Raw genomic sequence first — 110,048 nt, 5'->3', positions numbered from 1 at the left:
GAAAATTCTGTGATCAATAGGTCTTGAAGGAAGCGATCGAGCGTGTCAGCAGCCGGTCGAGGTCCTTCGGGTTGTCGTGTTCGAGGACGTAATGTTTTGCGGACGTCTTCTTCAGCGCCGCCATCAGGTCCTTCCACGGAACGGTGCCGTGGCCGACGTCGGCCCAGCCGTCCTCGTCCGCGTTTTCGCCGGCCGGCGCGATGTCCTTGACGTGAACGGCGGTGATCCGCTTGGCGTAGCTCTCGATCCAGGCGAACGGATCGGCGCCGCCGCGGATGACCCAGGCGATATCCGCTTCCCAGGCGAGATCGGGACCGCCGGCAAGGATCTGTTCCTGCGGCGTCGAGCCATCCGGCAGGGTCTTGAACTCGAAGTCGTGGTTATGCCAGCCGAACGTATAGCCGGCATCCCAATAACGTTTGCCGACGTTCTGCAGCCGCTGGCCGAAGGCGAACCATCCGGCGGCATCGGTCGGGCGCTGGTCGGCAAGCAGATGCGGGCAATAGATCGCCTCGACGCCGAGCGTCCTGGCGATCAGCAGCGCCTGTTCCGGCTCCTTTTCGAGAAGGTCGATGCCGAAATGACCGGTCGGCATGGTCAGGCCGTTGGCATCAAGATCACCTTTGAGCGCCTTCAGCGACAACTCGTCGAGATTGGCGTAAATTCCGCCATATCCTTCCACCTCGGTATAACCCGCCTGCGCAACCTTCTTCAGGACATCTGCGAGCGGCGGAAAGTTGCGGGCGCAATAAAGCTGAAAACCGAGTTTCGTCATAGTGATCCTCCCTTGATAATACCCTCGCCTGCTGCGTGGCAGGAATAGAGGTCGTAGATGCGGAATTGCGGGATCGCGTCCGTCGGCGCGGCGGGCGTGAAGCGGATGCTGCGGCTTTCGCCGCTGGCAAGATCGAAAGCATTGTCGGAATAACGGCCGGCCGTGCCGCTCTCGATCAGCACGAAAAGCGCAAGGCCCTCGGCCTTGACGACGAGGTCAAAAGCTCCGTCGCCGCATGGAGACACGGCAAGCGCAAGCCTTGCCGGTTCGAGTTCCAGGGCCTTGTAGCTGCCCGGCACATGATGCCCCTCGCCGGCCATGCCGTTCGACGCGGTAAAGCTCCAGGCAAGGATCGACCCGTCGGGAATATCTGCGCTCGGCAAGGTGAGCACGGTGACGGCTGCATCGGGTGTGCAGACGGCTTCGATGCTCCGAAGCGAGTTGCGCTCGCCTTGGACCGCCAGGAGCGACAGATTGAGGATCACCGTCACATCGACGGCTGTGTCATTGACGAGAGAGAAACGGATCTCCTGGCCGTCGTCTGACGGGATCGCTGCTACCGTGACCGGCTGGAAAAAACGCTTCGCCATGTAGTGCAGCACTTTCCAGCTGCCGCCATAGTCGAGGCTCGACCACGAAGCCACCGGCCAGGTGTCGTTGAGCTGCCAGTAAAGCGTACCCATGTTATGAGGCTTCAGCGACCGCCAGAAATCCACGGCCGTCTTGATCGCCAACCCCTGCTGCACCTGGCTCAGATAGACGAAATTGGCGAAATCCGTCGGGAAGCGGAAGTTGCGGAACATCGTGCCGGCGATGCGCTCGTTGCCGCCGGCATTCTTCTGGTGATGCTCCATGACCGGCGAGGCGATATTCATGTCCCTGGTGGCGGCATAGGTCTCGATGACCGGCAGCGACGTATAGGACTGGAAGCCGAATTCCGAGCAGAAGCGCGGGCGAACGGAGCGGTAGTCGGCGAACGGTTTGTTCTCGTGCCAGACGGACCAGTAATGCATGTCGCCCGAACCGTCCGCATGCCAGGCGTCGCCATAATCGAGATAACCGGATGCGGGGCTTGACGGCCACCAGATGGCGTCGGGCGCGGCCCTTTCGAGCGCCTGCTCGATGACGCGGTTCAACCGGTCGTAGGAGACGAGGTAGCGGTCGCGGTTTGCCCGGGATTCCGGAAACCATGTCAGCGCGCCGACCAGTTCGTTATCGCCGCACCAGAGCACGATGGAGGGGTGCGAGATCAGCCTGCGGGCCTGATACTCGACTTCCGCCGCGACGTTTTCGAGGAAATCCGAGGTCGAGGGATAGAGGTTGCAGGCGAACTGAAAATCCTGCCAGACCATCAGGCCGAGTTCGTCGCAGAGATCGTAGAACCAGTCCGGTTCATAAAAACCGCCGCCCCAGACCCGGATCATGTTCATGTTGGCATCGACGGCGGAGCGCAGCAGGTCCTCGGTTTTCTCCCGGCTCGAGAGAGAAAACAGCGCGTCGGCGGGAATCCAGTTCGCGCCGCGGCAGAAGATCTCGCGGCCGTTGATACGGAAGGCGAAACGGCTGCCCGCTTCGTCCGGATCGGTCAGCAGTTCGGCCGTCCTGATGCCGATCTGGCGGGTGATGGCTTCGGTGGGAGTGCCGACCGTCAACTGGTAGAGCGCCTGCTCGCCACTGCCGGAGGGCCACCAGAATTCCGGCTCTTCGATATGAAAAACATGCGTTACCGCGATTTCGCCGGCGCGCACGCCGCAGTCGAGCCGAACCCGTTCCTCGCCGAGCGAAAGGAAGACCGGCAGGACACCCTGCCGTTCGGCGTAAAGCGTCACCGTTACGATGAGATCGACCGCGCCCGCCTCATGTCTCTGGCTGGTGACGATGTGTTCGATACGGGCGGTTTCGAGCCGCTTCAGCGCGATTTCGCCGTAGAGGCCGAGCGGCGCCAGCGCGACATTCCAGTCCCAGCCGAAATGGCATTGCGGTTTGCGCAGCATATTGCCGTTCGGGATCGGCGAATTGGTCGTGGAATAGGGAATGTAGAAGGGTTGCCGCGCCTGCCGCTCCGCACCTTCGGCGATGCTGGAATGGAAAAGGATGCGGATCGTGTTTTCGCCGGCCTTCAGCGCCTTCGACACGTCCGGCCGGTAACGGCGGAAACAGTTGTCTGCCTGAAGCACCGGAACACCGTTGACGAAGACGGTCGCGACCGTATCGAGATAGGTGATATCGAGATACCAGGAGCCCGTGGGATCATCGAGCGCGAAGCGCCTCTCGATCGTCCAGTCTGCATTTGCGACCCATTGCACGTCGTTCTCGTTGCGCCCGAAATACGGGTCGGGAATGATGCCGGCCGTCTTCAGCGCAGTGTGAACGTCGCCCGGGATCGGCATCTGCGTGCGATGCGTTCCGTCGGCAGATGCGAGCTGCCAGGGGCCGGATAGGTCGATCGTGGTCATTGTACCGGTCCGGAGAGTTTACGCTGTGCCAGACCAGCCCCCCTCTGGCCTGCCGGCCATCTCCCCCTCACGTGGGGAGATCGGCTGGGCTCATCCGTGCCACTCCTATCATGACCGTCGAGGATGGCGGGACGTCGCCTCGGGTCGATCTCCCCCCCTGAGGGGGAGATGTCCGGCAGGACAGAGGGGGGTATCGCCTGCCGAGACGGCAGATGGCTCGATGGCGATCGGCCCACCCAAAACTGGCTGCACGCAAACATCAGATCCGCTCTTCCGTTCCAGCGTCGAACAGCGAAGCCATGGTCATGTCGAAGGCGAGGCGCACCTTGGCGCCGACGGCATAACGCCGTGCGCCGCCGATGCGAACCGACATCACGTGGCCTGCATGTTTCAGCCAGAGCAGGTTGTCGGCGCCCATGGGCTCCTCGATATCGACCACCGCCTCATGCACTTCGCCGCCGGCGATATCGCCGTCCACCTTGATGTGCTCCGGACGGACACCGAGAATGACCTTGCGCCCGCCCTTCAGCGGCTCGTAAGCATCGTAACCGTCGAGCGAGAAGCTGACACCATTGGTCTTGAAGACGGTGCGGCCGCCCTCATCCACGAGTTCGCCAGTCAGGAAATTCATGGATGGCGAACCGATGAAGCCCGCGACGAAGCGGTTCCTCGGGCGATTGTAGATCGTCACCGGATCGTCGAGCTGCTGGATGACGCCGCTCTTCATGATGGCGATGCGGTCGGCCAGCGTCAGCGCCTCGATCTGGTCGTGGGTGACGTAGATCATCGTGTTCTTGAGCGCCTGATGCAGCCGCTTGATCTCGACGCGCAGTTCGGAGCGCAGTTTTGCGTCGAGGTTCGACAGCGGCTCATCGAACAGGAAGACGTCGACATCGCGCACCAGCGCCCGGCCGATCGCGACGCGCTGGCGCTGGCCGCCGGAGAGCTCCGAGGGCTTGCGCTTCAAGAGCGGTTCGATCTGCAGGATGCCGGATGCGCGTGCCACGCGGCGATCGATCTCGTCCTTCGGAACCTTGGCGACGCGAAGGCCGAACGAGAGGTTCTTCTCGACCGTCATCTGCGGATAGAGCGCGTAGGACTGGAACACCATGCCGATGCCGCGGTCCTTGGGCTCTTCCCAGGTGACGTTCTTGTCCTTGATGAAGATCTGGCCTTCGGTCGGCTCGAGAAGTCCTGCGATGCAGTTCAGCAGCGTGGACTTTCCGCAGCCGGATGAGCCAAGCAGGACGAGGAATTCGCCATCATGGATGTCGAGGTTGAGATTTTCGAGCACCGTCACCGAGCCGAAGGACAGCGACAGTTCGCGGATGGAAACGCTGCTCTGAGTGCGCGCGGAAACATTGTTGAGCATCAGGCTTACCCTTTGACTGCGCCGGCCGCGATACCGCGGACGAAAAGCCGGCCGGAAACGAAATAGACGATCAGCGGAACCGCACCCGTCAACAGCGTCGCCGCCATGTTGACGTTGTATTCCTTCACGCCCTGGACGGAATTGACGATGTTGTTGAGCTGAACGGTCATCGGATAGGTATCCGGCCGGGTGAACACCACGCCGAACAGGAAGTCGTTCCAGATGCCGGTGGTCTGCAGGATCATCGAGACGACGAAGATCGGCAGCGACATGGGCAGCATGATCCGGAAATAGATCTGCCAGAACCCCGCCCCGTCGATGCGGGCCGCCTTGAACAGTTCCTCCGGCAGCGAGACGAAATAGTTGCGGAACAGCAGTGTCTGGATCGGCATGCCGAAAATCGAATGCACCAGGATGAGGCCGTAGAGCGTGCCGTAAAGGCCCATTTCGCGCAGTATGATGACGATCGGATAGATCATCACCTGATAGGGGATGAAGGCACCGACGATCAGGATCGTGAAGAAGATCTCCGAACCCTTGAACCGCCAGTTGGCGAGCGCGTAACCGTTCACCGAAGCGATTGCGATCGACACGATCACCGACGGCACGGTGATGCGGACTGAATTCCAGAAGCCGCGCGAAAGGCCGTCGCAGTTGAGACCCGTGCAGGCCTCCGCCCAGGCCTTCACCCAGGGCTCGAAGGTGATCTCCATCGGCGGCGAAAAGATATTGCCGAGACGGATTTCCGGCATGCCCTTCAGCGAGGTGACCACCATCACATAGAGAGGAATAAGGTAATAAATTGCCGCAAGGCCGAGCGCGCCGTAGACGATGATATTGCGCGACGAGAGCACCTTGCGGGGGCGTTTTCCCTGCGGCCCGGTTTCCAGCCGGGAACCGGCCGGAGCGGAAATGCCGGGCCTAGAAACGGGCCCAGAAGCGGGCATCGTGAGCGATTTATCCACGCTTGCGTCCTCCGAATTCGAGATAGGCCCAGGGAACGATGATGATGGCGACGGCGAGCAGCATCATGGTGGATGCCGCAAAGCCCTGGCCGAGGTTCTGGGCGAAGAACATGTAGTCGTAGACGTATTTGGCGGGCACATCGGAGGCGATGCCGGGGCCGCCGCTCGTCTGCGCCACGACAAGGTCGTAGATCCTGACGATGCCGCTGGCGATGATGACGAGCGTGGTGACGAAGACCGGCCGCATCATCGGAATGATGATGAAGAGATAGGTCTTCCACATCGGGATGCCGTCGACGCGCGCGGCCTTCCAGATGTCCTCATCGATGCCGCGAAGCCCGGCGAGCATCAGGCACATGACGAGCCCCGTCCCCTGCCAGAGCGCGGCGATCAGGATGCCGTAGATGACGATGTCGGAATTGTAGAGCGGATCGAAGGTGAAGCTCGTCCAGCCGAGCGAGCGGACGACGGACTGCACGCCGAATTCGGGGTTCAGTATCCATTGCCAGACAAGGCCGGTGACGATGAAGGACAGCGCGAACGGATAGAGGAAGATCGTCCGGAAGGTGTTTTCGAAACGGATCTTCTGGTCCATCAGCGCGGCCAGCAGGAAACCGATCGTCAGGCTGAAGACCAGCGAGAAACATCCGTAGGTCGCCAGATTCTGGATCGAGACGATCCAGCGCGGCGTATCCCAGAGCCGCTCATACTGTTCCAGACCGACGAAGGACAGGCGCGGCAGGAGCTTGGAATTGGTGAAGGAATAAACGACGGTCCAGATCGTGCCGCCGAGGAAAATCACCACGGCTGTCAGCATCATCGGGATCGAGGCAATCTTCGAATTGAGATTGCGGAATAACTGATTGGGTCGGCCGGGCTGAGTGTGCGCCGCCATGGTCAACTCCTCTGGATAGCAAAGGCTGCAGGAAGCAAGCCACCACCGGCCCCGCCCCTTTCGGACGCGGAGCCGGCTGTTGGATCGCTGTCTGTCGGATCAACCGGCCTTGGAGAAAATAGCCACGAAGCGCTTCTGGGCTTCCTCGGCAGTGATCGACGTGTTGGCGAAGAACTGCGACATCAGGTCTTCCAGCTGCTTCTGCGTATCCTGCGTGATAAGCTGGTCGGTGCTGGTGACGACATTGCCCTTGGCAAGGATCTCGAGACCCTTCTTCATGCAGTCGTTGGCGGCCGCAAGATCGACGTCGCCACGTACCGGCAGCGAGCCCTTCTTGAGGTTGAAGGCAACCTGTGTCTTGGCGTCGAGAAGCGTCGAGGCGAGCGCTTCCTGTGCCTTCGTCTTCGCCGCGTCCTTGAGGACCGGGAAGTAGAAGGCATCGCCGGCCGTCGAGATCACCTCGTTCACGCCGAGGCCAGGCAGGCAGGTATAGTCGACACCGGCCTTCTTGCCGGCGAGCTGGAATTCGCCCTGCGCCCAGTCACCCATGATCTGACCGCCGGCCTTGCCGGTGATCACCATGTTGGTCGCCTGGTTCCAGTCCTGGACGTTGGTGCCCTTCGACATCTTGCGGGCGTCGTCGGCTGCCTTGAAGACCTTGGCCATTTCCGGACCGGCCGCGACCTTTGCGTCCTTGTCGCCATAGACCTTCTGGTAGATTTCCTTGCCGCCGATCGCGACCGTCAGCACGGCGAACAAGCCGGTCGACTGCCAGGCCTGGCCGCCGACTGCGAGCGGCACGATACCGGCCTTTTCAAGCGCCGGAGCTGCTGCGACATATTCGTCCCAGTTCTTCGGAACCGCAACGCCGGCCTTCTTGAAGGCATCGTTGGAAAGCCACAGCCACTGCCAGGAATGGATGTTGAGCGGCACGCAGTAGATCTTGCCCTCGAAAGTGCAGGATTTCAGCAGGCCCGCGGGGCGGACGATCTTGTCCCAGCCTTCCTTCTTGGCGAGATCGGTGAAATCGCGCATCAGGCCTGCCTGGACCAGTTCCTCGGCCTGGCGGCCATGGTTGAACTGGGTGGCCGACATCGGATCGCCGCCGGTGATACGGCTGATCATGATCGGACGGGCAGTGCCGCCGGAACCTGCAATCGCGCCGTCAACCCACTTGTTGCCGGTGGCGTTGAAAGCCTTGGCGAGTTCCGCAACTGCGGCAGCTTCGCCTCCGGATGTCCACCAATGGGTGACTTCGAGATCTGTGGCATGAGCCGCGCCTAACGGCAGCATCACGGTTGCGGCAAGAACAGCCGCCATAGAACGAATATTCATGAGTCTCCTCCCTCACTGAAACGTTGCCGTAAAAACGTAAGGCAATCACCGATATGACGCAACCGCTTTTGTCTGAAAAAATTCGCGAGTCGAGAAAATACAACCGAAAGAGGAATTTGGGGAAATCTATTGGCTCGTTTATTCGCCCGTCAGGCTCGTTTATTCGCCCGTCAGGGCAGCCTGGAAAGCAGTATTTAGGCGACTTACAGGCAATATCAGGAAGTCTGATTTTCGCATTTGCAAAAAATCATTTCGCATCTGCGTTGTACAACTCTTAGGAATGGGAGTTTTCTCCTCGGCAAAATTCCTCTCGACATTTTACCTGTATCGTTTCAGTTATTGATTTCGTATTGGAGGACAGGGAGGTGTCGCGACGTTTCCGGGCAAGCTTCGGCCCTTTATAGTGGCCACCTGACTCGGGGGCAGCGACGGCAAATCATGGATGACAGCGGAAGACCAAGGACGGGCGGAACGCAGACGGCGGTCCGTGAACGTCCTACCTTGAAAACGATCGCCTATATGACGGGCCTCGGCATCACCACCGTTTCGCGGGCGCTGAAGGATGCGCCGGATATCGGGGCCGACACCAAGGAGCGCGTTCGCCTCGTCGCCAACCAACTCGGCTACCAGCCGAACCGCGCCGGCGTGCGCCTCAGAACCGGCAAGACCAATGTCATCGCCCTGGTGCTTAGCATCGACGAGGAACTGATGGGCTTCACCAGCCAGATGGTGCATGGCATTTCGGAAGTCCTGGGCGGTACGCAATATCACCTCGTGGTGACGCCGCATTCCTTCCAGAAGGACCCAATGGTGCCGGTACGCTATATCCTCGACACCGGCTCGGCGGACGGAGTGATCATCTCGCGGATCGAGCCGGACGACGCGCGGGTACGGCTGATGACGGAGCGGAACCTACCCTTCGTCACCCACGGCCGCACCGACATGGGAATAATCCATCCCTACCACGACTATGACAACGAGGCCTATGCCTATAAGGCCGTTCAGAAACTGGTAGAAAAAGGCCGCCGAAGGATCGCGTTCCTGTCGCCGGGAAGCCGCTTCTCGTTCTACGTCCACAGCCGCGTGGGCTTCGAACGCGGGCTTGCCGATTTCGGTGCAACCGAAGTGCCTATGGGCCGGGTGACCAGCGAGACGCCGCTTGAAGAAACCCGCGCCTATGCGGAACGCATGATGCGCGCTGCCGAGCCTCCTGACGGCATCATCTCGATCAGCGGGTCGGCGACGATCGCGCTGGTGGCCGGGCTTGAGGCCGCCGGCAAGAAACTGGGCCACGACGTCGACATGGTATCGAAGCAGTCAGCCGATTTCCTCAACTGGATTCGGCCGGAGATCTATACGGTGAGCGAGGATATCCGCCAGGCCGGGCGGGAACTCGCCAAGGCCCTGATGGCGCGCATAGACGGCGTCGGGCCAGAACTGCTGCAGAGCGTCGCCAGCCCCGTCTGGTCGAAGATGGCGCCAAAGGACTAAGCACCAAGGACTGAAACAAAAACGCCCGCCGGATCCGGCGGGCGTTTTCCGTCATTCCGACAAAAGATCAGGCAAATTCGCTAAGGCCGCTGCCCCACGGGCCGTGATGCTTGTCGACGCCGTCGAGGCGGTCGAAGCCATGGGCGCCGAAGAAGTCGCGCTGCGCCTGGATGAGGTTCGCGGTGCCGCGACCGCGACGATAGGCGTCGAAATAGGAGAGCGCCGAGGAAAGCGCCGGAACCGGCAGGCCGGAGAGAGCGGCGTAGGACACGACGCGACGCAGCGGGGCGTCGGTATCCTTGACCATCTGCGCGAAGGCCGGCGTGACGATCAGGTTCGCCACATGCGGATCCTTCGTAAAGGCAGACGTGATCTCGTCGAGGAATGCCGAGCGGATGATGCAGCCGGCGCGCCAGATCTTGGCGATGGTCGGCATCGGCAGGTTCCAGTTGTATTCGGCGGACGCTGCCGACATGACGGCGAAACCCTGCGCATAGGCGCCGATCTTGGCAGCGAGCAGCGCGCTTTCGAGGTCGGCGATGAAGGCAGCCTTATCCTTCGGTGCTTCTGCGACCTTCGGGAGACCGAAGATCTTTTCGGCAGCGAGGCGTTCGGTTCTCTGGGACGAGAGGACACGGCCGGCGACGGCAGCCTCGATGGCGGTCGCGGCAACGCCCATGTTCTGGGCCTCGATGACCGACCACTTGCCGGTGCCCTTCTGGCCGGCGGCATCGACGATGATGTCGACCATCGGCTTGCCGGTAATCGGATCGGCTGCGGTCAGCACCGTCTGGCTGATCTCGATCAGGTAGGAATTGAGGCGGCCCTCGTTCCACTTGCCGAACACGTCGCCGATTTCGGTCGCGCTCATGCCGAGGCCATCGCGCAGGATGCCGTAGATTTCGGCGATCATCTGCATGTCGGCATATTCGATGCCGTTATGGATGGTCTTGACGAAATGGCCGGCGCCGTTTTCGCCGAGCCAGGCGACGCAGGGCTCGTCGTTGAATTTTGCCGAGATCGAGGTCAGCACCTTCTCGACGCGCTTCCAGCTGTCCTCGGTGCCGCCGACCATGATCGACGGCCCGTGGCGCGCACCTTCTTCACCGCCGGAGACGCCCATGCCGATGAAGGTCAGGCCGCTGTCCTTCAGATTGTCGAAGCGACGCATCGTGTCGCGGAAATTGGCATTGCCCGCATCGATCATGATGTCGCCGGCCGAAAGGTAGGGCTTCAGGAGTTCCATCTGCTGGTCGACCGGATCACCGGCCTTGATCATGATGATGATCGGCCGCGGCGGGCGGATGGCGGCGACGAATTCCTCGAGCGTCTCGCAGGGGACAAGCTGGCCCTGCAGTTCGCCGGCCTCGGCGTAGAACTTGCGGGTCGCTTCCGGAGACCGGTTGAAGACGGCGATCTTGTTGCCTTTTTCGGCAATGTTGAGCGAGAGGTTTGAGCCCATGACGCCGAGCCCGATAAGGCCGATTTCTGCCTGTTCCACGGATGTGCCTCCATATTGAGATTCGAGGGTGTTGTCGCATTCATATAGGGAAACGGCAAGGCGATGGCGACGCTAAACGATTAAATTTCCATGACACTCCGTCTCCGTCGCGGCGACGCAGCGACCTGTTTTCTCCGGCACGGACGGTGTCTTGCGGCTGCCAAATTCGGATGCCACAAGGAGGTATGAATACGGCCAAAGATATGCGCAAGGATACGCCGATCCTGGCAATGCGCGCCGGCACTTACCGAGAGCGACCGGCACACGGGCCGCTTTCGAGGCTGTTTTGCCGTGTCTGGTCACACCGCCTGCCGCAGGAGTTCGAGGGGCGGATTGCCGTGGTGCCGGACGGCTGCGCGGACCTGATCTGGGCCGGCGGTCAATTGATGGTGATCGGCCCCGACCGCACAGCCGCCTTTCCTACACTTACCCCCGGTGAAACCATCCTCGGCCTGCGCTTCAGGCCGGGCGCGGCCCTGCACTGGCTCGACGTGCCGCTCCGGGAGCTGGTCGGACGAGTCGTGCCGCTCCGCGAACTCCGGGACGACGTCCGGACGATGGAAGAACGGCTGGCCGAAGAGGACTGTGCAATGGAAAGGCGACGGCTGTTTGATGGTTGGGCGGCAGGAGAGGCATCACTGGCCGCCGACCCCCAGAACCTGGCGGAAACGCTCTTCGATGAGCTCGGCAGCGGCGCGCTGCACGGCATGTCGGCGACGCAGGCGCTCGGCGAACGCACCTTGCGCCGCCGGAGCCACGATCACTTCGGGTATGGGCCAAAAACGCTTGAACGCATCCTTCGCCTCCAGCGCTTTCTTCGCATGGTGCGCCAGCCCGCATCCGGGAACCTCGCTCTTCTAGCGCTTGAAGCCGGCTATTCCGACCAGGCGCATATGACGCGGGACGTGAAGGAGCTGACGACTTTGACGCCGAGAGAAATTCGCGGGCAACTTTGCGGCTGATTGTCCGTTTTGTTCAAGAACCGCTCTTTCTCATCGGCTAGACCGAGGGAGAAAACGAGGATTCCACCATGACCACCCTGCCCGCCCGTATCATTCATATCGGCATCGAAAGACCTTGGCAGCACGTCTACGCCTTCGCGAGCCAGCCTGAAAACATGCCACTCTGGGCATCCGGCCTTGCTGCCGGGCTTACCCGGGACGGTGACGACTGGATTGGCGACGGCGGACCGGTCGGCCTGGTGCGCGTGCGGTTCTCGCCCGACAATCCATTCGGCATCCTCGACCACACGGTGACGATGGAAAACGGCCTCGTCGTCGAAAACCCGCTACGCGTCGTGCCGAACGACGACGGCGCGGAAGTCATGTTCACGCTGCTCCGGCGCCCGGACCTTGACGACTCGGCTTTCGAGGCAGATGCCGCCCATGTGCGGAAGGATCTCAGGGCGCTGAAAAATCTGCTGGAAGAAACCAAATAGGAGGGCCCGATGGGAACCAAGGGAGCGGATCGCAAGATCGATTATATCGAGTTCAACGTGAAGGATGTCGAAGCCGCCAAGGCTTTTTACGGCTCGGCCTTCGGCTGGACTTTCACGGACTACGGACCGGACTACTGCGAGTTTCAGGACGGAAGGCTGACGGGTGGATTTGCGAAGTCGACAGATGTAACAGCCAAAGGCGGCCCACTCGTCATTCTCTTCGCGGACGATCTGGAAGACGCCCTTCGGCGGACCGAAAAAGCCGGTGGCAGCATCGTCAAGCCGATCTTCTCATTTCCCGGCGGACGGCGTTTCCACTTTGCCGATCCGGAAGGCTACGAGTTGGCCATCTGGTCCGACAAGTAAAGGTCAGGCCGCGGGACGCCGGCGGCGGTCGGCTGTTTCCTGCATCACCAGAAGCGCGCCGATCAGCTGTGACGATCCCGAAACGCAGGGAGACATGCGGCAACGAACGACGACCGTCTGGCCGTCGGTCTGATCGGCGTAAGTCAATGATATGCTCTCGCCCGCAAAGCAGCGATCCAGGTTCGGCTTGAAATCGTTCTTGAAACGGTGAAGGCCGACGAATTCAGCAAAATGCCGGCCGATCAGCGCGTCGCGCGCCAGATCGAGACGGCGTGCGTTGGTCTCGTTGGAATAGAAGATCCGATAGCCCGGCGCGATCACCACGATACGGTCGGAAATCCGGTTGAGCAGGGCGTCGTCGAGAAAACCGTCCGCCGTCGCATCGGCGATCACCGCGTGCTCGTGCGGTTCCGGCTCCGGACGGCGATTGGCCGACAGGCCGGTTTCGGGAACGACGTAGCGTTCCACAAGCATCTGCAGCAGATGACCGTTGCGACGGACGCAGCCGCGATCGTCGGCTTCTTCGTTCAGGAGATCGAGTGCGAAGCGGAATTGCGCCTGGATGCTGGCCGGATCCTTGCTCTGGCTCGAAAACACGGCGAGCAGAAGCGGATCGAGGTCACGATCGAGCGAGGCGGTTGCATCATCGTCGTTGCGTTCGACGGCCTGCCGCAGATCGGCATATTTTGACCAGAACAGATCGATCAATGCTTCCAAAATGCCCTCCCCCTCGTGCCGGAGATTATCGCCGATTCTTCCCCAAGATCGGCGCCTCCCAATATTCAATGCGATTCAGATTAATTTATCCCTCAAAAGCAAACCCAATTTTTGGCCGGTGACTTAAAGCAGAAACCGCAGCAACGCGCCCCGAAAAGTCTCAAAATCTGCTTACAGATAGCGCTTGATATGCCACCGGTCGTGGTACCAGAGCCATTGTTCGGGATATTCGCGAACCCAGCTCTCCACCTTGTCGTTGAGCAGCTGCCCGGTCGCCTGGAGATCGAGTTTGCCGTTGGCGTCCCGCGGTAGTTCTATCTTCGGCTCGATCTCAAGCCGGAAACGATTGCCCGGCAGCCGGATGCAGCGGGCCGGATAAACTTCCGCATCGAACTGCCGAACCAGCTTTGCGAGCAACGGGCTCGTCTGGACGGGCTGGCCGAAAAAGCTGGTCTTGAGGCCCTTGCGGAATTTCTGATCCACCAGAACGCCGACACCGCCGCCCGTTTCGAGCTTGCGCGCCAGCGCAAAGGACGAGCCGGCATGCGAAGGCACGAGCTGGCCCATGCGGGCGCTGCGGAAGGCGAAGACCTTGTCGGCGATATAAGGATTGTTCGGCGGCCGGAAGAGAACCGTCACTTCGAGGCCGAAGGCATTGCCGGCGACCGGCAGCAGTTCGAAATTGCCCGTGTGGGCCGTGAAGACGATGAACGGCCGCGGATTGTCGCGCAGGTCGGCGAAGATCGGAATGCCGGAGACTTCCACCCTGCCCGGCTTGTCCTGTTCCGGATCGAAATCAAACAGCCGGTCTAGGAAAACGTATTCAGCGGCGAGCCGGCCCATATGGCCCCAGCTCGCTATGGCGATCTCCTCAAGCTCCTCGTCGGTCTTTTCCGGATAGGCGTTGCGCAGGTTGACGAGCATCAGCTTGTGGCGGCCGAGCTTCGGCCCGATGCGACGTGCCATCCGGTCGGCGAACCGGATGCCCGGATCCGCCGGAAAGATCTTCAGGAAATTGAGGAGCCCGAACGCGCTCTGCGCCACCAGCCATTGCTGGAAGTGGATGAGCGCCAGAGCGATCCGGGTAAGGAACATCTTCACGGGGGACGCCTCAGTCCATCCGGAGCACGATCTTGCCGAACACCTGGCGGGTTTCCATCCGCTCCAGCGCCTTGTCGATCTCGCCGAAGGTAACTTCCGTGTCGATCACCGGATGAACGATGCCCTGGGCCATCTTCTGCATGGCATTCGCCATGTTCTCCATGCGGCAGCCGAACGAGCCGAACAGCTTCAACTGCTGCTGGAACAGCATCATCAGGTTCATGTCGGTCGAGACGCCGGACGTGGAGCCGCAGGTGACGAGCCGCCCGCCGCGCTTCATGCAGAGCATCGAGCCTGCCCATGTGTCCTTGCCGACATGTTCGAAGACGACGTCGACGCCCTTCTTCTTGGTGAGCTTGCGCACGACGCCTTCAAACCGGTCGGTGCGGTAGTTGATGACGTGATCGGCGCCGAGCGCCTTGGCCCGTTCGATCTTGTCGTCCGAACCGACCGTGGTGATCACTGTGCAGCCGATCTTCTTGGCGAGCTGGATCGCCGCCGTGCCGATGCCCGAGCCGCCGGCATGGACAAGAATGGTTTCGCCCGGCTGCAGCTTGGCATTGTCGAACAGCATGTGCTCGACGGTCCCGAAGGTGACCGGTGCAAGTGCTGCGGCAACCGCATCGACGCCCGGAGGCGCAGGCACGAGAAGGCGGGCCGGCAGGTTGGCCTTTTCCTGCGCAAAGCCGTCAAGGTGGAAGCCGTGCACACCGGACACGTGTTCGCAGAGATTGTCGCGCTTCTCGCGGCAGGGCTTGCAGAGGCCGCAGGTGCGCGCGCCGTAGATCGACACGAGCTGGCCCGGCAGGACGTTCGAAACGCCCGGCCCGATCGCCTCGACGACGCCGGAGGCTTCCGCTCCGATCGTCAGCGGCATCTTGCGCTTGGCGAACGCCATGCCGCGCCAGCCCCAGACGTCGATATGGTTGAGCGCGACGGCCTTGACCCGCAGCGTTACCTCGCCTGGGCCGGGGGCCTCGGGCTCGGGAATGTCCACCGCTTCGAGCTTCCGGTCATCGATCAGTTGCAGAGCGCGCATAATAGGTCTTCCTTCGCCCGGAGGCGTCCCAATTCGTCAAACGTGATTGGCGACGGTCTCTAAGCCGGTTCCAGCGCCATGACAAGGCTGGCGTTCTGTCCGCCGAAGCCGAATGAGTTGGAAAGGACCGCTGTCGGCTGCCCGTCCCGCTTTTTGTTCGGCACGACATCGAGCACGATCGTCGGATCGGGGTTGGTGTAGTTGATGGTCGGCGGCAGCGTACCGGTCAGCATCGTCTGGATCGAGAAGACGGCTTCGACGGCGCCGGCCGCAGTCAACGTATGGCCGATCATCGACTTGTTGGAGGAAACCGGGATTTCCTTCAGCCGATCGCCGAAGACGGCGAGCATCGCGCCATATTCCATCTTGTCGTTTTCAGGCGTCGAGGTGCCGTGCGCATTGATATAGCCGATGCTGCCCTCATCCATGCCGGCGTCTGCCAGCGCCGCGCGGATCGTCGCAATCGCCGGGCCACCGTCCGGCGAGGAACGGGTGCGGTGGAAATGGTCGGCCTTTTCGCCGCAGCCCTTCATGATGCCAAGCACCTTGGCTCCGCGGGCGATTGCCGATTCGAGCGATTCGAGCACCAGCGTCGCCGCCCCTTCGGCGATGACGAACCCGTCGCGATCCTTGCTGAACGGCTTGGAAGCCTTTTCCGGCGGGTCGTTCTGGGTGGAGAGTGCGGAAAGGAGCGAGAAGCGGATCAGCGCCTCGGCGCTGACCGACCCATCGGTCGCAACCACCAGCGAGCGGTCGGTACGGCCCTGACGGATCGCTTCGACACCGAGCTGGATGGCGGTGACACCGGAGGCACAGGCCGTCGAGAGGGTCACGGGCAGGCCGCGCGTGCCGAACTTATCGGCGAGGCGTTCGGAGATCGACCCGAACTGCACGGCTTCGAGGAAGACCGGATCGGGACGTTCGCGCATGGCGGCGAGGAAACGGTCATAGGCGTCGCCTTCGGCCTTCGACGGCGGAGCGCGGTCGGCAAGCGCGAAACGATCGCTCCATTCCGGCTCGACCGGCGGCGCGGCAAGAAAGAGCGGTCCATCGAAATCGCCGGAAAGGCCCGATTGCGCTAGCGCCTCCGTGGTCGTCTCGCGGGCGAAAGCGAAGGAGCGTTCGACGGAATTTTCGGCAGGCACGGCGATGAAATCCACCGTGCCGGCGATCCGGGTCGACAGGCCCTCGGTCGGGAAGCGGGTAATCTTGTGGATGCCCGAAGTGCCCGATGTCAGCGCCGCCCAGTTATCGGCCAGCCCCTGGCCGAGCGAGGTAATGACGCCCATGCCGGTGATCGCGATGATCGGCCGGCCGAGATGATCCTTGAAGCGGTTGTCGCTCATCAAAATCTCCTTTACGCGGCCGAGAGGACTGCAAGGCCCTCGCCGCGCGTATAACCGACCGTCGTCACCACTGCGTGTTTGGCAGGCGCCGTCATCGGCTTTTCGTTCTGGGCATCGAATGTGGGAACTTTTGCCGCGCCATCCAAGGTCAATGCCGCAAGGGCCAGACCCAAGGGGAATTGCGCTTCCATGCCATGGCCGGTGACGCCGCCAAATCCGCGGATCGCAGCGCCCGGGAATTCGGTCTCCAGCAGCGTTTTCTCCCGCGTCGTGAGATCGACGACGCCGCTTGCACCTGAAAACACGACCGTATCGGCCTTGGAAAGGCCCGAGGCATGGCCAGCGAGACGGGCGAGACGTTTTTCGAGGCGGCCCTCGTCACGATTGCCGCGATCGCCTTCGATCGCATCGATGACAGCGTAGATATGGGCGCCCCGCGCCTGCGCATGGGCGCGCGATTCGAGCACCAGGAAGGCCCCGACGGTGCCCATGATCATGCCGCCGCCATTGTCGGCCGAGCGCGACCAGAGCGGATGCCAGCCGCCCGTCGCATGCGCGCGAATACCCTCGACAAGAAGGATGATGTCGGCGCGTTCGGCGACGAAGGCGCCGCCGACCAGACTGTGGGTAGATTGGCCGGCCTTGATGCGGTGGAAGGCGGTCTCGACGGCGGAAATGCCGGCCGCCTCTTCGCCCATGAAGGTGCGCGACGAACCGGTGACCTTGTGGACGATCGAGATATTGCCGGCGACCAGGTTGGAAAGCTGCGCCAGAAACAGCGTCGGGCGAAGCTCGGTCGTCAGCTTCTCGTTGAGCAGCATTTCGCGGTCGTTGCGCTTCAGCGCTTCGTCGACGATCAGCGAATCGACCTTGATGTCGCGCTCGCCGCCGCCGGCGGCCACGATCATGTCCATGGAAGCGCAGGCTTCCGCATCCGTCTTCAGGCCCGCGTCGTCGAGCGCAAGGCCTGCGGAAAACACGCCGAGCCGCTGCCAGTTCTCCATCTGGCGCTGGTCGCCACGCTTGGCGATCTGCGCAGACCAGTCGATCTCGGGCATCGGATGCACCGGATACGGCGCAAAACGATCGGTCTCGACTTTCGGGGCACCCGCTTCCGGCGCCGACAGGAGCTCGATATGCGGCTCCTTGCCCACGCCCTGGCTGGTGACGATCCCGATACCAGTGATCACGACATCATTGTCAGACTTCATAATGTCCTCTTTGACCCACCGGGTTGAACGGGCGGGCTTTTATGCGCTTGCGGCAATCGCATCCATCAGGCCGACCTCTTCCGCGCGCTTGCGGATGACCGGCGCCAGCGGGATTTCGCTGAACGGCATGGTGCGCAGTTTGAGCTGTGCATCGCAGACCTTCTTGCCGTTACACGTGATCTTTGCCTTGGTCACCGCGTAACCGGACCCCTCATGCTCCAGAAACGCCTCGATGTCGAGAACCGCGTCGGGCTCCACAAAGGCGCGCATCTTGGCACCGTCGACCGACATCAGGAACGGCATGGCGGCGAAATCGGTGGCGGCAAGCACCAGGAAACCGGAGGCCTGCGCCATGGTCTCGATCAGCAGCACGCCCGGCACCAGCGGCATTCCGGGAAAATGGCCTTCGAAGACAGGGCTTTTGGAAGGCACGACAGACCGCGCCTTCAACACTTTGGCCCCAAGATCGACCGCTTCGACGCGGTCGATCATCTGGAAATATTCGAGCAGCATGAGTTTGCCGGCCCGGGATGATCGGTGACGATCAGCCCTTGGCCGCCTTCAGCTCGTCGATCTTGGCACACAGGTTCTTCAGCACGAAGTACTCTTCGGTCGAAACCTTGCCCTCGTTGACTTCCTGGGTCCACTGTTCCAGCGGAATCTTGATCCCGAATTCCTTGTCGATTGCGAACACGATATCCAGGAAATCCAGGCTGTCGATGCCCAGGTCGTCGATCGTGTGGCTTTCCGGCGTGATCGTCTCGCGATCGATTTCGCTGGTCTCAGCGATGATGTCGGCAACTTTATCGAATGTAGCTGTCACGCCCATGTCCTTTGTCGAATATCAAAATCAAGGTTCCACATAGGGAAATCGATCACAAATGCCAATGGCTTCGTCTTCCCGCATGAAAATTTGCACCGGAACTGTTGCCTAAACAGCAATCGCCTAGGCGTCGGAGGCCCGGCTGTCGACCAGCGCAGCCCGGATCACCTCCAGAACCTCGCCCGATCGGACGTCGGTGCACACCCACTGGCTCGGCTGGCCGTCCCAGGCCGTGCCGACGAACTTGCGGCCGCTGTCGGGCGCCTGGATCGTTTCGCCGTCGGCAATGCCGCCGCAGACGACTCGCACCGCGCCGCTGCGGAGAATGAAGAGGTCCGGCCGTACCAGATAGACGCAGGCCGTGCTGTCATGCACCGCCATGCCGGCGATGCCGACTCGGCTCTTGTAGAACTCGATGTAATATTGCGACAGGTTGGATAGCAGCTGCACCGCCTTTTCGCCCGACTTGGCCATGTCGGCAAGATATTCCCCCGTCATGATCGTCTTCAGCGTCACGTCGAGCCCGACGATGGTGACCTTCCAGGGCGTGGTGAAGATGATGTCGGCGGCTTCCGGGTCGCCATGGATATTGGCTTCCGCTGCAGGCGTGACGTTGCCGTTCACATCGAAGGCGCCGCCCATGACGACGACTTCCTTGACGAGGCCGGCGAAATCCGGATCGGCCTGCAGCGCCAGCGCCAGGTTTGTCATGCGGCCGACGGCGATCAGCGTCACCTCGCCCGGATTGTCGCGGACGGTATCGATGATGAACTGGTAGGCGGGACGCGGATCGAGCGGCCAGTCTATCGTCTCAGGCAGGCCGATATTGCCGAGACCGTCCAGACCGTGCACGACGGAAGCGGCGCGATCGTCGCTTCGCAGCGGATCGATCGTCCTGTCGGCGCCTTTGGCGATGGGGGCTGAAATTCCCCATTCCTGATGCAGGAACTGCGCATTACGGGTGGTGAGATCGAGCGACACATTGCCGAAAACGGTCGTCACGCCGAGAAGATCGATTTCCGGGTGCCGGTGCAGAAAGAGCAGCGCCATCGCATCGTCAACGCCGGGGTCCGTATCGAAAATGACCTTGTGCATAAGCTTTTCCTCGTTCGGCTCTTCGAAAGCCGCGCACAATAACGCCAAACCGATGATGCGCAATCCCGGAAGCAACATGGCTGGGGTCCCGCTGGAGGCGGTTGCAGTCGCGACGGTTCGATGCGAGAAGCACGCCGCACCCGTCCGGATGCGCTTCCGCCGACAGAGTCTCCTTCCCTTGACCGACCTTGCATTCCAACTCCTCTTCCTGCTGTTTCTTGCTGCGATTTTTGCCGGTTTCGTCGATTCGATCGCCGGCGGTGGCGGGCTCATCACCATTCCGGTCATGCTGATCGCCGGCATCCCGCCGCTCGAATCGCTCGCCACCAACAAGCTGCAATCGCAGTTCGGATCGGCATCCGCGACGATCGCCTATGCGCGCCGTGGCCATGTGAACTTGAAAAGCCAGTTGCCGATGGCGGCGATGTCGCTGGTCGGCGGGGCCGTCGGCGCCGCGCTCGCGTCACTGGTGCCGGCGGGCTGGCTTGCCGCGGCAATCCCGTTCCTGTTGATCGCCATCGCGCTGTTCTTCGCCATCAAACCCAATCTCAACGATATCGACAGTCACCGTCGGGTGACGCCCTTCGTGTTCGGGGTGACGATCGTCCCGTTGGTCGGCCTGTATGACGGCATATTCGGGCCTGGCGCCGGCTCGTTCTACATGCTGGGTTTCGTGCTGCTCGCCGGCTTTGGCATGCTAAAGGCGACCGCCCATACCAAGCTCATCAATCTCGGCTCGAATTTCGGCTCGTTCCTGGTCTTTGCGGCAACCGGGTCCGTACTTTGGAAGATTGGCCTGATCATGGGCGTCGGCCAATTCCTCGGCGCCCAGGTCGGCTCACGGCTGGCGATGAAGAACGGCGCGAAACTGATCAAGCCGCTGCTCGTCATCTCTTGCCTGGCGCTCGCCCTGAAGCTGCTTGCCGACCCGACCCATCCCGTCCGCGTCTGGCTCGGCTTCTAGCCCTTCATCCTCAGCGGCAGACCGGCGGCGACGAAGAAGACCTCGTCGGCAGATGCCGCGATCCGCTGATGCAGCCTACCGGCATGGTCCCTGAACTCCCGCGCCATTCTGTTGTCCGGCACGATGCCGAGGCCGACCTCGTTGGAGACGACGATCAGTTTCGCCGAGAGGCTTTCGAACCGGCGCACGAATGCGGCGGCGGCAGTGTCAATATCGCGCTCGTCCATCATCAGGTTGGTGAGCCAGAGCGTCAGGCAATCGACAAGGATGACCCTCCCCAGCGCATCGATGTCGGTCAGGGTCTCCACCAGATCGAGCGGCACTTCATGCGTGGTCCAGCCATCTCCGCGATCGACACGATGCCGGGCGATGCGCTCGCGCATCTCGTCGTCGTAGGCACGACCGGTGGCAACGTAGTGCCGTTCCAGGCCGCTCTCCTTGGCAAGCCTTTCCGAAAACCCGGATTTGCCCGAGCGCGCGCCGCCGAGGACAAGGGTGACGTGACCGGTGCGTGTCATGGAGAAAATGGCCTGAACCAGAGGGGACCGGACGATTCGTAGACAGGAGGCGTCCGGCCCTGTTGGTGATGATGTCTCTGGATTCGCATTACGGTCAAATGGTGCAGCTATATACGCGAAGTGTCAACCAACACCCGCTTTGCCGTCGCTCGACTTCGTCGCCGCAGGCAGCCACGGCTGGCCGCGTCCGGCCAGCCGATTTCGGCCACAAATCCGCACATTTGGCAAAGGAGGCCGTGGCCCCGTATTTGACAATCGCGAATTCGACAACGATCGGAAGATGAAGTGTCCGCGGGCCAACAAAACGGGGCCTGCCATCGGACGGCAAGGGCGACCGGTACGCACTACCTGATCCGGCGCCAAGCGCGAGCTAACCGCCCGCATGAAAAGCAATAACGCGACATTCTTACCGGATGGTTAGTGAACTCCGTAAGTCGCGCGTTTTTCTCAATTTTCTGTTCTTTCCGCAAAAATGACGACGTGAATAACGGCGGCTGCTGGAAAAAGGCCCAGCCTGACACGACACTGTTTCGCGCTCGCGGGTCTGCGAATGTTGATTTCTGAGGAGGAAGACGTACCGTGATTTGAACTGACATAATAAATGCACAGTATCCGTGGAAAGCTGTCGCAGATGCGAACGAGACCTATACTCTCATCGGCCTGCTCGGACTGAATCCAACAGTGTGCACCACCTCGCGCTCGATTGAAGTGAACAGTGAAAGGAAAGACCGGGAGGTCCCAAAATGAAAAAAATCCTCGCTTCCATGGTCTTCGCCGGCGGTCTCTATGCTTTTGCAGGTTCGGCACAAGCTGATTGTGGTTCGGTCTCGATCGCCGAAATGAACTGGGCTTCGGCCGGCATTGCGGCCAATCTCGACAAGATCATCCTCGAACAAGGTTTCGGCTGCACGGTCCAGCTCGTCCCGGGCGACACGCTTCCGACCTTCACTTCCATGAACGAAAGAGGCCAGCCGGATCTGGCACCGGAGTTCTGGATCAACTCGGTGCGCACCACACTCGACAAGGCCGTTGCCGAGGGCCGCATGATCGTCGGCGCGGAGATCCTCTCCGACGGGGCCGTCGAAGGCTGGTGGATCCCGAAATTCCTCGCCGACGCCCATCCCGATATCAAGACCGTGCAGCAGGCACTGATGCATCCGGATCTTTTCCCGGCACAGCAGAAGCCCGGAAGGGGTGCCATCTATAACTGCCCGTCCGGCTGGAGCTGCCAGGTTTCGACCGCCAACCTTTTCCGGGCGCTTGGCGCCGAGGAAAAGAAGTTCGATCTGATCGATACCGGCACTGCCGCCGGCCTTGACGGTTCGATCACCAACGCCTTCGAGAAAAAGACCGGCTGGCTCGGCTACTACTGGGCGCCGACCGCCTTCCTCGGCAAATACGAGATGGTGAAGCTTTCCTTCAACGTCCCGCACGACAAGGCCGATTGGGACGCCTGCACCGCCGTGCCGAACTGCCCGAACCCGAAGGTCAACTCCTATCCGACCTCCCAGGCCTTCACTCTGGTCACCAAACAGTTCGCCCAGAAGGCCGAGGTGGCGATGGACTATATCAAGAGGCGCAAGTGGACCAACACGACGGTCAACAGCGTGCTCGCCTGGCAGGAAGCGAACAAGAGCACCAACGAAGCTGCCGCCAAACATTTCCTGCAAAGCAGTCCGGACATCTGGACCAAGTGGGTCGCTCCCGACGTCGCCGACAAGATCAAGGCAGCGCTCTGACGCAATTGTTTGAACCGGCGCTGCTGAAGCCGCCGGCGTCGCGAAGAGGCATGTGGCTGCGAGTTGCAATCATATAAAGGTTTCTTTATATGATATTTCCATTGCAAGGAGCGCCGCCATGCCGACCGCCAACGCACTGACCGAACTTCTGGCCGAAAAGGGCGTGCTGCTGGCCGATGGCGCGACCGGCACCAATCTCTTCGCCATGGGCCTCGAAGCCGGCGAAGCGCCGGAACTGTGGAACGAGGCCGCGCCCGAAAAGATCGAGAAGCTGCATCAGGATTTCGTCGATGCGGGCGCCGACATCATCCTCACCAATTCCTTCGGCGGCACGCGCCAACGGCTGAAGCTGCACAAGGCGGAAGGCCGGGTGCACGAACTCAACCGGCTTGCGGCCGAGATTGCCCGCAAGGTGGCAGACGGAGCGGGCCGCAAGGTCATCGTCGCGGGTTCGGTCGGACCGACCGGCGAATTGTTCGTTCCGCTCGGAGCCCTGACCTACGAGGATGCGGTCGCCGCCTTCGCGGAACAGATCGAGGGCCTGAAGGCCGGCGGCGCCGATATCGCCTGGATCGAGACGATGTCCGCGCCGGAAGAAATCCGCGCGGCGGCCGAAGCTGCCGTCAGGGCCGGGTTGCCCTATACCTACACCGGCTCTTTCGACACGGCCGGCAGGACGATGATGGGCCTCGATCCCAAGCAGATCCACGGCGTGGCGAAGGATGTCGGCGAAGGCCCGGTCGCGGCCGGTGCCAATTGCGGCGTCGGCGCCTCCGATATCCTGTCGAGCCTGCTCGACATCACCGCCGCCGATCCTGACGCCGTCACCATCGTCAAGGGCAATTGCGGCATTCCGGAATTTCGCGGCGCCGAGATCTTCTATTCGGGCACGCCGCCGCTGATGGCCGAATATGCAAGGCTTGCCCGCGATGCCGGCGCAAAGATCATCGGCGGATGCTGCGGCACGTCCTGCGAACATCTGGCCGCCATGCGCGCCGCACTCGACGATTACACCCCTCGGCCGCGACCGACGATCGAGGAAATCGTCGACAAGATCGGCCCGCTGCGCAATAAGACAGCCAGTGAATCGGGCGGAGATTCCGGCCGGGAAAGACGCCGCCGCCGCGGCTGACCGTTGGGTTTGAGGACACAGACATGGCAAACATATCCCCCATCGGCAGCCGGGAAACGGTAGCGGAGAGCCTTTCCACCTTCTCGGCCGAAAATCAGTCCTGGCTGATGCTGTTGATGGACAATCCGACGTCCGACGACCTGCTGCTCGATGGTTTGCACCTCTACCTGCATAATGCGTCGGAAGCGAAGTTCCTGAATTCGCTGAAGCTGCAGAAATGCGGCGAGTGGATCGGCGACATCGCCCCTGCCCGGCTGCAGATCCGGCTGATGGAAGCAGCAAAATCCAGCCAGCACCCGGCCTATTCGGCGTTTCGCGACGGGCTCGCCCGCTCCGGTGGGCTGGAGCGGGCATACCCCAAGGTTTGAGTGCCGTCTAACGACGGTCCAGGGTCTCGGCGAGCCGCATCAGGTCGAGGAACCCGCTCCGATATCCGAACGCATCCCCGCCGCGGGCATTGCGCGCCATGTCGAGGATCAAGCGGTAGGGATAGGCATCGAGGGCATCGGTGCCGCGCAGTTTCTGACCGAAGGCGGCGACGGCCGTGGCGAAACGCACATCCTGAGGTGCCGCCGAGAAGTCGCGCACCGCATTCATCTCCGTCACCGGAGTGGTGATCAGCTTGCTGGTGTCGCCATCCGGCTGCTTGTAACGGATTTTGACGAAGGCCATTTCACCGGAGACCGGGATGGGCGCCGACGCGGCGGCCGGGCCGTAACGGAGCGGGTCGTTGAGCGCCGAGGCACTGCCTTTCGGCGTCACCTCGTAGATCGCCGTCACCGCATGACCAGAGCCGATATCGCCGGCATCCGCCCGGTCGTTGTTGAAATCCTCACGCTTCAGTGCCCGGGTCTCGTAACCGACCAGACGATATTCGCCGATCTGTTGCGGATTGAACTCCACCTGGATCTTGACGTCCTTGGCGATCGGGAAAAGCGTCGAGCCGGCCTCGTCGACAAGCGCCTTCTGCGCCTCGGCGAGCGTATCGATATAGGCGGCAGTACCATTGCCGTTCTGCGCGAGCGTCTGCATCAGGCTGTCGTTGAGATTGCCCTTTCCGAAACCGAGAACCGACAGGAAGATGCCGTCCTTGCGGCGCTGCTCGATGATCCGCTTGAGCTCTTCGTCGCTCGAAACACCCACGTTGAAATCGCCGTCGGTCGCCAGCATCACCCGGTTGACGCCGCCCTGGATGAAGGCCAGGCGGGCAAGGCGATAGGCCGCATCGATGCCTTCCGCGCCGGCCGTCGAGCCGCCGGGCCGCAGATTGTCGATTGCGGCGAGAATCTTGTCCCGCTCACGGGCAGACGTCGGCTCAAGCACCGTCCCGGCATTGCCTGCATAGGTGACGATCGAGACCTTGTCCTCCGGCTTCAGCTTGCCGACCAGCAGGCGGAAGGCGCTTTTCAGGAGCGGCAGCCTGTCCGGCGCGTTCATCGAGCCTGAGACATCGATCAGGAAAACGAGATTGGCGGCAGGCTGCGCGGCCGGCGCGGTCTCGAAGCCCTTGATCGCCACATGCATCAGCCGCGTGCCGCTATTCCACGGCGTCGGCGTGACGGTGACGGTGGTGCGAAACGGTTCGTCGACCGTCTGCGGCCGTGGCCAGTCATAGGGGAAATAATTGATCATCTCCTCGACACGCACGCTGTCGGGATCAGGCAGATGTCCCTCCAGCAGCGAGCGTCGGACGAAGGCGTAGGACGCGGTATCGACGTCGACGGAGAAGGTCGAGACAGGATCGGTTGCGACGCTCTTTACCGGATTGGTGTCCGCATTGGCGAAACGGTCGCGGCTTTCTTCAAGCGGCGGCAGGATTTCGCGCTCGGTTGGCGCATAACGGGGAGCGGCGGCCAATGGTACCGCGCGCTCAGCCATGACCGGCGGCGGTGCCATGGGAGCGGGCGCCGCGCTTCGCTTGGCCGCGCCGCCACTTGCGTCCTGCCTGTTCAGTAGATGGGCGACGTCCGACGCACTGAAATCGCTCTGCCTCGGTGGTTCGGCCGACTGTACGGCATCAGCCTTTCGTTCGGCCTCCTGTTGCAGCGGCTCAGCCGGCTTGGCGACTGGCGGCACCGGAACTCTTTCCACAGTGGGCTTCGGCGCGTCCAGGACTTGCGGCAGGGCGACCTGGCCTGAAGTTGGCAGGTTTCCCCGCGTCAGTTCGAATGTCAGCAGTGCGGCTGTGGGAATGATCAGCATCGTCGCAAGCGCAGAGCCGGCGAGATAACGGTGTTGGGTGACCATGCGAGTGCTCCAGATCCGATTGAGAACGGAGCTTTGACGCTGCCACCAGGAACTTCCTTTGCCACGTGCGGCATTTTTTTCCGTCTCGTCGAACGCCTGCATGGCGGCGGCAAGCGCACGGGCGCGTGCCGCATCGGAAGCGCGGGGCGCCGGCGCAAGGTTGCCGAGCTGGTCGAATTCGTCCGTCATGGTCAAACCGCCTCCTTCTTCAGAAGGTCCTTCAATCGTTTGCGAGCCTCGTGCAGATGCCAGGAGACCGTGTTTTCGCTGCAGTCGAGAACACCCGCCGCAGCTGCATGTGAGAGCCCTTCGCCATGAACCAGCAGGACCGCATCCCGCTGTTTTTCCGGCAGGCGGCGCACCGCGGCCCACAGCCAGTTGCCGCGATCGTCTTCCTCCGGCTCCAGGTGCGAAAAGAAGATCGGGTCGTTTGCAAGCCGGTCCTGGTCCCGTCGCCGGCGAGAGGACTGGCGCTGATGGTCGCGCACCGCGTTCAGTGTCAGCGTGTAGAGCCAGGTGCGGAACGCCGACTGTCCCTTGAAGCTGCGGATCGCCTTGCCCAGGCGGATGCAGACGTCCTGGGCGATGTCTTCCGCATCGCTTTGCGAGCCGCACCAGCGCCAGGCGACGGCATGAATGAAATCGTAATGCGCCGCGACGAGCGCTGAAAACGCATTGCGGTCGCCCTGGCATGCCTTATCGAGGATTTCCGCGCTCACTTATCCGCCTGCTTTTCCGTCGCTTGAGAGCTTAGACGTTTCGCTCCGGAAATTCCTTGGGTACCCAGGAAAAACTTTTTTCGCTCACCGCACCAGCGCTTCCATATGGAACCGGAGCTGCCCCAGCGGGTAGCGATATTGTACACCCACCGGACAGGAATTACGGGCAACGCAGCCGGAGACCATGCAGGTCACCTTGCTTGCATCGCTTGCAAGATAGGCGCTGCATCGGGGAATGTCGAAGCCCGACAGGCTGACCGCATTGACGGGACAGGCCGACAGGCAGGGCTTTTCGGCGCAGCTCTCGCAAGGATGCTTGGCCTCACCCGGCGAACTCTCTATAGCGAAAGGAAAACCCAGAGCGCCGCGATAACCGTGCCAGAGCCCGAACTGCGGATGGATGAGGATACCGAGCGGCGACGACTTCAGACCTTCGGCCCTCATCGCCCATTGCTGGAACGGCTGCCAGGGCGGATCGGACGGGAAATAGGCACCGGCTCCGAGCTGCTCGGCGAGCGGCCGGATCAGGGACTTCGACCACGTATCGAGGGGATCGGGACCGTCATGGTCTTTTCGCCATTCCGTGAACGACGGCCAGATCGAACCGCCGACATTGCCGAGCAATACGACGGACCTGGCAAGTGCGCCGTCACCCAGCAACGGCCCCTCGCCCGTTCCGAAATTCACCACCCCGCGGATCAGGATGCCGTGGGGTTCGAGCCCCGCGGCAATCTCGTCGAGAACTGGTGAAGGCGGCCTCACCGAGGCCCCTGGTATTTGTAGTGAGGGCGCCAAACCCCTTCCTGGACGAAATCGGCGACCAGCCTGGCACCGCCTTGCTCCCTGGCGGCATCGGGCTCTCTTCAGGTGAAGGCGTCGGGCATCGAATCCTTGCGGTCCTTGATGAACGCCAGCAACGCCTCGTCGATCGCAGGATCGAGCGGCGGTGCTTCGTAGCTGTCGAGCCAAGAGCGGCAGAGCGCGTTGGCGCGCTGCTCGATCCGCTTCTCGCCCTCGATCTCCCACTGTTCGAAGGAATTGTTATCCATCAGCGCCGAACGGTAGAAGGCCGTCTGGAAATGCGCCTGGGTATGGGCGCAGCCGAGATAATGGCTGCCGGGGCCGACTTCGCGGATCGCGTCCAGCGCCTGGCCTTCTTCGGACAAATCGACACCCTGCGCCATCTTCTGCATCATGCCGAGCTGATCCTGGTCGATCATGAATTTCTCGTAGGACGACACCAGGCCGCCTTCCAGCCAGCCGGCGGCATGCAGCACGAAGTTTGTGCCGGCGAGCAGCGTCGTGTTCAGCGTATTGGCCGATTCGTGCGCCGCCTGGGCATCGGGCACTTTCGAGCCGCAGAGCGAACCGCCTGTGCGGAACGGCAGGCCGAGGCGGCGGGCAAGCTGGGCCGCACCGTAAGAGACCAGCGACGGCTCCGGGGTCCCGAAGGTCGGCGCACCGGACTGCATCGAGATCGAGGCCGCGAACGTACCGAACAGCACCGGCGAACCCTTGCGGATCAGCTGCGTCAGCGCAGCACCGGCCAGCACCTCGGCAAGGATCTGCGTCAGCGTGCCGGTCACCGTTACCGGGCTCATGGCGCCTGAGAGAATGAACGGCGACACGACCGAGGCCTGGTTATGCCGCGCATAGACCTTCAGTGCGCCGAGCATGGTCCCGTCGAACACCATCGGAGAGTTCGCGTTGATGAGGTTCAGGGTAACGCAATTGTTCTCGACGAACTCGTCGCCGAAGACCAGCTTCGCCATGGCGACGGTGTCTTCGGCGCGTTCCGGCGCGGTGACCGATCCCATGAACGGCTTGTCGGAATATTTGATATGGCTGTAGATCATATCGAGATGCCGCTTGTTGACCGGCACGTCGACCGGCTCGCAGACCGTGCCGCCCGACGAATGCATCGACGGCGCCATGTAGGCGAGCTTCACGAAATTGCGGAAATCCTCGATCGTCGCGTAACGGCGCTTGCCGTCGAGGTCGCGCACGAAGGGAGGTCCGTAGACCGGCGCGAACACGGTCGCCTTGCCGCCGATATGGACATTGCGCTCCGGGTTGCGGGCATGCCAGGTGAATTCGCTCGGTGCGGTCTTCAGGAGTTCGCGGCAGAGGCCCTTGGGGAAATGCACCCGGTGGCCCCGGACGTCGGCACCCGCCTGCGCCCAGAGTTCGAGCGCTTCCTCGTCTTCGCGGAATTCGATGCCGATCTCTTCGAGGATGAGATCCGCATTGCGCTCGATGAGAGCAAGGCCCTCCTCGTCGAGCACCTCATAGACACCGATCTTGCGGGTGATATAGGGCAAGGAGAGGCCGGGACCGTGGCCTGCGCGGGCTGCGCGGCGGCCTGCCGCTCCCCGCTCGCCGCGGCCGCGTCTGGCCCCGCTGCCTGCCGGTTCCGTCTCTGGGGTCAAATCGTCCATGATGTTCCTCGCCTCCGCTTTGAAAAGCGCCTCAAGCCTTTTTGATGCGCCATGCTAGGCTCAAGCGCAAGCCGAGCCCCGCCTTTCTGCGTCACGGGTTTGTACAGGACAGACATCACGCGGCGATCTTCCGTCGTTTTTCCGACGCGCCGCTGTCGCATACGAAAGAAATTGCCAAGCAAATTAAAGGTACAGATAGTCGGGACGGTAAACGTCTGATTTGCCGGCCTTCGAACCGGCCCCTCGAACGAAGGGAAGCATTGCATGTCCGACGACGAAATCATCCTGGCGGAACTTTCAGACGAGGAACTCGTGCAGCAGATGCACGACGATCTTTACGACGGCTTGAAGGAGGAGATCGAGGAGGCGACCAACATCCTGCTCGCCCGCGGCTGGACGCCCTATGACGTCCTCACCAAGGCCCTGGTCGAGGGCATGCGCATCGTCGGCATCGACTTCCGCGACGGCATTCTTTTCGTGCCGGAAGTGCTGCTCTCGGCGAGTGCCATGAAGGCGGGCATGTTCATCCTGCGGCCGCTTCTGGTCGAGACCGGCGCTCCCAAACTCGGCAAGATGGTGATCGGCACCGTCAAGGGCGACATCCACGACATCGGCAAGAACCTCGTCGGCATGATGATGGAGGGAGCGGGCTTCGACGTGGTCGATCTTGGCATCAACAACCCCGTCGAGAACTATCTCGATGCGATTGAGCGGGAGCAGCCGGATATTCTCGGAATGTCGGCGCTTTTGACTACGACCATGCCCTATATGAAGGTCGTCATCGATACGCTGAAGGAAAAGGGTATGCGCGACGACTATATCGTGCTTGTCGGCGGCGCGCCGCTCAACGAGGAATTCGGCAAGGCGGTCGGCGCCGATGCCTATTGCCGCGATGCGGCGGTCGCTGTCGAAACGGCAAAGGAATACATCCGCCGCAAGCACAACAGCCTTGCCGCCGGCGGCTGAGGCGCCGAACGGCTTGCTGACGGCGACGCCTTAGCGCGCAGCGCGATCGACCCGGCGTCCCGCATCCTGCGTGGCATTGACGGTATTGGCCGCATCCTGGCCCATGCCGCGAATGGTATTGCCGCAGGAAGTGAGAGAAACCATCGTCGCGAAAAGAGCGGCGATCACCGTGACTGTCTTGGCCGTCATGTTAGAATACTCCGATGGAGAGAGATGAAATCGTGGCGGAAATGGAATTTCCGGCAAAGGAACGCTCAACTCGCGAAAAGGTTCACGTGATCGCGTGCGGAGCGATCGCGCGGGAAATCCTCGCGGTTTCCAGGCAGCAAGGCCTCGGTCACATCGATCTCAACTGCCTGCCGGCGATCTGGCACGCCTATCCGCAGAAGATCGTTCCGGGTCTCGAAAAAGCCGTCGCCGAGGCGCGGGAAGCGGGTTTCGAAAAGATCTTTTTCGCCTATGCGGATTGCGGTACCGGCGGCGACATCGACCGTCTCTGCGCGCGCGAGGGTATCGCCCGCATCGAGGGCCCGCACTGTTATTCCTTCTTCGCCGGAAACGACGCTTTTGCCGCGAAAGCAGACGAAGACCTGTTCTCGTTCTTCCTGACCGACTTCCTCGCCCGCCAGTTCGAGGCCTTCGTCATCGAACCGCTCGGCCTCGACCGCCACCCGCAGCTGAAGGACATGTATTTCGGCAACTACCGAAAACTCGTCTATTTGAGCCAGGAGGAAGACAAGGTCCTTCAGGAAAAGGCGCGCGGGGCCGCCGATTATCTCGGCCTGGAATACGAATACCGCTTCACCGGCTACGGCGACCTCACGCAGGCGTTACGCTCGGTTTAACCGTTTCTTCGGGCCTTCGACGGAAGAGTGCGGCCCTGCGCTTTTTGCGGAGGGATCGATGCAGGACGGGAATTCTCGGATCGTGGTGATGACGTCAGGCGGGGTGAACCCGCAGGTGATGATCAACGCATTGGCAAAACATTTTCCCGACCTGCATGTCGTCGAGGAACAGCCGGAATCGAAGGGCACGCTTTTGAAACGCCGCGCCCGGCGGTTCGGCTGGTTCACAGCGCTTGGCCAACTGGCGACGATGATCGCGTCGAGGCTCACCAAGAGTGTTGCGGCAAGACGATCCGCCGAGATCATCCGCGACTATGGCCATTCCGCCGAACCGAACCCGGCGATCCCCGTGACTCACGTGCCATCGCTCAACGATCCGGCCTGTCACGCAGCGGTGACAGCCCTGAAGCCGGCTGCGATCTTCACCATATCCTGCCGCATCCTGTCGCCGGAGACTCTTGCCGCTGTCCCCTGCCCGGTCATCAACTTCCACGCCGGGATCAACCCGATGTATCGCGGCCAGATGGGCGGTTACTGGTCGCGCGTCGAAGGCGACGAGAAGAACTTTGGCGCCACCGTGCATCTGGTCGACAAGGGCATCGATACCGGCGGGACGCTCTACGAGAAGCGGGTGGAGCCGGCGGGCTCGGATTCGCTCGCCACCTATCCGCTGCTGATGACCGCCTTTTCCGTCGATATCAGCGTCCGCGCACTTCAGGATGCCATCGACGGAACGCTGAAGCCGTACCAGCCGGAAGGCCCCTCCGCACTGCGTTTTCCACCGCCGATCTGGACCTGGCTCTATCACGGGCTGACCCGGAAGATCTGGTAACGGCATCCCGCAAGGCAATCCCATCGCCGCGTCGTATTTTGCTGGGTGCGACGTCGTCGCAAGCGCAGTCTTGTCGCCCGCACCCGTGCATGCTGCACCTCAACACGGAGGAATTCATGGCCGACCGCATCGTCGTCTTCTGGCGGGATATTCCGGCGCAGGTGATCATCAAGAAGGGCCGCCAGACCGCCAAGCGGGAACTGTCGCTGCGCTTCACCGAGGCGATCGACATGTGCGCGATGCGCAGCGGCGCCGCCGGTACCGACGACTATCTCGCAGAATGGCGCAAGGCCGAACCGATCGCCGTTTCCGACGATCTTGAAGCCGAAGCCGACAGGGCGGCGGCCGAACTCGAGGCAGCCTATGACAGGGAAAAACTCGTCGCGCTGGTGAAGACCGGCGGCCGCGAAACCGCCTGACGTTCAGACATCACATCGTTTCTGCGCCGCATCGCGCGCCTGGAGGAAGAAATGACCCGCACCATCGTCGCATCCGCAACCCGGGAGATCGTGATCGGCTTCGACCAGCCCTTTTGCGTGATCGGCGAACGCATCAACCCGACGGGCCGCAAGAAGCTCGCGGCCGAGATGATCGAGGGCAATTTCGACACGGTCATCAGGGACGCGCTGGAACAGGTGGCGGCGGGTGCCACCATGCTCGACGTCAATGCCGGGGTCACCTCGGTCAATCCCAACGAGACCGAACCTGGCCTGCTCGTCCGGACGCTGGAGATCGTCCAGAGCCTCGTCGACGTGCCGCTGTCGATCGACAGTTCGGTGACAGCCGCAATCGAAGCAGCGCTGAAAGTCGCCAAAGGCCGGCCACTGGTCAATTCGGTGACCGGCGAGGAGGAAAAGCTCGAGGCCATCCTGCCGCTCTGCAAGAAATACGACGTACCGGTGGTAGCGATCTCCAACGACGAGACCGGCATTTCGATGGATCCGGACGTCCGATTCGCGGTCGCCAAGAAGATCGTCGAACGGGCCGCCGACTACGGCATCAAGCCGCATGACATCGTCGTCGATCCGCTGGTCATGCCGATCGGCGCATTGGGCGATGCCGGACGCCAGGTCTTCGCGCTACTGTATCGCCTGCGCAACGAACTCAAGGTCAACACGACCTGCGGGCTTTCCAACATTTCCTTCGGCCTGCCGCATCGCCATGGCATCAATGCCGGCTTCATCCCGATGGTGATCGGCGCCGGAATGACGTCGGCGATCATGAACCCCTGCCGGCCGCAGGAAATGGAAGCGGTGCGCGCCGCCAACGTCCTGAACGGCACGGATCAGAATTGCGGTAACTGGATCATGACCTATCGGGACTATAAGCCGGTCGAAGGCGGTGGAACTGCTGCGACGGCAGCACCTTCGGCTGCCAGCGGCCGACGTGGCGGCCGGGCCGCACGGGCTGGTGCCGGAGCGCGGACGGAGTAAGTACAGGTATCATGGCGGATATTTCCAAGAGAGATCCCCTCGTCCTCTTCATGCCGTCCGGCAAGCGCGGCCGGTTTCCGGTCGGCACGCCGGTGCTCGATGCCGCGCGCCAGCTCGGCGTCTACGTGGAGAGCGTCTGCGGCGGGCGGGCGACCTGCGGGCGCTGCCAGGTCTCGGTCCAGGAAGGACATTTCGCCAAGCACGGCATTACCTCGGCGAACGACCACCTGTCACCGATCGGCCCGAAGGAGGAGCGCTACGACCGCGTGCGGGGGCTTCCCGAGGGACGCCGCCTCTCCTGCTCGACCCAGATCCTCGGCGATCTCGTCGTCGACGTGCCGCAGGATACGGTGATCAATGCGCAGGTGGTCCGCAAGGCCGCCGACGAACGCGTCTTCGACCGCAATCCGGCGATCCGCATGTGTTATGTCGAGGTGGAAGAGCCCGACATGGAAAAACCGCTCGGCGATCTCGACCGCCTGAAGGCGGCGCTTGCCGCCGAGTGGCATTTCGACGATCTGGATGTCGATTTCCATCTGATTCCGAAAGTGCAGCAGATCCTGCGCAAGGGCGAATGGAAGGTCACGGCGGCAATTCACAAGGACCGGGACGACGACCGCGCCCGGCTCGTCGCGCTCTATCCCGGCCTGAAGAACGAGGCCTACGGGATTGCCTGCGATATCGGCTCGACGACGATCGCCATGCATCTGTCGTCGCTGCTGTCGGGCCGCACCGTGGCGTCAGCGGGCACGTCGAACCCGCAGATCCGCTTCGGCGAGGATCTGATGAGCCGCGTTTCCTATGTGATGATGAACCCGGACGGGCGCGAGGCGATGACGTTAGCCGTGCGCGAGGCGCTAAACGGGTTGATCGACAGGGTCTGCACCGACGGCGGCGTGTCCCGCACCGACATTCTCGACAGCGTCTTCGTCGGCAATCCGATCATGCACCATCTGTTCCTCGGGATCGATCCCACAGAACTTGGCGGAGCCCCCTTTGCGCTTGCCGTTTCCGGAGCGGTAAAGGTCAGATCCTCCGAGATCGGCCTGCCGATGAACGACGGCACCCGCACCTATCTCCTGCCCTGCATTGCCGGCCATGTCGGTGCCGATGCCGCGGCGGCAACCCTGTCGGAAGGTCCGCACCGGCAGGAGGAGATGATGCTGCTGGTCGACATCGGCACCAATGCGGAAATCGTGCTCGGAAATTCGACCCGTGTCGTCGCGGCCTCCTCGCCGACCGGTCCGGCCTTCGAAGGTGCCGAAATCTCGTCGGGCCAGCGGGCAGCACCCGGCGCCATCGAGCGGATCCGCATCGACGCCGAAACCCTTGAGCCGCGCTTCCGGGTGATCGGCGTCGAGCCCTGGTCGGACGAGCCGGGTTTTGCCGATGCCGCCGCTGCGACCGGCATCACCGGCATCTGCGGCTCTGCGATCATCGAAGTGATTGCCGAAATGTATCTCGCCGGATTGATCTCGGAAGACGGCGTGGTGGACGGCGCGATGACGGAGCGCAGCCCGCGCATCCTCCAGAACGGCCGGACCTTCTCCTATCTCGTGCATGACGGCGAGCAACGCATCACCGTGACCCAGAACGACGTGCGCGCCATCCAGCTCGCCAAGGCGGCGCTTTATGCCGGCGTCAAGCTGTTGATGGACAAGCAGGGCGTCGACCATGTCGACCGCATCGGGCTTGCCGGCGCCTTCGGCACGTTCATCGATCCGAAATACGCGATGGTGCTGGGCCTCATCCCGGATTGCGATCTGGCCCGCGTCAAATCGGTCGGCAATGCCGCCGGCACGGGCGCGCGGATGTGCCTGCTGAACCGAGGCTACCGCCGGGAGATCGAGGAAACCGTGCGCAGGATCGAGAAGATCGAAACAGCCCTGGAGCCGAAATTCCAGGAGCATTTCGTCTATGCCATGGCCCTGCCGAACAAGGTCGATGCCTTCCCGCACCTGGCGGCAGTCATCACCCTGCCGGAGCGAAAGGCACCAGCCGAGGCTTCGGGAGAAGGCGGCCGCAGACGTCGCCGCGGCCGCGAGTAGGATCAGGCAGCAGCGGCGACCAGCGAGCCGAAAGCCTCGCGGATGCTTTCGGCCACGGCCTTGCCGGGCACGGAAAGCTGCGGTGCCGTCAACAGTCGGATATCGAAGTTGATGAGTTCCGGCAGGCCCTCTTTCGCCCCGAGTATCTGCATGTCGTCGGTGACGTAGGAGCGCGGGAACGGCGCGATCGCCAGATCGGACAGCACGGCGGCGCGCTGCGCCATCGTATGGGCGCTGGCATAGGCAATGCGATAGCTCCGCTTGTGCTTCTCAAGCTGAGAAATTGCATCATGTCGCCACACGCATCCGTCTTCCCAGACGGAGATCGGCAGCGGATCGCGCAGATAGGCCGTGCCGCATTTGGCGCCGGCCCAGACCAGTCGTTCCGTGTGAATCATCTCGCCGGCCGTTGAGAAAGGCCGGGTGGCACAGTTGATCAGCGCCAGGTCCAGCCGCTGCTCGTCCATGCGCTTCTTGAGCGCCAGGCTCATATCGACCGTGACATCGACCATGATGCCGGGAAAGCTTTCGCCGAAATCCTTGAGCACCTTCGGCAGAAGGCGTTCGGCGATATCGTCCGGCGCGCCGAGACGTACCACGCCGGAGAGTTCCGGCATGACGAAACGTGACACTGCCTCATTGGAGAGCGCCAGCATGCGCCGCGCATAGGAAAGCAGCATCTCGCCATGCTGCGTCAGCGACACCGAGCGGGCGTCGCGCAGGAAGAGCGTCGTCTTCAACTGCTCTTCCAGTTTCTTGATCTGCATAGAGACCGCTGACGGCGTACGCAGAACTGCATCGGCCGCGGTCGAGAAATTGCCGGTTTCGGCAATCGCCACGAACGTGCGCAATACGTCATTATCGAGCAGCGGAAGCGGCGGGCGGAATGGAACAGTCATGTCAGCCTCTATCAATAATTCTGAACTTAAGCACCATATCATTTCGTTTGATTGAATGTCAAACCGACGGCATACTCAAAAACATCGGAAGCAAGCGTCGATACCAAACAGAATTTCATGAGACGCATAACTTGCATCCGATTGATTGATGGATTGATGGCGTTCATTGTCCCGACTGAGCGTTGTCCCATGAGACACCCAAGGAGAACTGACATGACTATGATCACCTATCAGGAGAGCGATCGCTCCCGGTCCCGGCCGTCATCGTTCGCCTCGCTCATCCGCCCTGCCCTGGACGCGGTTATCAGCCTTCGCGATCAATGGCGTCGTCGCCAGACCGAAAGAATGCTGGAAGGTCTGCCGGCAGAAATCCGCAAGGACATCGGATGGCCGACGACCAATGCCGCACCGCATCGCCGATAACCCTCCCGCTCCATGGCCCGCCGACGCGAACAGCGAAGCGGGCCATGTAGTCTGAGACACGCTTTGAGCCTATCGCCTTTGGCAATTACGTCTGCGACCCGCTTATGTCGCAAAAATGTTATCAGCCTGTCGTCCAAAGCCCTTCTCCGCCGCCTTTCCCCGTGCCAATGTCGCTTTTGAAGAAAAGCGGGCCGCAATGTACGGCCACGAACAAGGGGAATGACGGCATGAATGTGATGACCAAAAACCCGGCAGCAAAGCGCTCTCTCGTCTTTTTTCTTGTTCCCCATTTCACCATGCTGCCTTTTGCTGCAGCGGTGGAGACGCTGCGAATCGCCAATCGCATGCTCGGATACTCGGCCTATACCTGGCGGCTCTGTTCCGCCGACGGCGAAAAGGTCTATTCCTCGAGCGGCATCGGGATCGAAGTAAACTCTTCTCTCGCCGACGAACGCCGCAACCTCTCCGGTGAAAGCCGTCCGAACATGGTTCTCGTCTGCTCCGGCGTCTACGTGGAGGAGTTCAACAACAAGTCGGTCAACGCCTGGCTACGCGAGACCTATAACCGCGGCATTGCCGTTGGAAGCCTCTGCACGGGGGCGCATGTCCTGGCCCAGGCCGGGCTGCTGAACGGCAAGCGCTGTGCGATCCATTGGGAGAACCTGCCAGGCTTTGCCGAGGCATTCCCGCAGGCGGAAGTCTATGCGGATCTCTATGAGGTCGATTCGAACCTCTATACCTGCGCCGGCGGCACCGCCTCGCTCGACATGATGCTGAACCTGATCAGCCAGGATTTCGGCGAGAACCTCGTCAACCGCGTCTGTGAGCAGCAGTTGACGGACCGTGTCCGCAATCCGCACGACCGCCAGCGCCTGCCGCTGCGGGCGCGCCTCGGCGTCCAGAACGCCAAGGTTCTGACGATCATCGAGGTCATGGAAAACAACCTCTCCGAACCGCTGTCGCTGGTCGAGATCGCCGACGACGCCGGCCTCTCCCGGCGCCAGATCGAACGCCTGTTCCGCCAGGAAATGGGCCGCTCGCCGGCGCGCTATTATCTGGAGATCCGGCTCGACCGGGCAAGGCACCTGCTCGTGCAATCCTCGATGCCCGTGGTCGAGGTGGCGGTTGCCTGCGGGTTCGTGTCCGCGTCGCATTTCTCGAAATGTTATCGGGAGGTCTATAATCGTTCGCCGCAGCAGGAACGGGCCGAGCGCAAGCTCAATATGAATACGTCGCGCACCGGCGTCGTGGCCTGAGCCGTGGGATTGCGGCGGGTCAGCCTGCCGCCTGCAGCGCTATTGTATAGTCGGAGAACACTCTGTTCCGGCCATGGCTTTTCGCCATGAACAGGAATTGTTCTGCGGCGTTGAGATAATTGTCGAACGTTTCCGGGCCGCAGACCTCCGCCAGTCCGATCGAAACGGTCATCGAAAAATCGACATCGCCGGAAACGATCCTGATGCCGGCAATATCAAGCCTCAGTTTCTCGCAGAATTCCGTCGCAGCGGCTACGTCGAGGCCGACCAGCAGCATGCCGAATTCTTCGTCACCCAGCCGCGCAAGAAAATGTCGGCTGCCGCGACATGCGGAACCAAGCCTGGCGGCGGTGGTCTTGACGACCTGGGCGACGGTTTCTTCGCAATGGACAGCGTTCAACCGCCGAAAATGGTCGATGTCCACGATCGCGACGGCGCAGGATATCCCCTCGGAAAGACATTCCCTCACCACCGGTTCGCCAAGCCGGTAAAATTCCTTCAGGTTGGCAAAACCGGTCAGCGGATCGGCAGTCGGACGGGCCGCCTCCATCTGGATGCCCGACGGCGGCGCCAAACCGTAGGTCAGACGCTCCTTCTCCCGGGAATGCTGGCTTAGAAGGTACGGCATACGGAGTTCCTCGGGGATCAGGCGACGTTCTTCACCGCCGTTTCCTGGCGTCTTGCCTGCATCGACCGGATCTGGATGAGTGTATCCAGGTTCTGGTTGACGCGGCAGTAAAATTCCTCGTCGATGAAGGGGCGCAGCATGAAGTCATTGCCGCCGGCCTTCAGGAAACGGGCCGAAAGCAGCCGGTTCGAAGAGGACGACACGCCGATGATCCTGAGTTCGTGTGAGCCGCGCACCGAACGAATGCGGCGGGTGAGTTCGAAGCCGTCGATATCGGGCATGTTGTAGTCGGTGACCACGAGGCCGATATCCGGGTTCTTCTTGAGAAGATCCAAGGCCTTGGCACCGTTCTCGGCAACGCTGACCCGAAAATTGTAGCGCTTCAGGCGGCTCGAGAGCAGCGCTCTTGCGGTCGGGCTGTCGTCGACGATCAGAACGTGGTGGCGATGATTGGTAAGGAACCGGCAGACCGATTCGGCCAGCATTTCAACCGCGAAGACATTGTCCTTGAGGATATAGTCGACGATATCCTTAGTCAGCAGTTTGTCGCGGGTTTCTTCATGGAAGGTCCCGGTAAAGACAATGGTCGGGATCGACAGATCGACGAGATACTCCAGCGCTTCCCCGTTTTCCGCGCCTGGCAGATTGATATTGGAAATCGCCAGCATCACCGGCTCGGCGGAGCGGTCATAGGCGAACTGCAGTTCCTCGAAGTTGCGGCAGATCTCGACCTCGATGCCGAACAGCTCCCTGAGCCGAGTCCCGATCATCGATGTGAAGACGTTCGAATCCTCCGCAAGCAGGATGCGGGAGTTTGCCAGTGATTGGCCGGAATACTGCATCCCGGAGATGCCGAGGAATGTCATGGTGCCCCTATCGAATAAGATATTATCCCCTCTGATAACATCCCTAGTGGAAACGCTTTGCAGAACCGTTAATCAGGGCAGCACTACGGTATCAAAACGGTACGGGCGGCCCGAAGACCGCCCGCTAACGTCAATGACTTCTTACTTTTAGCCGGTTTTCAGGCCCGCAGCGCAGTGTTGTCCATGTCGAACGGACTTTCCGGCACAACACTGGCATTGTAGAGGCTGCCGAGAATCTTGATCTTGAGCCTGGTGCCGGTCTCTGCATAACCCGGTTTGACCATCGCAAGCGCCAACGACTTGCCGATACGCCAGCCGTAGGCGCCGTTGGTGGCGCGGCCGATCAATTCGCCATCTTCGTTGTAGATCGCCTCGGAACCGCGGGCATCGACATCATTGGCGCCTTCGATGACCAGCGTGCAGAAATTCCACTTCAGCCCCTTTTCCTTGTAGGAAAGCAGACCTTGCTTGCCGAGAAAGTCCTTGTCGGTCTTGATGAAACGGTCGAGACCGGACTCGTAGGCATTGTACTCGATCGACATTTCGCGCGGGATGAGCCGGTAGGATTTCTCGACCGACATCGAGAGCATGGCGCGGATGCCGAAAGGCTTGATGCCGAATTCGGCACCGGCTTCCATCAGCTTGTCGAAGATATAGTTCTGCATCTCGATCGGGTGATGCAGTTCCCAGCCCAGTTCGCCGACGAAATTAACGCGCAGCGCATGGGCGGACGCCATGCCGACGGAAATCTCCTTGCCGGAAAGCCAGGGGAAATCCTTGTTGTCGAGGCTGGTGCGGGTGAGCTTCTTCAGAACCTGGCGAGACTTCGGGCCGGCCAGAACCAGCACGCCGAGCCTCTGGGTGATCTGGGTCAGTTTGACCGAGCCATCTGTCGGGGCGAGCTTACGCAGGTAATCCTGGTCATGCGCCTCATAGGCGCCCGCCGACACGAGATAGAAACGATCCGGTGCCCATTCATAGACGGTGAACTCGGACCGCACCCCACCCTGTTTTGTCAGAAGGTGGCAGAGCGCGATGCGGCCGCGCTTCTTCGGGATAGCATTGGCAAAGATCGAGTCGAGGAAAGCGCGCGCACCGGGGCCGGACACTTCCATCTTGGCGAAGGCCGACATGTCGAGCACACCGACATTCTCGTGGACATTCTTGACCTCGTTGCCCACGTGGTCGAAATAGTTCGAGCGGCGGAAGGACCATTTTTCGACGATCCGGCCATCTTCCAGCGCCGGCGCATGATTGTGGCCGGTCAGCACCTCTACCCCGACGCCGAGGTCTTCCGCAGGCACTTCATAACCTTCAGGCGCGAACCAATTGGCGCGCTCCCAGCCGTAGACGGAGCCGAACACGGCACCCATCTTCTTCAACCGGTCATAGACCGGCGTCGTCTTCAAGGGACGCGCGGCGGAACGCTCTTCGTCAGGATAATGCATCGTGAAAACATTGGCATAGGCCTCTTCGTTCTTTTCGATGAGGTAGCCTTCCGTTGCGTAAGGCCCGAAGCGGCGCGGATCGACGCCCATCATATCGACGGTGGGTTCGCCATCGACGATCCATTCCGCCAGCTGCCAGCCGGCGCCGCCAGCGGCGGTGATGCCGAAGGAATGGCCTTCGTTTAGCCAGAAGTTCTTGAGGCCGGGCGCGGGACCGACGATCGGCGAGCCGTCCGGCGTATAGGCGATCGCGCCATTGTAGACCTTCTTGATGCCCACTTCGCCGAAGGCCGGCACGCGCACGATGGCGGTCTCGATATAGGGCATCAGCCGGTCGAGTTCCTCGTTGAAGAGCTCGTATTCGCTCTCGTCGGACGGACCGTCGACGTAACAGACGGGTGCTCCGACCTCGTAAGGCCCGAGCAGCAGGCCGCCATTCTCCTCGCGCATGTACCAGGAGGAGTCCGATTCGCGTAGAACCCCCATTTCCGGCAGGCCCTTGGCCTTGCGCTCCTGGATCGCCGGATGCGGCTCGGTGACGATGTACTGGTGTTCGACCGGTATGACCGGAATGTTGATGCCGACCATCTCGCCGGTCTTGCGGGCGAAGTTGCCGGTGCAGGAAATGATGTGCTCGGCGGTGATCTCGCCCTTGTCGGTCGTCACCTTCCAGAGCCCGTCCGGCTGTTGTTCGATGGCGGTGACAGTCGTGTTGCGATAGATCGTGGCGCCGAGGTCACGCGCGCCCTTGGCAAGCGCCTGGGTGAGGTCCGCCGGCTGGATATAGCCGTCGTCCGGATGCTGGATGGCGCCGAGGATTCCATCCATCTCGCAGAGCGGCCAGATCTCCTTTACCTGTTCGGGCGTCAGGACGTTGACCGTGACACCGATCGTCTCGGCGATCCCGGCATAATACATGTACTCTTCCCAGCGGTCCTTGGTGCGGGCGAGACGGATGTTCGAGACTTTCGAGAAACCGACATTCATGCCGGTCTCTTCCTGCAGTTCCTGATAGAAGCGCACCGAATATTTGTGCAGCTGGCCGACCGAATAGGAGAGGTTGAAAAGCGGCAGAAGGCCCGCCGCATGCCAGGTCGAACCGGAGGTCAATTCCTTGCGTTCGATCAGGACGGCATCGCTCCAGCCCTTTTTCGCCAGATGATAAAGCGTCGAAACACCGACCACGCCGCCGCCGATCACCACCGCCCGTGCATGTGTCTTCATGGAAAGAACCCCTCTTCGGCCTCGTGTGGCCTTTTCGCAAACTGCAGGGACTATGCAATTCCGACAGGCGGGCCAAACGCCTGTTTACGACATGCCAGGAGCCAGCCCGCGACGATCATCAGAATGGCCGCGCGGGGCTAGGGCAGAGGGCCGGTTATGCGCCCCCTCTTGCATCGTTCTCCTCCGGCAGGATCGGCCGGCCCCGATGAAAGATGATCTCCTGCTGCGGGAACGGTATCGCGATCCCCTCCTCCTTGAACCGCTTGAGGATGGCGATCCTCAGATTGTTGCGGATCCTCAAACCCTCGCCCATGTCGGCCAGATGGAACCTCAGTTCGAAATTGAGCGAGGAAGGCCCGAAGTTCAGAAACTCGACGTGCGGTTCCGGATTGCGCAACACTTCCGGCACCTGATCGACCAGTTCCAGAAGGATATCCATCACCTTTTGCGGATCGGTGTGGTGGCTCACCGCGACCGGCACTTCGGAACGCCCGATCTTGTTGCGATGCGTCCAGTTGCCGACCGGCGAATTGATGAGGTCCGAATTCGGGACGATGATTGACTGCTTGCGGAACGTCTCGATCTCCGTGGCGCGCACCGAAATGCGCTTGACGATACCTTCCGTCGTGCCGGTCACCACATGGTCGCCGACCTTGAAGGGCCGCTCGACAAGCAGGATCAGACCGGACACGAAGTTCGAGACGATGTTCTGGAGGCCGAAACCGATGCCGACCGACAGGGCGGACGCCACCAGCGCGAAGCTCGACAGGTCGATGCCGGCGGCTGAGACGCCGACCAGCACTGCAAGCCCGATGCCGAGGTAACCGATACCGGTCTTGACCGAGTTGCGGACCCCGAGATCCACCTGGCTGCGCGCCAGCACATTGCCGTCGATCCACTTCTGTACCCAGCGGGTGACGACGAAACCGAGGCCGAAAAGCAGGATGCCGCCGAGAATGCCGACGATCGAGATCGAGATGTTGCCGATCCGGATCTGCGTGAAGAAACTGTAGATCCAGGCTTCGATATCGGCGATCTGGAAGCCCCAGGTCAGCAGGATGAGGGGGATGCCGAGGATCAGCGCAAAGGCGTAGATGCCAAGTCCAGCAACGAGCCCTGCCTGGTCGAGGGAGACCTCGCCGAAATTGAAGCTTTCGGCGAGCCGGCGGCCGACCGCCGTATCCGTGAACGATCCCTGTTTCGAAACCGCCCTGCCCGACAGGAGCCCGATATAGATCAGCACGATCACCGCACCGGTCAGCACGATCTGGGTCGAAGCGAACCGGGCAAGCCCCACATATCCCGTCAGCACCGACAGGATCAGGAGCAGGCCCGTGATCCGGAGGAACAGCGGAAAGAAGCGCGGCCACCGATGTCCCGGCCCATCGGGATCTTCACCCTCGACAAGCCGCGGCTGGACGAAGGAGATGGCAATCAGGATCAGGCCGATGATCACCGAAGCGAGCAGACTTTTGACGATGGTCAGAACCAGCGGCGAATTCAGCGCCTCGCTGATCGCGCCGAGCAGATAGTCGAGCCCGTTGACGATCGCCATGGCGAGTACGGCGAGCGTCAGCAGGCGGGCGCCGCGATTGGTGATGCGGACGAGCCGCCACTCCGGCTCGCCCGGCGCCAATACGCCATAGGTGAGCTTCCAGACGAAATTAACGAACCAGACGAAGCCGAAAAAGGTCACCACGATCGGCGTGATATCCGTCCGCAGCACGTTGAAGCCGTCGAGGAACAGGAAGGAAGCGAGCAGAAAGGCCGCCAGCGCCACGGTCTGGATCACCGTCGACCAGAACGCCACCGACAATCTCCTTATATAGGAGGGATGTTCGTGGTCGTTTCGCCGGATGAAGCGCCCGAACAGCCGGTATCCTCCGGACAGGAAGAGCATAGCCGCGCCGAGCGACAGCGCCAGAGCGCCCAGCAGCTGCAGCTTCTTGAATTTCCAGACGAAACTGATCCAGCCGCTGAAGGTAGAGCCGAAGTTCCTGACCTCGGCGACGAACGCGTGGCCGGCATCGGCGAACAATTCGCCCGACAGCTCGGTGTGGCGGAACAGCGTCTGAGTAAACAGCGTGCGGCGCAGATTGGTGATCGTGTTGGCGACCTGGGTCGCGCTGTTGGAAAGCTGGCCGGCGTCGTCGACGATCAGATTGAGCTCGGAGCGCTCGTTCAACAGCCGATTGCGCTCTTCAACGACCGCGGGCGCTTCCGGAGGCTGGCCGGCCGCAGGCGGCTCGCCGAGGCTCTTAAGCCGGGCCTGGATCTGTTCGACGCGAGTGCGCATGGCATCCGAGGCCGAGCGCATTTCGCCGACGATCGTTTCCGCCTGAACCCTGAGTTCCGCAAGGCGCGCATCGTCATCGGCGTCGCTTTGGATCCGGTTGCGGAAGCTATCGAGCCGCTGACGGATCGTGTCTATCTTGCCCTTCATGTCCGAATTGATCGAATCGAGGGTGACGTCGGGTGGCACCTGCTCCTGGCGCTGTCCCTGCGCCTGCTGTTGCGTCTGGGCAAACACATGCGACGACGAGCCCAGCTGGACGGCGGCGATCATGAGTGCGGCGAACAGCACGCGGGTTATGCGCTGAACGGTTGAAGGGCCGGTCGTGGGAAGTTCTGTCAAATGTCTGCTCTTTTGTCTTTCGATCGGATTCGTCGGCGAAAATAGAGTGACTTCTGGGCGAAGAAAAGGAATGCTGTAGTCCAGGTTCCAGGAATTGTTCCAATTCCTGGAACCTGGAACATTTCTTCGCGTTTCCCCGTCCCAACAATCATTGAGGGTAAGTCATGGAACAGGCAGGTATCGGCTGGATCGCAGCCATCATCATCGGCGGCATTGCCGGCTGGCTCGCCGAAAAGTTCATGAAAAGCGACATGGGCTTGATCATGAACATCATCCTGGGCATTGTCGGCGCCATCATCGCCAATGCCATTCTCGGCGTCTTCGGCGTCGTGCTCGGCGGCTGGATCGGCTACCTGATCGCCGGCTTCATCGGTGCATGCATCCTGATTGCCGTCGCACGCATGTTCCGCCGATAATTACTTCGAGATCAGAAACCGGCGCCGGGCTTGGCAAGATATTCGAGTTCGGCGGCGGTCGATTCCCGGCCGAGCAGCGCATTGCGATGCGGGAAACGACCAAATTCGCGGATCACCGCACGGTGACGTTCCGCATAGTCCAGATATTCCGCATCACCCAGCAAGGCGAAGAGTTCAACCGACCGATCCTGATCGGCGAGCGTCTCCGAATGCTCGAAGGGAAGATAGAAGAAGCCGCGCTGCTCGGGCAGAACCGCCATATCCGCGCCAGCCTCGATGGCAAGCCTTGCCTCACGCAAGGCCAGCCAATCCGTCGCGAAGGCAAGCGGCGTGCCGCGATAGAGGTTGCGGGAAAGCTGGTCTAGAACGATCACCGCCGCGAGCCGATTTTCCGGGGACGTCCGCCAGGCATCGAGCTCGCCGCGGGCAAGCGAAAGATGAGTGGCCGCGAAATGCCGGCGCATCGCCTCGTCGAGCGCCTCGTTCTTCTCGAACCAGTCTTTGCGGGTCAGCTCCTTGAACCAGAAGGTGAAAACTTCCCCGGGGGTTTTTATGTCGGCCTGCGCCATAGCTATCTCCTTATCCGAGACGGAGTGTGGAGATATCCTTGCCGGTCATCCGGGCAAGGGCTTCGACGACCATATTATGATCCTCGCGCTGCGGCAGGCCCGACACCGTCACCGCCCCTATGCAGCCGACGCCGGCGACCTTGATCGGAAAGCTGCCGCCATGCGGCGCGTGGTCCGCTGCGGGAATACCATATCGGCTTTCCACCGTATCGCCCTGGAGCTCGAGCTTCCGCCCGATTGCATAACTCGATTGGAAAAACCGGAACACCAGATTGCGCTTGCGGCGTACCCAGTTTTCGTTGTCTGCGGTGGTGCCCGGCAATGCCGTGTAGAAGGCCGACATCGAATGCAGCCGCACGTCGATGACGACGCTCAGGCCCCGTTCGACGGCCATATGGCGAAGCACCGATCCGAGGTCCCAGGCAGTGGTCAGGTCGAACCGGTCGAAGACGAGTGCCTTCTCCTGTTCCGCGATCTTCGCCATGTCTTCTTCGATCGTCATGCGTTCCCCTCCGGATTGCGATGGCGGGGATTGATGACGACAAATCCGGCGAAAGTAAAGTTACTCGGCGGCAGCAAGTTCCCGGACGGGGAAGAAGGCGGCAAGCTCATCGATGGCAAAGCCGATCCGTTGCTGCAGGGTTTCCGAGACTACCCGGTAATCGGCGAAATCGCGATCGGAGGCGTAGACGGCCGTCGGCAATGTATGGGCCATGAAGAAGCCGAACAGCGGCCGAAGCTGATGTTCGACCATCAATGCGTGCCGGTCGCCGCCGCCGGTTGCGGTGATCAGGATCGGCTTGGCGCGCAATTGTTCCGGATCGATCAGGTCGATGAAATGTTTGAACAGGCCGGGATAGCTGCCCTTGTAGGTCGGCGAACCGACGATCAGGAAATCGGCCTCCACGACATCGGCGAGCACCTTGGCGGCTGCTTCGTCGAGATCGCCCTGGCGTTGTGCTTGACCGAGAGACGGCCCGACATCGGTGAGGTCGTGAAGCCGGATGTCGAATCCATAACGTTCGGCTGCGACGGAAGCGATGTGTTCGACCAGCGCAAAAGTCTTGGATGGGCGGTTATAGCTACCCGCAAGACCGACGAGTTTCAGGGCCATGGAAATTCCTCTCTGCGCAATGACTTTCTCCAGATTAGCGTGGGTACCGCAGCATGAAAGCAAGGAACCTGCCGCAGATATCCCGTCAGAAGAAAATCATGCTCAGGGAATGCCCGATCACGCGATGCGGGCCGTCCGCGGCGCAGCGCGGGCGATCTGGGTCGTGATCTCTTCGGCAAGCGCCTTCGCCTGGACACGGATATCCGGCACCGCCGTGATCTCCCAGAACTGGCCGGCGGTCAGCGCTCCGGCTGCAAACAGGCCCGGCTGCGGCCGGCCGTCCGGGTCGAGAACCCGAGACTGCCGATCGACGCAGATGCCAAGTCCGAGTTCGTCCATGGAGATCATCTGTCGATTGCGCATCTCGGTCAGCAGCGGCGAATGGCCGATGCCGGCGCGCTCCATGCCTGTGCAGTTGACGATCCAGTCGGCATGGAGGGAGACGATATCCGGCGTGCCGCGTTGCCTGAACCGGACGTTCGCACCGTCGCCATCCCTGTCGATCGAGCGGAGGAAGCCTGCATGCACAGTCACCGTGCCATCCTTCAGAAGCGCGTCGAAGCGCGCAAACACCTCCGGCGCGATACGGTGACGATGGACATTCCACCAGGCCAGCGCGTGCCGAAGGAAACGGGACCGCTGAACGGCACCGAGGCTCTGCCACAAAGCCTGTGTCTGCGGTCGCAGGCCGTCGACAACGCCCCGCCAGTCGGCACCGTTCTCCACCTGCCGGCGCAAAGCGTGAAGCAGGGCGCTGATCTCCCGGGTATCGGGCAGGTCCGGCGTGACCGGAGCGGCGCGTCGAGTTGGATGCGGGTGCGGCACCAGTCCGCGCCGCGACAGGACATGGATGCGACCGCGATGGCTCTGGGCCCGCAGCGACAGGACCTGGTCGATCATCGTTAGCCCAGAGCCGAAGATACAGAGTTCGTCGGTACGGCCCACGCGCGAAAGCCACCCGAGCCGCCAGGGATTGTCGATGGTCCGGGCGCCGACGGCCGAATCGATGCGATCCTTCGGCAGAGGCAGGTCGGCATTGCCGACGCCGAGTGCCAGGATAACGGTACGAGCGCGCAGTTCGCCGCCATTGTCGAGATGGAAAACGAGCCCGTCCTGTTCGCAGTGGACGCAGGCGGTGGCCTTGGCCCGAATGAAATCCACATGCGCCCGCCGCTCGCGGGGCCTCAGCAGCGAAGCCAGCGTGTCGCGCAGGTAGAGCCCATAGTCGCCGCGAGAGGCGAAATCCTCGGGAAAGGCCGCCCTGCCCTGGCGGCGCAGCCATTCGACGAAATCGTCCGGCCGATCCGGAAACACACTCATCCGCGCCGCCGGCACATTGAGGCGGTGCAGGTAAAATTCGGTGCGGTAGGCGGTGCCCCGCCCGAAGCCGGGATCGTCGCCGACCACGGCAATCGAGGCTGAGGACGGCAGGAAGCGAAGGAGATTGATGGTAAGGGCGATTGCGGAAAAACCGGAACCGACGACGGCGACATCATAAGTCATCAAGCACACTCCTCGTCCTTGGTTGCTCTGGGCGAAAGGCTGTCTTGGGGACCACCAGAAGTCGGTTTTGAATCCGCTTCCGTGACCGCTTCAATGTCTACCAACTTAATAGAGATTGACGAAGAGTAAAGGCGTTTTCGCGTCTCTATCAGTTGCACGCCTGTTCAGGCCGCGGCACCGTCAGGGCTTCGGCGCTTGGATTGGTATTGCTCGGCGTCCCCAGCGGCTGGCAGTGATCTTCGTGATCGACGGTGCCGGTCGTGCTGTTGGTCGTCGTCGGATCGGTAACGCCGGGAAGCGTCGTGACCCTCGAGGCGCCGGAATTGGCGTCGGGTTTGGTGGTTGTCGTGCCGGACAAGGCGGGAGTTGCGCCAGGGCCGGATGTCTGGGCCAAAACGGGTGCCGCAAGCGACAGCGAAAGGGCGGAAAACGCGATGAACCTCTTCGGCATCTGAAATTCCTCCGGTTGATCGAAGGAGGTAACCGGAAGCCATACCACTTGGTTCCGGCGACCCGTCTTCGGTCCACCGATGTTTCAGCCCGGCATCATCTCGTGGATCGAGGACAGCAGCAGGTCGTGCTGATAGGGTTTCGGCAGGAACACCGTATTGGTCGGCAGAAGCATCGGATCGAGGCTGACAACGCCCGACGTGATGATGATGCCGATGCTCGGGCGGATGGCGCGGATACGCTGAGCAAGCTGAATGCCATCCATGGACCCGGCCATGTTGACGTCGGTGAAGACAATGTCGATATCGTCGCGGTTGCGGAACAGCACCATCGCCTCGTCGGCATTGCCGGCTTCCAATACGTAATGTCCGACCTCTTCCAGCGCATCGAGCGTGGTAAAGCGGATCAGCGGTTCATCCTCGACGACAAGCACAACGGCCTTCTGCGCCATCTACGTCTCCTTCATCCCTTGGACGCCTGCCCCCACAGCTTCCCAAGGCGAAAAAACTCTGCGCCTTGAGTGGCAGGTTGGGGACCTGCTCCGCCGTGAGGCCATATAGGGGGCAGGTGAGTCGCGGCAAGTGGAGGTAGAGCGCGGTGAAAAGCTGCGGCTCGGATCGTCTGCCTTCTCCCGGTGCGAAATCCGCTTCGATAGCGGACGATGCCGTTTGACAAAACGCAAAATACGCTTGCCAAGCGCTTGGAAATATTCTGTACCAGTCCGCATAAAAGCACGACTAGAAGATCAGCATAGCCTCATACCCTCAATCTACTCCCGGTTCAGGTTCACGCTTCATGATGGAACTCTTCACCGCAGGCGGCCTTGCGGCGCTTCTCGAGGTCATTGCCATCAACCTCGTTCTTTCCGGCGACAATGCCATCGTCATCGGCCTTGCTGCCGCCGGTCTTCCAGCCGCGCTCCGCAAAAAAGCGATCATCTTCGGCATTTCCGCCGCCACCGTGCTGCGCCTCGTGTTTGCGGTCGTCGCCACCTATCTTCTGGCGATCAAGGGGCTCCAGCTTGTGGGCGGTCTGCTGCTCGGCTGGGTCTGCTGGAAAATGTGGAGCGAACTGCGCGAAGGCCACAGCGACGATGCACATTCTGCCGCCGAAGCGAGGGAAAAGGCTGCCAACAAGACCTTTTTCCAGGCTGCCACCCAGATCGTCGTCGCCGACGTCTCCATGTCGCTCGACAATGTGCTTGCCGTCGCCGGTGCCGCCAAGGAACATTCCATAGTGCTGATCGTCGGCCTGATCATCTCGATCGCGCTGATGGGCGTGGCGGCCAACTTCGTCGCCAAACTCCTGTCCCGCTTCCGCTGGATCGCCTATGTCGGCCTGGCCGTCATCGTCTATGTGGCCCTCGACATGATCTACCAGGGCTCGATTGAAGTCCTGCCACTCATTCAGGGCGTTTGAGGCTCCTTCACCCACGAACATCGGCGGTGTTTCGCGACTCGATCCGCGATGCAACCGACAAGCGGCCGTTCGATCTGCCGCTCGCGCGGGAGAGGCTAAAGGGGCCATCGGCGCGTGACAGTGCGTTGATTTGAAACAGGAAAGTTATTCTTTCCTTACCAAGTCTTTGACATTTGGGACGTTCCCATTGATCATGTTCATTGAGCAAAGCTACGTGGCCTCCAGCCGGCATGACGCCGGTCAGGGGCTCGCGGACCCCCTACTCGCAAGAGTTGGTGAGCCCCGTCCTAGTCAATGAGAACGATCTTGAGCCATAGCCACGACGATCATCACCACCCTCATGACGATGACCATGACGGTCATTCCAACGTCGATTGGCGCGAGCACGGCGTGAAAGTCATTCCCGGCAGTTCGCTCGATCCCAACACCGCCCAGACTCCCGGCATGAACCGCGCGACCGCGATCAACAACGCCCGCGCGGGCGCCGAGAAGATCTGGGCGGGCACGGTGACGATCCATGCCAACGCCAAGACCGGCGCCCATCACCACGGCGATCTCGAAAGCATTATCTATGTGCTGAAGGGAAAGGCGCGGATGCGCTGGGGCGACAACCTGGAATTCGTGGCGGAGGCCGGCCCCGGCGATTTCATCTACGTGCCGCCCTATGTGCCGCACCAGGAGATTAACGCCAGTCCGGACGAAACGCTGGAATGCGTGCTTTGCCGCTCCGGCCAGGACCCGGTCGTCGTCAATCTCGACATCGAACCCATCGAGAAGCCGGAAGAAGTCCTGTGGAAGGACCCGATCCACAAATAGAGGCGGCTCTTCATGGTCTCATGCAGGCAGATCGGCAAAGGCGCCGATTTCAGACCCGCAATGCCGTGATCGGCGCAAATGCCGCCGCAATCTGCCGTTACGCTCCCGGCCTACTGGAGATTGACCGCCTCCCACCTCTCCTTTAGAAGGCGGCATTCCGTTCCGAAGCAAAGACTTCGGGATTTTTAACGCTCCGGAGCTGATGCGGATGGCGCTGTTTCCGCAGGACAAGCGGACGAGAAACGGACGCGAACAGGAAAGCCACCTGTCGCGCTGGCCGGTCTTTGCCGCCGCTCTGCTGATCGCTGCGCTGCTCGGCCTGCTGTCGAGTGTCGTCAAGGACGTACAATTCCCCCGCGGCATTCTTTCGGCCGACAGGACCAGCGACACTCCGCACCTGACCAAGCGCGAACCTTTGCGCGCACTCGCAGCCATGGACCGCAAGGACGGAACGGGCGCCCATTGGCCCGCAGGCGGCGGTGCGCTGGAAGCCCGCGCCATCGAGATCACTTTCCCGGTTTTCGTCCCGGCCTTCGCCTCGAAGCCGTCTTCCCATCCGGTGGCCTCCCCGTTCTGGCATGGTTCGCTGGCGCGCGCGCCGCCGGCCCGCGTCTGAGATATCGCGCGCCAAGCGCTTGAACGACATCAGCATTCTGCCCTAACCGCTCGACAGAGCGTGGCTCGGGCTCAGCAGGATTAAACATATGAGAAATTCCCCATGGTTGGTGGCGAGCTATGCCGTCATCATCATTCTCGGTATTCTGGTCGCTCTACCGAACGTGATTCCGCAGTCGGCGCTCGACCGCATGCCGTCGTGGCTGCCGCATAGCCGCGTGGCACTCGGCCTCGACCTGCGTGGCGGTTCGCATCTCGTGCTCGAGGTGGACCGTCCCGATCTGATCAACGAACGCGTCCAGAGCCTGCTGCAGGACGCCCGCCGCGTGCTGCGCGACAAGAACATCAACACTTCGGCGATCCGCCGGTCCGGCGATACGATCACCGTTGCGGTGCGCGACGCGGCCCAGCGTGCTGCAGCCGTGACGGAACTCCAGACGCTCGCCAACCCGATCGGCCTCGGCACGAGCGTCGGCGGCAGCGATCTCGCAATCACCACGCCGACCGACAACACGATCTTGATCGCCCAGACGGAAGCCGGCATCAACTCGCACATCACCGCGGCTGTCGAGCAGAGCCTTGAAATCATCCGCCAGCGCGTCGACCAAGTCGGCGTCGCCGAGCCGACAATCCAGCGGGTCGGATCGGACCGCGTCCTCGTGCAGCTCCCAGGCGAGCAGGATCCCTCCCGTCTTCGCCAGCTCCTCGGCTCGACCGCCAAGATGAGTTTCCATCTGCTCGGCCAGCAGGGCGAGGCCGGCGTCACCATGCTCGCCGACGAGCGCGGCAACCAGTATCCGGTCCTCGACCGCGTCGAACTGTCCGGCGACCGCCTGACGGATGCCCGCGCCGCCTTCGACCAGCAGACCAACGAACCCGTCGTCAACTTCCGCTTCGACAGCGCCGGCGCCAACCGCTTCGCGCAGATCACCCAGCAGAATGTCGGTCGTCCCTTCGCGATCGTGCTCGACAACAAGGTTCTCAGCGCGCCGGTCATCCGCACGCCGATCACCGGCGGTTCGGGCCAGATCTCCGGCGGCTTCTCGGTTTCGGAAGCCAACACTCTGTCTGCGCTGCTGCGCGCCGGCGCCCTGCCCGCCAAGCTGACCGTCATCGAGGAACGCACCGTCGGTGCCGACCTCGGCGCCGACGCCATCGAAATGGGCATCTTTACCGGCATCATCGGCTTCGGCCTGGTCGTCGCCTTCATGCTGTTTCTCTACGGCACCTGGGGCATCCTCGCGAACGTGGCGCTGTTCATCAACGTCATCCTGACCTTCGCCGGCCTGACGCTGATCGGCTCGACGCTGACCTTGCCCGGCATCGCCGGCGTCGTGCTCGGGATCGGCCTTGCGGTGGACGCCAACGTCCTCATCAACGAACGCATCAAGGAAGAGTCGCGCAAGGGCCGCAGCGCCTTTGCAGCGATCGATGCGGGCTTCAAGCGCGCCTATTCGACCATCGTCGACAGTAACGTCACCAGCCTGATCGCCACGGTCCTGCTCTTCTGGTTCGGCTCCGGTCCGGTGCGCGGTTTCGCCGTCACCATGGGCCTCGGCATCATGATCTCGATGTTCACGGCCGTGTCGGTCGTTCGCGTCGCGATGGTGTTCATCACCGCCCGCAGGAAGCTGAAGAAGATCGACATCAGGCCGCTGCTGCCGATCAAGCTCGTTCCGGACGGCACCCATATCCACTTCATGAAGGGCCGCTTCCTCGGCATCGGCGTCTCGGTCATCCTGTCGATCGCCTCGGTCGTGCTGTTCTTCACGCCGGGCCTCAACTACGGCGTCGACTTCCGCGGCGGCATCCAGATGGAAGTCACCACCACACAGCAGACCGACCTTGCAGCCTTCCGCTCCGGCCTCGGAGAACTCGGCCTCGGCGAAGTGGCCCTGCAGGAATTCGGCGGCAACAACCGCGTACTTGTCCGCGTCGAGCGCCAGCCCGGCGGCGAGCAGGCCCAGACGGTCGCCGTCGAGAAGCTGAAGGCGGAGATCACCAAGATCGACCAGACCGCCAAGGTGGAACGCACCGAAGTCGTCGGCCCGAAGGTCAGCGGCGAGCTTGCCACCGCCGGCTTCCTGTCGGTCGGTCTCGCCTCGATCGCCATGATGATCTACATCTGGGCGCGGTTCGAATGGCCGTTCGCCGTCGGCGCGATCGCGACGCTCGTGCTCGACGTGACGAAGACGATCGGCTTCTTCGCGCTGACCGGTCTCGACTTCAACCTGACGGCCATCGCGGCGTTGCTGACGCTGGTCGGTTATTCCGTCAACGACAAGGTCGTGGTCTACGACCGCATGCGTGAAAACATGCGGCTCTACAAGAAGATGTCGCTGCGCGACGTGATCGACCTGTCGATCAACGAAACGCTCGCCCGAAGCCTCTATACTTCGGCAACCGCCTTCCTGGCCCTGCTGCCGATGGCGATCTGGGGTGGTAGCGCTGTGGAAAGCTTCGCGGTGCCGATGGTCTTCGGTATCGCCGTCGCAGCGCTTTCGTCCGTCTTCATCGCGGCGCCGATCCTGCTCTTCCTTGGCGACTGGCGCACCCGCCACAAGGCGCAGACCGAATCCGCCGGCGAAAAGGCCGTCGGCGACGGCGAGCGTCCCAGCCAGGCCTGAGCCTCCTTGGTATGAAAGCAGAAGGGCGGATTTTCATCCGCCCTTTTTCATTCGGCTCGGCTATAGCTCCATCATGTTCGATTTCGCCGCCTATGCAGGCCTGTTCTCCGCCGCCTTCATCGCCGCCACGATCTTTCCGATGCAGTCGGAAGCGATTCTGGTCGGGCTTATCCTGGCCGACCGGTATTCGCTCGTCGGTTTGCTGCTGGTTGCTTCGGTCGGCAATACGGCGGGCGCTGCAGTCAACTGGCTGCTCGGGCGGGGCGTCGAGCGGTTTCGCGACAGCCGCTGGTTTCCGGTCAGCGAGGACAAGCTGGACAAGGCGCAGGCCTGGTACCAGAAATACGGAAAATGGTCGCTGTTGCTGAGCTGGCTGCCGATCGGCGGTGACGCGATCACGGTTGCGGCCGGCGTGCTCAAGGAACCGCTGCCGACCTTCCTGATCCTGGTGTTCATCGGCAAGGCGCTGCGCTACGTGGTGCTCGCCGCGGCGACGCTCAGCGTGATCTAATCAGCGCCCCTGCCCCTCGTTGCCGAAATCGGCCAGCGTCTTCCAGAAATCGCCGAAGAACTGGTGCGCGAAGGTTTCGAGCGAGGTGCCCGGCGGCTGTTCGTTCCAGAGTTCCCCGGCCGCCCGCAAGGCGCCTATGACCACAGCGGCGAGCAGGCGCACGCGCAGCCGCTCCTCGTCGCTCCGGCTGCGAGCCTTCAGCGCTTCCGTGAGCTTCAGCTCGAGCTTGGCATATTTGAGCTGGTCGCGGGCCTTCAGCGCCGGCGTGCGCCGGATCAGTTCTCCGAGCGCCATCGCTCTTTCGTCGGCCGCCGAGACGATGGCGCTGACGAGGCCGTGCTGCACGGCCTTTACCGCCGGCTCGTCCGCTGGCCTGGACGCGATCGCCGCCATTAGATGGTCGGCAAAACCGTCCTGCCAGGCGAACACGACCTCTTCCTTGGACGGAAAATAGTCGAAGAAACTGCGTTTCGAGACCTCGGCGCGTTCGGCAATTTCCTCGATCGTCGTGGCGTCGAAACCGCGCTCGAGGAACAGGCTCATCGCCGCTTCCTCGATGCGTTCGCGGGTCTGCCGGCGCTTGACTTCCCGCCGGCCTTCCTTGGCGCCATCAGTCGTCCTGGTCATTGCATCCGATTTTGTTCAGCCGCCCGCTTCGTCGGCATTGTGGACCGGACCGGCCTCTGCCTCGCCACGATATCTGGAACGCTCCCGCGTCAGGTCCAGCGGTTTGCGGCGGGAAATCCGGTAGACGGCAGCCGGCGGCAGGTTGCGCACGGTGTGGCCGATATGCACGGCCTTCAGGCCCAGCCGGTCGAGGATCGGCCGCGGCACGGGGCAGCGCGGGCCGTAGGTGAACTGATAGAAGGAACCGCCCGGACGGATATAGGTAAAGGCACCGCCGAGGATCGCGGTAATCTTGCGAGGAGACATGGAGAGCAGCGGCAGGCCGCTGATGACCGCGCCGACCGGTTCGCCCTCGAAAATATCTTCATGGGCAAGCTTTGCCGCGTCCATCTGCAGAACCCGCGCTTCCGGAAACCGCCGCTGCAGGCCGGGAACGAATTCCGGACCGTATTCGATCAGGGTAAGGTCGGATTGGGCAACGCCGCGGGCCAGCAGCGCACGGGTGAACACGCCGGTGCCCGGACCGAGTTCGATGACCGGACCGTCGAGGGGAGCGATCTCCTGGGTCATCAGCCGCGCGAGCGAATCCCCCGAAGGCGCCACCGCCGCAACCCGCAATGGGTTGCTGATCCACGAACGGAAGAAATGCAGGAAATCGGAGAATGCGGCATCTGCTGTCATGGTCAGAGACTCACCGGTTTGAAAATGCAATCGAGTATTCCGCCGACCTTGACAGCCCGCATGGCAATTCCAAGGCATCGGAACCTCCGTTCAAGAAAAATACCCATACCGGCCGCAGAATTGTGCAGTGCAGCGCCTACATCGTCACATTTAAGAGATATTTGCACCGAGTGCAAGATTTCAACGAGAATTTTTAAATTGGGTTTTCGGCCTGGAGACGGAACGGCCTGAAACCTCTATATTTTTTCTGGAACAACCGGCGTTTGTTCCCATTGAACAATCTCCCGGAGGGAATCGATAACATCAGGAGGAGTTTATGAAAAAGCCGGCCGCTGAATTGGGCGAACAGAAGACGGAACTCCACCGGGTGATGGGACCCGGATTGCTGCTGCTGTTCATCGTCGGGGATATTCTCGGGACGGGCATCTATGCCCTGACCGGCCAGGTGGCCAAGCAGGTCGGAGGTGTAGTCTGGCTGCCCTTTCTGATCGCCTTCGTCGTCGCCCTCCTCACCGCCTTCAGCTATCTCGAACTGGTCACCAAATATCCGCGCGCGGCCGGTGCCGCACTCTATACCCACAAGGCCTTCGGCATCCACTTCGTCACCTTCCTGGTGGCCTTTGCGGTGATGTCGTCGGGCATTACCTCGGCGGCGACCGCATCACGTGCCTTCGCCTCGAACTTCGCGACCTCGCTCAGTCTCGATCTCGGGGCCTGGGGCGTACCGCTGATCGCGGTCGGTTTCATCGCCCTGGTTGCCGCCATCAATTTTCGGGGCGTCGGGGAAAGCGTCAAGATGAACGTGCTGCTGACCGTGGTCGAACTGACCGGCCTGCTGATCATCATCGGCATCGGCTTCTGGGCGATCGCTGGCGGCCAGGGTGACGTTTCCCGCGCCTGGACCTTTGCGGCGCCCAACGATGGCGGCGTCTTCTGGCCGGTGATCGCGGCCACCACCCTCGCCTTTTTCGCCATGGTCGGCTTCGAGGACTCGGTCAACATGGCCGAGGAGTGCAAGGAGCCGAGCCGGATGTTCCCCAAGGTGCTGCTGACCGGCCTGGCGGTAACCGGCCTGATCTACGTCCTGGTGGCGATCTCGGCGATCACGCTGGTACCGGCCAATGAACTCGGACAGGGCGAAACGCCGCTGCTGAAGGTCGTGCTGGCCGGTGCCCCCGGCTTTCCGATCGGCATCTTCGCGGTCATCACCATGTTCGCGGTCGCCAATTCCGCGCTGATCAACATGATGATGGCGAGCCGCCTGATCTACGGCATGAGCCGCGAAGGGGTTCTGCCGCAGGTGCTCGGCAAGGTCCATCCGGGCCGTCGCACGCCCTATATCGCGATCGGTTTCACGTCGCTGCTGGCGGTCGCGCTGATCCTGTTTGCCGGCGGCGTTCCGGCGCTCGGCGGCACCACGGCGCTGCTGCTTCTCTGCGTCTTTGCGATCGTCAACGTCGCGGTGCTGGTGCTGCGCAAGGACACCGTCGAGCACAAGCATTTTCGCACCCCGACCATCCTGCCGGTACTCGGTGCGATCTCCTGTGCCTTCCTCGCCGGCCCATGGACCGGACGGGATCCGGTTCAGTATCTGATCGCCGCCTGCCTGCTCGGCCTCGGCGTCGTGCTCTGGCTCGCAACCATCAGCATCATGCGGGCGTCGGCCCAGCCCGCCTGACACTCAGTCCTTGCGGCGGACCGAAAGCCGTCCGTCCTCGCCGATATGCGGCACCACGTCGAGATAGCCGGGTATTTTCGAATGCCCGGTTTCGATCCTATGGGAATGAGTGGCGGTGATGACCATGACGTCGGCTCCGGCCGCCTCGCCCGCCTGGATGCCGGCAGGCACGTCCTCGAATACCAGCACGTCCGACGGGCTGACGCCGAGCCGTTCCGCACCGAGGATATAACCTTGCGGATTGGGCTTGCCGACGGTGACGTCTTCAGCAGTCACCATGTAGCGCGGCTGCGGAATGCCGGCCGCGGCAAGCCGGACCTTGGCGAGCTCGATCGGCGACGACGTGACGATCGCCCAGCGCTCCGGAGGCAGCGCGGAGAGGAATTCCACCGCGCCGGGGATCGGCACGACCCCTTCGACATCCTCGATCTCGCCGCGCAGGATGCCCTCGGCCTCAGCGACCGGATCGACGCCCGGCAGGTTCAGTGCGCTGATCGTGTCGATCCCCCGCTTGCCATGCATGGTCGGCAGGAATGCCTCCACGTCGAAACCCATCTTCGCCGCCCAGCGTCCCCAGACGCGTTCGGCGGATGCGATCGAATTCAGGATCGTGCCGTCCATGTCGAACAGGAAAGCAGCATAGCTCTTTTCGGGAAGGGAGAGGTCGGCGGCGGGAAGAGGCACGGAAAGTTCCTTTAGCGTCGGATTCCGACTCGGGGATATGGCCGGAACAGCCGCATTCCGAGTAAATGCAATGATGTCGAAAGGCAATTGCCGGCAAGGAACCGCAATCTCGTTCGGGCTATTTCGATCGCGAACGCAGGAATTGAGACAGGGCGACGCCGATCGCGATGCCCACGGCAACACCGATGCCGATATTGTCGAAAACGGCTGTCCCGAGCACCGTGCCCAACCCGACGCCGACGGCTATTCCTGTCGCAATGGTCATCGCGAGACCATTGCGCGCCCAGATGGCGAGAGTTTGTCGTGCATCCTTGTCTTCCCGCATCGAAGCGATAGAACTTGGCGACCAAGCCGGACAAGGAGGGTGTTTTGGCCAATATTTCTGTACGGCATGCGGACCTGGCAGATCGCGGCGTGCTGATCACCGGTGGCGGTTCCGGCATCGGCGCCGCCCTGGTGGAAGGTTTTGCGGCACAGGGCGCCAAGGTCGCATTCATCGACATCGCCGACGAGGCGAGCCGCGAACTGGTGGAACGTGTTTCCAGGACCGCCCGGCATCCGGTCCTCTACCTGAAGGCTGATCTGCGCAACGTCGCGGAAACGAAAGCCGCCGTCGACAGGGCTGCGCAAGAACTCGGGTCGCTGTCGGTGCTGGTCAACAATGCCGGCTGGGACGACCGCCACGAATTCGAGACGGTCACCGAGGAATATTGGGACAACGCCCAGGCGATCAACATCAAGCAGATGTTCTTCGTCTCGCAGGCGGCGGTCCCGCACCTGCGCAAGGCCGGCAGCGGTGCGATCGTCAATTTCTCCTCGATCGCCTACCTGCTCAACATGGGCGGGCTGCCCGCCTATGCGACAGCCAAGGCGGGGATCATCGGCCTGACCAAGAGCCTCGCTGGAAAGCTCGGGCCGGAAAACATCCGCGTCAACGCCATCCTGCCGGGCATGATCGTCACCGAGCGGCAGAAGAAACTCTGGCTGAATGACGACAGCATCACGGCGATGGTCGCGCGCCAGTCCCTGAAGCGGGTGCTGGTGGCTGAAGACCTTGTCGGCCCCTGCCTGTTCCTCGCCTCGAATGCCTCCGCCGCCATGACGGCCCAGACGATCATTGTCGACGGCGGTGCCCTCTAGACATAAAAATACCGCGCGGGTTCCCGGTGGAAAGAACCCGCGCGGCGCCGGAGGTAGACCTTACTCCGCTGGAGAGAGAGCGGGAGCCGCCTCCTCCGTACCGTGCTGCCGCAGAGGGCGGCTGCCGGTAAGCAAACGTGCCAGCATGTAGAAGACCGGTGTCATGAAGATGCCGAAGAACGTCACCCCGATCATGCCGGAGAACACCGCGATACCCATGGCGGAGCGCATTTCAGCACCCGCACCGGTCGAGACGACCAGCGGCACGACACCCATGATGAAGGCCATGGACGTCATCAGGATCGGACGCAGACGCAGCCGGCTTGCCTCGACCGCCGCCTGGAACGGCGTCCTGCCCTGGAACTCCAGTTCTCGGGCGAATTCCACGATCAGGATCGCGTTCTTCGCCGAGAGACCCACAAGGACCACGAGCCCGATCTGGGTGAAGATGTTGTTGTCTCCACCGGTGAGCCAGACGCCGCTCAAGGCTGCAAGCACACCCATCGGCACGATCATGATGATCGCGATCGGCAGCGTCAGGCTTTCATACTGGGCTGCGAGCACGAGATAGACGAGCAGCAGCGCCAGCGGAAAGACCACGATGCTGGAATTGCCGGCGAGGATCTGCTGGTAGGTCAGGTCCGTCCATTCGTAGTCGATCCCGGAAGGCAACGTCTCCGCGACGATCTTTTCGATCGCGGCCTGAGCCTGGCCTGACGAGAAGCCCGGTGCCGGACCGCCGTTGACATCGGCGGAGAGGAAGCCGTTGTAGCGCGTCGTGCGTTCCGGACCGGTCTGCGCGTCCACCTTCAGGAGGGCCGAAAGCGGGATCATCTGGCCGGACTGCGAACGAACCTTCAACTGGCCGATATCTTCCGGCTTGGCGCGGAATTGCGCATCCGCCTGAACCCGGACGCTGTAGGTGCGGCCAAAGGCGTTGAAGTCGTTGACATAGAGCGAGCCCAGATAGACCTGCAGCGTTTCGAAGACGTCGGTCACCGACACTCCAAGCTGCTCGGCCTTGGCGCGGTCGAGATCGGCGTAGAGCTGCGGCACGTTGATCTGGAAGCTCGAGAAGATGCCGGCGAGTTCTGGCGCCTGGTAGGCCTTGGCGATGACCGCCTTGGCCGCCTCGTCCAGAGCCTGGTTGCCCAGGCCGGCACGATCCTCGATCTGCAGCTTGAAACCGCCCGTCTGACCGAGGCCGTTGACCGGCGGCGGCGGGAACATGGCGATGAACGCATCCTGGATGCCAGAGTATTTCTGGTTCAGCGCCATGGCGATGGCGCCACCCGAAAGCTCCGGCGTCTCGCGCTTCTCGAAATCGTCGAGCACCGCGAAGACGATGCCGGCGTTCGAGCCGATCGTGAAGCCGTTGATCGACAGACCCGGGAACGCGATGGCGTGTTCGACGCCGGGCTGTTCCAGGGCGATGTCGCTCATCCGCTTGATCACCTCTTCCGTACGGTCGAGGGTTGCGCCGTCCGGAAGCTGAGCGAAACCGATCAGGTACTGCTTGTCCTGCGCCGGCACGAAACCGCCCGGCACCGCGTTGAACATGCTGTAGGTCATCGCCACAAGCGCGAAGTAGATGATCATCACCAGGCTCTTGCGGGAAAGCAGCCCGCCGACCGTGCGTCCGTAGCCGTTCGAGGCGGCCCCGAATGCGCGGTTGAAGCCGCGGAAGAACCAGCCCAGGATCGCGTCCATGAATCGCGTCAGCCAGTCCTTCTTTGCGTGATGGTCCTTCAGCAGAAGGGCTGCCAGCGCCGGCGACAGGGTGAGCGAGTTGATCGCCGAGATGACGGTCGAAATGGCGATCGTCAGCGCGAACTGCCGGTAGAACTGACCGGACAGGCCGCTGATGAAGGCGAGCGGCACGAAGACCGCGACCAGCACGAGCGCGATCGCAATGATCGGGCCGGAGACTTCCTTCATGGCCTTGTAGGTCGCATCACGCGGACTTAGGCCGTTCTCGATATTGCGCTCGACGTTTTCGACCACCACGATCGCGTCGTCGACGACGATACCGATCGCCAGCACCAACCCGAACAGCGTCAGCGCGTTGATCGAGAATCCGAAGGCATACATGACCGCAAACGTGCCGATGATCGAGACGGGAACGGCAATCAGCGGGATGATCGACGCCCGCCAGGTCTGCAGGAAGAGGATGACCACGAGCACGACGAGCGCGATCGCTTCAAGCAAGGTCTCGATGACTTTCTCGATCGAAGCGCGCACGAACTTGGTCGTGTCGTAGACGATCTCGTATTTGACACCTTCCGGCATCACCTTCTGGAGTTCGTCCATCGTCGAACGGACGTTATCGGCGATTTCGATTGCATTGGAACCGGGCGCCTGAAGAACGGCGACGGCGACGGCCGGCTGGCCGTCAAGCAGCGAGCGCAGGGTATAATCCGCCGCGCCGAGTTCGATACGGGCGACGTCGCGCAACCGCGTGATCTCGCCGTTTTCGCCGCTCTTGACGATGATGTTGCCGAACTCCTCCGGGGTGCGCAGGCGCCCCTGGGCGTTCACGTTAAGCTGCAGGTCGACACCCGGTCGGCTGGGCGATGCGCCGATAATGCCGGCGGCCGCCTGGACGTTTTGGCTACGGATCGCGTTCGAGATATCGCTTGCGGCAAGCGAATGTTCGGCCGCCTTCTGCGGGTCGATCCAGACGCGCATCGAATAGTCGCCGGCGCCGAACACCTGAACCTGGCCGACACCCTGAATGCGGGTGAGCCTGTCCTTGACGTTCAGCGTCGCATAGTTGCGCAGGTAGGTGATGTCATAACGGTCGGAGACGAGATTGACGACCATGATGAAGTCGGGCGAGCTCTTGACGGTCGTGACACCGAGGGCACGCACTTCCGCCGGCAGGCGCGGTTCCGCCTGGCTGACGCGGTTCTGCACCAGCTGCTGCGCCTTGTCTGGGTCGGTGCCCAGCTTGAAGGTGACGGTGAGCGTCAGCACGCCGTCAGACGTCGCCTGGCTCGACATGTAGAGCATGTCCTCGACGCCGTTCACCTGCTCCTCGAGCGGTGTTGCGACGGTCTCGGCGATGACGGTCGGGTTGGCGCCTGGATAAGTGGCACGCACGACGATCGACGGCGGCACGACTTCCGGATATTCGGAAATCGGCAAGGACCGCATGCCGATCAGGCCCGCGACCACGATGAGGATCGACAGCACGGCCGCAAAGACCGGTCTGTCGATGAAAAACCTGGAAATATTCATGTCAAAGCCCTCTCTCCGGGGTTGAACAAGAGGCGAAACGGCCCCCGGCTCGCGGCCAACAAGGCCGCAAGCTCCACGAACCGGAACTGGATGAGTGTTGGAGAGCGGCGGATTAACCGCCGCTCAGAGCATTACTTGTTGGCGACTTTCGCCTCTTCCTGGGGCTGGACAACCGCGCCCGGACGAATACGCTGCAGGCCGTTGACGACGATCCGGTCGCCCGGATTGAGGCCCTTCTCGACGATCCGCATGCCATCGACCGCCGTGCCCAGCTCCACCTGCCGGTACGCAACGGTATTGGCCGCATCGACCACGAAGACGAACTTCTTGTCCTGATCGGTGCCGACGGCCTTTTCGCTGACCATCAGGTGATCCTGCGCCTTCGGCTGGCCCATCCGGACCCGCACGAACTGGCCCGGGATCAGCTTGCCGCCCGGATTGTCGAAGACGGCGCGCACACGGATCGTGCCGCTCGAGGCATTCACCTCGTTGTCGATCAACTGCAGCTTGCCGCGGATCGGCGTGCCGTTGGTAGCGAGCGTGCTCACCTCGACCGGCACCTGTTCGATCGCCGGTACGCCGTCGACGAGCGGAAGATCGGCGAGCGTGCTGGACACCAGTTCTTCACCGGCGTCGAAGCTCGCATAGATCGGATCGGAGGAAACCAGCGTCGTCAGCGGGGCGGAGGCGGAACCTGCCGCTACCAGGTTGCCGACGGTGATTTCCAACTTGCCGACCCGGCCGGCGATCGGTGCCCGGATCTCGGTATAGTCGAGATTGAGCTGTGCCGTCTTCAACGCCGCCTTGGCGGACTGGAGATTGGCCAGCGCCTCACTCTGAGCGCTCTGGCGCTGGGCGAGATCGCTCTGGGAGATGGTGCTCTTGGAGACGAGGTTCTTGCCACGCTCCAGTTCTGTGTTGGCAAGTTCCACCCTCGCCTGCGCCGAGGCCACCTGGCCTTCGGCCTGAGCGACCGCCGCCTGGTAGGGCTCCGGATCGATGCTGACGAGCAGGTCGCCCTGCTTCACCAGTCCGCCTTCGCGGAAATGCACCGACTGGATGGCGCCGGTGACGCGCGGCCGGATCTGGACGCGGTCGACAGCTTCAAACCGGCCGGAAAATTCCTGCCAGGTGGAAACGTTGCGCGGCTCGACGGTGGCGACCGTCACGGGGACGGCCGGAGCAGCAGCAGCCGTCGCAGGCGCGGCATGGGCGCCCTGCGGCAGATCGAGATAAACCGAAGCACCGGCAATCAGTGCAGCCGTGCTCAGTCCAGTGCCCCACAGGGCCCAGCTTTTGATCTTCGAGGTCATTGGTAGTCTCCTTACGGCCTTGGGAATGGGCCGTTATTTGCCTTCAAAATAAATCATGCTACTAACTTAACTCTTTGGCGAAGCCCGTGAATTCGGCACAAAGCGCTGTCATCCACTCGCCGTCGCCTTCTCTGTAAATGCCCGTCCAGCCACTGCTGGCCGGGAAAATCTTCCGCCTGACCGAAACGCCGGCCTCACTCAGGCGAGCCGCATAACCAAGCGTTTCATCGCGCAACGGATCGTCTTCCGATGTCACGATGAGAGCCGGCGCGACACCCGAAAGTCGCGAACAGAGGCAGGGTGCCGCATAGGGATGCTGGAACCCGCAATGGGAGCCGAGATAATGGCTCCAGCCCTCGGCCCAGCGTTCGCCCATGCCGATCTCGTCCGCTTTGCGGAAAGATTGCGTCGTCATCATCGGGTCGATCATCGGCGACAGCAGGATCTGGCCGCTCAGTTCGCCCGGCATCAGATCGCGCGCCTTCAGCGCCACGCCGGCCGCGACATTGCCGCCAGCCTCGTCACCTGCGACGAAAAGCAGGGACTTCGCGCTGCCGAACTGCTTGCGCCGGCCGGCCATGCACTGAAGCGCCGCAAAAGCGCATTCCATCGCCTGCGGAAACATGTTCTGCGAGACGCTGCTGTAATCAGCCTCAAGTACCACGGCCCCGGATTCAGCAAGTGCCTTTGCAACTGGACGTTCGTTTTCGCCGCGCGGCTCATTGAGAAACGCCCCGCCTCGCAGATATAGAACCAGCGGCGGAGCCTTGGCCTTGGCGGCTCCTTCATAGACACGCATCGGGACAGCCGGCATGGCCGACTTGTCAAATGCGATGTTTTCCCACTGCGCGGTCATTGAAAATTCCTCCGACAAACCCCTAGTAAAAGCGGGGTACTTGCCGTCAATCTTGAACCTGATATTATTATTCGGGTGCAAACACACAAGCTCACGGCATTCGACAACACTATTCCATATTTCGGAACAATGTTGCGGCGCAGCAGGAATCAGCACAATGGATCAGCTTTCGGCAATGCGCGTATTCGTTCGCGTCGTGGAAACCGGTAATTTTACCCGGGCTGCGGCGACCCTCAATATGCCCAAAACGACGGTGACCAATCTCGTCCAGAGCCTCGAGAGCCATCTGCGCACGACGCTGCTCAACCGGACGACCCGCAAGGTGATGGTGACGACCGACGGCGCGCTCTATTACGAGCGGGCGATGCAGATCATCTCGGAGCTCGACGAGCTCGACGGCAGCATCTCGAATTCGCAGAGGCAGCCGTCCGGGCGGCTGCGGGTGGAAATGGCCGGCGCCTTTGCCGATCTGCTGGTCATTCCGAATTTATGCGATTTCCATACGCGGTTTCCGCAGATCAGGCTCGATATCGGCGTCGGCGACCGGCTGGTCGATTATATCGCCGAAAACGTCGATTGCGCGCTGCGCGCCGGCACCCCGACCGACCAGTCGCTGATTGCCCGCAAGGTCGGCGAGATCAGCATGTCCGCCTATGCGGCGCCGCTCTACATCCACAAATTCGGGGCGCCCGAACGCCCGCAGGACCTGCAGGAAGACCATTTGGCCGTCGGCTACCTGAGTGCCCAGTCCGGCCGGGTGAGATCCATGGAATTCCATCGCGACCACGAAAACGTGGAAATCACACCCCGTTACGTGGTCTCCGTCAACGATGCCCGGACCTATGTGAACGCGGCCATATCCGGCATGGGCATCGTGCAATCGCCGCGCTTCATGGTCAGGGAGGCGGTGGAGAAGGGCGAACTTGTCGAAGTGCTCTCCGACTGGCGCTGCGGATCCCTGCCCCTCTACATCGTCTATCCGCAGACCCGCCACCTCTCGAACAAGGTACGGGTCTTCGTCGATTGGCTTGCCAAGCTGGTTCAGAACCTCAAGGTCGAGGAAAGCCGCGAGCAGATGCGCAAGGCGAGTTAGGCTTTACTTATGATGCGGCGGCGGCCTGACAGGCGGCCGGCGTCTTGCGACTGAGTATCACCGTCCCGGCGAGGCGTCGCCCGAGAAGGCGAGCCCTTTCATCGTCCGCTGCGCAAGCCGAGAAATCATGCCCTCCGCGAAGGAATTTATGCCTCGGAACGTACGGGGATGATAAAGCGCCCGGACGTTTGTTCGATGAATGGAATACCGACCGCATGACTCGTTGGGGACATGTCACAATCGCTGTTCTGGCAGGTATCGCCGCTGCCCTGCATGTGGGCAAGGTGCCGCCCGCCATCCCGCTGCTGCGCTCCGAGCTCGGCATCGACCTCGTGGCCGCCGGCTGGCTGATGGGGCTTTCAAGCGCCCTCGGCGCCGCCTGCGGCATCCTGATCGGCCGTTTCACCGATTACCTGACCCATCGCCGCGCCATGATCCTCGGTCTTGCCCTGCTGATCGCCGGCAGCCTGATCGGCGCCCTCACCCAGTCGGAAACCGTGATCTTCGCCAGCCGCGTGCTCGAAAGCGTCGGCCTCATCATGGTCTCGGTCGCCGCGCCCGGCCTGATTGCTGCTTCGGTCGAGCTACGCGACATCGGCCTTGCCTTTGCGCTCTGGGGTATCTGGATGCCGGTCGGCGTCGCGGTGATGATGATGATCTCGCCCTTCCTGCTGCCGAGCTTCGGCTGGCAGGGTTCGTGGATTTTCGCTGCCATGCTGAGCGTCGTCCCGATGGTCGCGCTGCTGACGATGAAGGTGCCGAAACCGCGGGCTACGGGACATCCGACAACCTCGCTGCTGACGGCCGTCAGCCTCACAGCCTCCCGACCAATGTCCTGGATACTGTCGGGTATTTTTGCCGCTTACAGCGCCAGCTTCATGTCCGTCTTCGGTTTCCTGCCGACACTGCTGATCGAGGAAATGGGAACAGGCCTGACGGCTGCGTCCATCATGACCGCGCTCGCGGTGCTCGCGAACGGCGTCGGCAACGTGGTCGGCGGCGTCTTCGCCCGCTGGGGCGCGCCGCGCTGGGTGCTGATCGCCGGACCCTGCGTGATGCTGACGCTGACCGCCTTCGTCGTTTTCGGCCATGATTTTCCGCTCTGGATGCGCTACGGAGCCTCGGTGCTCTACGCGGTGTCGGGCGGTGTCCTGCCGGCGACCATCATGGGCTCGCTGCCCGTCTATGCGCCGCGCCGCGACCTTGTTGGAACGTTCAGCGGCTTCGTCATGCAGGGGTCCAATATCGGCCAGGTCTTCGGACCGATGCTGCTCGCCTCGATCGTTGCGGCATCCGGCTGGCAGGGCGCGCCGTTCTACATCGCCGCAGCAACGGGCCTCGGCCTAATCCTGGCGCTCTGCCTGCGCCAGACCGAACGCCGTATCGCAGCGACGAGGCCGGAAACCGCCGGAACGATGTGAGCGAGAAGGGTTCGAGAATGGCTCATGCGCCAAAGCGTGGAGAGGAAGCCGGGCTCGATTTGCGGACTGGCGTGCAAAGTAAAATCGGCTAGTCTCTCCCCGGATCAGACAAGCGAGCCCGGCCATGAAACATCACGTCTCCGCCTCCTCCAAAACCTGCGCCTGGGGGTATTTCGACGCCGCCCGCGAGCCGGTGCTGACGATCGACAGCGGCGATACCGTGGTGATCGACACGGTCTCCGGCCCTGCGGAAGTTCTGCCCAGGGAAGGGTTCACCATCCTTCCCGAACATCTCGAAATTCACGAACACTGCCGGCCGATCATGCAGGGCCATATCCTGACCGGGCCTGTCGCCGTGCGCGGCGCCAGGGCCGGCCAGGTGCTGGAGGTTAAGATCCTCGATGTCGAGCTGCGCCAGGACTGGGGTTATAACGTCATCCGCCCGCTTGCCGGCACGCTCCCTTATGATTTCGAGACGCCGCGGATGATCACCATCCCGCTCGACAAGCAGAGGAATGTCGGCCGCCTGCCCTGGGGTCTCGACCTGCCGCTGGCGCCCTTCTTCGGGGTCATGGGCGTCGCTCCGCCGCCAAACTGGGGCCGCATCACCTCGATCATGCCGCGTTCGCACGCGGGCAATATCGACAACAAGGAACTGGTTGCCGGCACCACACTCTATCTGCCGATCTTCAACGAGGGCGCGCTGTTTTCCTGTGGGGACGGTCATGGTGCGCAGGGAGACGGCGAGGTCTGCATCACCGCGATCGAGACGGCACTGCGCGGCACCTTCCGGCTTACCGTGCGCGACGATCTCGATTTCGTCTATCCACGGGCTGAAACGCCGACGCATTACATCACCATGGGCATGGATCCGGACCTCGACCAATGCGCCGTCATGGCGCTGCGCGACATGATCGTGCTGCTTGGCGAAAAAGGCGGCCTGTCGCGGGAAGATGCCTATACGCTCTGCAGCCTCGCCGGCGACCTGCGCATCACTCAGACCGTCAACGGCTGCAAGGGCGTGCATATGATGATGGCGAAGAACCTCGTCCAACGCGCCGCCTGAGCTGGTGATCAGCCGAAAGGCGATTGGCATTGGCGGCGCCGACCGCCGGCGAAGGGCTGATAGCTGTTGTCCTCGACCTGGTAGGACCGGTAACGGGCAAAACACCATTCCTCATGGGATCCGGCCGGAACGTCGGCATCGATCGCCTGCGACTGTGCATAGCCCGCCGCACCGTCCTCGGCTCGCTGGTTGGCGCGGGCAGCCGGTCTCTCCGGAAGCGGCTGCAATTCGTCCTGCATCGGCGGGGGTTGCGGCTGGTCAGGCACCGGTGCGGCGGCAACAGCTCCGGTCGCTGCTGCGCCTGGCGCCCGGCACTGCCGACGGGGGCCGCCGCTCAAGGGCTGGTAGCTGTTGTCTTCGATGCGATAGGACCTGTATCGCGCGAAGCACCAGTCCGCCTGCGCGGGATCGACCATGGCTTTGCGCTCTTCCTGCGGCTGCGGCAAGGTGGCCTGCGGCTGCGGCACCGAGGCCGGCTGCTGCGGATTGATGGACCCGGTCACTGTATTGTCGACGACTACCCCCGCGGCGGTCTGCTGGACGGCGGGCGTTTCCCGCGTGTCGGCTGCAACCGAAGCCGGAGGCGTCGCGGTGGGCAGGCGCTTATATTCCTGGCCGGCGGTGTCCACGGCCTTCGGTTTTGAGGTCCACAGGTCCGGCGTATCCACATTGGCGAACTTATGGGGTTCGGGTTCGGCGATCACGTTCGCGGTGATGATCACGCCGCTCAGGAACACCAGAACGAGCAGGACAAGGCTGCCCAAAAGCAAAAGGATTGGCTTCATGACCGCGCTCCCATTTCGTCTTGCAGACCAAATGCCGATCAGGCGCCGGAGTTCCCGCCCCAAGGCGGACTATTCGGATACTACGCAGAAATTGTTGCCTTCGAGGTCGTTCAAGACCGTATATCCATCCGCCTCCCGGACGAAAGTCGCGCCGAGGGACAAAAGGCGTTGCACTTCGCTCGCCCTATCGGGGGTGGCGATATCGAGATGAAGTCGGTTGCGGGCGGGGCGTTCCCCTTGGCGAAGTTGGAAGCAAAGGCGGGTTCCCGGACCTTCGACCATCACGGTAGGGTCGGTGTCGGGTGTCAATCCGAGAGCGGCAAGGCGGGCCAATTCCTCGTCGTCGTAAGGCATCACCTCGAAGCCATCGAGTGCCTCCGCCCAGAACCGGGCGACACGCGAGGGAACGTCGCAATCAATGACGATTTCTTTCAGCCTTGCCATGGAGCCATTCAAGAATTGTTGGGCCGGTGATTGCAGACGCGTTCGGCGACCGCGCCACGCCGACTGCCGGCAGTAATGGCAAAAATCACGAGCTGCCACGTCTCCGTCGGCGAACAGAAGCGGAATTGTGATATAGGGACCTTCGCAGTATCGGCAATGACTGGCGTTGGTGATATCCTGATCGAACGCGAATGGGTCGAGCGTCCGCCATCCGACTTTTTCGGTCGGAAAAGTCGGATGAAATATCAGACAAAAAATCTGAAAATCGCTGGAGGCCATATTGGCCAAGGAAATAGTGGTGGGTGATGTAGGGCTCGAACCTACGACCCGCTGATTAAGAGTCAGCTGCTCTACCAACTGAGCTAATCACCCAAGAACCATCTGTGCGAGGCGTGCTCGCCAGCGGTGTGAGGGGCGTATAAAGGGGATCTTTCGGCTTGTCCAGCGGCTCGGTGAAAATTATTCGCCTGACCGGGCAAAAAATCCATCTGGTCTGATTTTGTGCCTGATGGAAGCCTCTCCGCAGCTCAATAGCGACGCAAAAACGAAAAATTTCAAAGTCTTACTGCGTCACAATATCGCAATCATCGACAAGCGAAGAAATTCAAAGATAGAGCGTGCCTTCCGCAACCTTGATCGCCTGGCCGCCGATGCGGGCCCTGGCGATCTCTCCCTCCTTCACGTCGATATGCAGATGGATCAGGGACGGACGCCCCATCTCCACCCCCTGCTCTACCAGCACCGGGTGATGGCCGTCCGGGAGCGCATCGAAATGTCGGATCGCGCCGGAGAGTGCGGCAACGGCAGCGCCCGTGGCCGGATCCTCGGAAATCCCCATGTCCGGCGAGAACATCCGGGCGTGGAATTTTGCCTGATGGTTCACGCCGCTGCGGCAATAGACGTATGCCGATGCAAGCGCGCCCTCGACGAACGGCGCTGACTTTTCCCACAATGCGGTGTCGAATTCGAGGTTCTGCACCGTCGCCAGATTGTGCAGCGGAATCATCAGGAAGGGCACGCCGGCGCTCCAGATGGAGGCGACATGGTTCTCGAAACCGATATCCGTCGATTTGGCGCTCAGCGCATCGGCAAGCCCCTGCCGGTCGAGCGGAAGCTCGATCTGCACCGGCTTTCTCGGCAGGTCGAATTCGGCAAATCCGGCCTCGCCGGCCCGAAGCCGTACGGCGCAGCGCACCGGGCCGACATTTTCCTCCAGCACGCAGACAAGATCCATGTCGGGCTGTCCGGCGCCGTGCCCCGACCTATGATTGAGTTCGGCGAGCGCCACGGCCGTTCCGATCGTCGGATGCCCCGCAAAAGGCAATTCCCGGCCCGGCGTGAAGATGCGCAGACGGGCTGCATAGGCTGCATTCGCGGAAGACTGGACGAACACCGTCTCGGAGAGATTCATCTCCCTTGCGATCGCCTGCATTTTGTCGTCGGCAAGGTCGTCTCCGTCGAGAATCACCGCCAGCGGATTGCCGGCGAGTCGTCTGTCGGTGAAGACGTCATAGATGCTGTAGCGACGGGCCAACCACACCTCCCCGTGTTTCGATGGCGCCAAACTGCCCGACCGGTCGGCTCAAAGCAACCCTGTTCAGCCCTTCGAATGACCGAAAAACAGGTCGAGAATCGGGAACATCAAAGGGCTGTAGGGATGCGCGCCGCGATCGGCCGAGCGGATCGCCACGGCTCCGGCAATCTCCTTTTCCTCGTCATGGACCATATGGTCGGCAATGCGCGCCAGCATCTCCTGCGCCGTAAGGTCGAAGCGATAGAAGCGGAAGCCGACGACCCGGTGTCCGCCGTAGCAGGCGAAGAGCCGCCGGTCGGCCTTCGCATCGGCGAGATCGAGGCCGGTTTCTTCCCGCACTTCACGGCGCATATTGGCCTCGAGATCCAGCTTGCCGTCGACGATGTCCAGAAGATCGAGCGAACCGGCAGCGCAATAGACCTGGCCGGGATTTGCGGTCCTTTCGCTCATCCGGACGGCGATGATCGCCCCATCGGACGAGACGGGCACGGCGAAGCCGAAGAGGTGAAAGGCGCCGGTCGGATCAGGCTGTCTCCGCCACCATAAGAGCGTCGAATAGGGGATGACATGCGCCTCGCCGATAATCACGCCATCGCGGAACGAAAGTCTGTTCTGCAGCACCATCTGGCCGTTGAAGAGATGCGGATTGGCCGCCGCTTCCCCCGCCCAGTTCTCCTCGATCTCGTCCCGGTGCGCGACATAGACGGGATGTGCTCCGGGCAGCACCGAAAGATCGAAAGCCTCGACCTCGAAGACGGTATTTTCAGGCGGCCAGCCGCTAATCGTCTGGATGGTCATCGAATCTCCAGCGACATCACGACGGGGCAGTGGTCCGATGCCTTCGGCCGATCCCAGCCGATGCGCGGAAACCGTTCCACTTCCTGTCCCGGCGGAAAGACGGTGCGATAGGGTTGGCCGCCGCGGATGATTTCCGGCACGCTGTTGGCATTGTGCTCGGCGAGCGCCGGCGACAGCCAGATGTAATCGAGCTGGCAGAGGTGCTGCTCCTCCGGCCCGCGCGCATGATAAAGCGTCCAGCGATCCATTACATCCCGACGCGTAGTCGGGTTCACCACGAAGCCGTCGTCGGTGAAGACGTTCAGCGCACTTGCCTCTTCGCGCCGCGGTTCGAACCGGTATCCTTCGCGGCGGGTGCCGATCACCTGCACCTTTTCCTGATAATCGTTCATGTCACCGCAGATGGCAAAATTCTTGTCCGCCGTTCGGCCCTTGCCGAAACGGCGTTCGACGATCTGGCGCACCGCTTTCGCCTCCGCCACACGGATCGCCATCGTGCCGGTGCGGCCATCCTGGCCGTCGCGGGCATTGCCCATGGATTTGAAATGCACGACGAACAGCGAGAACGGCTTGGACCCGATCGTCAGCTCCAGTTCGAGGCAGTCGCGCTTGAAGATCTTGTCATGGGCCTGGTTGCTGAGCGCCAGCTCGTCGTTGAAGAGGCCGAGGTCCTGATAGGTCAGCATGGCGTGGCTGCGCACATCCCGCACCTCGATCTTCTCGCCGCTGCGGGTCTCCTCGCGCATCAGTACGGCAACGTCGATGCCGCGCGAATCATTGCCCTCGACCAGATATTTCTGGCGATAGCCGTTGCCGACCATGCGGTAGAGATACCCGTATTCGAAGGCTTGCAGGGCGGGCATGCTGTCGACCTCCTGCAGGCAGAGGATGTCGGCGTCGGCGTCCGCGATCGCCAGCGCTGAAAGCTGCCGCGTGTCGTCGGTCTCGGCGATCATCCGGGCCTGCTCGAGCTGCTGGTAGACCGCCTTGTCCTGCACGTCGTAGAGCCGAAGCACCCGGTCCTGCCGGAGCTGATTGCGCCAGCCGGAGAAATCGAAGCGCGTCATCAGGTTTTCAATATTGAAGGTGCCGAGACGCAGCGACATGAGAGGGATTCCTTTTCCTGGCGAACACCATAACCACGGCAACGCCTGGCTACAATCTCCAGGCCGCGCGGATCACGATCGACAGGCGATCGCCGACCTTGACCGGCTGGCGGCTGAAAGCGCGCAATGCCTGTCCGTCCGGCAGAGCGAGACGCAGCGCGTAACGCTCGCCCTCGAACAGCACCGAGAGGACGGTGGCCACCTGTCCTTCCGCCGCGATTTCGACGTCCTGCGGACGGACGAGGATGTCAGCACGCGGCTCCTGTGCCGGCCCGGCGAGGATATCCTGCATGGCGGACCAGTCGAAAAGCCGCCGGTCACCGAACGGTGACGGTAGCGAGAGGATCGCCCCCTGCCCCACGAGGCCGCCGACCAACCGGCCCTCCGGCCGCGCATAGATTTCCTCCGGCGTCGCCACCTGCAGCAGCCGGCCCTCGGACATCACGGCGACGTCGGTCGCAAGCGCCATCGCTTCCGCCTGGTCATGGGTGACATAGATCATCGTCGCACCGGATCGGGCATGGAACTCGCGGAACGTCTCTTCCATCTCCTGGCGCAGGTGCCGGTCGAGATTGGCGAGCGGCTCGTCGAGCAGCACGACATCCGGCTCGGTGACAAGGCAGCGGGCGAGTGCCACGCGCTGCCGCTGGCCGCCGGAAAGATCCGCCGGACGGCGGTCCGCGTAGACCTCGAGGCGGACGGCGGCAAGCGCCTCCCTCACCTTGCGTGCACGTTTCTCGCCGGAAACGCCGCGCACCTTCAAAGGGTAGCCGACATTTTCCGCGACGCTCATATGCGGCCAGAGCGCATAGGACTGGAAGACCATCGCCATGTTGCGATGTTCGGGCGACACCATCTCGGCTGCGTCCGCCAGAACGCGCTCGCCGAGCAGGATGGAGCCGTCGCTCGGCTGTTCGAAACCGGCGATCATCCTGAGCACCGTCGTCTTGCCGCAGCCGGAAGGCCCAAGCAGCGCCAGGAAGCCACCTTCGCGTACCGTCAGCGACACGTCGTTGACGGCCGCGCGCCCGCCGGTGTCGAACGTCTTGGAGAGACGGTTGAGGATCAGCTTCGCCACGGTACCACACCTTTCGGCAGTCGTTTCGCCATCAGTTCCAGCACCACCATCATCGCGATCACCATGACGACCACGAGGACGGAGAGTGCAGCCGCGATGTTGAAGCTGCCGCTGTCATCGAGATTGTAGATCAGCACGCCAAGGGTCTGGGTGCCAGCCGACCAGAGGAGCGCCGAGACTGTCAGCTCGTTGCAGGCGATCAGGAACACCAGGATCACCGAGGCGCCTGCGGCCGGTGCCACCAGGGGCACGAGAATATCGACGAGCCGGCGCGCGAACCCTGCTCCAGAAAGCCGCGCCGCCTCCTCGAGCGAAGGATCGAGCTGGCGGAAGGCACTGACCACGGGCTTCAGGCTGACGGCGAAGAAACTCGAGAAATAGGCGATCAGGATGATCCAGATCGTCCCGTAGATCGAGATGCCGATCACCGGAATGGGCGCCGCGAACAGCAGAATGAAGGCGACGGCCAGCACGATGCCCGGCAGCGCATAGGGGATCTCCGCGAGCGCCGAAATGAGGCCCACAAAGCGGCTCTTGCTGCGCACCAGGAAATAGCCGGTCAGCACCGTCACCACCAGGAGACCGAAGGCGGTGGCAAGCGACAGCGAGAGGGAATTGGCAAATGCGGTGCGGGTTGCGGCCTGGCGCAGGAGGATTTCCTCATAGGCCTTGATGGTGACGGTCGCCGGGCTGAGTGGCACGCCGTAGGCAGGCGCCAGCGAGCTTGCGACGAGAGCGACGAGCGGCATGGCAAGTATCAGGAAGATCGTCAGCCAGAGCAAGAGTTCGGCAAACCAGCGCCAGGCGCCGAGCCGAAACACCGCAACCTGCCCCGACAGGCCGATGACGCGATAATCGCGGCCGCGCAATACCCGTGCCTCGACCATCAGCCCGATCACCGACAGGATCGCAATCAGGCCGGACAGGACCGAGATGTCTGCGAACGTGCGAGGACCGAAAGCCGCGAATTTCGAATAGATGAGAGTCGGCAGCGTATAGATTCCGGCTGGAATGCCGAGGATTGCCGGAATGCCGAAATTGCCGACGCAGGAAACGAAGGCAATCGCCGCGCCCGCCGCGAGACCCGGCAGCGACAAAGGCAGGATGACATCCTTCAGCACCTGAAAGGACGATGCGCCGGAAAGCCTCGCCGCCTCCACCGCGTCGCGCGGTAGCGCAAGCAGCCCGGCACGGAGCGACAGGTAGACGAGGGCCGCATTCTGTACGCCGTAGAGCAGCGCGATGCCTCCGATCGAATAGAGCGGCTGCGGCGACCCGAGCGGCGGCGCCAGCCCGATCGCTTTCAGGAGCGCGCTCGAAGGCCCGGTCATACCGATCCAGGCAAGCGCCGTCACCTGCGGCGGGATCATCGTCGGCAGCATGAAGAGGAAACCGAGGAGAGCCTTGCCCCGGATGTCAAACAACGTCAGCAGCAGCGCGAAGCCGCCGCCCAGAACGACGGCTGCGATCATGCCGAAGAAGGAGGTGGACAGCGTATCGTAGACCGACCGCCACAGGCCCGGGTCGGACAGAAGTTCGCTCGCCCCGCCGCGAAAGGCGGACATGATTCCGGTCGCGGCAAGCCGACCGAGCGGCAGCACGCTCAGGCAGAAGATCACGGTTACGACAAAAGGAGACAGCCAGCGTGGCTGGCTGTTTCCCTGTTTTTGAGGTCGCGTCATATGGCGCTTATATCAGCCTTTGATGCCGAAGATATCCGCGAAGCCCTTGACGTCCTTCTCGGAGTTCTTGAGCGCCTCGGGAGCGTTGATCGGCAGGACCTTGATCGTCTCGCGCGCCGGGAAGCCGGCCGGTACGGCCATGCCGTTGCGGGCCGGGATGTAGCCGAGCTTCAGGAAGCCTTCCTGGCCCTTCTGCGAGAGCACGTAGTCGATGAACTTCTTGGCATTGTCCGCATGCTTGGTGGAGGCAAGGATCGCTGCCGGCTCGGTCACCGCAGACACGCCTTCCTTCGGGAAGACGAACTCGACGGGGGCGCCCTTCGCCTTTTCGCGGATCGGCAGGTAATCGACGACGAAGCCGTAGGCCTTCTCGCCGGAAGCGACGGACTTCAGGATCGCGCCGTTGCCGCCGGCGGCAACCGCGCCGTTTGCCTTGAGGTTCTTGTAATAATCCCAGCCGAGGCCGGGGATGCCGGAGAGCGTCTGCGCGTGGATAAGGGCGGCACCCGAGGCGAGCGGGCTCGGCATGGTAACGAGGCCCTTGGCTTCCGGCTTGGCAAGGTCTGCCCAGCTGGTCGGCTTCATCGCGGCCTGGGTGTTGTAGATGATGCCGGTGGTGATCAGCTTGGTCGAATGGTAGAAGCCGTCGGCGTCATAGAGGGCCTTGTCGTAATTGGCGGCTTCCGGCGACTTGTAGGCCATCAGCTGGCCTGCCTGCTTCATACGCTCGAGCGTTACCGTGTCGGCGATCAGGAGAACGTCGGCCGCCGGGTTGCCGGCCTGGATCTCGGCATTGAGCTTGGCCATGATCTGCGGCGTCCCGTCACGCACCCACTGCACGTCGAGCCCCGGATTGGCAGCCTTGAAACCGTCGACGGTCGCCTGCGCGTCCTCGTTCGGCTGGCTGGTATAGAGCACGAGATCGGCGGCCTCGGCGGCGCCGGCAATCATGCCGAAGGCCACGAGGGTGGTGAAAGCGGAAAGAAGGTTCTTCATCGGGGCGTCCCTGTTCGAACATAAGCTGCGGACGATAAGCATTCCTGCTTGACAGCCATGTGACAGGCTGGGGGCAACGCCGATCTTCCAGCATGTTTTACCAGCGGCCACCGGAATACGAAGACTAAATTTACTGTTATTCGATCATTCCCGCACAGCGGTGCTGCCGGACCCCGCCACTTCAATTGTTTCGCAACCAAATCCTGCCATCTCGTGCTCCAGGGTATATTTCGGGGGCACAGAATGAAAAGCCGGGACAACTGGGGCGCACGACTGCGCTATGGGTTCGACAAGAGCATGGCGGGTGGCGCGATCGCGCTGATCGGCTGGCTGGCGCTGATATCGCTGATCGTGATCATGATCGCCGGCGCGATACTCGCCGTAACCGGCATCGCGCCGGAAGGCGCAGAATCGCTCGGCTTCATCGAAGGCACGTGGGAATCGCTGATGCGCACCTTCGATGCCGGCACCATGGGCGCCGACCAGGGCTGGAGCTTCCGCATCATCATGCTGCTGGTCACGCTCGCGGGCATCTTCGTCTTCTCGGCATTGATCGGCGTCATCTCGTCCGGCCTCGAGGAAAAGCTCGACGAGCTGCGCAAGGGCCGCTCGCGGGTACTCGAAACCGAGCACACGATCATCCTCAACTGGTCGCCCTCGATCTTCGACGTCATCTCGGAACTCATCATCGCCAACCAGAGCCGCCGCAATCCTCGCATCGTCATCATGGCGAACAAGGACAAGGTGGAGATGGAAGACGAAATCGCCACCAAGGTCGTCGATCGCAAGAACACCAAGATCATCTGCCGCAGCGGTGATCCGACCGATCTCTACGATCTCGGCATCGTCAACCCTCAGACGTCGCGGTCGATCATCGTGCTGTCACCGGAAGGTGAGGACGCGGACCCGCAGGTGATCAAGACGGTGCTTGCACTGGTCAACGACCCCAACCGGCGGCCCGAGAAATACATGATCGCTGCGGAAATCCGCGACGCCGACAATGCCGAAGTGGCAAGGATCGTCGGCGGCGGCGAGATGCAGCTGGTGCTCGCAGACGACCTGATCGCCCGCATCGTCGTTCATACCAGCCGACAGGCAGGCCTGAGCGCGGTCTATTCCGAGCTGCTCGATTTCGACGGCTGCGAGATCTATACCCTCGAACAGCCTGGCCTCGTCGGAAAGTCCTTCGGCAATGCGGTGCTCGCTTACGAGAACAGCACGCTGATCGGCCTCTGCGACAAGGACGGCGCAATCCGCCTCAACCCGGACCCGAACCAGGTGATTGTCGCCGGCGATCGCGCGGTCATCATCGCCGAGGACGACGACTCGATCAAAACCTGGTCCGGCGACATGGGCATCGACAAGAATGCCATCAAGGCCATCGTCAAACGCGGCAAGACTGCCGAACGCACGCTGATCCTCGGCTGGAACCGCCGCGGCCCGATCATCGCGACCGAACTCGTCCGTTACGTGGCCCCCGGCTCGCGGCTGATGATCGCCGCAGACACGCCGGAATTCGAGGACGAGATTGCCGCACTTCACCTCGACAAGGCACTGCTCGCCGTCGATCACCGGGTGATCGACACCAGCAGCCGTTCGGCACTCGATGCACTCGATATCCCGTCCTATGACCACGTCCTGGTTCTCGGTTACAGCGACAGCATGATGGCGCAATCGGCCGACACCCGCACGCTGATCACCCTGCTGCAGCTCCGCAAGATCGGTGAAAAGGCCGGCAAGCATATCAGCGTGGTCAGTGAGATGATCGACGTGCGCAATCGCGAACTGGCAGAAGTGACCCGCGCCGAGGATTTCGTCGTCAGCAACAAGCTGGTCAGCCTGATGCTCGCTCAAGCCTCCGAAAACGAATCCATGGCGGCAATCTTCAACGAGCTTCTGGATGAGGCCGGCTCCGAGATCTACATGCGGCCGATGAGCGACTATGTCGACATCTCGAAGCCGGTGAATTTCTTCACGGTGGCGCTCGCGGCCCTTCGCCGCGGCGAAATTGCCATCGGCCACCGCCGTCAGCGGCCAGGCGACGCCGACCTCAGGAATCTCGGCGGCGTGGTGGTCAATCCGCCCCGGTCCGAGGTGACCACCTATTCGGACAGCGACATGCTGATCGTGCTTGCCGCCGACTAACCGGACAGCGGAAAGCGTTATGCACCAACAAAAAAGCCTGCCGTTCTGCGGCAGGCTTTTCCGTCAAAGGCTTCGAAGGCTCAGGCAGCAGCGCGGATCGCGTTGGAGATCAGGCGGCCTAGCCGCTTGATACCTTCGTCGATCATCGCCTCGTCAGCGCAGGAGAAGCTCATGCGCAGCGTATTGGCGTTGCTGCCGTCCGCGTAGAACGCCCTGCCCGGAACGAAGGCGACTTTTTCCGTGGCGATCGATTTCGCCAGCAGTTCTGCACCGTCCATGCCTTCCGGCAAGGTCACCCACACGAACATGCCGCCTTCTGGGCGCGTCCAGGTGGCGGTCTTCGGCATGTATTTGTCGAGTGCCGCCAACATCGCATCGCGGCGCTTGCTGTAGACGGACCTGATCTTGGCGACCTGGGCGTCGAAGCCGCGCGACGCGACATGTTCGATGGCGATCTGGTTGATCGTCGAAGAATGCAGGTCGGCTGCCTGCTTCATCAGTACCAGCTTGCGGATAACCGGCATCGCCGCGACCACGAAGCCGACGCGCAGGCCGGGCGCCAAGGTCTTGGAGAAGCTGCCGCTGTAGATCGTGCGGGTATTTTCGATACCGCCCCGGCGGGCGATGTCGAGCGCCATGATCGGCGGAATGGCTTCGCCGTCATACCGCAGGTGCTGATAGGCGGCGTCCTCGAGGATTGCGATATCGAGTTCGTCGGCAAGCGCCAGCAGCCTTTCGCGGGCCGCCAGGTCGATCGTCTCGCCGGTCGGATTGGAGAAGTCGGCCGAAAGGTAAGCGAACTTGACGGCGCCGCCGGTCTTGGCCGCGGTGTCGCGATAGGCCTCCGGGGTGCGATTGCCGTTCAGCGACAGCTGGTCGTAATTCGGCTCGTAGGCATTGAAGGCCGAAAGCGCGCCGAGATAGGTCGGCCAGGTAACCAGCGCCGTGTCGTTCGGCGACAGGAACAGCTTGCCGAGATAATCGAGCGCCTGCTGCGATCCGGACGTGATGAACACGTTATCGGGCGTGCAATCGATACCGATCTTGGCGACGTCGCGGGCGATCCATTCGCGCAGCGGCTTGTAACCTTCGCTGACGGAATACTGCAGCGCCGCCCCCACCTGGGCGCTGGAAAAAATGTCCGAATAGGCCTCCTTGAAAGCCACGTCCGGAAACAGCGCCGGATCGGGAATGCCGCCTGCGAAAGAGATGATATCGGGCTGGTCGAGCAGCTTCAGCAGTTCGCGGATTTCAGAGGCGCGCATGCGGCTGGAGCGCGTCGCAAAGATTTGTTCCCAATCAAGCACGGGATGTTTCCTCTTATTTCAATTTTCTTTGTCCGAACTTTACACAAAGACCGATAGGTCAGCAAGACTGACCTATCGAGGTAGCTGCGATTTTTTTGGACCATTGTGCTTTACCACGAACCGACCTATCTTACCAATAAGCGATCGATGCGCCGGAGGTAAGATTATGGCAGTTGCGACCTTGTCGTCGAAATTCCAGATTTCCATACCCAAGGAAATCCGTGAAAGGCATAATTGGCAAGCTGGGCAGCAATTTGCCTTCGTTCCAAAAGGAAAGAGCGTCGTTCTCGTCCCGGTGCCGACACGAGACGAATTGCGAGGAATAGCAAAGGGCGCCGACACGAGCAATTACCGGGACAGGGACGATCGGTACTGATGCGCGTTGTCGATAGCTCGGCATGGATCGAATGGCTGATCGACAGTCCTCTGGCTTCTCGCCTGGCAGGCGAGATTCCTGAAACGCACGAATTAATCGTGCCTACGATCATTCAAATGGAAATGTGCAAATGGCTGATGCGGGAGAAGGGCGAGGAATCTGCCGACCGCTTCATTTCCTATACAACCGAATGCCTCGTTGTTGAACTCGGCACCGAAATTGCCTTGGATGCGGCCGAAGTTTCCCGCCGTTTCCAGCTCTCGACCGCCGACGCCATCATCTACGCGACGGCAAGGCTCCTCGATGCCGACCTTCTGACCTGCGACCGGCATTTCGAACACCTGCCGCATGTCACCTATGTTCAGAAATCGGGGGCGGAACGTTAGCTCCACCCCCGAAATTATTGGTTAGTTGACGCTCTTGTCGACCAGCTTGTTCTTGCCGATCCAGGGCATCATGCCGCGCAGCTTGGCGCCGACTTCCTCGATCTGGTGGCTGTCATTCATGCGGCGGATGCCCTTGAAGCGCGAGCCGCCCGCACGGTATTCCTGCATCCAGTCCGAGGTGAACTTGCCGGTCTGAATGTCCTTCAGGACACGCTTCATCTCGGCCTTGGTTTCTTCGGTGATGATGCGCGGACCGGTGACGTATTCGCCCCACTCGGCCGTGTTGGAGATCGAGTAGTTCATGTTGGCGATGCCGCCTTCATAGATCAGGTCGACGATCAGCTTCACTTCGTGCAGGCATTCGAAATAGGCCATTTCCGGCGCGTAGCCGGCTTCGGTCAGGGTTTCGAAACCGGCGCGGATCAGCTCCACGAGACCGCCGCAGAGAACGACCTGTTCGCCGAAGAGATCGGTTTCGCATTCTTCGCGGAAGTTGGTTTCGATGATGCCCGAACGGCCGCCGCCGACGCCGCAGGCGTAGGAGAGAGCGAGTTCAAGCGCGTTGCCCGAAGCATTCTGGTGAACGGCAACGAGGCAGGGAACGCCGCCGCCCTTCTGGTATTCGCCGCGAACCGTGTGGCCCGGGCCCTTCGGCGCGATCATGACCACGTCGACCGAGGTCTTCGGCTCGATGAGGCCGAAATGGATGTTGAGGCCGTGCGCAAAGGCGATTGCGGCGCCGTCGCGGATGTTGCCGGCAATTTCGGCCTTGTAGATGTCGGCCTGGAGTTCGTCCGGGGTCGCCATCATCATCAGGTCGGCCCACTTGGCGGCTTCGGCAACGGTCATCACCTTGAAGCCGTCGGCTTCCGCCTTCTTGATCGTTCCGGAACCGGCCTTGAGTGCGATCACGACGTTCTTGGCGCCCGAGTCCTTGAGGTTCAGCGCATGCGCGCGACCCTGGCTACCGTAGCCGATGATGGCAACGTTCTTGGACTTGATGAGGTTGATATCGGCATCCCGATCATAATAAACGCGCATCGATTTTTCCTTCCCTATGCGTGAGGTCTGTTGATGATTGTCATCGTCCAGCGGAGACGCCGAGCGCGTCCGCCGATTGTTTCTGCGTGCCGTGCAGCGTGAGAAAGGCTGCGACCGCCCTCTCCGCCTGGCGCGCATTGTCCTTGAGGCCGGGCTCGCCGAGCAGCATGCGCACATGCAGGTCGGAAACGATCAGGCCGTAAAGCGTGTGATAGGCGGCATCCGCATTGTCGAAGCGCAGCAGCCCTGCCCTTTTTCCCTGGTCGATCAGCGCCATGGCGCGGCGGTCGATCTGCCGGCGGCCGTGTTCGAGCAGAAGCTTCCCGAGCTTCGATCCTTCCCGAGTCGCCTGGCCGATCGCCAGCCGATTCAGCGCCAGCGAAACGTCGCCGGCCAGCACGACCAGCAGATCGCGGGCAAAAAGTTCGAGATGGTCACGCAGGAGATCGGCGGTCAGCCGCTCGCCGGAACGTTCGAAGGTGCGCACCTTGCTCGCCTGATGGGCGATCATCGCCGCCAGCAGGCCTTCGCGGTCGCCGAACCACTTGTAGAGGCTTTCCTTGGAGCAATTGGCGGCGCGGGCAAGACCGGAGGTGGTCAGCGCCTTCTCGCCGCCTTCCACGAGCAGCCGAAGCGCCTGTTCCAGAACGGCGTTCTGGCGCGGCGAAAATTCGGGCATGTCGGAGGTATCGGCTCTCACGGTTTTAAATCCTTTTGCGTACCGTACGGTACGGTTCTGCTCGTATAAAGCATCCGCCGCCGCCGTCAAGTCCGTTCTTTCAAGGTCCGATCATCAACGATGAAGGTTTTTAAGCTAGACGTTCCCGGAGCCGATACAATCGCCCGAACGATCAGGAGGACATTCATGAACCGGGTATACGGCGCCATTGCCGCCTTCGCTTTTCTTGCCCTTCCGGCCGTTGCCCATGCCGCCGACAACCGTTGCGGCTGGATCCAGAATCCGACGCCCGGCAACTGGTGGCTGGACGACGCTGAGGACACCTGGACGATCCGCACCCAGGGAAGCGAAGATGAGCCCGAAGGCATGGATCTCATCCCGGACATTTCGGAACGCGACTATGTCCGCACCAACGGCAGCTACGGTTACGCCTGCGCCTGCATGAAGGTCGATACGGACGGCGACGGACAGATCACCAAAATCTATTCGTTCAAGCAGCTCAAGCTCGCCCAGTGCCGCAACGACAAGGCGCTGAAATTCCCCGGTTGATCCCCGAGGGTTTTAGGCCTCGCTATTCCGCCGCGGCCAGGATCGCACCCACGTCACGCAGCGGTGATATGCCGTAGAGCCGGCTGTATTCGCGGCTGAACTGCGACGGGCTCTGGTAGCCGACCCGGTGGCCGGCGCTGCCGACATCGAGCCCCTCCAGCAGCATCAGCCGCCGCGCCTCGTGCAGGCGCAGCTTCTTCTGGAACTGCACCGGCGTCATCGCTGTAACCGACTTGAAATGATGGTGCAGTGAGGACGGGCTCATGCCCACGTGGTCCGCCAGGTCCTCGATCCGCAGCGTGCGGTGGAAATTGGCGCGTAGCCAGGCGACGGCGCGGGCGATGCGGTTGCTGCGGCTTTCGGCGGTCGCGATATGAACAAGCCGTGCGCCGTCGGGCCCGCAAAGCACGCGATAGAGGATTTCCTGCTCGATGAGTGGCGCCATGGCCGCTATGTCAGCCGGCCGGTCCAGGAGGCGAAGCAGCCGCGTGGCTGCATCGAGCAATTCCGGAGGCGCGACGTTGGAGACGATGCCGCGCATGGCATCCGTGTCGGAACCAGGCCGTGGAACGTCTACCCGCTCCAGCAGCGCGGACAGGCGGTCCGTATCGATGGCAAGCGCGAAACATAGGTGCGGCACCTCCGGGCTTGCGACAGTGACGCGCGAGGTCACCGGCAATTCGATCGAGGTGAGAAGATAATCGCCAACGCCGTAGGCGATCATCTCGTCCCCCAGCTTGACGCTCTTGGTGCCTTGCAGGACCAAACCGAGGCAGGGCCGGTAGTCCATATAGAGCGGTGCGGTTGGGACCGTCCGCCGGCTGAGCATCAGATTTCCAACGGCTGTGAACACTTCCCCATCCTTCTGAACGTGCCGCGCGGCAATCGAGGCCGCCTCGTGATAGGGATTGAAGGGCAGTGTCATGGAGCCTCCGGAATGAGCAGGTGACCGCTTTTCCTATGCCGACTTGCTCCTGAAACCAACAGGCGAGCGATCACTTTTGCAGGATCGTGCAAAAAGCTCGCAGGATCGCTCTAACGCCGTTGCGAGGTCCGGAGGCATAGTTCGCGCGTCCAATTCCCTCCCAACCCCAACAGATGAATGGAGCTCCCATGGCTATTGCAAAAGGCTATGCCGCGACCGACGCGTCGAAACCATTGACGCCTTTCACCTTCGAGCGCCGCGAACCCAATGACGACGACGTCGTCATCTCGGTGCAGTATTGCGGCGTCTGCCATTCGGACATCCACCAGGCCCGCAACGAATGGGGCAATTCCCGCTTTCCGATGGTGCCGGGCCATGAAGTGGCCGGCGTCGTGTCCGCAGTCGGCGCTGGTGTCACCAAGTTCAAAGTCGGCGACCGTGTCGGTGTCGGCTGCTTCGTGAATTCCTGCATTGGCTGCGCCACCCGCGATCTCGACTACGAACATTTCCTGCCGGGCCTCACCCAGACCTATAACGACGTCGAGGCCGACGGCACGACGCCGACCTATGGCGGTTATTCGGATTCGATCGTCGTCAAGGAAGGTTATGTCCTCTCCTTCCCCGACAATATTCCGCTCGACGCCGGCGCTCCCCTGCTTTGCGCCGGGATCACGCTTTATTCGCCGCTGCGCCACTGGAAGGCCGGTCCCGGCATGAAGGTCGCGATCGTCGGCATGGGCGGCCTCGGCCACATGGGCGTCAAGCTCGGTGCGGCCATGGGCGCCGATATCACGGTGCTCAGCCAGACGCTGTCGAAAAAGGAAGACGGCATGAGGCTCGGCGCCAAGGACTATTACGCCACCAGCGACGCCGAGACCTTCACCAAGCTCGCCGGCACGTTCGACCTGATCATCTGCACGGTCGGCACGGCGATCGATTGGAATGCCTATCTCGGCCTCTTGAAGTTCGACGGCTCGATGGTGCTGGTCGGTGTTCCGGAACATGCAGTCCCGGTCCACGCCTTCTCGGTCATCGCCGGCCGCAAGAGCCTTTCGGGCTCGATGATCGGCTCCATCAAGGAAACCCAGGAAATGCTGGATTTCTGCGGCGAGCACGGCATCACGTCCGAAATCGAGAAGATCAATATTCAGGACATCAACGAAGCCTACGAACGCGTCATCAAGAGCGACGTGCGCTACCGCTTCGTCATCGACATCGCCTCGCTGGCTGCCTGACAGCCCAAAAGGTCGAAACAGAAAGGGCGGTCCACGGACCGCCCTTTTTTATTACGCCGACCATTCTCGGTCGCTGAGATGAGCACGCCGTTCGAAACGATACCGTGATCGTTTCCGGCCGCTTTTCCCTACTTCGGCAGCTTGTCGTCCACGCCTTCGACGTAGAAATTCATGCCGAGCAGGACGCCGTCCTGCGCCTTTTCGCCGGCAGGCAACCATGCGGTGCCGTCCTGCTTGTTGATCGGGCCGGTGAACGGATGCAGTTCGCCCGACTTGATCTTGGCTTCCGTCTCTTCCGCCATTGCCTTCACGTCGTCCGGCATGTTGGTATAGGGCGCCATGGTTAGGATGCCGTCCTTCAGGCCATCCCAGATCTGCTCGGACTTCCAGGTGCCGTCAAGCAGTGCCTGGGCGCGCTTGATGTAATAGGCGCCCCAGGTGTCGACGATGGCGGTCAACTGCGTCTTCGGGCCGGCCGCGATCATGTCGGAGGCCTGGCCGAAGGCGAGGATGCCGCGCTCGGAGGCGACCTGCATCGGAGCGGTGGTGTCGGTGTGCTGGGTCAGGATGTCGACGCCTTGGTCGATCAGCGCCTTGGCGGCATCGGCTTCCTTGCCCGGGTCGAACCAGGTATTGGCCCAGACGACCTTCAGCTTGAAGTTCGGATTGATCGACCTTGCGCCCAGTTCGAAGGCGTTGATGCCCATCACCACTTCCGGAATCGGGAAGGAGGCGATGTAGCCGGCGACGCCCTTCTTCGACATCTTCGCGGCGATCTGGCCCTGGATATAACGGCCTTCGTAGAAGCGCGAATTGTAGGTCGCGAGGTTCGGCCCAGCCTTGAAGCCGGTCGCATGCTCGAACTTCACATCGGGAAATTTCGCGGCGACCTTGACGGTGGCATCCATGAAGCCGAAGGACGTCGTGAAGACCAGCGAGCAGCCGGAACGGGCCATGCGCTCGATCGCGCGTTCTGCATCCGGGCCTTCCGGCACATTTTCGAGGAAGGGCGTTTCGATCTTGGCGCCGAGTGCCTTGTCGAGCTGCTGGCGACCGAGGTCATGGGCCTGGGTCCAGCCACCATCCGTCTTGGAACCGACGTAGATGAAGCAGACCTTCTTCTTCTCCTGAGCCACGGCGCCGGTCGAAAAACCGCCCATCAGGGCGGCCGATGCGGCAAGGGCGATAATCAGTTTCTTCATTTCCTAACCTCTATTGGCTTGAAGACGTTTTGTTTTTGGTTCCGCGGTCACCGGTCGGGGACAAAGGGTTTCCCGAGCGAGGCCGGCGTATTGATGAGCGTCGTGCGACGATTATGCGAAATGATGATCAGCACGACAATAGTCGCCGCATAAGGAAGTGCGGACAGGAACTGCGACGGGATGACGATGCCGAGGTTCTGCGCCACGATCTGCGCGTGCAGCTGGCCGATCCCGACGGCGCCGAAGAGGTACCCGCCGGCCAGAACCCGCCATGGCCGCCAGGAGGCGAAGACGACGAGCGCGAGCGCGATCCAACCGCGGCCGGCCGACATGTTCTCCACCCATTGCGGCGTGTAGACAAGCGAAAGCTGAGCGCCGGCAAGTCCGGCACAGGCGCCGCCGAACATGACGGCCAGATAGCGGGTGCGGATGACGTTGATGCCGAGTGCGTGGGCAGAGGCATGGCTGTCGCCGATCGCCCGCAGCTTCAGCCCGGTCCGGCTCCTGAACAGGAACCAGTTGATGCCGACGACAAGCACGATCGATATGTAGAAGATCAGGTCCTGGCGAAAGAGGACGCGACCGAAAAACGGGATGTCCGAAAGGAACGGAAAGACGATCGGCTGCAGCTTGATGCCCGGCTGGCCGACGAAGGCCTCGCCGATCTGGCCGGAAAGCCCGAGACCGAGGATGGTGAGCGCAAGGCCGGTCGCGACCTGGTTGGCCACCAGCGTCAGCGTCAGGAAACCGAAGAGCAGCGAGAATATCCCGCCGCCCAGAATGCCGGCGAGGATGCCGATATAGGGTGAGCCCGTCAGTTGCGCGGCCACGAAGGCGCAGGCCGCCCCCATGATCATCATGCCCTCGACGCCGAGGTTCAGCACGCCGGAGCGCTCGGTCACCAGTTCGCCGAGTGCTGCGAGAACCAGCGGGGTCGATGCGGTGATGACGGTGAGAAGGATCGCCTCGAACATCAGGCCTTCACCTCCGCCGTTTTGGCACCCGCAAAGATCAGCCGGATCCTGTAGTGGATCAGCGTATCGCAGGAGAGCACGAAGAAGAGCAGCAACCCTTGAAAGACGCGGCTGACCTTGTCCGAAATGCCGATCGACAGCTGCGCCGCCTCACCGCCGAGATAGGTCAGCGCCAGCACGAGGCCTGAAGCGATGATCCCGAGCGGGTTGAGCCGCCCGAGGAAAGCGACGATGATCGCCGTGAAACCGTAGCCCGGCGAGATGACCGGCTGGACATGGCCGATCGAGCCGGAGACTTCCGAAATGCCGGCAAGCCCCGCAAGCGCACCGGACAGCAGCATCGAGAACCACACCATGCGGCGGGCGGAGAAGCCGGCAAAGCGCCCTGCCCGCTCCGACTGGCCAAGCACCGAGACCTCGAAACCCTTCAGCATGAAGCGCATCATGAACCAGAGCGCCACGGCGGCGACGATCGCGAAGATGAAGGCCCAGTGAGCGCGGCCGGACGACAGGATCTCCGGCAGCACCGCTTCGATCTGAAAGCCCTTGGTCTGCGGGAAATTGTAGCCTTGCGGATCGCGCCAGGGGCCCCGCACCAGCCAGTCGAGATAGAGCTGGGCGATATAGACCAGCATCAGGCTGGTCAGGATTTCGTTGGTGTTGAAGCGGGTTTTCAGCAGCGCCGGTATGCCTGCATAAAGCGCGCCGCCGATCATGCCGAGGATCAGCATCAGCGGCAGGATCAACGGCGAGTGCCAGGCCGGATACATGACCGGCAGGATCGAACCGGTGATCGCACCGATGGTGAACTGGCCTTCGGCGCCGATATTCCAGTTGTTGGACCGGTAACAAACCGACAGGCCGACCGCGATCAGGATCAGCGGCGCCGCCTTGATTGCCAGTTCGTGCAGCGACCACACTTCCAGCAGCGGCTCGACAAAAAAGCTGTAAAGCGCGCTGACCGGGTTCTTGCCGAGCAGCCAGAACATGATGGCGCCGAAAAGCAGCGTCAGCGCGAGCGCCAGCAGTGGCGAGAGGACCGAGAACAACGTCGAGACCCGGGCACGCTTCTGGAGCTCAATGCGCATGCGCCGTCTCCGGAATGGGATGGCTTTCGTGGATACCGCCCATCAGCAGACCGATGCGTTCCAAGGTCAGCGTGCCGGCCGGATAGGCCTTGGAGAGACTGCCTTCGGAGATGACGGCGATATTCGTCGCCACCTCGAAAATCTCGTCGAGATCCTGGCTGATCACCACGACCGCCGAGCCCGACCTGGCGAGATCGATCAGCGCCTGGCGGATGCGGCTTGCGGCACCTGCATCGACGCCCCAGGTCGGCTGGTTGACGACGAGTACCGAGGGCTGCCGGTCAAGCTCACGCCCGACGATGAATTTCTGGAGATTGCCGCCGGAGAGCGAGCCTGCCTGCGGATCCTCGCCGCTCTTGCGGACATCCATCGCCTCGCAGATGCGGCGCGTGGCGGAGCGGATCGCGTCGAAGCGGATGACGGAGAAAGCGCCGCCCGAAAGAAAAGCCTTCTTGTCCGACTGGCTGCGGGCGAGCAGGAGATTGTCCGAAAGCGCAAGGGCGGAGACGGCGGCATGGCCGTGGCGTTCTTCCGGCACAAAGCCGGCGCCAAGCAGGCGGCGGCCGTTGATGCCGGTGCGGCCAATCGCCTTGCCCCGGATGCGGATCGCATCGTCTTCGGAGACCGGATATTCGCCCGAGAGCGCATCGAAGAGTTCGCCCTGTCCGTTGCCCGCAACGCCGGCGATCGCCAGCACCTCTCCGGCCCGGACCTTCATGGCGATGTTCTTCAGCGAGACTGCAAAAGGCGTGCGCGCCGGAACCGAAAGATTGCTGACCTCGATGCGGATATCGCCGAGTGCCGCCGCATTGTCCCGATGGACTTCGGCAACGTCGGAGCCGACCATCATGCGGGCGAGCGAGGCCGGCGTTTCGTGGCTCGGATCGCAGGCACCAGTGACCTTGCCATGGCGCAGGACCGTGGCGCGATCGCAGATGCGGCGCACTTCCTCCAGCCTGTGGCTGATATAAAGGACCGACCGGCCCTCGGCCTTCAGCTTGAACAGCGTCTCGAACAGCCGGTCGGCCTCCTGCGGGGTCAAGACCGAAGTCGGCTCGTCGAGGATGATCAGCCTGGGATTCTGAAGCAGCGCCCGGACGATCTCGATGCGCTGGCGTTCGCCGACGGACAGGTCCGCCACATGCGCCTGGGGGTCGAGCGGCAGGCCATATGCCTTGGAAAGCGACGCCGCTTCGTCCGAGATCCTGGCGAGCGAAATCTTCGGGTCGAGCGACAGCGCAATGTTCTCCGCGACAGTCAGTGCCTCGAACAGCGAGAAATGCTGGAAGACCATGCCGATGCCCAGCTGGCGGGCCTCGCCCGGCGAGGCGATCGTCACCGGCGCGCCCTGCCAGAGGATCTGGCCGGCGCTTGGCTGCAGCACACCGAAGAGCATTTTTACCAGCGTCGATTTGCCGGCGCCGTTTTCACCGAGCAATGCGTGGATTTCGCCGGGAGCGATATCCAAATCGATCGCGTTGCAAGCCGCGAAGCTGCCGAAAAGCTTGGTCAAACCTCGAACCGACAGAAGCGGAACGGTCGCCGGACCCTCGGATAACGTCACTGAACCCCCTCGTTCACCGCGTACCTACCTTCTTCGAGGTTTTTCAGGGCAACGCGGCGTATTGACTTTGACGACATCCGGCGATCCCTCCGGACATTCGACTGATATTGATACCGTTTTTGTTGCTTCGCACAACACTAAAGAAAAGGGCGTTTCCGGAACGCCCAACTATTTTCCGAGACTAGGGAAAAGCTGCAGAACGCCGCCAATGCAATAGAGGTAGATGCCGCTCAATACGACGCCGTAGACGACCCAGTCGGGTGTATCGAAATGCAGGAGCAGCGAATAGCCGCCGAGCGCGCACCAGATGAGGCCGACGGCCATATTGAGCGGGCGGAGCCGCTTGACGCGGACGGGATGCAGAAAGTTGATCGGCAGGAAGGTGAGGACAACCGATACGGAGACCACGACCAGAGCCGCCGTGGCGCTTGCATCGATGACGAATAGCGTAAACACGACCATGTTCCAGACGACCGGAAAGCCGGAAAAAAAGTACTCGTCCGTCTTCATGCCCATGTCGGCATAATAAACCGCGCTCGAGACCACGATCGCGCCTGCGGCGACGAAGGACCATGGCTCCCCGATCATGCCGCTCTGGTAAAGCGCGAACGCAGGCAACAGCACGTAGGTCACGTAGTCGATGATGTTGTCGAGCGTATCGCCCGACCAGTTGGGCAGGACTTCCTTGACCCGCACCTTACGGGCGATCGGTCCGTCGATGCCGTCGACGAGGAGCGCCAGCCCCAGCCACCAGAACATGTCGACGAAGCGATGCTCAGCTGCCGCGACGACCCCGAGGAAAGCGAGGAACGAACCGGATGCCGTCAGGAGGTGAACCGAGAAGGCGCGAATTTCGGCATACGGAACTTTTTTGTAATTGAAGATTCGTCTGATCACGCGTCAGTCCCGCCTTTCCCTTATCCGGCGAGATATGCGGCCAATCACCGCGCATTGCAACCGGCTTGGCCCCACCGCAAGACATAGAGCATTGCTTTTTCCATGCTGCGCTGCCGTGCCCCATGGATATGCCCGCCACGAAGCTCTAGATAATCGAGAGTACATTTTGCAGAGCAGGACGACGGACATGCAGCATTTCGAGATTGCCGTGGTGGGTGGGGGACTGGCCGGATCGGTTGCCGCACTGGCGCTCGCGCGTGCCGGCCGCAAGGTGGCGATCATTGCGCCTTCCTCCGAGAAAACCGACGAGCGCACGACCGCACTGATGGACCACTCCATTCGCTTTCTTGAACGACTTGGCGTCTGGGAGGAGATCGCGCCTTCCGCCGCGCCGCTTTCGGTCATGCAGATCGTCGATGGCACCAAGCGGCTGCTGCGCGCGCCGACGGCGCAGTTCCGGGCGCAGGATGTCGGCCTCTACGCCTTCGGCTACAACATACCGAACCGGGCGCTGTCGGAAACGCTGGATGCGGCGGTGGCAGCAGAACGCAATATTACCAACGTCGCCCAAACCGTCGAGACCTTCGATTTCTCGGCCGAAAGAGTGATGCTGACTCTGTCGGACGGCACGATTGCCAGCGCGGATTTCGTCGTGGGTGCGGATGGCCGCCAGTCGAAAGCGCGGGACACGGCCGGCATCGGCGTGCGCCGCTGGTCCTATCCCCAGTCGGCGGTGGTACTGAACTTCGCCCACAGCCTGCCGCACGGCAATGTTTCGACCGAGGTCCATACGGAAAGCGGACCGTTCACCCAGGTTCCCCTGCCCGGCCTGCGCTCCAGCCTCGTCTGGGTGGTGAAGCCGGATGAAGCCCGCCGTCTCGTCGAGCTTCCGACCGAGGAATTGTCGCGGCTGGTCGAAGACCGCATGCAGTCGATGCTCGGCAAGGTGAAGGTCGAAGGCAAGGGACAGGCATGGCCACTCTCCAGCCTGATGGCGGAGCGGTTCGGCAAGGGCCGGCTGGCTCTGATCGGCGAGGCCGCACATGCCTTTCCGCCGATCGGAGCGCAGGGCCTCAACCTGTCGCTGCGCGACATCATCGCGCTTTCGGACCTGCTCGCCGCAACCGGCGACCGTCCGGTCCCTGCGGATGCAGGCGATCGCTTCAACCGGCGCCGCGGCCCGGATATCGTCAGCCGCACGGTCGGCGTCGATCTCCTCAACCGTTCGCTGCTGTCGGATTTCCTGCCCGTCCAGATGCTGCGTGCCGCCGGCCTGCACATCCTCAGCTACGCGCCGCCGCTCCGCAATCTGCTGATGCGCGAGGGGATCGAACCGGGTCGTGGCCTGCGGGCCGTCGTCGATGCCTTACGGAAAGAGATCCGGCGGTAACGCGCCTGAGTTGATGAGGTAAAGCAGCACCGGCAGCGTTGCCACCGATGCGACGGTAATGATCAGGATGCTCGCGGATGCCCTCTCCTGCCAGACGCCGTATTGCTGGCTGATGACAAAAACGTTGGTCGCCGTCGGCAGCGCCGAAAGCAAAGTCGCGGAATAGATCCTGACCTTGCCCCCAAGTTTTATCCAGTTTTGAGTTCGCTCCAGCGGTTTTTGGTTGCTGTATTTGGGGCGGTAGCGGCGGGTTGCGGTGCGGAGCCATTTCGGCTGCGCAGCACCGCATCACGTCGCGGATTGATGGTCTGAGCGAACTCGGCGGGTGTCAGCCAGCCAAGGCCGGAGTGCGGTCGATGATCGTTGTAATCGCTGCGCCAGTTTGAAAGCGCTGATCGAGCGTGGGTCAATGACGAGAAGAGCGTTTCATTCAAGAGCTCGTCGCGCAGCCGACCATTGAAGCTTTCGATGAAGGCGTTCTGGATCGGTTTGCCTGGTGCGATGTAGTGCCAATCGACTTTGGTCCGGTCGGCCCATTGCAGGATCGCGTTGCTGGTGAACTCGCTGCCATTGTCACTGACGATCATCCTGGGTTTGCCACGTTCCTCGATAATCCGATCAAGCTCGCGGGCAACCCGAAGGCCGGAAAGCGAGGTATCCGCGACGAGGCCAAGGCATTCTCTGGTGCAATCGTCGACGACCGTCAAAACCCGGAACCTGCGACCATCGGTGAACTGATCCGACACGAAGTCCAACGACCAACGATCGTTGGACGCCATCGGAACCAGCATCGGTGCTCGTGTGCCTATCGCTCGCTTTCGGCCGCCACGCTTGCGCACCGTCAGCTTCTCCTCGCGATAGAGCCGGAAGAGCTTCTTGTGGTTTACAAGGTGTCCCTCGCGCCTGAGCAGCACATGAAGGCGTCGATAGCCGAAGCGGCGGCGTTCGTGCGCCAACGCCTTCATGCGCTCGCGAAGGCCCTGATCGTCGCTGAGTTTAGTGTCATAACGGATCGTCATCCGGCAAAAACCGATGGCTTTACACGCCCGCCGTTCGCTCATCCCACGTTGGTTCATGAGATGTGCGACAGCTTTCCGCTGGGCTGCGGGCGTCACCACTTCTTTCCCAAAAGGTCTTTCAAAGCGGCATTGTCGAGCATGGCATCCGCCAGAAGCCGCTTCAGCTTCGTGTTCTCGTCCTCCAGCGTCTTCAGCCGCTTGGCCTCGGACACCTCCATGCCGCCAAACTTGGCTTTCCATTTATAGATGCTGGCATCGCTGACACCGTGCTTGCGGCAAAGCTCCGCGACCGGCGTGCCCGCCTCGTGCTCCTTCAGAATGCCGATGATCTGTTCGTCCGTGAAACGGTTGCGCTTCATTCTCTGGTCCTCTCAATGGGCCAGAGCTTACTTCAAAATGGATTATTTCAACGGGGCAAGGTCAATCCAAACGGGATCGAAATTGCCGATCAGCGACAGGACCGCATAGGTGGTCATCGGCAGCACGATCAGCTTGGAGACCGCGATATAGCTGATCTCCACCGGCACGCGCTTGATCGGCCGGAGCGCCAGCGTCACCCCCATGGCAAAAAGCGCACAAGGGGCCGCCGCCTGGGCGAGATAATCGATGAGCCGCTGGAAGGCAGCAGGCGGCTGCACGGCAAATGCCGCGAAGCAGAATCCGAGCGCCGTCGAGATGATGAACGGGTGCAGCACGACTTTCCGGACGATATCGCCGACCACATCGCTGGCTGGGCGTTTGTCGCCGCCGGCCACCGCCATCATCGCAGGCGCGACGATGAAATGCGCAGCGTTCTCGAAGCAGACGATCAGCGCCACCGGCACCGCTGCCGCCTCACCGAAAGCCAGTAGCGCCAGGCCCGGCCCCATATAACCGATATTACCATAGGCGCCGGCAAACGACTGGATGGTGCAATCGACAAACGAATTGCGACGTAAAAAGAAGCCGATCAGGAAGAGAGCGAAGAAGACCAGGTAGGTCGCGCCGATCTCGCCGAAGATGAAGTCGGCCCGGGTCAGCTGCTCGACCGGAGTGCGGGACACGAGCTTGAAGAACAGCGCCGGCAGAGCCGCGTAGATGATGAACGTGTTCATCCAGCCGAGCGCTTCGGCCGGCTGTTTCGTCACTCTCGCGGCCGGATAACCGATGAAGATCAGCCCGAAGAAGGGCAACAGCAATGCAATGATATCGGCCATCGGTTCCCTGCCCGAATGAGCGGGCCATATTGGAAGACGCTTTTCCGTTAGCCGATTTGCATCAGGATTGGAAAGGTCTGCTGGAACCAGATTGCGGCCGAAGTGACGAAACCGAAGATGAAAGCGAGCCCGGTGAGGATCAGGAAGACCCCCATGACCTTCTCGACCATGCCGAGATGGCGGCGGAAGCGGGTGAGGAACCGCATGAACGCACCGGAGAAGCCGGCGGCGATCCAGAACGGCACGGCCAGGCCCAAAGAATAGATGGCGAGCAATGCCGCTCCCTCGCCGACCGTGTCGCGGGATGCGGCGACGCCGAGGATGGCGCCAAGCACCGGGCCGATGCAGGGTGTCCAGCCGAAAGCGAAGGCAAGTCCCATGACATAGGCGCCGGAGAGCGTCGCCGGCTGGCCGCCGCCCTGGAAGCGTGCTTCGCGGGCGAGAAGGCCTATCCGGAAAACACCCAGAAAATTCAGCCCCATGATGATGATGATCAGGCCGCCGAGCTTCGACAGGAGATCGAGATGCTGACGCAGGAGCACGCCGATCGTCGAGGCGCCGGCCCCGAGCGCCACGAAGACGGTGGCGAACCCGAGGGTGAAGAACAATGCCGACTTGAGCACCGCCCGCCGTGTTCCGCCCCCCGAATCGATAACCGCCGCCCCTCCGCCGCCGCGGAACTGCTCGACCGAAATGCCCGCCATATAACAGAGATAGGGCGGCACGAGCGGCAGCACGCAAGGAGAGAGAAACGACAATGCGCCGGCAAGAAGCGCGCTCAGCAGGGATATTTCGGCAATCGACACGTGTGGCTCCGGATGGCGGGCTTCCGGGAGCCCGCGTCTTACGCTTGAGGTAATGGCCGAACGCGGCGAATGCCAATCACCTTTTCGCAGCGCGACGGAAAAGCGTCAGATAGCCGCATTTTTGCTGTTTTTGCGGGTTGACCGCAAGGGGGCACCTGCCTATGTTCCGCGCACTTTCAAGGACGCGCTTACCCGCGGCCGCGGGAGAGCGTAGCTCAGCTGGTAGAGCAACTGACTTTTAATCAGTAGGTCTCGGGTTCGAACCCCGACGCTCTCACCATAAAACTTCTCAACGAAATCAATATCCTATGGCGACTTTCTGAGATATTGGATGCCGTCGATTTGCACCGTTAGGGTCAGCATAGGGTCAGCAGCTTAAGAATCGTGCATTATCCACAGGCCCTTTAAAGAGCCCAGCAACGAGCGAATCTCTGGCTTTTCAGTCGTATCGACCGCTGGCCAGCTACGCCGTCCAGGCAGAAACAAAGCTCGGCATCTCGGCGGCGTCTTCGATGCCGAGCATGTCCTGACCCTCTTCCGGGGTCAGGGTGCCGTCAAAGATGCGACGCGCGACGTCCCCAGGACGAAACCGCACCTCGACCTCATGTTCACGGGCGAGCCGATAAAGGTATCCATACGACCGCGCGCCCGTCCTCCGTCGCGCCTCATGTCCCGATATCTCGCCGCGCTGCCACGCGTCCAAGACGTCCGCGATATCACTCATAGCCGAGCCGCCGGAAATCCTCACGGAGGGGCTCGCAAGTGTCCCCCGAACGGTGAGCGGTCAGCCTCTCACCGTCGAGGAACGCGATGAGCAGGGCGTGTACGGCAGCGACGAATGCCTCGTGTTCGGCATCCTCCTCGTGGAGCCGACGGACAGCAGTCTCAAGCGGGACAAGGCAGCCCCGGCCGATCGACGCCCAAATGTAGTGAGCGGCCGCCTCGGCAATATCCGAGTCTTGTAGTTGAGACATGTTAGCTACCCTTGCGCCTTGTAAATGCCCAGAAAGCGGGATCTCGCCGTCTCGTCCAGACCCTCGAAGTCCGCCCCCTTCGCAAACGCTTGGACACGACGGATAACGAGATCGACGTACGCCGTTTGCGTCCACTCCGAGTCGTCGACGCTCGAGAACACGACGTGGCGGAAGTCGACGATGCGGCGGCCGATGAGGCACTGCTCGACGTAATGGGCGACGTCAGCGTTGATCTGCGCGGCGCGCTGACGGCCCAGCTCCTCTTTCTCGGCCTCCCCGCATGCGTACTGTGCGTGCGCCAACGCGCCCATAATCGCCTGCTGCCCACGGCCGCGAGCTGTGGGCGCATGGACTTCGAAGCCGACCGTCGGGTGACCGCTGGCGCGAAATCGACGATGGACCGATCGGATGCCGCGGACATGAAGATCGACCGCAGGCGTGTCCGGAAACAGGGAGCCTTCCTTGATGCGGCGAAGCTCTGATAGGCAGCGCTTGATCGATGCCAGCCAGATGTCTGGCATCGTGTCTTCGATTCCCGTCGACGATGTCATGATCTCCGGGTAGTCCGTACGCAGCTGCGCGATGTCTTCAAGCTTCATGACGACGCACCTCCAGGCCCAGGTCACGCTGGCAGCCAGGGCAAAGCACCGTCTGCCCCTTCGGCCCGTCCACGAGCCATCCCGGGCGTCCATCCTTCGCGCAGGTCCACGCTGACAGCGTTCGTGCGTCCGTGACGATCCCGAGGATGCTGTCGATGATGTCCTCGGGATAGACGGCTGTGTCGTATCCGACGTCGAGCCACATCAGGCCACGGTTGCGGGAGATCGCTCCGACCCGCAGACCCGGATGCAGCGCTTTGAGAGCGTGGATGGCGCGATCGGCGATCCCGAAGTGACCGACAGCGATGTCTACGACCGCGCCGGAAACGAAGACATCGCGATACTTGTTGACGAGAACACGGCTCATGAGATCGTCCATTAGTGCAGGCTCCCCTTAACGGCGTGCAGGGCGACATCGATGATGCCGCGCAACTGACGCATGCCTTCCGAGCCGATGAACGCCGGAAGACCGGCCGTGGAAAATACGAGGTCCCCATCAGCGTCCTGTCCGATGGCAACGATGATGAAGAATGCCCGGATTTCCGACGGCAAATCCGCGATATCCTGAAGCGCTTTGTGGACTGCGGGCATCCATTCCGTCGGAACGGAAACCCGTGCGTCAGGCGCGATGATGCTGCCGTACATCTGGTTGAGCTCGTCTCCGGTCATCGTGCGCCCTCCAGGTTCATCTGAGCGGTCAGCTCTTTGAAGGTCCTCGGGGCGTAGCCCACGCCGATCGCGTCCACGCCCACGTCGCGGCTAAGCCCGACACCAGGGAGCTTTCCATGTGAGTGGCCGTAGAAATGGACAGACCCCTTGTGAGAGCCGGGCCAGACGCGGTGGGAGTAGTGCGAAAGAAAGACGCGATGGCCTTCGTCGGTCGTCTCGAGCGACGTTGTCGGCGTCCCGAGCCAGTCGAGACGCGCCAGCGTCGGGTGCAGCGCGTTGGGTTTCTTGAAGTCGTGATTCCCGAGGATGAGGACCTTGGAACCCATGAGACGGCTGAAAATGGAGCGGACGCGGTCCTCGTCGCCGAGGTTCATCGCGAAGTCGCCGAGGTGGTAGACGATGTCGTCGGGACGGACGACGGCGTTCCAGTTGCGGATGAGCGCCTCGTCCATCTCGTCGGCGGACTTGTATGGACGGTTGCACGACGAGAGCATCAGGGCGTGCCCGAAATGCGTGTCAGACAAGTAGAACTTCTTGCGGAAGTGAGACATGGGGTGACTCCTGCGAATAGACTGATAGCGGTCGGCCTGGGGGCTTCAGATCGCTATGGCTATTCGCAGGGTCATCTCTCGTTCTCACGTTGGTCAGCGGCGCAACCATGCCGCGTAGGTATTTCGTTGTCAACGCGGCATCCGGGCATCCGGTTAACGGAGTGCGATCGATCAGTACGGGATGTAGCAGTCGTCGATGTCTGCGGATTCCACGAGATGCGGCCCTTCGACATCGCCGTATTCCAGGGCTCCGAACTCGTCACCGACGCGCAGGTCCTCGCCCTCGACCGCAGCGATCTTGCGCTTCGGTGCGAGGATCATCGGCAGGGCCGTCTTCTGGCGCTTCGGTTGGCGCTTGGTCCGGACGAACGGCTCGGCTGCAGGCAGCTCTTGTCGCTCAACGCCCAGCCCGGTGAAGTCCCTCTTGTCGACCCATTCCGCAAAGACCTCATCACCGCCGAGCTTGCGGATGCGCGACCTGAACTGCTTGGCCGAGTAGCCGATGCAGCCCTCGGGATACTTGGAGGACGCCCGCTGAACATCGACACACCACAGTTCGGATATGCGGACCGCGCTTACGCCGAGCGTCGTCTCCGCCTGCCTGAGCCGCACGACGGATGGATACTGGTGCCGCAGCAGCTGAAACCGGGAGCGGTCTGCCAGCGCTCTGATTCCTTCGTCCGTCATGAATGCTGGCTTAGCTTCCACAAGGCGCTTCTGAGCGCCGCCGAACGACACGACAAGCTTCCCGCTATTGGAAACGTAGAGATCGACGTAAAATCGCCGACGAGGTCCGTCGATCGTCATCAGGTCTTCTCGAACTCGCTCGATAGCGTCGTCTACGACCTCGGCCTGCACGGTCTCCAGCCCTACAATCCGCCTGAAGTCTTCCCTAGTCAGGTGGACCTCGTCATGGAACGCCTTCGTCTTTCCAGCCTCATAGCAAAGCCGGATGTAGAGCGCCGCCGAGAACTTGGACTTGAACCGCGAGAGTGCGTTCAGATCGATACGGCAAAATCCGACGCTGTCGAGAACGATTTGACGAAGGCCTTCGGGAAGGCTGTAGTGCAGCCAGTCGTTCCCCGACATAGACTCCAAGTCCACCGCGTCAGGACACTCCAGCATCGGCATGGCCTGACGGCCGGCTCGGCCGTGATAGGACAGGCTAGCGCCGGACAGGCGCACAAGGCAGGCCCTGATCCTGTCGAGGCTGCGGATGCCGATGAACTTGGCGACAGCGGACAGCTGGACGAAATGCGTGTCGGCAGCCATGCCCGACTGCCGGGCCTCCGCGAAAAGCCGCCACCAGATCGCCACGTCGGTTGCCCTCAGCTTGGCCGTGTCGAGCTGTAGCGTTTCGACGAGGACACGCGGCACCTCAACGCGGGGCGATGTCGTTTCGTTTGTGTAGACGGCCTCGGCGGCCAGGTTCTTAGCCTGAACGCCCAAACGCTGCATGCCCTTCTGGGCTTCCCTGACAGTGGGTTTGCGCAAATAGGTCTCCGAGGACCCATCGCTGAATTTGAGTGCCAGCAGACGGCCGCGCTGGCCGCTGGCGGGATGCTTGGTCTGGTAAGGGTTGCCTTCAGCGTCGCGCTTGAGTTCACGCTTCTCAGGCTTGCGTGGCTTCGCTCTGACGATGCGGTTGCCGCGCAGGACCCGGATGCCGTCAAGCTCCGAAGGCTCGGCTGCCTTGGTTAGGGTATTCCGTGTCGTCTTGGTCATCTGTCTGCTCCCCGGTATAACTATGGTTGGCCGGGGCGGAGCGTGGTGCAAGCCGTGTCACGTTATTATTTTGATTTTCTAGTCTATCTACATGTACTTATTGAATTATTTTACTGGCGCACATCGTGGTACTATAGAATAACACTCTATATCTCTCTTTAAGCGTCCGAAGCGGGATGTCTGAGAAGCCCATTGATAGCTCTATAAGACAACCTTGGGGTTCTTCTGTCTTCCGAGTCTTGGTTTCTCGGGCTTCGCCAAGAAAGAAGAACGGGGCGCTACGCTTGTTCTTGTTAAGGAGCATCCTAGCGAAGCATCGAGCAAGCCTTAGTATCAGAGTCATCCAAAGACGCGGAGCGGCCACTGGATAGCGAGATGTCATGGCTCCTCCGGGTTCTGGATTTCGGAGCTTCTTAGGTTTCGGCCGGGAGGCTCTGGGAGCCCTTGGTGTCGTATTGGCTATGGGCGGAGCCCTGCTAGTGCGCCAGCCTGTTTTCTTATCGCGTTCTACATGTAGAACATGGAATCAGAAAAGACTTGCGCCAGGATTGGCCGACAGGCATCGTTCTACATGTAGAACATTATTTCGTGTTCTACATGTAGAACGGGATCTAAAGATGTCGAAGAGTTTGACGATCGAACTGCTGAAGGAACTCATCGCCGATGACGGCGTGATTAAGCTGAAGCCTGTGGCTGTCGGCATCAGGGACCTGCCTGATGAAGAGCGGAAGGCCTACAAGGCGAGGAAGCAGGCGGAACGTAGGGCGAAGCTGAAAGAGCGGGTCGATCGCGGCAGTGTGAAATTCGACGTCGCAACAGCTCGGGAGGCCCTGGCGGACGCCGCACTGATGCTGCTCGCTTCCGGAGCCGATGGATCGGTCGCCATCGAGCGGTACCTCGAAAAAGTCTTCCACGACCAGGCAGGCGCTCCCCTGACGATCAAAGCAAAGGCGAGAGCGGGCCTTCTGAAACCCAAGCTCCTGCACATTGCGGCGAAAGCGTCGTAGATTGCCAATGGGACATCGGTGTCCCATTTCCACATTGTTTCGATTTCGGCGGCCCCGACCACGGTCGCCGTTTTGTCGCTTGCATCGGAACGGCGTTTCGTAGGCTCGGGAAACGCCGTTTCGGGAGTATTGAGCGATGGCAAGGGATTTCTTCAAGACGACAGAGCGCCAGCGGACATCTGCACAGCGCACGCGGAAGCGTCGACTGGACGTCGGCAAGCCGCAGCCAATGGCCATCGACGAGGCGCTGTCGGCTGCGGTCCGTGCGGCGCTGCGGTCCGTGCGGCGTGACGGCGATCGGCAGGTCCTGACGTCGGCGTTTCTGGACTCACTGTTCGACGTCGCGCTCGATCACCTCGTCGAGGTTCGGGGGCATGACCGCCAGCAATCATGGACGGCTCTGACAGCTCGGCTCGTTAAGCGCCGTCGGTACTCCTCCTTGCTCGCTGATAAAGGATGATGCGCGGGTCATCTTTTTGCTTCGACCCTGTCTCACGGGCTTCCCTGCCTAGCGTTTGCGTGCGTTTTTCCTGTTTCCCCCCATTACTTCATAAACAAGAATCCCGGAATCGTAGAAACACGGCGTTTCGATTTCGACCGGCGGACGCCGTATCGCGATCCGCCGCGGTATGCTCGTCCCAGTAATTCGAGACACCGCCTATGACCGTCGACACCAGGCCAACTACACCTGCCACCCTGCCGCTGCGCGTGCATTTGCTCGAGCGGAAGATTAGTGAGTTCCAGCCGCCCGAAGGCGAGGACCTGACGGCCGTCATCGCCTCGCTGAACAGACTCTACGTCTTGACTCAGACGGGCGCGGTCTCGTTCCCGGCCCAACCGCTCACCTGGGACCTTCCCGACGACCAGTTTTTCTACGGTCCATCCGGTATGAATACGTCGCTGTCTGGCCTGGTCCTTGGCGATCACATACCTGACTACGGTCTCTCGACGAAACCGTTTATCGAGCGAGTCCTCGGCGGCGAAGAGACCGGGAACCGCTTTGGAGCGAGGTCTCTCGTGCAGATCGTACTCGGCAGTAATGACTGGGACTTCGAAGATGACGCCGTCTCCAGTCTCGCGAGCAAGACCCTCGGCAGTCAGATGCTCGTGACGCAGTTGCTTGACGATCCCGAGACCGGACACGGCTCGGTGCTAAGCTACATCAAAGCCGTGGAAGCTGCTCACACGATCCAAGTACAGATCATGCAAGCCGACATCGATTCGCTCCTTCAGCGGGTTTCTGACCTGGAGAACTCGTGACAACGCCCGGCATCCGCTTCGATTACGAAGACAGCGTCCGACGCTTCCGCGCCGACCTTGACGCACTCGGTCGCGAGGTCTTCCCGCGAACCCTCGAGACGCTGCTGAACCGCGCGACGGCACAGGTCCAGCGCCGCCTGACAGATTACACGGCGCGCGTCGTCAACAAGCCGAACGCTTTCACGAAGAAGGCCTGGTTCTACACCCCTGCCCGCTGGCAGGACGGCGACAGGATGTTTTCTGAGGTCCGCGCCCGGCCGACGCAGGCTCAATATCTTTGGTTCCTGGTCAACGGCGGCCGCCGTGTCCCGGGCGACGTGGGCACGAACCGCAGCGCTCGAGACATGTTCGCGTTCACCGCGAAGCTGTCCCCGCAGGACGGCATCGATCGGAAGTACGTCAAAAAACTGGGCCGTCAGCTGAAGGCCGAAAAGAAGCGTCGCGCGCTCTACCGCGGCAAGCGTGCTGCCGTTGTCGCCGAGAACCTGCCTGCAGACAAACAGGCGAAGAAGCTCGCGCGGCTCAAGTGGACGCACGTGTCGAAGAACGCCCCGGGGATATTCCTCGGAACGATCGGCGGCATCAAAGGATGGTGGCAGCGCCCCGAGCGATATCTGAACACCGAACGTCATGCGGTCATCAGCGCCTCACGAGGTCCGGGAGCGTCCGCTGGTCCATCAAACCTGTCTCGCACTCGCTCGGGCTCGAAGGCGAAGCTCCTCGTCGCTCTGGCCAAGGAGACGGACTATGATGTCACGTTCGACTACGACGGCGAGGTCAATCAGGCCTTTGCCGATAACATGACGCAGGCAGCGTTCACCTCGTCGATGGAGTACCAGCGTCGGCGTCAGCGGCTGATCGACGGAACGCCATGAAGAATAAATGGTGTCTACAATTTTTTCGCTATTGAAGACGCCAGGCTCCCGCACCATCTTCTTCATCAACAACAACGAAATAGCCGCGACGTGTTGAGGGACCACAAGGCGCTAAAAGCAAAAACCCTCATACAGCGTTGGCCTGATGTGCAAGGCGGCTACCGTAAGGGACCCTGCACATAAGAGATAGAGGTGCAGCTTTGCTGGCATTCTTCGTTCTCGAAGCCAACCAGACGAGCGACGTGCGACGCTACAAGCTGGAATTCGGATGCGCAGTGCATCCAAACTTGGCTTCCCTGGCGTTCTTCATAGCCCGGCTGTTCTAACGGAAAGGCCCTCGTTCGCGGGGGCCTTTTTCGTTTTCGCCTCTCGTCCCTTGCATCGCCGGATCTCAGTGTCTCCTCACACGTCTGGGGAGACAATCATGAGACACCATTCCGCCGCCGCCATGGCTCTTGGCGACAAGCTCAAGGCCACCGCCCGCAACCACAACATCGACGTCAACACCTACGCCTCGCGCCATGTCGCCGAGCGGGTCGTTCATTATCTCGGAACGGCGCTCTCGACGCCGTTCATGCTGACGGGTGGTCTAAACTTCGCGCAGGACATCCGGGAGACCAGGGACGCCGATCTCGTCGCCGTCCGCCGCATCTCGAACGCTGAATTCCAGCGCGCCCTGATACTCATGCGGCCCTGGCTCGAAGCCGAGGGCATCACGCTGCATGCCGCTTCTGCTACGCCGAAGGTCATCGACCTCGACGGCGGCAAAGAGGTCGATCGCTGGAAGATCGAGGCCACCGCTGGCACGCTCCGTGGCAATACGCAGGTTGACTTCGGGTTCTCCAACGGCCCCGACGCCTTCCCCGACGGCATCGAATGGAAAGAGATGCCGACCCTGATGAAGGGCGGACCGGTCCTGCGCGCTCGGTGTCAGCCGCTAGCCGCCGCCGCCGCGGAGAAGATGCTCGCTATTTTCCTCCAGCCGATCGGTGACTACCGCGTCAAGCACCTCGCAGACGTCGTGAACTCGGACCTCTGGGACGGCGTCGACTGCCGCGCCGTCGCCCGGGAGATCGCCAGGACCGTCCGTCATCGCGGCATTCCGGCGGGCGTCATTACCTGCCGCCCGCCCGAGCTTGCATGGTCGTCGATCGTCCGCCGTGAGGCAGCGTGGACGACACACATGGAGGCTGGGAAAACGGACCTCACGCTCGACCAGGCTTGGATCGATGTCAACGGACTCTGGTGCGACGTCTATGCCGAACTCAAGAAGCTGCCGCGCTCCCATTTCCGCCGGTCGACTTTGGCACCTACCCTTGTCGACAGGATCATCGCAGGCGAGCGCCCCAAGTCAGCGCCAGCCTATAAGCCTTTCTGAGGACGTATGCCCAAGACCCTGAAGATCGCAACGAAGATGCCGGAGCCTGAATTCGAGCGTCCGGCACCGTCCGAAGACCCCGACGTCACCAGGACCTACGTGCGCGGCCTCGCGCGCCACTTGACCGTCACGCCCATCGGCCACATCCTCGAAGCTGATCTCAAAGACGGCCTCCGCCGCGCCCTCGCCGCCCAGCACGCTGCCATCGAGGCCTTCATCGAAGGAAAACTCGCCGAAGGCCTGTCATTGCAAGAAATCAACGAGTTCAGCGCCGTCCAGATGCAAGTAATGCCGACGCTTGTCGAACGCAACGGACACCGAAAACTCGAGTGGCCCTTCAAGATCATCGGTCCAGACGACTGAATAAAGAAACGTATACATCTGGGTATACATAAGGCTTGCGTCATTCCGCCGTTCGGACAACCATATTCTTAGGCGCACATTCCGCGCCAGGGAGATGAACATGAAAACACTTTCGGAAATCCTCAAAAACAAGACCTCGCCCGCTGTCATTTTCGGACACATTCATCGCCGTCAAGAAGAACTGCGCGCCGTACTAAGGGACGCCCAGCGGAATCGCACGTACGAGACAGCGACGGTTGAGGACCTGCTCGACTACGCTTATATCATGCTCTTTTTTGAAACCCTGTCACTTCCGTATGTCCTCGATACTACAGTTCAACTACTCGAAGCGTGCCGCCTGAATGTGGGTCGGGGCGCGGCCTTTGATGCTGCGGGTATTCCGGAAGAGCTACGGCGTGCTAACGAATCGGACGCGCGCGATCGCGCTAACAAGGTGATGTTCGGCCCCAAATATCAAACCCTCGGCGTCTACAGATCCATCATCCATGTTGACGCGCGGGAGGAGAAGGTGGCCGCCTGAGCACATCGTTAACCAGAAAACCACAAGAGCCGCCTCCGGGCGGCTTTTTCTATGCATGCCCCCCGGACATCATCGGTTCACCAGGATAGTCGACGGGCGGAACGGGAGAGCGGCGATGCGGATGACGGATGCTGAAAAGATGGGGATGCACGTCCTTGCGCGCCGCCTCGACATCGGCCCGCGGCTGGACTGCCCGGGCAATGCCTCATCGATCGACGAGCTGTTTTTCGCATCCATCGGTCGGATTTTCCTGAAGGACACCCGCGCCCGAGATGCCAGGATCGGCCATCCCGGCCCGAACAGCTTCAGCGCGTTCGAAAAGTTGTCATGGTACTGGCACTCTGCCGTTGACGACTATACCCACCGCCACGAGCAGGCTCTCATTCACATCCTTGACTGGCTTTCGTCCGCGTCCGTGGAACACCACGCGTGGCTCAAGGACCTGGACGATCATGGGCGGCCAAAGAAGCTCATGAAGTGCGGCACGATCAAGCGCCTGCTGCACGAAGCAGACAAGGCCGAGTGCCGCCTGCAGCGCCAGCCGATGCCTCACTATCTCACACTAACGTCCGCCGACGAGCGCCACGAGATGGGCCTGGGTGCCGGGTATTCGCTGGTCCGCCTCCTCTCACCTGCTGCCTTCGACGTCGAAGGCGCGGAGATGGGCCACTGCATCGGGCGCGGCTCATATGACGAGGACCTGCTGGTCGGCGGCCATGAGTTCTATTCGGTTCGCGACGAGGACGGCCGCCGCCGTGCCACGATCCAGATCGTTCCCAAGGAGATCGACGGCAGCGTTTACGGTCAGCTCAGGCAGTTCGTCGGACACGCGAATGAGATCCCGGAGCCGCATATCGTAGACCTCGTGAACGGCGTCATGACGGACCTGCGCTGGATCGAGAAGCCCAGAACGAAGAGCGAAGTCGCGTCCGACGCCGACATCCGCGAGGCATTCATCCGAGGACTTGCGCTATGACGTACGAAGAAAAGCCCCTCGACCCTGTCGCCCGCGCCGCTGCCAAAGAGGCCAGCCGTGCCGAGGACGCCTGACAGCTGGCGGCAGGCAAAATCACTCCAGCCGAACTCCGGAAGCGTAACGGGTTCATGTCGGCGCTGGACCTCACGAAGTTCATTATCGCCGCCATCGGCGGAAAGCCGATTAAGCGCAAGCCGCCGACGGATTTGTAACCCGCCGCCGGCGGAACCAACATTGTCCTTAGCCGTCCGTTTCAACGGCACCAGGGAGAACGAAATGCTCGACGAACGACATATGGCACCTGACGAAGAACTCGACATTATGGCCCTCAGCCTCAAGGCGATTGAGGGCCATTGGATGCTGTACACTCCTGCGCAGCGTGACGTGCTGATGCCTTATGTGCGAGGTCTCGCAACTTACGAGGCAAGCCGCCCCGCCGCCCCTCGCCGCACGAACGTCGTGGATTTCGAAACTGCGCTGATCAAGGCCCGCCTGTCCAAGGCTGTTGCCCGTGAACGCCGTTCGGCCCTTGTCGAGGCCCGAAACGTGCTCCAGCATGGAGTCAACGAGTTCGGAGACTGCTTATATGAAGACATGGACTAACCCACGCTTCAACGACCGACATCTCGCCGACCGCCTCGAAGCCGAGGTCCGCGACCTCCGGGACCGCCTTCGCTACGAGACCGGTCGCGAGCGTGCTGACACTCTCGACGATATCGAGAAGCTGGAACACCAGCTCTCGAGGATGCACTGCTAGCCGAAGCCCCGCTGTCTCGGCGGGGTATTGTCGTCCGTCGGATCGATGGACGCGTCGTCAATTCGGGCGGCGGCCCGTCTGATTTTTTCCGCGTATTCGTCCATGTCCTCGCCGCTCAGATACGCCCGCGCGCGGCCCATGTAGGCTTCCTTCACACCTGCAGGCGTGCCGTCGAACCCCTTCTCGATGTCCGGGTTGTTTGGGAAGTCCATCCGGAACATGAGGCCTGCAGCGTCTTCTACCTGCTGCTCCGTGATCGGCTCAGGCTTATGCGGGAGGTCTGCGTCGTGTTTGACCTTATCGCCGAGTTGCACGATCCAGCCGTTCACCATTCTTCGGAACGACGGCATGAACCAGTATAGTGCGGCTAGGATTGCGATCCACGCGAACAGATTAGTCATTGCCACTCCCCCAATTTCAAGACGCCGCCTTGGGTAGCAGTGTCAGATCGAGTCAGCAATCTGGTTGCGAAGAAATCCTGCCGGCGAACGCCCGGCCTGCTTTTTGTCGACCCACAATCATCTCGGACACCAAAACAAGGGAGATGATGATGTCTGAGAATACGTGGAGGGAGATCACCCCCCATTTCCGAGTAGACCACGACACCGATTATTCGTTCGCCGAGATCGAGCGTCGGGACGGTGAGACCAAGGTCTGGCGTCACTCGTTCCGCAGCAACCCGGCATGCCGCACCGCGGCTACTATGGACGACGTTCTCGACCGTCTTCGCGGCTACAGCGACGAAATCCACGGCCTTTTGAGTAAGTCATGCGGCGTTACAATCGAAAAGTCGTCGTACAGTCAGGGCATCGTAATCGTCAGGATTTATCAGCAAGATCGCAGTGGTCTGCATCTGGTCTACCGCGATCCAGCGATTCGGTTCATTCCATCCTGGCTGCGTAACGTTCTCGACGAATGGTTATGGGACGAGGTCGAATCCGCTGAGGAAGCGGTTACAGGAAAGCGTAGGCCACAGAGACATGGCAAGCCTGCCGAACCCGAATTCGCCGACGTAGCCGCCGCCGAACTCACCCCCTCGCTTCCGGATATCCAGACCCGCATCTCGGCTCTTAAGGGCGTTTTTGCCTTGGCGACAGGCCAGTACGACGATGTCTCCGAGGCCGATATCCAGGCTGCCACGGCGGGCGGGTATGGCAATCCGGAGGTCCTGCGAGGTGTGAAGGAGGCCACGTGGTTGATGGTCGAGGCTCACCGTGGGCAGGCTTGGAGCCAGGGGTATGACAAGGGCTACGAAGCCAAGGCGGCAGTCGTCGCTGAGTATGCTAAGGTGGCCGAGGGTGTGACCGTTCCATCGGACTACACGATGATATCGGTTCTGAACACCGAGCCGCCGACCGACCTGCCGATCGATGAGTACAAGGCCGAGATGAGATCGCTACACCTTCGCCAGCAGCGTGCAGAGACGCTGAGGTCTGAACTGAAGGCTGGTCAGCTTATCGAGGATATCGGCGAGCCATGGGTGAACGACTACTTGTTCTCGGCGAGGAATTGGGGCGGGCCAGACCAGAAGGCCGATATGTCGGAGGCAGCCGAATGACCTGCATCGTCGCCCTTCAGCACAACGGCAAAGTCTACGTCGGTGGCGACGCCGCCGGAACCAGCTCGTGGTCTCTAAGCCAGATGATCAGCTCTCACCCAAAGGTCTTCGAGAAGTCCGAGCTGATCATCGGCTATTCCGGTTCTTTCCGCGACGGACAGATCGTCCGTTACGCGACCGAATTCCCGCGTTGCCATCCTGCCATGGACGGCCACGAATACTTGGTCACGAATGTCGCGGAGGTCATTAGGCATTCGTTGAAGGCACACGGTGCTATTCACACCAAAGACGGTGTGGACACGATGGAAGGCAATTTCCTGGTGGCATTTCGTGATCGCCTTTACACGATCCATTCCGACCTCTGCGTACTGGAATCCAGCAGGCCGTATGTTGCGATCGGGAGCGGCGAAGACCTCGCGCTGGGCAGTCTTCACACTTCGTCTCCAGACCTCGAACCCACCCAGCGCGTCTTATTGGCGCTGGAGGCCGCGGCGACGCACAACGCTGGTGTCAGGCCACCGTTCACAATCAAGACTTTCGGCGACGTTGAAAAAGAGGCCGCCTGACACCCGGACACGGTCTCCTGTCTCCGGTACACAATGCCGACAC

109 protein-coding genes, 2 tRNA genes and 4 pseudogenes are annotated in these 110,048 nt (G+C 61.7%); 46 read left to right on the top strand and 69 right to left on the bottom strand.

Going from position 1 to position 110,048, the window contains the following annotated elements:
* Window positions 1–13: 13 nt before the first annotated feature.
* The 6 genes from ACSQ3G_RS09140 to ACSQ3G_RS09115 all read right to left on the bottom strand — a co-directional run bounded on the left by ACSQ3G_RS09140 (window position 14) and on the right by ACSQ3G_RS09115 (window position 7,798).
* A complete protein-coding gene (locus ACSQ3G_RS09140; RefSeq protein ID WP_105403518.1) occupies window positions 14–775 on the bottom strand; it encodes a sugar phosphate isomerase/epimerase family protein in 762 nt (253 codons plus the stop codon).
* A complete protein-coding gene (locus ACSQ3G_RS09135) occupies window positions 772–3,231 on the bottom strand; it encodes a beta-mannosidase (RefSeq protein ID WP_436109787.1) in 2,460 nt (819 codons plus the stop codon). Before ACSQ3G_RS09135 ends, ACSQ3G_RS09140 begins: the two co-directional genes overlap by 4 nt.
* A 259-nt stretch (window positions 3,232–3,490) precedes the next feature.
* The gene (locus ACSQ3G_RS09130) at window positions 3,491–4,603 is read right to left on the bottom strand and encodes an ABC transporter ATP-binding protein (RefSeq protein WP_436109786.1); all 1,113 of its coding nucleotides are present in this window, start codon (window positions 4,601–4,603) and stop codon (window positions 3,491–3,493) included.
* A gap of 5 nt (window positions 4,604–4,608) precedes the next feature.
* Window positions 4,609–5,550, bottom strand: a complete 942-nt coding sequence (locus ACSQ3G_RS09125; RefSeq protein ID WP_105440475.1) for a carbohydrate ABC transporter permease — start codon at window positions 5,548–5,550, stop codon at window positions 4,609–4,611.
* 10 nt (window positions 5,551–5,560) lie between these two features.
* Entirely contained in the window at window positions 5,561–6,463 is a 903-nt protein-coding gene (locus ACSQ3G_RS09120; protein WP_436109785.1) for a carbohydrate ABC transporter permease, read from the bottom strand.
* Window positions 6,464–6,562: 99 nt separating this feature from the next.
* Entirely contained in the window at window positions 6,563–7,798 is a 1,236-nt protein-coding gene (locus tag ACSQ3G_RS09115; RefSeq protein WP_345921672.1) for an ABC transporter substrate-binding protein, read from the bottom strand.
* Window positions 7,799–8,236: 438 nt separating this feature from the next.
* Here ACSQ3G_RS09115 and ACSQ3G_RS09110 point away from each other — a divergent pair, with 438 nt between their 5' ends.
* Entirely contained in the window at window positions 8,237–9,289 is a 1,053-nt protein-coding gene (locus ACSQ3G_RS09110) for a LacI family transcriptional regulator (RefSeq protein WP_105403514.1), read from the top strand.
* Between the two features lie 67 nt (window positions 9,290–9,356).
* On the opposite strand, the gene gnd is transcribed toward ACSQ3G_RS09110, so the two are convergent.
* Entirely contained in the window at window positions 9,357–10,790 is a 1,434-nt protein-coding gene (gnd, locus tag ACSQ3G_RS09105) for an NADP-dependent phosphogluconate dehydrogenase (RefSeq protein ID WP_436109784.1), read from the bottom strand.
* A 203-nt stretch (window positions 10,791–10,993) separates the two neighbouring features.
* Here gnd and ACSQ3G_RS09100 point away from each other — a divergent pair, with 203 nt between their 5' ends.
* From ACSQ3G_RS09100 to ACSQ3G_RS09090, 3 genes are all read left to right on the top strand, one after another.
* Entirely contained in the window at window positions 10,994–11,752 is a 759-nt protein-coding gene (locus tag ACSQ3G_RS09100) for a helix-turn-helix domain-containing protein (RefSeq protein ID WP_436109783.1), read from the top strand.
* A 68-nt stretch (window positions 11,753–11,820) separates the two neighbouring features.
* Window positions 11,821–12,228: an SRPBCC family protein gene (locus ACSQ3G_RS09095; protein WP_436109782.1), complete on the top strand. Its 408-nt coding sequence runs from the start codon at window positions 11,821–11,823 to the stop codon at window positions 12,226–12,228.
* A gap of 9 nt (window positions 12,229–12,237) precedes the next feature.
* Window positions 12,238–12,594, top strand: a complete 357-nt coding sequence (locus tag ACSQ3G_RS09090) for a VOC family protein (protein ID WP_436109781.1) — start codon at window positions 12,238–12,240, stop codon at window positions 12,592–12,594.
* A gap of 3 nt (window positions 12,595–12,597) precedes the next feature.
* Here ACSQ3G_RS09090 and ACSQ3G_RS09085 read toward each other — a convergent pair whose 3' ends face one another.
* From ACSQ3G_RS09085 to ACSQ3G_RS09050, 8 genes are all read right to left on the bottom strand, one after another.
* A complete protein-coding gene (locus ACSQ3G_RS09085) occupies window positions 12,598–13,311 on the bottom strand; it encodes a PAS domain-containing protein (RefSeq protein ID WP_046666984.1) in 714 nt (237 codons plus the stop codon).
* A 171-nt stretch (window positions 13,312–13,482) separates the two neighbouring features.
* A complete protein-coding gene (locus ACSQ3G_RS09080; RefSeq protein ID WP_105425850.1) occupies window positions 13,483–14,412 on the bottom strand; it encodes a lipid A biosynthesis lauroyl acyltransferase in 930 nt (309 codons plus the stop codon).
* Window positions 14,413–14,422: 10 nt separating this feature from the next.
* Window positions 14,423–15,451 carry a zinc-binding dehydrogenase gene (locus ACSQ3G_RS09075; RefSeq protein WP_105430290.1) on the bottom strand — a complete coding sequence of 343 codons (1,029 nt, stop codon included), beginning with the start codon at window positions 15,449–15,451 and terminating at the stop codon, window positions 14,423–14,425.
* A 59-nt stretch (window positions 15,452–15,510) separates the two neighbouring features.
* Window positions 15,511–16,797, bottom strand: a complete 1,287-nt coding sequence (locus tag ACSQ3G_RS09070) for a beta-ketoacyl-ACP synthase (protein ID WP_436109780.1) — start codon at window positions 16,795–16,797, stop codon at window positions 15,511–15,513.
* An 11-nt stretch (window positions 16,798–16,808) separates the two neighbouring features.
* Complete coding sequence (locus ACSQ3G_RS09065) at window positions 16,809–18,008, bottom strand: beta-ketoacyl-ACP synthase (protein ID WP_436109779.1); 1,200 nt, start codon at window positions 18,006–18,008, stop codon at window positions 16,809–16,811.
* Between the two features lie 39 nt (window positions 18,009–18,047).
* Window positions 18,048–18,521, bottom strand: coding sequence for a 3-hydroxyacyl-ACP dehydratase FabZ family protein (locus tag ACSQ3G_RS09060; protein ID WP_037082199.1), 474 nt, complete (start codon window positions 18,519–18,521; stop codon window positions 18,048–18,050).
* Window positions 18,522–18,552: 31 nt separating this feature from the next.
* Window positions 18,553–18,837, bottom strand: a complete 285-nt coding sequence (locus ACSQ3G_RS09055) for an acyl carrier protein (protein ID WP_092662234.1) — start codon at window positions 18,835–18,837, stop codon at window positions 18,553–18,555.
* Window positions 18,838–18,954: 117 nt separating this feature from the next.
* On the bottom strand, window positions 18,955–19,926 hold the full coding sequence (locus tag ACSQ3G_RS09050) for a nucleoside hydrolase (protein WP_436109778.1): 972 nt from the start codon (window positions 19,924–19,926) through the stop codon (window positions 18,955–18,957).
* A gap of 178 nt (window positions 19,927–20,104) precedes the next feature.
* On the opposite strand from ACSQ3G_RS09050, the gene ACSQ3G_RS09045 reads away from it, so the two are divergent.
* Window positions 20,105–20,890, top strand: a complete 786-nt coding sequence (locus ACSQ3G_RS09045) for a TSUP family transporter (RefSeq protein ID WP_436109777.1) — start codon at window positions 20,105–20,107, stop codon at window positions 20,888–20,890.
* Here the strand turns inward: ACSQ3G_RS09045 and cobU are convergent.
* On the bottom strand, window positions 20,887–21,408 hold the full coding sequence (gene cobU / locus ACSQ3G_RS09040) for a bifunctional adenosylcobinamide kinase/adenosylcobinamide-phosphate guanylyltransferase (RefSeq protein WP_436109776.1): 522 nt from the start codon (window positions 21,406–21,408) through the stop codon (window positions 20,887–20,889). The genes ACSQ3G_RS09045 and cobU overlap by 4 nt on opposite strands.
* Before the next feature lie 743 nt (window positions 21,409–22,151).
* On the opposite strand from cobU, the gene ACSQ3G_RS09035 reads away from it, so the two are divergent.
* From ACSQ3G_RS09035 to ACSQ3G_RS09025, 3 genes are all read left to right on the top strand, one after another.
* On the top strand, window positions 22,152–23,147 hold the full coding sequence (locus tag ACSQ3G_RS09035) for an ABC transporter substrate-binding protein (RefSeq protein ID WP_436109775.1): 996 nt from the start codon (window positions 22,152–22,154) through the stop codon (window positions 23,145–23,147).
* 118 nt (window positions 23,148–23,265) lie between these two features.
* Window positions 23,266–24,279, top strand: coding sequence for a betaine--homocysteine S-methyltransferase (gene bmt, locus ACSQ3G_RS09030; protein ID WP_105403503.1), 1,014 nt, complete (start codon window positions 23,266–23,268; stop codon window positions 24,277–24,279).
* Between the two features lie 23 nt (window positions 24,280–24,302).
* A complete protein-coding gene (locus ACSQ3G_RS09025) occupies window positions 24,303–24,647 on the top strand; it encodes a hypothetical protein (protein ID WP_046666995.1) in 345 nt (114 codons plus the stop codon).
* Window positions 24,648–24,654: 7 nt separating this feature from the next.
* Here ACSQ3G_RS09025 and ACSQ3G_RS09020 read toward each other — a convergent pair whose 3' ends face one another.
* From ACSQ3G_RS09020 to ACSQ3G_RS09005, 4 genes are all read right to left on the bottom strand, one after another.
* Window positions 24,655–26,721: a vWA domain-containing protein gene (locus ACSQ3G_RS09020; RefSeq protein WP_436109774.1), complete on the bottom strand. Its 2,067-nt coding sequence runs from the start codon at window positions 26,719–26,721 to the stop codon at window positions 24,655–24,657.
* Window positions 26,718–27,245, bottom strand: a complete 528-nt coding sequence (locus tag ACSQ3G_RS09015; RefSeq protein WP_436109773.1) for an RNA polymerase sigma factor — start codon at window positions 27,243–27,245, stop codon at window positions 26,718–26,720. Before ACSQ3G_RS09015 ends, ACSQ3G_RS09020 begins: the two co-directional genes overlap by 4 nt.
* 84 nt (window positions 27,246–27,329) lie before the next feature.
* Window positions 27,330–28,007, bottom strand: coding sequence for a 4Fe-4S dicluster domain-containing protein (locus ACSQ3G_RS09010; protein ID WP_436109772.1), 678 nt, complete (start codon window positions 28,005–28,007; stop codon window positions 27,330–27,332).
* A gap of 101 nt (window positions 28,008–28,108) precedes the next feature.
* Window positions 28,109–29,683, bottom strand: a complete 1,575-nt coding sequence (locus tag ACSQ3G_RS09005) for a trimethylamine methyltransferase family protein (RefSeq protein ID WP_436109771.1) — start codon at window positions 29,681–29,683, stop codon at window positions 28,109–28,111.
* Between the two features lie 264 nt (window positions 29,684–29,947).
* Between ACSQ3G_RS09005 and ACSQ3G_RS09000 the strand changes: the two genes are divergently transcribed.
* On the top strand, window positions 29,948–30,649 hold the full coding sequence (locus tag ACSQ3G_RS09000; RefSeq protein ID WP_436109770.1) for a corrinoid protein: 702 nt from the start codon (window positions 29,948–29,950) through the stop codon (window positions 30,647–30,649).
* A gap of 30 nt (window positions 30,650–30,679) precedes the next feature.
* Here ACSQ3G_RS09000 and ACSQ3G_RS08995 read toward each other — a convergent pair whose 3' ends face one another.
* Entirely contained in the window at window positions 30,680–30,838 is a 159-nt protein-coding gene (locus ACSQ3G_RS08995; protein WP_105403498.1) for an entericidin domain-containing protein, read from the bottom strand.
* 14 nt (window positions 30,839–30,852) lie between these two features.
* On the opposite strand from ACSQ3G_RS08995, the gene ACSQ3G_RS08990 reads away from it, so the two are divergent.
* From ACSQ3G_RS08990 to ACSQ3G_RS08970, 5 genes are all read left to right on the top strand, one after another.
* Window positions 30,853–31,494, top strand: coding sequence for a DUF1638 domain-containing protein (locus tag ACSQ3G_RS08990; protein WP_436109769.1), 642 nt, complete (start codon window positions 30,853–30,855; stop codon window positions 31,492–31,494).
* A gap of 58 nt (window positions 31,495–31,552) precedes the next feature.
* The gene (locus ACSQ3G_RS08985) at window positions 31,553–32,326 is read left to right on the top strand and encodes a formyl transferase (protein WP_436109768.1); all 774 of its coding nucleotides are present in this window, start codon (window positions 31,553–31,555) and stop codon (window positions 32,324–32,326) included.
* Window positions 32,327–32,442: 116 nt separating this feature from the next.
* Window positions 32,443–32,745, top strand: a complete 303-nt coding sequence (locus tag ACSQ3G_RS08980; protein ID WP_046667157.1) for a virulence factor — start codon at window positions 32,443–32,445, stop codon at window positions 32,743–32,745.
* A gap of 51 nt (window positions 32,746–32,796) precedes the next feature.
* Window positions 32,797–33,759: a methyltetrahydrofolate cobalamin methyltransferase gene (locus ACSQ3G_RS08975; protein WP_436109767.1), complete on the top strand. Its 963-nt coding sequence runs from the start codon at window positions 32,797–32,799 to the stop codon at window positions 33,757–33,759.
* An 11-nt stretch (window positions 33,760–33,770) separates the two neighbouring features.
* Window positions 33,771–35,807, top strand: coding sequence for an ASKHA domain-containing protein (locus tag ACSQ3G_RS08970; protein WP_436109766.1), 2,037 nt, complete (start codon window positions 33,771–33,773; stop codon window positions 35,805–35,807).
* A gap of 2 nt (window positions 35,808–35,809) precedes the next feature.
* On the opposite strand, the gene ACSQ3G_RS08965 is transcribed toward ACSQ3G_RS08970, so the two are convergent.
* Window positions 35,810–36,706: a LysR family transcriptional regulator gene (locus tag ACSQ3G_RS08965; RefSeq protein ID WP_046611350.1), complete on the bottom strand. Its 897-nt coding sequence runs from the start codon at window positions 36,704–36,706 to the stop codon at window positions 35,810–35,812.
* A gap of 213 nt (window positions 36,707–36,919) precedes the next feature.
* On the opposite strand from ACSQ3G_RS08965, the gene ACSQ3G_RS08960 reads away from it, so the two are divergent.
* Together ACSQ3G_RS08960 and ACSQ3G_RS08955 are read left to right on the top strand one after the other, a co-directional pair.
* Entirely contained in the window at window positions 36,920–37,129 is a 210-nt protein-coding gene (locus ACSQ3G_RS08960; protein WP_105403492.1) for a hypothetical protein, read from the top strand.
* Between the two features lie 236 nt (window positions 37,130–37,365).
* Window positions 37,366–38,385, top strand: coding sequence for a GlxA family transcriptional regulator (locus ACSQ3G_RS08955; protein WP_105440472.1), 1,020 nt, complete (start codon window positions 37,366–37,368; stop codon window positions 38,383–38,385).
* A gap of 19 nt (window positions 38,386–38,404) precedes the next feature.
* Here ACSQ3G_RS08955 and ACSQ3G_RS08950 read toward each other — a convergent pair whose 3' ends face one another.
* The 4 genes from ACSQ3G_RS08950 to ACSQ3G_RS08935 form a co-directional block, all read right to left on the bottom strand.
* Entirely contained in the window at window positions 38,405–39,013 is a 609-nt protein-coding gene (locus ACSQ3G_RS08950) for a GGDEF domain-containing protein (RefSeq protein ID WP_436109765.1), read from the bottom strand.
* 17 nt (window positions 39,014–39,030) lie between these two features.
* Entirely contained in the window at window positions 39,031–39,879 is an 849-nt protein-coding gene (locus ACSQ3G_RS08945; protein ID WP_436109764.1) for a response regulator, read from the bottom strand.
* Between the two features lie 158 nt (window positions 39,880–40,037).
* A complete protein-coding gene (locus tag ACSQ3G_RS08940; protein WP_436109763.1) occupies window positions 40,038–42,551 on the bottom strand; it encodes a GcvT family protein in 2,514 nt (837 codons plus the stop codon).
* A 154-nt stretch (window positions 42,552–42,705) separates the two neighbouring features.
* A complete protein-coding gene (locus ACSQ3G_RS08935) occupies window positions 42,706–45,186 on the bottom strand; it encodes a mechanosensitive ion channel domain-containing protein (protein ID WP_436109762.1) in 2,481 nt (826 codons plus the stop codon).
* Window positions 45,187–45,350: 164 nt separating this feature from the next.
* Between ACSQ3G_RS08935 and ACSQ3G_RS08930 the strand changes: the two genes are divergently transcribed.
* On the top strand, window positions 45,351–45,602 hold the full coding sequence (locus ACSQ3G_RS08930) for a GlsB/YeaQ/YmgE family stress response membrane protein (RefSeq protein ID WP_046599797.1): 252 nt from the start codon (window positions 45,351–45,353) through the stop codon (window positions 45,600–45,602).
* A gap of 11 nt (window positions 45,603–45,613) precedes the next feature.
* Here ACSQ3G_RS08930 and ACSQ3G_RS08925 read toward each other — a convergent pair whose 3' ends face one another.
* From ACSQ3G_RS08925 to ACSQ3G_RS08900, 6 genes are all read right to left on the bottom strand, one after another.
* The gene (locus tag ACSQ3G_RS08925; RefSeq protein ID WP_436109761.1) at window positions 45,614–46,171 is read right to left on the bottom strand and encodes a DUF924 family protein; all 558 of its coding nucleotides are present in this window, start codon (window positions 46,169–46,171) and stop codon (window positions 45,614–45,616) included.
* Between the two features lie 10 nt (window positions 46,172–46,181).
* On the bottom strand, window positions 46,182–46,673 hold the full coding sequence (locus tag ACSQ3G_RS08920) for a heme-degrading domain-containing protein (RefSeq protein WP_436109760.1): 492 nt from the start codon (window positions 46,671–46,673) through the stop codon (window positions 46,182–46,184).
* 60 nt (window positions 46,674–46,733) lie between these two features.
* On the bottom strand, window positions 46,734–47,285 hold the full coding sequence (gene msuE, locus ACSQ3G_RS08915) for an FMN reductase (protein ID WP_436109759.1): 552 nt from the start codon (window positions 47,283–47,285) through the stop codon (window positions 46,734–46,736).
* 117 nt (window positions 47,286–47,402) lie between these two features.
* Complete coding sequence (locus ACSQ3G_RS08910; protein ID WP_436109758.1) at window positions 47,403–48,788, bottom strand: FAD/NAD(P)-binding protein; 1,386 nt, start codon at window positions 48,786–48,788, stop codon at window positions 47,403–47,405.
* A 148-nt stretch (window positions 48,789–48,936) separates the two neighbouring features.
* Window positions 48,937–49,239 (bottom strand): hypothetical protein, encoded by a 303-nt coding sequence (locus ACSQ3G_RS08905; protein ID WP_436109757.1) that lies wholly within the window; start codon window positions 49,237–49,239, stop codon window positions 48,937–48,939.
* An 84-nt stretch (window positions 49,240–49,323) separates the two neighbouring features.
* A complete protein-coding gene (locus ACSQ3G_RS08900; protein ID WP_105403596.1) occupies window positions 49,324–49,689 on the bottom strand; it encodes a response regulator in 366 nt (121 codons plus the stop codon).
* Window positions 49,690–50,036: 347 nt separating this feature from the next.
* Between ACSQ3G_RS08900 and ACSQ3G_RS08895 the strand changes: the two genes are divergently transcribed.
* The 5 genes from ACSQ3G_RS08895 to ACSQ3G_RS08875 all read left to right on the top strand — a co-directional run bounded on the left by ACSQ3G_RS08895 (window position 50,037) and on the right by ACSQ3G_RS08875 (window position 55,226).
* Window positions 50,037–50,657 carry a YjbE family putative metal transport protein gene (locus ACSQ3G_RS08895; protein ID WP_436111691.1) on the top strand — a complete coding sequence of 207 codons (621 nt, stop codon included), beginning with the start codon at window positions 50,037–50,039 and terminating at the stop codon, window positions 50,655–50,657.
* Window positions 50,658–50,963: 306 nt separating this feature from the next.
* The gene (locus tag ACSQ3G_RS08890) at window positions 50,964–51,473 is read left to right on the top strand and encodes a cupin domain-containing protein (protein ID WP_436109756.1); all 510 of its coding nucleotides are present in this window, start codon (window positions 50,964–50,966) and stop codon (window positions 51,471–51,473) included.
* Between the two features lie 208 nt (window positions 51,474–51,681).
* Entirely contained in the window at window positions 51,682–52,089 is a 408-nt protein-coding gene (locus ACSQ3G_RS08885) for a hypothetical protein (protein WP_436109755.1), read from the top strand.
* 88 nt (window positions 52,090–52,177) lie between these two features.
* Entirely contained in the window at window positions 52,178–54,715 is a 2,538-nt protein-coding gene (secD, locus tag ACSQ3G_RS08880) for a protein translocase subunit SecD (RefSeq protein ID WP_436109754.1), read from the top strand.
* Window positions 54,716–54,788: 73 nt separating this feature from the next.
* A complete protein-coding gene (locus tag ACSQ3G_RS08875; RefSeq protein WP_105416039.1) occupies window positions 54,789–55,226 on the top strand; it encodes a YqaA family protein in 438 nt (145 codons plus the stop codon).
* Here ACSQ3G_RS08875 and ACSQ3G_RS08870 read toward each other — a convergent pair whose 3' ends face one another.
* A complete protein-coding gene (locus ACSQ3G_RS08870) occupies window positions 55,227–55,853 on the bottom strand; it encodes a TetR family transcriptional regulator (RefSeq protein WP_436109753.1) in 627 nt (208 codons plus the stop codon).
* Window positions 55,854–55,868: 15 nt separating this feature from the next.
* Window positions 55,869–56,534, bottom strand: coding sequence for a class I SAM-dependent methyltransferase (locus ACSQ3G_RS08865; protein ID WP_436109752.1), 666 nt, complete (start codon window positions 56,532–56,534; stop codon window positions 55,869–55,871).
* Between the two features lie 316 nt (window positions 56,535–56,850).
* Here ACSQ3G_RS08865 and ACSQ3G_RS08860 point away from each other — a divergent pair, with 316 nt between their 5' ends.
* Window positions 56,851–58,212 carry an APC family permease gene (locus ACSQ3G_RS08860; protein ID WP_436109751.1) on the top strand — a complete coding sequence of 454 codons (1,362 nt, stop codon included), beginning with the start codon at window positions 56,851–56,853 and terminating at the stop codon, window positions 58,210–58,212.
* Window positions 58,213–58,215: 3 nt separating this feature from the next.
* On the opposite strand, the gene ACSQ3G_RS08855 is transcribed toward ACSQ3G_RS08860, so the two are convergent.
* Together ACSQ3G_RS08855 and ACSQ3G_RS08850 are read right to left on the bottom strand one after the other, a co-directional pair.
* The gene (locus ACSQ3G_RS08855) at window positions 58,216–58,896 is read right to left on the bottom strand and encodes an HAD family hydrolase (protein ID WP_436109750.1); all 681 of its coding nucleotides are present in this window, start codon (window positions 58,894–58,896) and stop codon (window positions 58,216–58,218) included.
* A 118-nt stretch (window positions 58,897–59,014) separates the two neighbouring features.
* Window positions 59,015–59,161, bottom strand: coding sequence for a glycine zipper domain-containing protein (locus ACSQ3G_RS08850; protein ID WP_172717028.1), 147 nt, complete (start codon window positions 59,159–59,161; stop codon window positions 59,015–59,017).
* Between the two features lie 104 nt (window positions 59,162–59,265).
* Between ACSQ3G_RS08850 and ACSQ3G_RS08845 the strand changes: the two genes are divergently transcribed.
* Complete coding sequence (locus ACSQ3G_RS08845) at window positions 59,266–60,036, top strand: SDR family NAD(P)-dependent oxidoreductase (RefSeq protein WP_436109749.1); 771 nt, start codon at window positions 59,266–59,268, stop codon at window positions 60,034–60,036.
* A gap of 60 nt (window positions 60,037–60,096) precedes the next feature.
* Here the strand turns inward: ACSQ3G_RS08845 and ACSQ3G_RS08840 are convergent, their stop codons facing one another.
* The 3 genes from ACSQ3G_RS08840 to ACSQ3G_RS08830 all read right to left on the bottom strand — a co-directional run bounded on the left by ACSQ3G_RS08840 (window position 60,097) and on the right by ACSQ3G_RS08830 (window position 65,445).
* Window positions 60,097–63,276: an efflux RND transporter permease subunit gene (locus ACSQ3G_RS08840; RefSeq protein WP_105403477.1), complete on the bottom strand. Its 3,180-nt coding sequence runs from the start codon at window positions 63,274–63,276 to the stop codon at window positions 60,097–60,099.
* A gap of 131 nt (window positions 63,277–63,407) precedes the next feature.
* Window positions 63,408–64,589, bottom strand: a complete 1,182-nt coding sequence (locus ACSQ3G_RS08835) for an efflux RND transporter periplasmic adaptor subunit (RefSeq protein WP_436109748.1) — start codon at window positions 64,587–64,589, stop codon at window positions 63,408–63,410.
* Window positions 64,590–64,650: 61 nt separating this feature from the next.
* Window positions 64,651–65,445 (bottom strand): alpha/beta hydrolase fold domain-containing protein, encoded by a 795-nt coding sequence (locus ACSQ3G_RS08830; protein WP_436111690.1) that lies wholly within the window; start codon window positions 65,443–65,445, stop codon window positions 64,651–64,653.
* A gap of 157 nt (window positions 65,446–65,602) precedes the next feature.
* Between ACSQ3G_RS08830 and ACSQ3G_RS08825 the strand changes: the two genes are divergently transcribed.
* The 3 genes from ACSQ3G_RS08825 (at window position 65,603) to ACSQ3G_RS08815 (ending at window position 69,025) form a co-directional block, all read left to right on the top strand.
* Window positions 65,603–66,538 carry a LysR family transcriptional regulator gene (locus ACSQ3G_RS08825; protein WP_436109747.1) on the top strand — a complete coding sequence of 312 codons (936 nt, stop codon included), beginning with the start codon at window positions 65,603–65,605 and terminating at the stop codon, window positions 66,536–66,538.
* A 215-nt stretch (window positions 66,539–66,753) separates the two neighbouring features.
* Window positions 66,754–67,959: an MFS transporter gene (locus ACSQ3G_RS08820; RefSeq protein WP_436109746.1), complete on the top strand. Its 1,206-nt coding sequence runs from the start codon at window positions 66,754–66,756 to the stop codon at window positions 67,957–67,959.
* A gap of 124 nt (window positions 67,960–68,083) precedes the next feature.
* Window positions 68,084–69,025, top strand: coding sequence for an acetamidase/formamidase family protein (locus tag ACSQ3G_RS08815; RefSeq protein WP_436109745.1), 942 nt, complete (start codon window positions 68,084–68,086; stop codon window positions 69,023–69,025).
* Window positions 69,026–69,033: 8 nt separating this feature from the next.
* Here the strand turns inward: ACSQ3G_RS08815 and ACSQ3G_RS08810 are convergent.
* The 10 genes and pseudogenes from ACSQ3G_RS08810 to ACSQ3G_RS08765 all read right to left on the bottom strand — a co-directional run.
* Window positions 69,034–69,129, bottom strand: a pseudogene (locus tag ACSQ3G_RS08810) (BA14K family protein); the annotation flags it as partial.
* Between the two features lie 204 nt (window positions 69,130–69,333).
* Window positions 69,334–69,417, bottom strand: a pseudogene (locus tag ACSQ3G_RS08805) (BA14K family protein); the annotation flags it as partial.
* Between the two features lie 462 nt (window positions 69,418–69,879).
* Window positions 69,880–70,254 carry a VOC family protein gene (locus ACSQ3G_RS08800; RefSeq protein ID WP_436109744.1) on the bottom strand — a complete coding sequence of 125 codons (375 nt, stop codon included), beginning with the start codon at window positions 70,252–70,254 and terminating at the stop codon, window positions 69,880–69,882.
* Between the two features lie 296 nt (window positions 70,255–70,550).
* A tRNA-Lys gene (locus ACSQ3G_RS08795) sits at window positions 70,551–70,626 on the bottom strand.
* A gap of 232 nt (window positions 70,627–70,858) precedes the next feature.
* Window positions 70,859–71,788: a PhzF family phenazine biosynthesis protein gene (locus ACSQ3G_RS08790; protein ID WP_436109743.1), complete on the bottom strand. Its 930-nt coding sequence runs from the start codon at window positions 71,786–71,788 to the stop codon at window positions 70,859–70,861.
* A 63-nt stretch (window positions 71,789–71,851) separates the two neighbouring features.
* Window positions 71,852–72,586 (bottom strand): NUDIX hydrolase, encoded by a 735-nt coding sequence (locus ACSQ3G_RS08785; RefSeq protein WP_436109742.1) that lies wholly within the window; start codon window positions 72,584–72,586, stop codon window positions 71,852–71,854.
* The gene (locus ACSQ3G_RS08780; protein WP_436109741.1) at window positions 72,583–73,692 is read right to left on the bottom strand and encodes an endonuclease/exonuclease/phosphatase family protein; all 1,110 of its coding nucleotides are present in this window, start codon (window positions 73,690–73,692) and stop codon (window positions 72,583–72,585) included. The genes ACSQ3G_RS08785 and ACSQ3G_RS08780 overlap by 4 nt, the downstream gene beginning before the upstream one ends.
* A 49-nt stretch (window positions 73,693–73,741) precedes the next feature.
* Complete coding sequence (locus ACSQ3G_RS08775; RefSeq protein ID WP_436109740.1) at window positions 73,742–74,770, bottom strand: ABC transporter ATP-binding protein; 1,029 nt, start codon at window positions 74,768–74,770, stop codon at window positions 73,742–73,744.
* Window positions 74,758–76,452: an ABC transporter permease gene (locus ACSQ3G_RS08770; RefSeq protein WP_436109739.1), complete on the bottom strand. Its 1,695-nt coding sequence runs from the start codon at window positions 76,450–76,452 to the stop codon at window positions 74,758–74,760. The genes ACSQ3G_RS08775 and ACSQ3G_RS08770 overlap by 13 nt, the downstream gene beginning before the upstream one ends.
* Window positions 76,453–76,464: 12 nt before the next feature.
* Complete coding sequence (locus ACSQ3G_RS08765; RefSeq protein WP_436109738.1) at window positions 76,465–77,448, bottom strand: ABC transporter substrate-binding protein; 984 nt, start codon at window positions 77,446–77,448, stop codon at window positions 76,465–76,467.
* A 243-nt stretch (window positions 77,449–77,691) separates the two neighbouring features.
* On the opposite strand from ACSQ3G_RS08765, the gene ACSQ3G_RS08760 reads away from it, so the two are divergent.
* On the top strand, window positions 77,692–79,593 hold the full coding sequence (locus tag ACSQ3G_RS08760) for a CASTOR/POLLUX-related putative ion channel (RefSeq protein WP_436109737.1): 1,902 nt from the start codon (window positions 77,692–77,694) through the stop codon (window positions 79,591–79,593).
* Window positions 79,594–79,673: 80 nt separating this feature from the next.
* Here ACSQ3G_RS08760 and ACSQ3G_RS08755 read toward each other — a convergent pair whose 3' ends face one another.
* The gene (locus ACSQ3G_RS08755; protein WP_436109736.1) at window positions 79,674–80,900 is read right to left on the bottom strand and encodes an aminotransferase-like domain-containing protein; all 1,227 of its coding nucleotides are present in this window, start codon (window positions 80,898–80,900) and stop codon (window positions 79,674–79,676) included.
* A 166-nt stretch (window positions 80,901–81,066) separates the two neighbouring features.
* Here ACSQ3G_RS08755 and ACSQ3G_RS08750 point away from each other — a divergent pair, with 166 nt between their 5' ends.
* Both ACSQ3G_RS08750 and ACSQ3G_RS08745 read left to right on the top strand, forming a co-directional pair.
* Complete coding sequence (locus ACSQ3G_RS08750) at window positions 81,067–81,276, top strand: AbrB/MazE/SpoVT family DNA-binding domain-containing protein (RefSeq protein WP_046599786.1); 210 nt, start codon at window positions 81,067–81,069, stop codon at window positions 81,274–81,276.
* The gene (locus ACSQ3G_RS08745) at window positions 81,276–81,662 is read left to right on the top strand and encodes a type II toxin-antitoxin system VapC family toxin (RefSeq protein ID WP_436109735.1); all 387 of its coding nucleotides are present in this window, start codon (window positions 81,276–81,278) and stop codon (window positions 81,660–81,662) included. The genes ACSQ3G_RS08750 and ACSQ3G_RS08745 overlap by 1 nt, the downstream gene beginning before the upstream one ends.
* A 21-nt stretch (window positions 81,663–81,683) precedes the next feature.
* Here the strand turns inward: ACSQ3G_RS08745 and ilvC are convergent, their stop codons facing one another.
* Both ilvC and ACSQ3G_RS08735 read right to left on the bottom strand, forming a co-directional pair.
* On the bottom strand, window positions 81,684–82,703 hold the full coding sequence (ilvC, locus tag ACSQ3G_RS08740) for a ketol-acid reductoisomerase (RefSeq protein ID WP_037082110.1): 1,020 nt from the start codon (window positions 82,701–82,703) through the stop codon (window positions 81,684–81,686).
* A gap of 40 nt (window positions 82,704–82,743) precedes the next feature.
* Window positions 82,744–83,382 carry a TetR/AcrR family transcriptional regulator gene (locus ACSQ3G_RS08735; RefSeq protein ID WP_105403459.1) on the bottom strand — a complete coding sequence of 213 codons (639 nt, stop codon included), beginning with the start codon at window positions 83,380–83,382 and terminating at the stop codon, window positions 82,744–82,746.
* A 186-nt stretch (window positions 83,383–83,568) separates the two neighbouring features.
* On the opposite strand from ACSQ3G_RS08735, the gene ACSQ3G_RS08730 reads away from it, so the two are divergent.
* Window positions 83,569–83,931 carry a DUF4087 domain-containing protein gene (locus ACSQ3G_RS08730; protein WP_436109734.1) on the top strand — a complete coding sequence of 121 codons (363 nt, stop codon included), beginning with the start codon at window positions 83,569–83,571 and terminating at the stop codon, window positions 83,929–83,931.
* A gap of 22 nt (window positions 83,932–83,953) precedes the next feature.
* Here ACSQ3G_RS08730 and ACSQ3G_RS08725 read toward each other — a convergent pair whose 3' ends face one another.
* On the bottom strand, window positions 83,954–84,856 hold the full coding sequence (locus ACSQ3G_RS08725) for an AraC family transcriptional regulator (RefSeq protein WP_105403457.1): 903 nt from the start codon (window positions 84,854–84,856) through the stop codon (window positions 83,954–83,956).
* 188 nt (window positions 84,857–85,044) lie between these two features.
* Between ACSQ3G_RS08725 and ACSQ3G_RS08720 the strand changes: the two genes are divergently transcribed.
* Window positions 85,045–86,091 carry an NAD(P)-dependent alcohol dehydrogenase gene (locus ACSQ3G_RS08720; protein WP_436109733.1) on the top strand — a complete coding sequence of 349 codons (1,047 nt, stop codon included), beginning with the start codon at window positions 85,045–85,047 and terminating at the stop codon, window positions 86,089–86,091.
* A gap of 128 nt (window positions 86,092–86,219) precedes the next feature.
* On the opposite strand, the gene ACSQ3G_RS08715 is transcribed toward ACSQ3G_RS08720, so the two are convergent.
* The 5 genes from ACSQ3G_RS08715 to pcsA form a co-directional block, all read right to left on the bottom strand.
* Window positions 86,220–87,293: a BMP family ABC transporter substrate-binding protein gene (locus tag ACSQ3G_RS08715; protein WP_436109732.1), complete on the bottom strand. Its 1,074-nt coding sequence runs from the start codon at window positions 87,291–87,293 to the stop codon at window positions 86,220–86,222.
* 47 nt (window positions 87,294–87,340) lie between these two features.
* Complete coding sequence (locus ACSQ3G_RS08710) at window positions 87,341–88,267, bottom strand: ABC transporter permease (RefSeq protein WP_436109731.1); 927 nt, start codon at window positions 88,265–88,267, stop codon at window positions 87,341–87,343.
* Window positions 88,267–89,355 (bottom strand): ABC transporter permease, encoded by a 1,089-nt coding sequence (locus ACSQ3G_RS08705; protein ID WP_436109730.1) that lies wholly within the window; start codon window positions 89,353–89,355, stop codon window positions 88,267–88,269. The genes ACSQ3G_RS08710 and ACSQ3G_RS08705 overlap by 1 nt, the downstream gene beginning before the upstream one ends.
* On the bottom strand, window positions 89,345–90,919 hold the full coding sequence (locus tag ACSQ3G_RS08700) for an ABC transporter ATP-binding protein (RefSeq protein WP_436109729.1): 1,575 nt from the start codon (window positions 90,917–90,919) through the stop codon (window positions 89,345–89,347). The genes ACSQ3G_RS08705 and ACSQ3G_RS08700 overlap by 11 nt, the downstream gene beginning before the upstream one ends.
* 168 nt (window positions 90,920–91,087) lie before the next feature.
* Complete coding sequence (gene pcsA, locus ACSQ3G_RS08695; RefSeq protein WP_046667090.1) at window positions 91,088–91,816, bottom strand: phosphatidylcholine synthase; 729 nt, start codon at window positions 91,814–91,816, stop codon at window positions 91,088–91,090.
* Between the two features lie 187 nt (window positions 91,817–92,003).
* Between pcsA and ACSQ3G_RS08690 the strand changes: the two genes are divergently transcribed.
* Window positions 92,004–93,206, top strand: coding sequence for a UbiH/UbiF family hydroxylase (locus ACSQ3G_RS08690; protein WP_436109728.1), 1,203 nt, complete (start codon window positions 92,004–92,006; stop codon window positions 93,204–93,206).
* Here ACSQ3G_RS08690 and ACSQ3G_RS08685 read toward each other — a convergent pair.
* From ACSQ3G_RS08685 to ACSQ3G_RS08670, 4 genes and pseudogenes are all read right to left on the bottom strand, one after another.
* Window positions 93,183–93,365 (bottom strand): annotated as a pseudogene (locus ACSQ3G_RS08685) (AEC family transporter); the annotation flags it as partial. The gene ACSQ3G_RS08690 and the pseudogene ACSQ3G_RS08685 sit on opposite strands and share 24 nt — an antisense overlap.
* A gap of 29 nt (window positions 93,366–93,394) precedes the next feature.
* A protein-coding gene (locus tag ACSQ3G_RS08680; protein WP_255760215.1) for an IS3 family transposase occupies window positions 93,395–94,584 on the bottom strand; the annotation gives its coding sequence in 2 pieces (ribosomal slippage) (window positions 93,395–94,335 and window positions 94,335–94,584; 1,191 coding nt in all).
* Window positions 94,585–94,632: 48 nt separating this feature from the next.
* Window positions 94,633–95,421: pseudogene (locus tag ACSQ3G_RS08675) on the bottom strand (AEC family transporter); the annotation flags it as partial.
* A 47-nt stretch (window positions 95,422–95,468) separates the two neighbouring features.
* Window positions 95,469–96,227, bottom strand: a complete 759-nt coding sequence (locus tag ACSQ3G_RS08670; protein WP_436109727.1) for a cytochrome c biogenesis CcdA family protein — start codon at window positions 96,225–96,227, stop codon at window positions 95,469–95,471.
* A 204-nt stretch (window positions 96,228–96,431) separates the two neighbouring features.
* Between ACSQ3G_RS08670 and ACSQ3G_RS08665 the strand changes: the two genes are divergently transcribed.
* A tRNA-Lys gene (locus ACSQ3G_RS08665) sits at window positions 96,432–96,507 on the top strand.
* 183 nt (window positions 96,508–96,690) lie between these two features.
* On the opposite strand, the gene ACSQ3G_RS08660 is transcribed toward ACSQ3G_RS08665, so the two are convergent.
* From ACSQ3G_RS08660 to ACSQ3G_RS08635, 6 genes are all read right to left on the bottom strand, one after another.
* A complete protein-coding gene (locus tag ACSQ3G_RS08660) occupies window positions 96,691–96,951 on the bottom strand; it encodes a hypothetical protein (RefSeq protein WP_436109726.1) in 261 nt (86 codons plus the stop codon).
* A gap of 255 nt (window positions 96,952–97,206) precedes the next feature.
* Window positions 97,207–97,800 carry a hypothetical protein gene (locus tag ACSQ3G_RS08655; RefSeq protein ID WP_436109725.1) on the bottom strand — a complete coding sequence of 198 codons (594 nt, stop codon included), beginning with the start codon at window positions 97,798–97,800 and terminating at the stop codon, window positions 97,207–97,209.
* Window positions 97,790–98,179, bottom strand: coding sequence for a hypothetical protein (locus ACSQ3G_RS08650; RefSeq protein WP_436109724.1), 390 nt, complete (start codon window positions 98,177–98,179; stop codon window positions 97,790–97,792). The genes ACSQ3G_RS08655 and ACSQ3G_RS08650 overlap by 11 nt, the downstream gene beginning before the upstream one ends.
* Window positions 98,179–98,469 carry a hypothetical protein gene (locus ACSQ3G_RS08645; RefSeq protein WP_436109723.1) on the bottom strand — a complete coding sequence of 97 codons (291 nt, stop codon included), beginning with the start codon at window positions 98,467–98,469 and terminating at the stop codon, window positions 98,179–98,181. The genes ACSQ3G_RS08650 and ACSQ3G_RS08645 overlap by 1 nt, the downstream gene beginning before the upstream one ends.
* Window positions 98,466–99,020, bottom strand: coding sequence for a metallophosphoesterase (locus ACSQ3G_RS08640; RefSeq protein WP_436109722.1), 555 nt, complete (start codon window positions 99,018–99,020; stop codon window positions 98,466–98,468). The genes ACSQ3G_RS08645 and ACSQ3G_RS08640 overlap by 4 nt, the downstream gene beginning before the upstream one ends.
* A 171-nt stretch (window positions 99,021–99,191) precedes the next feature.
* Window positions 99,192–100,745 carry a hypothetical protein gene (locus tag ACSQ3G_RS08635; protein ID WP_436109721.1) on the bottom strand — a complete coding sequence of 518 codons (1,554 nt, stop codon included), beginning with the start codon at window positions 100,743–100,745 and terminating at the stop codon, window positions 99,192–99,194.
* Window positions 100,746–101,362: 617 nt separating this feature from the next.
* Here ACSQ3G_RS08635 and ACSQ3G_RS08630 point away from each other — a divergent pair.
* The 10 genes from ACSQ3G_RS08630 (at window position 101,363) to ACSQ3G_RS08585 (ending at window position 107,881) form a co-directional block, all read left to right on the top strand.
* A complete protein-coding gene (locus tag ACSQ3G_RS08630) occupies window positions 101,363–101,752 on the top strand; it encodes a hypothetical protein (protein WP_436109720.1) in 390 nt (129 codons plus the stop codon).
* Between the two features lie 136 nt (window positions 101,753–101,888).
* Window positions 101,889–102,212 carry a hypothetical protein gene (locus ACSQ3G_RS08625; RefSeq protein WP_436109719.1) on the top strand — a complete coding sequence of 108 codons (324 nt, stop codon included), beginning with the start codon at window positions 101,889–101,891 and terminating at the stop codon, window positions 102,210–102,212.
* Between the two features lie 200 nt (window positions 102,213–102,412).
* Window positions 102,413–103,012, top strand: a complete 600-nt coding sequence (locus ACSQ3G_RS08620; protein WP_436109718.1) for a hypothetical protein — start codon at window positions 102,413–102,415, stop codon at window positions 103,010–103,012.
* Entirely contained in the window at window positions 103,009–103,887 is an 879-nt protein-coding gene (locus tag ACSQ3G_RS08615) for a hypothetical protein (protein ID WP_436109717.1), read from the top strand. The genes ACSQ3G_RS08620 and ACSQ3G_RS08615 overlap by 4 nt, the downstream gene beginning before the upstream one ends.
* Window positions 103,888–104,311: 424 nt before the next feature.
* Window positions 104,312–105,265 (top strand): nucleotidyl transferase AbiEii/AbiGii toxin family protein, encoded by a 954-nt coding sequence (locus ACSQ3G_RS08610; RefSeq protein WP_436109716.1) that lies wholly within the window; start codon window positions 104,312–104,314, stop codon window positions 105,263–105,265.
* Window positions 105,266–105,301: 36 nt separating this feature from the next.
* Entirely contained in the window at window positions 105,302–105,628 is a 327-nt protein-coding gene (locus tag ACSQ3G_RS08605) for a hypothetical protein (RefSeq protein ID WP_436109715.1), read from the top strand.
* A 100-nt stretch (window positions 105,629–105,728) separates the two neighbouring features.
* Window positions 105,729–106,148: a hypothetical protein gene (locus ACSQ3G_RS08600; protein WP_436109714.1), complete on the top strand. Its 420-nt coding sequence runs from the start codon at window positions 105,729–105,731 to the stop codon at window positions 106,146–106,148.
* Window positions 106,149–106,263: 115 nt separating this feature from the next.
* Window positions 106,264–107,124 carry a hypothetical protein gene (locus ACSQ3G_RS08595; protein ID WP_436109713.1) on the top strand — a complete coding sequence of 287 codons (861 nt, stop codon included), beginning with the start codon at window positions 106,264–106,266 and terminating at the stop codon, window positions 107,122–107,124.
* A 276-nt stretch (window positions 107,125–107,400) separates the two neighbouring features.
* Window positions 107,401–107,727: a hypothetical protein gene (locus ACSQ3G_RS08590; protein WP_436109712.1), complete on the top strand. Its 327-nt coding sequence runs from the start codon at window positions 107,401–107,403 to the stop codon at window positions 107,725–107,727.
* On the top strand, window positions 107,711–107,881 hold the full coding sequence (locus ACSQ3G_RS08585; RefSeq protein WP_436109711.1) for a hypothetical protein: 171 nt from the start codon (window positions 107,711–107,713) through the stop codon (window positions 107,879–107,881). Before ACSQ3G_RS08590 ends, ACSQ3G_RS08585 begins: the two co-directional genes overlap by 17 nt.
* Here the strand turns inward: ACSQ3G_RS08585 and ACSQ3G_RS08580 are convergent.
* The gene (locus tag ACSQ3G_RS08580; RefSeq protein WP_436109710.1) at window positions 107,878–108,282 is read right to left on the bottom strand and encodes a hypothetical protein; all 405 of its coding nucleotides are present in this window, start codon (window positions 108,280–108,282) and stop codon (window positions 107,878–107,880) included. The genes ACSQ3G_RS08585 and ACSQ3G_RS08580 overlap by 4 nt on opposite strands.
* Before the next feature lie 149 nt (window positions 108,283–108,431).
* Between ACSQ3G_RS08580 and ACSQ3G_RS08575 the strand changes: the two genes are divergently transcribed.
* Window positions 108,432–109,439: a hypothetical protein gene (locus ACSQ3G_RS08575; RefSeq protein WP_436109709.1), complete on the top strand. Its 1,008-nt coding sequence runs from the start codon at window positions 108,432–108,434 to the stop codon at window positions 109,437–109,439.
* Window positions 109,436–110,005 (top strand): Ntn hydrolase family protein, encoded by a 570-nt coding sequence (locus ACSQ3G_RS08570; protein ID WP_436109708.1) that lies wholly within the window; start codon window positions 109,436–109,438, stop codon window positions 110,003–110,005. The genes ACSQ3G_RS08575 and ACSQ3G_RS08570 overlap by 4 nt, the downstream gene beginning before the upstream one ends.
* The last annotated feature ends 43 nt before the right edge of the window (window positions 110,006–110,048 follow it).

Origin of the sequence: Neorhizobium tomejilense (genome assembly GCF_964254135.1) — a bacterium.
GTDB classification, from domain to species: Bacteria; Pseudomonadota; Alphaproteobacteria; order Rhizobiales; family Rhizobiaceae; genus Neorhizobium; species Neorhizobium tomejilense.
This window is presented reverse-complemented; position numbering and strand designations above follow the sequence as displayed.

What these genes read in the sequence shown, in the direction of transcription:
- ACSQ3G_RS09140 (WP_105403518.1), bottom strand. Translation starts at nt 775, where the DNA reads ATGACGAAACTCGGTTTTCAGCTTTATTGCGCCCGCAACTTTCCGCCG.
- ACSQ3G_RS09135 (WP_436109787.1), bottom strand. Translation starts at nt 3,231, where the DNA reads ATGACCACGATCGACCTATCCGGCCCCTGGCAGCTCGCATCTGCCGAC.
- ACSQ3G_RS09130 (WP_436109786.1), bottom strand. Translation starts at nt 4,603, where the DNA reads ATGCTCAACAATGTTTCCGCGCGCACTCAGAGCAGCGTTTCCATCCGC.
- ACSQ3G_RS09125 (WP_105440475.1), bottom strand. Translation starts at nt 5,550, where the DNA reads ATGCCCGCTTCTGGGCCCGTTTCTAGGCCCGGCATTTCCGCTCCGGCC.
- ACSQ3G_RS09120 (WP_436109785.1), bottom strand. Translation starts at nt 6,463, where the DNA reads ATGGCGGCGCACACTCAGCCCGGCCGACCCAATCAGTTATTCCGCAAT.
- ACSQ3G_RS09115 (WP_345921672.1), bottom strand. Translation starts at nt 7,798, where the DNA reads ATGAATATTCGTTCTATGGCGGCTGTTCTTGCCGCAACCGTGATGCTG.
- ACSQ3G_RS09110 (WP_105403514.1), top strand. Translation starts at nt 8,237, where the DNA reads ATGGATGACAGCGGAAGACCAAGGACGGGCGGAACGCAGACGGCGGTC.
- ACSQ3G_RS09100 (WP_436109783.1), top strand. Translation starts at nt 10,994, where the DNA reads ATGCGCAAGGATACGCCGATCCTGGCAATGCGCGCCGGCACTTACCGA.
- ACSQ3G_RS09095 (WP_436109782.1), top strand. Translation starts at nt 11,821, where the DNA reads ATGACCACCCTGCCCGCCCGTATCATTCATATCGGCATCGAAAGACCT.
- ACSQ3G_RS09090 (WP_436109781.1), top strand. Translation starts at nt 12,238, where the DNA reads ATGGGAACCAAGGGAGCGGATCGCAAGATCGATTATATCGAGTTCAAC.
- ACSQ3G_RS09075 (WP_105430290.1), bottom strand. Translation starts at nt 15,451, where the DNA reads ATGCGCGCTCTGCAACTGATCGATGACCGGAAGCTCGAAGCGGTGGAC.
- ACSQ3G_RS09070 (WP_436109780.1), bottom strand. Translation starts at nt 16,797, where the DNA reads ATGAGCGACAACCGCTTCAAGGATCATCTCGGCCGGCCGATCATCGCG.
- ACSQ3G_RS09065 (WP_436109779.1), bottom strand. Translation starts at nt 18,008, where the DNA reads ATGAAGTCTGACAATGATGTCGTGATCACTGGTATCGGGATCGTCACC.
- ACSQ3G_RS09060 (WP_037082199.1), bottom strand. Translation starts at nt 18,521, where the DNA reads ATGCTGCTCGAATATTTCCAGATGATCGACCGCGTCGAAGCGGTCGAT.
- ACSQ3G_RS09055 (WP_092662234.1), bottom strand. Translation starts at nt 18,837, where the DNA reads ATGGGCGTGACAGCTACATTCGATAAAGTTGCCGACATCATCGCTGAG.
- ACSQ3G_RS09050 (WP_436109778.1), bottom strand. Translation starts at nt 19,926, where the DNA reads ATGCACAAGGTCATTTTCGATACGGACCCCGGCGTTGACGATGCGATG.
- cobU (WP_436109776.1), bottom strand. Translation starts at nt 21,408, where the DNA reads ATGACACGCACCGGTCACGTCACCCTTGTCCTCGGCGGCGCGCGCTCG.
- ACSQ3G_RS09035 (WP_436109775.1), top strand. Translation starts at nt 22,152, where the DNA reads ATGAAAAAAATCCTCGCTTCCATGGTCTTCGCCGGCGGTCTCTATGCT.
- bmt (WP_105403503.1), top strand. Translation starts at nt 23,266, where the DNA reads ATGCCGACCGCCAACGCACTGACCGAACTTCTGGCCGAAAAGGGCGTG.
- ACSQ3G_RS09025 (WP_046666995.1), top strand. Translation starts at nt 24,303, where the DNA reads ATGGCAAACATATCCCCCATCGGCAGCCGGGAAACGGTAGCGGAGAGC.
- ACSQ3G_RS09005 (WP_436109771.1), bottom strand. Translation starts at nt 29,683, where the DNA reads ATGGACGATTTGACCCCAGAGACGGAACCGGCAGGCAGCGGGGCCAGA.
- ACSQ3G_RS09000 (WP_436109770.1), top strand. Translation starts at nt 29,948, where the DNA reads ATGTCCGACGACGAAATCATCCTGGCGGAACTTTCAGACGAGGAACTC.
- ACSQ3G_RS08995 (WP_105403498.1), bottom strand. Translation starts at nt 30,838, where the DNA reads ATGACGGCCAAGACAGTCACGGTGATCGCCGCTCTTTTCGCGACGATG.
- ACSQ3G_RS08990 (WP_436109769.1), top strand. Translation starts at nt 30,853, where the DNA reads ATGGAGAGAGATGAAATCGTGGCGGAAATGGAATTTCCGGCAAAGGAA.
- ACSQ3G_RS08985 (WP_436109768.1), top strand. Translation starts at nt 31,553, where the DNA reads ATGCAGGACGGGAATTCTCGGATCGTGGTGATGACGTCAGGCGGGGTG.
- ACSQ3G_RS08980 (WP_046667157.1), top strand. Translation starts at nt 32,443, where the DNA reads ATGGCCGACCGCATCGTCGTCTTCTGGCGGGATATTCCGGCGCAGGTG.
- ACSQ3G_RS08975 (WP_436109767.1), top strand. Translation starts at nt 32,797, where the DNA reads ATGACCCGCACCATCGTCGCATCCGCAACCCGGGAGATCGTGATCGGC.
- ACSQ3G_RS08970 (WP_436109766.1), top strand. Translation starts at nt 33,771, where the DNA reads ATGGCGGATATTTCCAAGAGAGATCCCCTCGTCCTCTTCATGCCGTCC.
- ACSQ3G_RS08965 (WP_046611350.1), bottom strand. Translation starts at nt 36,706, where the DNA reads ATGACTGTTCCATTCCGCCCGCCGCTTCCGCTGCTCGATAATGACGTA.
- ACSQ3G_RS08960 (WP_105403492.1), top strand. Translation starts at nt 36,920, where the DNA reads ATGACTATGATCACCTATCAGGAGAGCGATCGCTCCCGGTCCCGGCCG.
- ACSQ3G_RS08955 (WP_105440472.1), top strand. Translation starts at nt 37,366, where the DNA reads ATGACCAAAAACCCGGCAGCAAAGCGCTCTCTCGTCTTTTTTCTTGTT.
- ACSQ3G_RS08950 (WP_436109765.1), bottom strand. Translation starts at nt 39,013, where the DNA reads ATGCCGTACCTTCTAAGCCAGCATTCCCGGGAGAAGGAGCGTCTGACC.
- ACSQ3G_RS08945 (WP_436109764.1), bottom strand. Translation starts at nt 39,879, where the DNA reads ATGACATTCCTCGGCATCTCCGGGATGCAGTATTCCGGCCAATCACTG.
- ACSQ3G_RS08940 (WP_436109763.1), bottom strand. Translation starts at nt 42,551, where the DNA reads ATGAAGACACATGCACGGGCGGTGGTGATCGGCGGCGGCGTGGTCGGT.
- ACSQ3G_RS08930 (WP_046599797.1), top strand. Translation starts at nt 45,351, where the DNA reads ATGGAACAGGCAGGTATCGGCTGGATCGCAGCCATCATCATCGGCGGC.
- ACSQ3G_RS08925 (WP_436109761.1), bottom strand. Translation starts at nt 46,171, where the DNA reads ATGGCGCAGGCCGACATAAAAACCCCCGGGGAAGTTTTCACCTTCTGG.
- ACSQ3G_RS08920 (WP_436109760.1), bottom strand. Translation starts at nt 46,673, where the DNA reads ATGACGATCGAAGAAGACATGGCGAAGATCGCGGAACAGGAGAAGGCA.
- msuE (WP_436109759.1), bottom strand. Translation starts at nt 47,285, where the DNA reads ATGGCCCTGAAACTCGTCGGTCTTGCGGGTAGCTATAACCGCCCATCC.
- ACSQ3G_RS08910 (WP_436109758.1), bottom strand. Translation starts at nt 48,788, where the DNA reads ATGACTTATGATGTCGCCGTCGTCGGTTCCGGTTTTTCCGCAATCGCC.
- ACSQ3G_RS08905 (WP_436109757.1), bottom strand. Translation starts at nt 49,239, where the DNA reads ATGCCGAAGAGGTTCATCGCGTTTTCCGCCCTTTCGCTGTCGCTTGCG.
- ACSQ3G_RS08900 (WP_105403596.1), bottom strand. Translation starts at nt 49,689, where the DNA reads ATGGCGCAGAAGGCCGTTGTGCTTGTCGTCGAGGATGAACCGCTGATC.
- ACSQ3G_RS08895 (WP_436111691.1), top strand. Translation starts at nt 50,037, where the DNA reads ATGGAACTCTTCACCGCAGGCGGCCTTGCGGCGCTTCTCGAGGTCATT.
- ACSQ3G_RS08885 (WP_436109755.1), top strand. Translation starts at nt 51,682, where the DNA reads ATGGCGCTGTTTCCGCAGGACAAGCGGACGAGAAACGGACGCGAACAG.
- secD (WP_436109754.1), top strand. Translation starts at nt 52,178, where the DNA reads ATGAGAAATTCCCCATGGTTGGTGGCGAGCTATGCCGTCATCATCATT.
- ACSQ3G_RS08875 (WP_105416039.1), top strand. Translation starts at nt 54,789, where the DNA reads ATGTTCGATTTCGCCGCCTATGCAGGCCTGTTCTCCGCCGCCTTCATC.
- ACSQ3G_RS08870 (WP_436109753.1), bottom strand. Translation starts at nt 55,853, where the DNA reads ATGACCAGGACGACTGATGGCGCCAAGGAAGGCCGGCGGGAAGTCAAG.
- ACSQ3G_RS08865 (WP_436109752.1), bottom strand. Translation starts at nt 56,534, where the DNA reads ATGACAGCAGATGCCGCATTCTCCGATTTCCTGCATTTCTTCCGTTCG.
- ACSQ3G_RS08860 (WP_436109751.1), top strand. Translation starts at nt 56,851, where the DNA reads ATGAAAAAGCCGGCCGCTGAATTGGGCGAACAGAAGACGGAACTCCAC.
- ACSQ3G_RS08850 (WP_172717028.1), bottom strand. Translation starts at nt 59,161, where the DNA reads ATGACCATTGCGACAGGAATAGCCGTCGGCGTCGGGTTGGGCACGGTG.
- ACSQ3G_RS08840 (WP_105403477.1), bottom strand. Translation starts at nt 63,276, where the DNA reads ATGAATATTTCCAGGTTTTTCATCGACAGACCGGTCTTTGCGGCCGTG.
- ACSQ3G_RS08835 (WP_436109748.1), bottom strand. Translation starts at nt 64,589, where the DNA reads ATGACCTCGAAGATCAAAAGCTGGGCCCTGTGGGGCACTGGACTGAGC.
- ACSQ3G_RS08830 (WP_436111690.1), bottom strand. Translation starts at nt 65,445, where the DNA reads ATGACCGCGCAGTGGGAAAACATCGCATTTGACAAGTCGGCCATGCCG.
- ACSQ3G_RS08825 (WP_436109747.1), top strand. Translation starts at nt 65,603, where the DNA reads ATGGATCAGCTTTCGGCAATGCGCGTATTCGTTCGCGTCGTGGAAACC.
- ACSQ3G_RS08820 (WP_436109746.1), top strand. Translation starts at nt 66,754, where the DNA reads ATGACTCGTTGGGGACATGTCACAATCGCTGTTCTGGCAGGTATCGCC.
- ACSQ3G_RS08815 (WP_436109745.1), top strand. Translation starts at nt 68,084, where the DNA reads ATGAAACATCACGTCTCCGCCTCCTCCAAAACCTGCGCCTGGGGGTAT.
- ACSQ3G_RS08800 (WP_436109744.1), bottom strand. Translation starts at nt 70,254, where the DNA reads ATGGCAAGGCTGAAAGAAATCGTCATTGATTGCGACGTTCCCTCGCGT.
- ACSQ3G_RS08785 (WP_436109742.1), bottom strand. Translation starts at nt 72,586, where the DNA reads ATGACCATCCAGACGATTAGCGGCTGGCCGCCTGAAAATACCGTCTTC.
- ACSQ3G_RS08780 (WP_436109741.1), bottom strand. Translation starts at nt 73,692, where the DNA reads ATGTCGCTGCGTCTCGGCACCTTCAATATTGAAAACCTGATGACGCGC.
- ACSQ3G_RS08770 (WP_436109739.1), bottom strand. Translation starts at nt 76,452, where the DNA reads ATGACGCGACCTCAAAAACAGGGAAACAGCCAGCCACGCTGGCTGTCT.
- ACSQ3G_RS08765 (WP_436109738.1), bottom strand. Translation starts at nt 77,448, where the DNA reads ATGAAGAACCTTCTTTCCGCTTTCACCACCCTCGTGGCCTTCGGCATG.
- ACSQ3G_RS08760 (WP_436109737.1), top strand. Translation starts at nt 77,692, where the DNA reads ATGAAAAGCCGGGACAACTGGGGCGCACGACTGCGCTATGGGTTCGAC.
- ACSQ3G_RS08750 (WP_046599786.1), top strand. Translation starts at nt 81,067, where the DNA reads ATGGCAGTTGCGACCTTGTCGTCGAAATTCCAGATTTCCATACCCAAG.
- ACSQ3G_RS08745 (WP_436109735.1), top strand. Translation starts at nt 81,276, where the DNA reads ATGCGCGTTGTCGATAGCTCGGCATGGATCGAATGGCTGATCGACAGT.
- ilvC (WP_037082110.1), bottom strand. Translation starts at nt 82,703, where the DNA reads ATGCGCGTTTATTATGATCGGGATGCCGATATCAACCTCATCAAGTCC.
- ACSQ3G_RS08735 (WP_105403459.1), bottom strand. Translation starts at nt 83,382, where the DNA reads ATGCCCGAATTTTCGCCGCGCCAGAACGCCGTTCTGGAACAGGCGCTT.
- ACSQ3G_RS08730 (WP_436109734.1), top strand. Translation starts at nt 83,569, where the DNA reads ATGAACCGGGTATACGGCGCCATTGCCGCCTTCGCTTTTCTTGCCCTT.
- ACSQ3G_RS08725 (WP_105403457.1), bottom strand. Translation starts at nt 84,856, where the DNA reads ATGACACTGCCCTTCAATCCCTATCACGAGGCGGCCTCGATTGCCGCG.
- ACSQ3G_RS08720 (WP_436109733.1), top strand. Translation starts at nt 85,045, where the DNA reads ATGGCTATTGCAAAAGGCTATGCCGCGACCGACGCGTCGAAACCATTG.
- ACSQ3G_RS08715 (WP_436109732.1), bottom strand. Translation starts at nt 87,293, where the DNA reads ATGAAGAAACTGATTATCGCCCTTGCCGCATCGGCCGCCCTGATGGGC.
- ACSQ3G_RS08710 (WP_436109731.1), bottom strand. Translation starts at nt 88,267, where the DNA reads ATGTTCGAGGCGATCCTTCTCACCGTCATCACCGCATCGACCCCGCTG.
- ACSQ3G_RS08705 (WP_436109730.1), bottom strand. Translation starts at nt 89,355, where the DNA reads ATGCGCATTGAGCTCCAGAAGCGTGCCCGGGTCTCGACGTTGTTCTCG.
- ACSQ3G_RS08690 (WP_436109728.1), top strand. Translation starts at nt 92,004, where the DNA reads ATGCAGCATTTCGAGATTGCCGTGGTGGGTGGGGGACTGGCCGGATCG.
- ACSQ3G_RS08660 (WP_436109726.1), bottom strand. Translation starts at nt 96,951, where the DNA reads ATGAGTGATATCGCGGACGTCTTGGACGCGTGGCAGCGCGGCGAGATA.
- ACSQ3G_RS08655 (WP_436109725.1), bottom strand. Translation starts at nt 97,800, where the DNA reads ATGAAGCTTGAAGACATCGCGCAGCTGCGTACGGACTACCCGGAGATC.
- ACSQ3G_RS08650 (WP_436109724.1), bottom strand. Translation starts at nt 98,179, where the DNA reads ATGGACGATCTCATGAGCCGTGTTCTCGTCAACAAGTATCGCGATGTC.
- ACSQ3G_RS08645 (WP_436109723.1), bottom strand. Translation starts at nt 98,469, where the DNA reads ATGACCGGAGACGAGCTCAACCAGATGTACGGCAGCATCATCGCGCCT.
- ACSQ3G_RS08640 (WP_436109722.1), bottom strand. Translation starts at nt 99,020, where the DNA reads ATGTCTCACTTCCGCAAGAAGTTCTACTTGTCTGACACGCATTTCGGG.
- ACSQ3G_RS08635 (WP_436109721.1), bottom strand. Translation starts at nt 100,745, where the DNA reads ATGACCAAGACGACACGGAATACCCTAACCAAGGCAGCCGAGCCTTCG.
- ACSQ3G_RS08630 (WP_436109720.1), top strand. Translation starts at nt 101,363, where the DNA reads ATGTCGAAGAGTTTGACGATCGAACTGCTGAAGGAACTCATCGCCGAT.
- ACSQ3G_RS08625 (WP_436109719.1), top strand. Translation starts at nt 101,889, where the DNA reads ATGGCAAGGGATTTCTTCAAGACGACAGAGCGCCAGCGGACATCTGCA.
- ACSQ3G_RS08620 (WP_436109718.1), top strand. Translation starts at nt 102,413, where the DNA reads ATGACCGTCGACACCAGGCCAACTACACCTGCCACCCTGCCGCTGCGC.
- ACSQ3G_RS08610 (WP_436109716.1), top strand. Translation starts at nt 104,312, where the DNA reads ATGAGACACCATTCCGCCGCCGCCATGGCTCTTGGCGACAAGCTCAAG.
- ACSQ3G_RS08605 (WP_436109715.1), top strand. Translation starts at nt 105,302, where the DNA reads ATGCCGGAGCCTGAATTCGAGCGTCCGGCACCGTCCGAAGACCCCGAC.
- ACSQ3G_RS08600 (WP_436109714.1), top strand. Translation starts at nt 105,729, where the DNA reads ATGAAAACACTTTCGGAAATCCTCAAAAACAAGACCTCGCCCGCTGTC.
- ACSQ3G_RS08595 (WP_436109713.1), top strand. Translation starts at nt 106,264, where the DNA reads ATGCGGATGACGGATGCTGAAAAGATGGGGATGCACGTCCTTGCGCGC.
- ACSQ3G_RS08590 (WP_436109712.1), top strand. Translation starts at nt 107,401, where the DNA reads ATGCTCGACGAACGACATATGGCACCTGACGAAGAACTCGACATTATG.
- ACSQ3G_RS08585 (WP_436109711.1), top strand. Translation starts at nt 107,711, where the DNA reads ATGAAGACATGGACTAACCCACGCTTCAACGACCGACATCTCGCCGAC.
- ACSQ3G_RS08580 (WP_436109710.1), bottom strand. Translation starts at nt 108,282, where the DNA reads ATGACTAATCTGTTCGCGTGGATCGCAATCCTAGCCGCACTATACTGG.
- ACSQ3G_RS08575 (WP_436109709.1), top strand. Translation starts at nt 108,432, where the DNA reads ATGTCTGAGAATACGTGGAGGGAGATCACCCCCCATTTCCGAGTAGAC.
- ACSQ3G_RS08570 (WP_436109708.1), top strand. Translation starts at nt 109,436, where the DNA reads ATGACCTGCATCGTCGCCCTTCAGCACAACGGCAAAGTCTACGTCGGT.